Origin of the sequence: Halobacillus sp. B23F22_1, assembly GCF_043497005.1 — a bacterium.
Taxonomy (GTDB): domain Bacteria; phylum Bacillota; class Bacilli; order Bacillales; family Halobacillaceae; genus Halobacillus_A.
Genome location: NZ_JBIEKE010000001.1, coordinates 1 through 115343, shown reverse-complemented (window position 1 = coordinate 115343; position 115343 = coordinate 1). Strand labels below are relative to the sequence as shown.

The following is a 115343-nucleotide window of genomic DNA, read 5'->3' as shown; positions in this document are numbered from 1 at the left end:
GACTATGTGAAACACTGGGTTTTTCCACTTCTTTTCAAAGCATTTTTCCAATTAATCATTGTAATTTTTACTTTGACCATGGTGTTTTTAGTTCTAATATTCCAATTCCCAGCATAAGAACTATTGTGAATATAACAAATCTTCACTTACAGAATCAATAAACTTGATAATTTCCTCCGGATTTGTATCGAACCATTCAGACCCTGGAGAATTCTCCAAATGTTTCCCTTTTAATTTTAAAATAGAATGAATCGTTGTTTCTAATAAAGATGCATTATCAGTTTTTATGATAAAATCGATGGTAGGTGTTTCAGGCAATGCTGTCGAAGCTTGTGACAGAATACGGATTAAAGGATCTCTATCAGTTCTGCCAATTTTACAAGGCCATGTTCGCTTGTCCTGTAATAAAGAAAGCTCTTTGTAACTCTCATAGTAATATAAGTAAACCGCAGAATTTCCACTTCCATATACGTGGTTTATTAAGATTTCTTCTTCATCTATATCCTCTTCTACTTCTACTTTCATGTATTCTTCTATCATGGGGGCATTTTCTTTTTTCACTTCCCAGTATCCATATGATCTATTTAACACCCATTCTTTTTCAGCCATATTTTCAAGAGCTTTTTTTACTGATCTAGGAAAATCTCTGACCTCAGGTGGTAAACCGCCATTTTTCAAATGAAAATTAAGGACCTCATGTACAATTTCGTCCCTTTTTTTCATGTTTCCATTAAATAACTCTACGATTAAGTTTTCGATTACACTAGGGGTTAACGGTACTTTTTTGTACTTATATTCTTCCATCTATTGTGAACTCCTCCATTTTCTCCATTATTATCTTACAATTTAACTGACCAAATGCCCAAGTTAATTAAAATGCGCTCGATACATTGAAGCACGTTCTAACCCTTCTGTACCTGTTTCTCTTTATGATGGGTTACCAATTATTTATGATAAGGCTCATTCCTTATAATCTTAAACGCACGATACACCTGCTCCACCAACATCAACCGCATCAACTGATGAGGAAACGTCATCTTTGAGAATGACAACCCATAATCACTCCGCTTCATCACTTCATCACTCAAGCCTAATGACCCGCCAATCACAAACGCCACTTTACTCTTCCCATACGTCGCCAGGTCGTCGAGCTGCTTGGCGAGTTTTTCAGAAGTCAGCTGTTTGCCTTCGATTTCTAGCGTAATCACGTATGTATCCTGCTGGATTTTTGAAAGAATCCGCTCCCCTTCCTTCTGCTTCACTTCAAGCATTTGCGCTTCACTTAGATTCTCGGGTGCTTTTTCGTCGGGGACTTCGATGATTTCGACTTTGGCATAAGGGGTGAGGCGTTTGATGTATTCGTCGATGCCTTGTTTTAAGTATTTTTCTTTTAGTTTTCCGACGGTTACGATGGTTATTTTCATTGGTTTCGTCCTCCAGGTTGTTGTTCTTGTCTCTATTTTATCATGAATGGTAAGGTCCTATTATGGCGTGTTTTTTTAGTGTGATGTGAAGGTTTTCTATCAATTTGTTTACATTGGTTTCATTTATAGGAAGTTGTGTTAAACTCCACCATATTCTACTTAAAATTTAACTGTCATGTGGAAAAGGATGTGTGTTGGTATGAAGAAATGGTTGCTGCTGCTTGCGGCTGGGTTACTTGTGTTTGTGTTGGGTGCGTGCTCGGATTCGACGTCGACGGAGGATGAGGAGAAGCAGGATGAGTCTTCGGAGGAGAAGGAGTCGCAGGAGAAAGAGGAAGAAGAGAATAAGGAGCCTGAGCAGCCTTTTAAGGCGTTAGAGCCGTCGGAGGATGCGGTGTCGTTGAATGAGAGTTTGTCTGAGGAGGAGCAGCAGCAAATGCCTGAAGCGCAGGCGCAGGGCGGCGATCCTGAGCGTTCGATTCCTGTCGGGGAAACGCTGGCTCCCGGGGTTGAGGATCCGTCGAATGGACCGTTGAAGGATCATCGTCTTGTCGCTTTTTACGGGACGCCGGAGTCTGAGAATATGGGTATACTTGGGACGATGGAGCCTGAGGAGTACATGAAGAAGCTGAAGGAACAGACGCAGGCATATTCGGATGCGGATCCGGATCGTCCGGCGGTGCCGACGATTGAACTGATTACGACGATGGCCCAGAGTGAACCGGGTCCGGACGGCAATTATGTGCGAAAGACCTCAGATGAGAATATTGAGGAGTATGTTGAGCTTGCGGAGAAGCATGATGCGCTTGTGATGCTTGATATTCAGCTTGGTACGGACTCTGTCATGAATCAGGTGAAGAGTATTGAGAAATGGCTGAAGCACCCGAACGTTCACTTGGCAATTGATACGGAATTCCACGTGGATGAAGGAGAAACCCCTGGAGAGGATCTCGGTCAGGTCGATGGCGCGGAAGTGCAGGAGGCCGTTGAGTATGTATCACAGCTGACAGAAGAGAACAATCTGCCGGATAAATTCGTTTTCGTCCACCAGTTTACGGATGCGGCGCTGACGAATAAAGAAGCGATTGAGCCGACGGACAATGTGCAAGTCGCTCTCAACTATGACGGCTGGGGCAACGCTGATGCGAAGCACTCGCTTTACAGCAGGTATGTGCGCGATGAACCGAATCAGTATGGCGGATTTAAGATTTTTTACGATAAAGATGAGCCGGTAATGGAGCCGGAAGATGTGTTGAAACTGGATCCGAACCCGTCGATTATTAATTATCAATAGTGGGAATGACCCTCAGGCTGCTGTCCTGAGGGTTTTTTCGTGGGCGCGGAATTTTATTTTTGCGAATAGAGGTTTTACCATAAGGGGATGATGGGGTAAAGAAGGAGAATAACGTTGTTGTTTGTGGAGGGAGATAGGATGTTAGATGCAAGAACTGTGAGTGTAACAATCGAGGCCCGTGCGGAGGATGTGATCCGCTTCGTGCGCGAGCCGATGAATTTAGCGGCGTGGGCGAAATCGTTCTGCCAGTCGGTCGCTTATAAAAATGGTGAATGGTATGTTGAAACAGGAGAAGGGGCAGCGCGCGTCCGCTTTGTGGAGGAGAATCCGTACGGCGTGGTCGACTTTTACTTAACGCTTGCGACAGGGGAGGAAATGGTTCACCCGCTCCGCGTCATGCCAAACGGCGAGCGCTGTGAAGTCGCAGCGACGCTGTTTCGCCGGCCGGAGGTATCGGAGGAAGATTTTCTGCTGGACGGGTCGATGCTGATTGATGATTTGCGGCGGCTGAACCAGACGATGGCACAGATCGAAGGCTGGCTTTTATAGCTGGCCTTTTTTTATTGGTAAAAAGCGCTTCGTATGGACTCTTAAAAATTACACTCCATGTAGTCTGACAGTCACATTACGGAATTATGTGTATTAAGATTCATTTATCGGAGATGATGTGAAGAAATTACCGCTCTTTTCATTAACAAATAATGTCAAAATAAGACTCACAGTCATTTTTTTACATTAATTGTAATTTTGTTTTCACGTTCTATGTATTGGTTACCAGAGTAAACCTTACCCATTTATCCGACCAAACGACTACTCCACTCGTATAGCTGAACATCTTTCCTTCAAAAAATACTCGACGTGCTGGACACCTCACACCTTCTAATACCAAATACTGTAAGAATACGACTGACAGTCGTATTCTTACAGTATTTGTCATTTACCAGCTTGGGAATTTAGTTTGTAAAAGTACAATAATTGAGGGTATTTTCTTCTGTAAACAGGGTATGGATAGGTGAAGGAGTTGCTGTCTATGTTTGAAGCGAAAACCGTAAGTGTAACGATTAACAGACCTATGGAGGAAGTGTACCGCTTCGTGCATGAGCCTATGAATTTACCAGCCTGGGCGAAGTCTTTTTGTTTATCCGTGGCCAAAAGAAATGATGAGTGGGTCGTGGAGACGGAGGATGGACCGGCGACGATTCGGTTTGTTGATGATAATTCATATGGAGTGCTCGATCATTATGTGGCGATGGGAGAAGGGGCTGAGATCTTAAATCCGATGCGCGTGATTCATAATGGGCCGGGGTGCGAGGTGTTGTTTACGTTGTTCCGGCTGCCGGAGGTGTCGGAGGATCATTTTATGCTCGATGCGGCGATGGTCTCCACTGATTTACAGAGGTTAAAGGAAACGCTGGAATTATAAAAAGGTCCGCTCTTCTGCTTTTTCGCAGGAGAGCGGACCTTTTTTGTTATCAGCGGAATTGGAGATTTATCCGCGGTTTTTTGATTTTATCAGCGTTTTTCCCTTTTTATCGCCGAAAATCAGCATTTATCCGCGATGCTGCTGATGAGACGTTAATTCACGAGCTGCATTTGCTCCAGCACTTTACTTTCCGTTTCATCCTCTTTGCGCAGCTCTTCAAAGGAGTAGACGCCTTCGATATAAATCTGGTGCCACAGCATGAACATAAGCACGGTCCAGATTTTACGGGAGTAGTCGCCTTTTTGCTGGACGTGGGCTTCTAACAGGTCACTTACCACTGATTTTTGAATCAGGTGATCGGTGGCGCTTGCTTCAATCAAGCCTTTCGCCCATTCATATAGTTCATTGCGCAGCCAGTGACGCATCGGCACCGGGAAGCCGAGCTTCTTACGGTCGAGCACGTGATCGGGCACGATGCCGCGGGCGGCTTTGCGCAGGATGGATTTCGTTGTGCCGTCGGCGATCGTGCTGTGCACGGCGAGTTCGCGGGCGACGTTAAAGACTTCTTTATCTAAAAATGGGACGCGCAGCTCAAGTGAGTTGGCCATCGTCATTTTATCGGCTTTCAGTAAAATGTCGCCGCGCAGCCACGTGTGGATGTCCACATATTGCATTTGATGCGTCGCGTGGTATTCGTCAGCCGTTTGATACAGTTTCTGTGTCACGGATTGGTATGGATATTGCTTCGCATAGTTCGTCAGCAGGCGTTCTTTTTCCGCTTCTTCAAACATTTTCGCATTGCCGATGTAGCGGTCTTTCAGCGGTGTTGTGCCGCGTTCCAGCAGGCTCTTGCCGCGCACGCCTTCTGGTAATACGCGGGCGACCCCGTTTAATGCTTTTTTCAACAGACCAGGCATAGACTGGAATGCTTTTAACGATTCCGGCTCACGGTAAATGTTGTAGCCGCCAAACAGTTCATCGGCGCCTTCTCCGGATAAGACAACGGTAACGTCTTTACGCGCTTCGCGGGCAACGAAATACAATGGCACGCATGATGGATCGGCTAATGGATCATCCATGTGCCACATGATTTTCGGCAGTTTCTCCACGTATTCTTCCGCAGTAATTAAATACGAATGGTTCTCGACGTTTAAGGCACTGGAGGTTTCTTTCGCCACGTCTACTTCAGAATACCCTTCACGGGCAAAACCGACGGAGAACGTTTTAATATTCGGGTTGTACTGCTTCGCAATCGAAACGATTAGTGAAGAATCAATCCCGCCTGATAAGAAGGAGCCGACCGGAACGTCACTGCGCATATGGATGCCGACAGAATCAAACAGCACATCTTGAATCTGCTTGATTTGATTTTTTTCCTCCGTGATGACAGGCTGGAAGGTCGCATGGAAATAACGCTCCATCTCAAGCGGCTGACCTGATTTTTTCACAAAGTAGTGACCTGGCTCTACCTTATGTACACCGTCCGTCATCGTCATTGGCTCGGGAACGTACTGGTAGCTTAAGTAATGCTGAAGCGCCAGGGTCGATACTTCATCCCCGCTCATGCTGAAGCTTTTCTTTTCTGAAGAAAACCGCAGCACACCTTCTGAATCGCTGTAATATAGTGGTTTAATGCCAAACGGATCGCGTGCGCCGTATAAGTCTTTTTCTTGTTTATCCCAGATTAAAATACTGAACATGCCGCGAAGCTGTTTAAAAGCGTTTACTTTTTCGTCTTGAAAAAGTACGGCAATGACTTCGGTATCGGATTCTGTTTCGAATGTATAGCCTTTTTTGATTAATTGTTCACGAAGTTCAACGTAATTATAAATTTCTCCGTTAAACACCATCCAGTAGCGTTCATTTTCGAAATGAAACGGCTGGTGGCCGCTTTCAATGTCGATAATGCTCAACCGGCGAAAACCTAATGATATATGGTCATCGTGATAATACCCTTCTTCATCAGGACCGCGGTGCTTAATCAACTCGTTGCTCTTCTCAAATGCTTTGACATACTCTTCATTAACTGACTGCCCTTTGTTGTGTAAAATACCTATAAATCCACACATAACAGTAGATATCCCCTTTTAATTTTATTTCCTGAAAACGGCGGGATTCCTTTTTCTTTTTATATCGGAATTCCTTTATTCATCAACAATTTCGAAGCTCTCAAGCATCGTGTCAAATCGGACACCATGACCCTCTTCAGCTTCTAGAAAATACTTTTGTTTAATTACAAACAAGGCATTATTGTCATCTTCTGTGACGTAATACTTCTCCATGACGGAGTTCCACTGCTGTTCACCTTCTTCCGCCTCACTAGCTATAACGATTGAGCCTTCAAAAGGTTTCACAATTTCAGTATTTTTAATGATTCTATAGTCCCTGTCTTCTAAGGACTGCCTGATCAAATCAAGCTCCTGATCAGACGATGATCCCGTGATGGGCTGAATCTCCATCGAGACTTCGGGGTATTCCGGCCCAAGCTCCATATCGGGTACAATCCTGTCGCTCTGCACGCCTTCTTCCAGGCGGTAGCGCGATTCATCGACATAAATCACATAATCGAGGTCCGGATTGGCGTTAAGCTTGGCATCATTGACTTCGCGCTGACCTTCAAGCTCAAATTCGACCGTTTTTTCCTCTTCAAATAGATCCCACACGCTTTGGATGACAGCCTGCCCTTTACTCGTGCTTAAGGACACGGCAAAAAGCAGGAGGACGGCTGCGATACTGGCAGCTTTGATCCAGAGAGGGCGCTTCTTCGGATTTGTAAATAATTCCTTCTCAATATTGCTCCAAGCTGCATCCTTCAGCTCTTCCGCCGAATCGGTCTGCTTCTTTAGAAACTCTTCCATTGTGACTTTTTCCTTATTCATGTTCGATCTCTCCTAAAACCTGTTTAAGCTTCTGTCTGCCTTTGTAAAGCCTGGACTTGATCGTATTCTGATTTTCGGCGAGAATCGAAGCGATCTCTTTTTCCGAAAATCCGTGCAAATACTTCAGGACCACTACGGTTTTATGATGATGGTCGAGCTGGTCGAGCGCTTCTTCCAAGTCCTCGTAATCTCCTTCAACCGAGGATGTCGGATGCAGAAATTCGGAGGCCTCGACGTCCATATAAATGTTCCTGGAGTCGGAGCGTTTCTTGAGAAGGCGGTGGGTTTCGTTAATAAGAATCCGGTAGAACCACGGCTTAAACGGCTTCGCTTCCTTAAAGGATTCGATACTGCGGTACACGCGGATAAATGTTTCCTGTACGATGTCAGACGCATCTGCTTCGCTTTTTGTCATTGCGAATGCGGTACGGAGCGCATAGCCGGAATACAAATCATACAGCTTCTTAAAAGCCTTCTGATTTCCTTTTTTTACTTTCTTAATCAGCTTGCGTTCCATGTCCGTCCCCATCGTTTCCTCCACCTTTTTACACCTCTCTACTCTATCTACCTGCGAACATGGGAAAAAGTTTTCAATGGATCGAATTTTTTTAAAAAAATCTGCAGTAGAAGTATAATTTATCCATCTGCTGCCCAAAAATAGCCGATACAAGACTCGCTTGCATCGGCCGTTTCTTTCATTATATTCCCTTGTAATTTATTGTCAATGTGCTATGTTTCCTGTTATGGGTATATGTCCCAGGTACCATAAAACGTTATTTCGTGTCGCTGTAACCAGCCAGCTGCTGCTCAATGAAGTCTGAATCCTTCGATCCGACGCCGCTCATAATTGTTTGGAAAATGACGTCCCGCTGCTGAATACTCATTTCAGTGACGTCGTTGTTGTTTACAAACATCATTAACGTGCGGCCGGTTTTTTGATAAAAGTCGTAATCCCTCGTGTCTCCAGGGTATAAATGCTCGGATGAGGAAAGATCAGACGTGAGGCGGTTTAATGAAAAAGCAAGCGCCTCAATCTCTTCCGCAGACGCGTCCTCATCGCCAATACGAATCGCTAATTCCGTCATCAGGCCGCGTATGGCTGTTAAATCGGTTGATTTTGCTTCGACTAAATCATCTTGATGCGCCTGGTATTGATAGACGTTTACACCAACACTGATTACGAGTAATAGTGCTAAGAGGATGAACCACCGTTTCTTTATCATTATGAAGACCCCCTCACAGTCAACTTCCTTTTCTTTTATTATATCTAAAAACTCGACAATCATGGGGAGAATCACAAATTTAACTAAAAAAGTGTCCCAGGGTCGTGAGTGAGTTCGCCGCGTTTTTAACAATTTAGCCGCGGAAATCAGGATTTGGCCGCGGTTTTGTGAAAATAGCCGCGAAAATTTCAAAATGCCAGCGATTTACCTTTTACACACAAGTCCGGCTTACGCTCTTGATCCGATCAACCGTGTCGATGATATCCTGGCGGCTGACATCAAAGTGCGTTACAAAGCGAACGGTGTGAGGGCCAAAAGGAACAGCCAGCACGCCTTCTTTCTTCAATTCTTCTAAAAAATGCTCCGCTGTTAGTCCGAGCTCAGCAACGTTGACGAGCACAATGTTCGTATCAACTTCCCCCTCAACACTAAGTCCGGTCATTTGCTCGATTGATTCAGCTAAAAGGATGGCATTCTCATGATCCTCAGCTAAACGATCGACCATCTGCGTCAGCGCGACGTATCCCGGCTCTGCGATTACGCCGACCTGGCGCAGTCCGCCGCCGAGCCGCTTGCGCCATTTTCGAGCCCGCCGGATAAAGTCTGCCGAACCTGTAATCATCGATCCGACCGGGGCACCGAGACCTTTAGATAAGCAGAATTGAACGGTATCCGCCTGGGCTGCATACGCTTTAACGGAAGTGCCGGAAGCCACCACGGCGTTAAACAACCGCGCGCCGTCAAGATGGACAGGAATCGCATGTTCTCGCGCAATGTTATAAATCGCCTGCATATTCTCAAGAGGTACAATCGCCCCGCCGGCTTTGTTATGCGTATTTTCCAGACAGATCATCCCCGTCTCTGGAAAATGGATATCGTCAGGGCGGATGGCTGCTCGTACATCTTCAGGCTTCATCGCTCCTCTTACGCCTTCTAACGTGCGAGGCTGCACACCTGCTAAAGCACTCATCGACGCACCTTCATATAAAAAGAGGTGGGCGCTTGCTTCAAGCAGTACTTCATCTCCCCGGTTACAATGAGTTAAGGCAGCGATTTGATTACCCTGCGTTCCACTCGTTACGAATAAAGCCGCTTCCTTGCCAAGCATGTGTGCAGCCGTTTCTTCTAATTTTAAGACACTCTCATCTTCGCCATACACGTCATCCCCCACCTCTACGTCAAAGGCGGCCTGCCGCATGTCGGGAGTAGGGCGTGTTACAGTATCGCTTCGTAAATCAACCATATGTATTCCTCCTCATTAGCTTCATTGTACGAAACGTAAGGGAAGTGGACAACTTTTTTCCACTGTGGATAACTCACTCTCGGGAGTCGTTAGTCACCGTTTGTGAAAAAAGTGGAAGATTGTCGAGAAATGTGTGATAAAGTCAAGTGTGCCGTGGATATCTTTGTGCACATGTGGGTAACTCGACTAACGATTTAAGTTACCCACAATTATCCACAGACTTATGCACAGAATGAGGCAATTTTAAGCTATTCACAAGTTATCCAAGGGTATGAACATTCTATCCACAGTTTTATCCACATATACACAAATTGAAGAATGTATATGGTATTTCGTATGTATGTTCGCTACCATATATGTACCTTATCCAGATGGCTGTACACATGGTGTGGATAACGAAAATGAGGCTTGGGATAAATTAAACGGGCTTGAGCAAAACGGAATAAAGCACAAAATAATCCGAACGATTTGAGAGAAAAATCAGTTCGGATTATTTATGTTCATGAGCCTCTGCTTCTTCAGAAGACTTCACATTGTGTGACCTCTTGCTTTACTCCTGCGTTCCTAATGTAACGGTTGTCTGGTTCTGTTCACCGTCTCGATAATACGTAATCTCCAAATCATCGCCTGGATCTTTTTCTTCATATAAATATTTGCGCAGGTCAATGATATCTTCTACGGGTTCGCCATCAAGTGCTGTAATGACATCAAGAGCTTCCAACCCGGCTTTAGACGCTGGAGACATTTGTGTAACACTTCGAATATACAATCCGCCTTTGACGTCTTCAGGCAAGTTTAACGTCGACTGCCATTCGGACGTAGGCACTTCATTTAATCCGTACGCCTCAACACCGATAAACGCCCGGTTCACCTGACCTTCCTGCTCCAGCTCTTCGATCAACGGCAGAGCCGCGTCAATCGGAATTGCAAAGCCGATACCCTCAACAGAAGATTGAGCGACTTTCATCGAGTTAATGCCGATCAGCTGCCCTTCAATGTTAATTAAAGCGCCCCCGCTGTTTCCAGGGTTAATCGCTGCATCGGTTTGAATCACTTCCGCCTGCCAGTCTTCTTGCCCGTCGTTGTTAAAGTCTTGCGGAATCGCACGCTGCTTCCCGCTGATAATCCCTTTGGTGACAGACCCGGCAAACTGGAGTCCTAAAGGATTTCCGATCGCTATCGCAGGTTCGCCGACCTTCAGGTTATCGGAGGATCCGATTTCGGCTACTTGTTTTACATCATCATCTGGCATTTTTAAAACCGCTAAATCTGAAAACACGTCGCCGCCAATGAGTTCAGCAGGGACACGTGTTTCATCCGAGAGTACTACTTCGATTTCACTTGCTCCCTCAATGACATGATTATTCGTTACAACATATGCTTCACCGTTCTCCTGCTTATAAATCACACCTGAACCGACGCCGGCTTCTTCTGAACCATTTGGATTTTCATCCCAGAAGTTCGACTGCGACTGCATGTTGACGACACCTACAACGGAAGGGGTAACTTCTTCTACTACTTCTGTAATCTGTGTGTTTACATCTAATTCCACTTTTTCACTGCTTATGCCCGTGCCTTCATTATCTATGGATTCGTTTTCATCATTTGGTGTCGTTATGCTATAAGGAAGTAAATTGGTCTGAACCAGCGCAGGTAACGCCAGCAGGACAAGAACCGCGCCGAGAATAATTCCAACGAGCGTCGGCATCATAAATCGGCGGCTCTTCTTCTGCTGCTGTGTGGCTGGTGAATGATCGTCGTAGTAGCCCACGGCTATCACCTATCCTTTCTTTTCCACATCTTATTTTACCTTATTGTTACCTTAAGCCTGCTTTTTAAAACCTGATTATACTTTATATAAAGGAGTCGCTTGAGCTGGATCCGTATCGTGCAGCTCAATTCTTGAGCCTACTTCAAATCCGCGTTCTTTTAACACATCTTGCACCGACATCCGGGCGAGATCCTTCATATTATTATCCTGGCTTAAGTGAGCTAAATACACACGCTTCGTTTGATCATCTAAAATATCACATAGCGCCAGAGCACAATCTTCATTGGAAACGTGACCTGAATCTCCTAGAATACGGCGTTTTACATTCCACGGATACCTTCCCATGCGCAGCATACTGACGTCATGATTCGATTCAAAGACGAGAGCATTTGAGTTTTCTACCGTTTTTTTAATTCGTTCGGAGACATAGCCTAAATCCGTCACGAGTGAAATTTTTCTACCGTCTTTATGAAACGTGTAAAACATCGGATCAGCCGCATCATGTGATACCGCGAAGGATTCCACATCAATGCCGCCAAAATCTTTCACTTCTTCCATATTAAAATGAAACTTCTGATCTACTGAAATTTTGCCGAGCTGGCCTTCCATCGCCTGCCACGTTTTTTCGTTCGCATAAATCGGAAGGTTATAGCGGCGGGCCATGATTCCTAACCCTTTAATGTGGTCACTATGCTCATGAGTCACTAGAATCCGCGATAAATCATGAGGATTCACTTGCACCTGATCAAGCAGTCCTTCAATCTTCTTCCCGCTGAGCCCCGCATCTACTAATATCTTTTCCTCTCCCGATTCAATATAAAAGGCATTGCCTGTACTGCCGGAAGCAAGCACACTAAATTGTAACGTCATTGTATGACACTCCATGTTTCTCTATTCATCAGAGCCCTCTTCATCCCCTTCATTTGTGAAAACGTCCTGATTGTTCTCTGCGATCATTTCCTCAAAATACTCTGATGTGTCGTCAATAAACTCCTCTTCGTCTAAATCCAACAGCTGTCCATCTCCCGTCACGGCATTGAGAAACAGATCTTCTTCATCATTTACGGTAATTTTCCAAATCGGCGCAAACACCTGGGTAGGTTCAAAGCTTGCGGCTGAATGGTACCCAACTGTCATACTCGTGATTTCATCCCCGGAGGATATATCTCTTGATTCATATAAAATATCAATAACATCCCCTGGATCGAGTAATTCTCTTTGTTCATTACTTTCTCCTTCGTTTTCTCTCAGCTGGGTTAATTCATAACCTGTCATTTCCCCATTTTCGACATCTACCATGAGCACGCCGGCGGAGTTATAGTAGACGGTTCTTGCATTCCTCGTCTGGAAGAATAGAATTTTATCTTCTGTATCATTCCAGCCCCAGTAAGAATACTGATCGCTGAAAGGCACGTATTCACTTACCGCATCCGTCACAGCCTCTTCCTCATTTCCGATTTGCACCGGCTCATCTAACGTGGAAACGAGAAGTTGATTACCGTAAACACTCGCTTCCTGGCCTTCTAAGTCACCGATGCGTTCTAACTGAGTTTCTGTGAATTCACTGGGCGAAGCAAACAAAAAGTTTACTTCAGGAGCTTCCTCAGGCACCTCATCAGAAATGGAGACATTGTCCTCCGCCGGACTTTCTTCATACATTGATTCATTCACAGGACCAAGGGAAGCTTCTTCTTGTTTCGTTAAAAACTGCTGAAGTAAGAAAAGATCAAGCACGAGAAAACTAAAAATAAATAAAGTTTTAATTTGTCCCCATTGCATTGGCCTGTTCACCTACTTCCCCTGAAGAAATTTCTTTAATTTCTTTCCAGTTTCCATTTTCCAGCACAAACCATGCCGGTTTAAGGTCATACACTTCATAGCTGGACGATTGCTGTACTAATGAATACCCCACTTGTATATCTTCAATCACATTCATATTGTACTGTCTCGAATCTTGTAAGAAAGAAGACACCGTTTCACCGGAAGGAAGCTCTTCTTCTCTTCCGCTGCCCGGGAAGGAAGCATCAAAATCACGAAGCGGGCGCACGTAACGCTGTTCTTCTTCCCCATCATACTCCACCTCGATCTTATGGAGGTCATCCGAGCTGTTAAGAAGTGGAAGGTCGTTGAAGTACATGTGATATTCCACAAGAGAACGCGATGGATTCAATGATGTTAATTGAAAAGGATCCGTCCACCCTTCGTGGGTATTTACAAAGTTCAGACTGCTTTCTAATAAATCAAAAGAGCTTAACGCGGTTTGAACATCCGAATTCGTATTCGACGTCAGCTTCGTATATTCTAAACGATTGCCGCTGCCTAATACTTCGAGACGCCGGCTGTAATCTGTAAGTCGCTGTTCGGTCGTCGATGCGGACCTTTCTCTTACGACAGGGGAACCGTCAAACAACTCATTTCTTAAGGGTAAAATACCGATTTCTTGAGAATCAACAGAATCAACTTGCAAGGCGACTTTATCTTTCGGAATAAAAATTCGTTTTTCTTCATCTCCTGCAAACAAAATCTGTTCGCTTAATAACTCCTCGTTGTTCATGCTGGACTGCAGCTGATCAGCATCATCATTATTAATGGTCGCTCTAAAGGAAGTAGAGCTGGCTTGATCCGACGTAAACAGCAGCTCAGCCCCGTTTTCATCCTCGTTGAACGTAACAAAGATACGGTTAAATTGACCGCTCGGCGGTTCTATATCTGAGTTATCAAGACTGAATAGCTGAGGGATCGCTTGGGCCGGAATGTTGGTAGGAAATATGACTTCAGCCATAAAATCCTGGTCTGAGGGAATTCCCGTATTTTCCGTACTTACAAAGTTCGACAGCGTCCAATTCTTCATTTCACTATACGTAAGGGAAACATCTTCTTTATCTTCAAAAGAATAATGCGCGCCATCTCTATGAAAGACAAACTGCTTCGGCCGCACGATCCCGGCCATATCCAGTTCTTCTCCGCCAATCGTCGTTTCCTCGATCAGCCTCTCTTCATCGCCTTCACTCTCATATTCCGGCTGATAGTTCCATAAAGCGACAGTAAGCAGCAAGCTGAATCCTATTAAAATAACAAGAATAACCGATTTGAGTGTTTCAACCTTCATTTCCGCTTCCTCCGCTTCTGGTTAATGAGCGGCAGAGTAAAGAATACAGTTGTTCCTTTTCCTTCTTGACTGTTCGCCCATATTTGACCATGGTGAGATTCAATTATTTCCCGGGCAATAGCCAGCCCAAGACCCGTTCCGCCCATTTCTCTGGAACGCGCTTTATCCACTCGATAAAAACGATCAAATATTTTGTCAACTGTATCCGAAGGCATCCCCATCCCCTGGTCGCTTACGCTGACGAGAAGCTGCTTTTTAAGCGTCTCCGCCTTAAATGTAATCGTCCCGCCTTCTGGGGAATATTTAATCGCATTGGAAATAATATTGTCGAGCACCTGGGTAATTTTATCTTTATCAATCCATACAAACAGGTTTTGAGCTGACAATTCTCGATTTAATATATTTTTTTCGTCACGATTCATCTCAAATCGATCAATGACATGACTAAAATATTCAATAAATTCCACTTTTTCTTTAAAGAGTCCTGTATCCTTGCGATCCATTTTCGATAACTGCAGCAAATCGTTGACGAGACGAATCATGCGGTCGGTTTCGTTTTGAGTGACATCAAGGAAACGAGGAGCAATCTCTTTGTCCTCCCAGGCCCCGTCCGTGAGAGCCTCTAAATAGCTTCGCATCGTCGTAAGCGGTGTGCGTAATTCGTGCGATACATTCGACACGAATTCCCGGCGTTCCTGATCCATTTTTTCCTGCTCGGTAACGTCACTAATCACTGTAATGAAGCCGTCCATTTCCTCATTCTCATCCTGAACGACAGAAAAATTAGCTTTTAACAATAACTGCTTATCATCACTGCTTAAGTCTACAATAATCGATCCGATCGATTCTATATCACTAATTTCATTCACCTGGTCAGTCAACTCAAGAATATCCGTTAATGACTGGCCCTGGACTTCTTCAAAACTTTGGCCGATAAGCTTGGAAGCGGGAGCATTCATGAGAGTAATCGCTCCTAAACGGTCTGTAGCAATAACGCCGTCAGACATATTCGAAAGCACGGAGCTTAATTTACGCCGCTCTCCCTCTGTCGTGGCTTGCGACTGCTTGAGTTTGTCATTTAAGTCATTAAACGTAATGCCCAGCTGCCCGATTTCATCATTCCCATGAACACTTACTTTCTGGGAGAAGTCACCCGTGGCCATAATCTGCGCCTGTCTTCTCATTTCAGACAGCGGCTTCGTAATCGTACGCGCCACTAAGATGCCTAATAAAGCCGTGACCGTGATCGCTAAAATGGTACCTCTGGCAAAAATGTTATTAATCTGCTGCAGCTGCCCATAAACCCCGCTCATATCGGCTTCATAGTAAATAGCAGCATGGACTTCTTCTCCATCGCTGCTTTCTACTGGCCTGGCTCCTCGGCGTATCCGATTCTCGGTATTTGGGTCAATCCCCATTTCCCAATCGGCATTTTTATAAAGAAGAGCTCCTGTAATCATCGGGTAATCTGCCTTTTTCCCCACATCCGATCCTGTTAAATCGTCATCATATGTAGCAATGACGCGCCTGTTTGAATAATTAATCACCTGGACTTTCTGAATATCATCTTCATTAAAGTCGTTAATCAAACTCTGTACATCGGATTCCAACGAAGAGTCGGAGTCATCCCGTTCCGTCTCATAAGAGTTCTGCAAACTGTAGGTTAAAGAACGCAGCCTGCCGTCGATCGATTCATTGAAATTCTGCTCTAATCGATCCTCTAATTCGCCTACGAAATACGAGCCGATAACTTGAATGCCCAGTAACAGGAGGAGAATGTAGACAATCGTCAGCTTAAGACGAACAGACTGAAAAAAACCTACCTTTTTCATACACTAACACTACTCCTGCTCTGGATTTCGCAAATAATACCCGACCCCGCGGCGTGTCACGATCCACGCAGGGTTACTTGGATTTTCTTCAATCTTCTCACGCAGCCGGCGGACTGTTACGTCTACCGTACGTACATCACCATAATAATCGTAGCCCCACACGGTTTCGAGCAAGTGCTCACGTGTCATAACCTGTCCAATATGACGGGCTAAGTAATGAAGAAGCTCAAATTCACGATGCGTTAACTCGATGTATGATCCATCGCGCGTTACTGTATAAGCATCAGGGTGGATCGCTAAACGGCCGATCGTAATATCCTTCGACTGATGTGATTGATCTTCCGGCTCCTGCTGATGTCTGCGCAAGTTGGCTTTTACGCGGGCAATTAACTCCCGGTTGCTGAATGGTTTCGTGACGTAATCATCTGCGCCCATCTCAAGGCCGAGTACCTTGTCAATTTCAGCATCCTTTGCAGTAAGCATAATAATCGGCATGGCATGGTTTTTTCGTACTTCTCGGCAGACTTCATTTCCGTCTTTATGTGGGAGCATTATGTCGAGTAAAATTAATTCTGGGTTTTCGTCATTTGCTTTACGAATGGCTTCATCGCCATCATAAGCGCATACGACTTCATAACCTTCTTTTTCTAAATTAAATTTTAATATATCTGCAATTGGCTTTTCATCGTCTACTACTAGGATTTTCTGTGCCATTTTCAGTCACTTCCTTTTTTTCAACTTCTATTCTCTCTCATTTTAACTTATTTCCGGTGAAATGTCTTACATTACAAAAAAGCTTCTATGGTTTACATTATAGTTTTCTCTTTCTTATTAAATCATATAAGTTTATTCGTTTGATAGAGTAAAGGATTTTAGGAAACGACTCCGTTTCCTAAAATCCTTTTACAATAATAGCTAGTTAAAAAATACTCCATAAGCTTTGTCCCCATGGAAATAACCTTCACAGGCGTTCACTCATTCTATGAAATCCCCATCTTGCTGAAAAGGAATCCCTTGATTCTTCCTCTATTTAAATAAAAAAGCTTGCAGAGAAAGAATTTCTCTGCAAGCTTCGACAAGTTATTTTTGAATGTGGTCCAGTGGATTTTCTAACGATCCATCTTTATAAACTTCAAAGTGCAGGTGAACGCCGGTCGAACGTCCTGTCGTACCCATATCTCCTAGAGAAGAACCTTTTTCTACAGTGTCTCCCGCTTGAACATCAATGGATTTGAGATGAGCATAGATCGTTTTGTAGCCGTTGTTATGATCAACCACTACTTTATTCCCATAAGCCCCGCTCTTTCCTGCTTCGGTTACTTTTCCGTTATCAGCCGCTTTAATAGTAGGGTCTTTCACGCCCGCAATGTCAATGCCTTTGTGGAAGGATCCCCATCGCTCACCTTGCTTACTAGTGATAGATCCACCTACAGCCGGCCATCCAAAATCCCCTGTCCCTTTTGAAGGGATGACCTTTGTGCCTTTTAATACGATTTCTTTCTTTGGTTCCGATAGTTCTTTCTCTTCTATCGTACCTTCGTCCGTCTCGCGATCATTTGTCTTATCTTTATAGTAATGTACTTCTTTCTCGCCGTCTTTACCCTCTTGTTTTGTCTCTTTTTCACCCTTCATTAAGTCGTCGGTTTCGACTACTTCCGTCTCATAAGGAATCTTCTCTTTTTTTATTCCCTCTTCCTTAATTAAAACGTCCGTTAAAGGTGTTGTCTCTGTTACTTCGATCTCCTGATAGACTTGCACAGGCTCATCTTCATCTAACGTTGGATTAAGCTCAAGCAGTTCTTTTTCAGATAAATCATATTGAGAGGCGATATCTCCCAATACATCCCCTTTTTCCACCTGATGAACTTCTTTTTCTGTGTTTCCATTTTGTAAGACTTCCAGTGCTTCATCGACGTCGTTCATCTCAGACGGTTCTACTATTTTTTCTTTAAAGTCTACGTCTTTAGATAAATCGACATCGATAATTGTAGATTCATCAATCTCTGGGGTTTCTCCCTCGTCAAGATTCTCTATTTCTTTTAAATCTTCGGCATCTACAAACTGCTCTTTCAACTTACGCACCGCTTCATCTGCTTCTTGTTCACCTGGAAGATAAGCCACGGTTTCCTCGTCTACAGATAATTCAACTGCAGCTGCCCCCACTTCTATGGATTCTTCAAGCTCACGCATGGTTTTGTCGGAATCATGCGATGGTGAGAAGATTTTTTCCGGTACGAAAGATACTTCTTCTAAAAGCTCCACGTCATAATTTTCATTCTCATCTTGCGCCTCGTCTAAGTGTTGTTGAACGGTGTCCTCTGCCTGTTTTTTCTGATCCATTATTCCCACATGTTTATCACCGACATATACGTGGTAAACCGTTTGTAGATTATCTTCGGCATAGACGGTTCCAAAACTTAAACTGACACCAAGCATTGCAATCGCGGAAGCTTTTTTCCAAAGTCCCGTCGTCTCTTTCACGTTCACTTCCCCCTATGTCAACTTCTCTCTATTTGTCTGTATATTTGTGATTTTCTCGTATTTTTTGACACTTTACCAATTTACCATAGTAAGAAAGTCTATTGAATAGTTATTACAGGATGTAATGTATTTATAATATTGGTAATAAAAATCTCAATTTCAAAGGATAAAATGACATTAAAAGTGTAAAATTACTCTCTTTATTGGTAAATAATTCACATTTTATTGCGTTAAAGTTACAATTATAGGAATATAAGGATACGTAAAAAAACGTCAGCGACCTATAAGGTTCGCTGACGTTTTTTGGAGTGGCTCGGGACGGAATCGAACCGCCGACACACGGATTTTCAGTCCGTTGCTCTACCGACTGAGCTACCGAGCCATGGTAAGTATTTAAATTTTATTCTATCTCTCGCACATTATCTTGCTTCGAAGTAGATTCAAAGAAGTCCTGTGCTCGTCACGTTGCAATGTTTTTCGGTGAAGCCCGCGCTCCTCGCAAAGCCTTCGATGAAGGATCTCAAAGATGTTTTACAGCTTCTCTACCGACTGAGCTACCGAGCAAAATTAAGTATTTAAATATAAGTGGCGGTCCGGACGGGACTCGAACCCGCGACCTCCTGCGTGACAGGCAGGCATTCTAACCAACTGAACTACCGGACCACGTATGATGATTCTTCTTTACCGCAACGAAGAATATCATACCATACCTTTTAAAAATTACGCAATAGATTTTTCAATTTACTTGTTTTCCAGCAGCGAAAGCAGGTCGTGAGCGTCAGATGATTCTAGTAAAATCATCCGGCTCTCAGGAGAAACAAAACCAGCCTCTATCGCATGATCCATTAATTCAAGGACAGGAGAATAATAGCCTTGAATATTAAATAGGCCAACCGGTTTCTCATGAAGACCGATCTGTGCCCATGTAATCGTTTCAAATAATTCCTCAAGCGTTCCAAATCCTCCAGGCAAGGCGATGAACCCATCAGCAAGCTCACTCATCTTTTCTTTTCGCTGGTGCATCGTATCGACTTCAATGAACGTCGTGACTCCAGGATGTACGATCTCTTTTTCAAATAAAGGGGTTGGCATTATTCCTGTCACCTGACCGCCGTGTTCTAGAATGGTATCGGCCATAACCCCCATTAATCCACTTTTGGCACCACCGTAGACAAGCTCAATATTTTTTTCTGCAAAAGCTTTTCCAAGTATTCTCGTCTTCTCTGTAAATTCTGGATCATTGCCCGCGCTGGATCCAGCAAACACACTAATTCGTTTCATCGTGGATTCTCCTTCCATGTAAAAAAGCACGTCTCCCTATATTATAAGAAAGACGTGCTTTATTATGAAATTATTCGCTATACACGCTGCGTACTACGTTGGTTTGTGAACGATCAGGTCCTACGGAAAAGATAGACAGAGGAATACCTGTTAATTGAGAGACACGCTCCAGGTAATTTCTCGCGTTTACAGGGAGTTCGTGTAAGGAACGCACGCCTGTAATATCCTCATCCCATCCCGGAAGTTCTTCATAGACAGGTTCGCACTCAGCTAATACTTTCAAGCTGGCCGGGAATTCTTCCATAATCTCCCCGCGGTATTTATAAGCGGTACAGATTTTTAACGTTTGAATGCCGGTTAACACATCAATGGAGTTAAGAGACAAATCGGTAATTCCACTTACACGGCGGGCGTGACGTACAACGACACTGTCAAACCAGCCGACACGGCGCGGACGTCCAGTTGTCGTACCATATTCGTTTCCTACTTCACGAATTTTATCGCCGGTTTCATCTTCCAGCTCTGTTGGAAAAGGACCGTCACCGACACGTGTTGTATACGCTTTGGAAACGCCGACGACGTGCTTAATTTTTGAAGGACCCACACCAGAACCAATCGTTACACCGCCGGCAATCGGGTTGGATGATGTAACAAATGGATACGTTCCCTGGTCAATATCGAGCATAACGCCTTGAGCGCCTTCAAAAAGGACACGGCGTCCATCGTCAAGGTTATCATTAAGGACGACAGATGTATCGCATACATATTTAGCGATTTGCTGACCATAATCATAGTATTCTTCTAAAATCTCTTCTACGGTAAATGGAGTCGTTTCATAAACTTTTTCAAAAAAGCGGTTCTTATCCGCAAGGTTCTGCTCCAGCTTCTCACGGAACTCTTCTTTATCAAGCAGATCAGCGATACGAATACCGGTACGAGCCGCTTTATCCATATATGCCGGACCGATACCTTTTTTCGTTGTACCGATCTTATTTGCACCCTTTTGTTCTTCTTGTAATTCATCTAGTTTCAAGTGGTACGGGAGGATAATGTGCGCGCGGTTGCTGATGCGCAGATTGTCCGTTGATACCCCTTTATCATGTAAGTATTGAAGTTCTTCTAATAAGGCTTTCGGGTCAATCACCATGCCGTTTCCTAACACGCATTCCTTATCGTCAAAAAAGATCCCGGATGGAATCAAATGCAGCTTATACGTGATTCCGTCAAATTTAATCGTATGGCCTGCGTTGTTTCCGCCTTGATAACGCGCAACAACCTCAGCATTTTGTGATAGAAAATCTGTTATTTTACCTTTACCTTCGTCTCCCCATTGGGTTCCGACGACTACTACTGAAGACATAAGGCACCTCCGCCTGTAAAATTTACTATTTCATTAATTCCAACGTCAGTTTATCAATTTTAGAGCTGTACGTCAACGCAAAACACGAACATTTAATTTTAATATTATCGTAATGTTCGATTTATCTCAATTTCATAATTACTTATACTTACTTACAATAACTTAACTTACTTGAAGTTTAGGTTATAATTACTTATAATAACTTATAGAATACGTAAGGACGGTGGCTGCTTTGTATCAAGAAGAACGCTTAATTGAAATTCTCAAGTATGTAAAACAGACGAAGCGCATCTCAGTCGAAAAGATTTGTGAGCTTTTTCATGTTTCAAGGGACACAGCGAGAAGAGACCTCGTTAAATTAGAAGAACAGCGAGCGATCGTGCGGACGCGGGGAGGGGCTATTTTACCAACGAGCCATAATGAAGTAAAAGACTACTCCAACAGGCTACAAACCGTCTCTGAAGAGAAGCTGGCGATCGGGCGCAAGGCAGCATCGCTTGTACGCAGTGGAGATAAGGTGATTCTCGATGCCTCTACAACCGTACAGTCCTGCGCTGCACAGCTTGAGGATACAGACTTAACCGTCATTACGAACTCAATTAATTTGGCTGATCTACTGTCTCATAATAAACATTCAAACATTCATTTATTAGGCGGCCAGCTGAATAAAGAGCACCGGTTTTTGTACGGCACTTCTGTCATCGAACGCCTTTCTAACTATTATGTCGACCACGCTTTTATTGGAGTCGTCGGCATTTCAGAACACGGGCTGACGATTGCGCATGAAGAAGACGGTATGGTGAAGCGTAAGATGACCGACCAAGCGCAGCAAGTGACTGTTCTCGCTGATCATACAAAAATCGGCGTTACCGATTTTTTTCAATACGCCGAGCTGGCAGATGTAGATCTACTTATTACCGACCGGACACCGAGTGAAGAGTTCCAGCAGCTGTTAGAAAATCATCAGGTGGAGTTATTAGTGACGGAGGAGGAAACAGGATGAAAATGATTGCGATTGATTTAGACGGCACCCTATTAAATAACGAAAGTGAAATCAGCGAGGAAAATTTACAAGCCATTCAAAGAGCACAGCAGGAAGGGGTGGAAATTGTCGTAGCGACAGGACGAGCCGAATTTGACGTGCGCGAAGTTTTTGCCGATACCGGCCTTAACACGTGGGTGATTGGCGCTAACGGGGCTACGATTCATACACCCGAAGGAAAACTGTTTGATTCCGTTCCAATTCAGCCAAACGATGCGGAAGAAATCTTAAGCTGGCTCGAAGCGGAAGACTATTACTACGAGGTTTTCAGCGATGATGCTATTCTTACACCTGAAAATGGACGCGACCTGCTGTATATTGAGCTCGATCGTATTAAAACAGCGAATCCGGATGCAAATATAGCGGAGCTTGAACATTCGCTCGCTAAACAGTTCGGCCAGTCAGGCTTTAAAAAAGTCCCGTCCTACCGGGAAATTATGCAGAGTGGCCAGCCTCTTTACAACGTACTCGCCTTCTCGTTTGAAAAAGAAAAACGCGATAAAGGCTGGAAGAAGTTTGAAGGATATGAAGATTTAACACTCGTCAGCTCAGGCATTCATAACTTTGAGCTTGAACACAAGGACGCTTCCAAGGGCATCGCTTTAGAAAAACTCGCGGCCCATTTTGGCTTCTCTCTACGTGATACGGCTGCCATCGGCGACAGTCCAAACGACCTTTCGATGCTAAACGTAGCGGGACACCGGGCAGCGATGGCGAATGCGAGAGATTCAGTCTTAGAAGCGAGTGATTTTGTAACGAAAACCAATGATGATCACGGAGTCGCTCATGCGATTTCTCACTGGTTAACCTAGCGTTCATTCATGAGCCGGCGTAACTCCTGTTTTTGGAGGCGTAACGGTGAGTGATGAATATAAAAAAGCCTTTCATCTTTTTTAACAAAAAGAGATGAAAGGCTTTTATTTTGCTCTTTTATGGTGTGAGTGTTGACGGTGCCAGCTCTCACGCCGCAAGAGTGCTGATGGGTACCGCTCTCTCGCTGTATGAGTGCTGATGGGTACCGCTCTCTCGCTGTATGAGTGCTGATGGTACCAGGTACCGAGAGACAAAAAAGTGGTTAGAGGCAGTAGAAAAGAGTCTCGGTACCTGGTACCGCGTTGACGCTCTACTCTTTATTCACTGCTGATACTCCATTGCACCGCTGTTGTACTCTCTCTTTATTCTCTGCTGACACTTTATCAATTCTCTTATGCCGGCGGCACGTCAGCGTCAGTGTAGCGGTGGTCGAGGTCGACGAACTTGTTGTATTCCTTCACAAAGGCCAGTTCGACGTTTCCAACCGGACCATTACGCTGCTTGGATATGATGATTTCGATAATGTTTTGGTTTTCCGACTCCTGGTCATAGTAATCGTCACGATACAAGAAGCCGACAATATCCGCATCCTGCTCAATCGAACCAGATTCACGAAGGTCAGACATCATAGGACGCTTGTCCTGTCGGGATTCAACGCCACGAGAAAGCTGGGAAAGAGCGATTAGCGGAACATTTAATTCACGGGCTAATCCTTTTAACGATCGAGAAATTTCCGACACTTCCTGCTGACGGTTTTCCTTAGAATTCGCGCTTCCCTGGATGAGCTGCAGGTAGTCAATCAAGATCATGCCGAGTCCGTGTTCCTGCTTAAGACGACGGCATTTGGACCGAATTTCGTTCACTCGAATACCCGGCGTATCATCAATGTAAATGCCGGCATTCGATAAGCTTCCCATCGCCATCGTCAGCTTATTCCAGTCATCGGCTTCCATTGAACCTGTACGGAGACGCTGGGCGTCAATGTTACCTTCCGCACATAACATACGGGAGACAAGCTGATCGGCTCCCATCTCCAAACTGAAGATCGCAACGTTTTCATCTGAATTGACCGCAACGTTCTGCGCAATGTTAAGCGCAAAAGCCGTCTTACCCATGGAAGGACGTGCTGCGATAATGATCAAATCATTCCGCTGAAATCCTGATGTGATTTGATCGAGGTCGCGGTAGCCTGTCGGAATACCGGTCGTATTCCCTTCATTGTTATGAAGCTGTTCAATGTTGTCGTACACATCGATTAACACGTCTTTAATGTTTTTAAACGCGCCGGAGTCTTTTCGCTGGGAGACTTCCAGAATTTCTTTTTCCGCCGCATTTAAAACATCTTCAATATTCTCTTCTTCTGCAAATCCGCTCGTTACGATATTGGTCGCTGTGCGGATCAACCCACGCAGCGTTGACTTCTCGCTGACAATCTTCGTGTAATATGAGATGTTGGCTGCCGTCGGAACGGAATTGGCGATATCACTTAAATAAGAAACGCCGCCTACTTCCTCTAACACTTTGTTATTGGATAACGCTGTGGTTACCGTAACCAGGTCGATCGGCTCCCCGCGGTCAGAAAGCGTGAGCATTACTTCAAAGATCCGCTGATGGCTCGCGCGGTAAAAATCTTCTGGAAGTAGATATTCCGCAGCCGTAGACATCGCTTCAGGCTCTAAAAAGACCGCACCAAGAACCGCCTGCTCAGCTTCTATATTGTGCGGCGGTGTACGGTCATTCCATAATTCACTCACTTGCTGTTTCCTCCTCTACGTGCGCAAAAGAACATTTACTTCTCGGCCACATGGACACGGATCGTCCCTGTCACCTCGTTATGAAGCTTAACGGGAACGTTCGTATACCCAAGGGTACGAATCGGTTCATCCAGTTCAATTTTACGTTTGTCGATTTTAATGTTGTGAGACTTCTTAAGCTGTTCTGCAATTTGCTTACTCGTAATCGATCCAAACAAGCGGCCGTTATCCCCGGATTTAGCGACAAGTTTTACTTCTAAATCCGCAAGCGTTTCTTTAAGCTGCTCGGCTTCCTGCTTCACTTCTTCCGCTTTCTGTTCTTCCTTCGCATCTTTGGCTTGCTGGGCCTTGAGGTTTCCGCCTGTAGCTTCAACCGCTAAGTTATTTTTTAAAAGGTAGTTGCGTGCATAACCGTCAGAGACGTTCTTGATTTCACCTTTCTTACCTTTTCCTTTTACGTCTGATGTGAAAATTACCTTCATTCTTCGTCTCCTCCTTCAAAATATTCATCAATTATATCTTGCAATAAAGCTCTGGCATCTTCAATCGTTGTATCTTCAAGCTGGGTGGCTGCATTGGTTAAATGCCCGCCCCCATTCATACGTTCCATAATCACCTGCACGTTAATGTCACCTAATGAGCGTGCGCTGATTCCAATTCGTCCGTCTTTACGTTCGGATATGACAAACGAGCATATCACACCTGTCATCGTAAGCAGGGTATCCGCTGCTTGAGCGATAATCACAGGGCCATACTCTTCGCCATGTTCCCCGGCTGATATCGCAATTCCATCGCGGTACATATCTGCTTTTTCAATTAAACGACTGCGCTGTACATATACATCGATATCCTCTTTCATAAACTTCTGAACGAGAACGGTATCGGCTCCTTTAGATCTCAAATAGGAAGCGGCATCAAACGTCCGTGAACCTGTTCGTAACGTGAATGCCTTCGTATCGACAATAATACCGGATAATAAAGATGTAGCTTCAAGCATAGAAAGCTTAAGCTTCTTCGGCTGGTACTCAAGCAGTTCAGTCACAAGCTCTGCTGTGGAAGAAGCATAAGGCTCCATATACACAAGCGTCGGATCCGATATGAACTCTTCGGCACGACGGTGGTGGTCAATGACTACGACATGCTCCGTTTTCGTTAGTAGTTTTTCTTCCATTACTAAAGAAGGCTTATGCGTATCGACGACGACAAGCAGTGTATCGTTCGTGACAAGCTCCATCGCATCCTCAGGTGTAATAAAGTTTGACCACAATTCATCGTCTTTTTCAATTTCCTCAATCATACGCTGAACCCCTGTATCAATCTCATCAGGGTCAAGCACGATATTTCCTTCTTTCTGGTTCGCCTGCGCAATTTTTAAAATGCCAATGGAAGCACCAACGGCATCCATGTCAGGAGATTTGTGTCCCATAATCAGGACGCGTTCACTGTTTTGCACAAGCTCCTTCATAGCGTGGGAAATCACACGTGCACGAACCCTCGTACGTTTTTCCATTGGATTCGTTTTTCCGCCGTAGAAACGAACTTTACCCGTGTCATCCTTAATCGCTACCTGGTCGCCTCCACGTCCAAGGGCTAAATCAAGACTGGACTGAGCAAGCTCTCCAAGCTCAGGAAGGCTCACAGGCCCTACACCTATTCCATAGCTGAGCGTCAGCGGAACATTTTGATCCGTAATTAACTCGCGCACATCATCGAGAATATCAAACTTATTACGCTCGAGTGCCTGCAGAATCTCTTGATTCATGACAGCCATAAAACGTTCCTGGGACGTTCGTTTCAAGTAAATCCCGAAATCGCCGGCCCACTTATTTAAAATGGAAGTGACTTGAGAGTTAATTTGACTCTTCGCTGTATCATCCATGCCCTGCGTAATCTCTTCATAGTTATCTAAGAAAATGATCGAAAGGACGGTCTGCTCATTTTTGTACAAGTTATGAATTTTTGTCTGATTAGTGCGGTCAAAGAAGTAAAGGAGACGCTCATCTCTTTTCACTAACGTCTGCAGCTTGTATTCATCAATATCAAGCCATACCTCTCCATGACTTTCTTTAATGTAGGAAACCAAATCATCAGACAAATCGTTCAACGATTCACCTACAATCGTATCTTCTTTCGTAAACTTGTTCATATAGGGGTTCGCCCACTCCACCTTATAATCTTCACTATAAAGCACAATCCCTATGGGCATTTCTAACAGCGCCTCTTCCCCTACTTTTTTCACACGGTAGGAAAGAGTCGATATATATTCTTCTGTTTCATTGATCATGTTTTGTTCGGTGCGAACACTATAAAAGATCGAACCGGCCAATAAGAGCATCATCATCAATCCGAGCATCCACTGAAAATACCAAATAAACCCCAACAGGATCAGTGAAATCGTATAGATTACCCACAAGTGGCCGCTCATGGTCGGTTTTTTAAAAATATTCGGCATTTCATTCAACTCCTGCCATCAAATACGAGCGATCTTTATTTCTTCGCCTGCAAACGCTCACGAAGCGAAAATCCTAAATCAATTATACCTAAGATTCGAACAAGATACATTAGAATTGTCGGGAAAAGTAACGAACCAACAATTGCCAGGATCGGAAGCGCTTTTGACTTCTCTTTGACATAGGTATAATAAAAAATAAAAGCAAAGCCTTGCAGTACAAGAAAGGCCCCCGTCAGCGTAAATACATTAATGGCCGCTAAATACCAAATATCATTACTTTCAGCGAACACCAATGTAAAAATTAACGCAAAAAAGTAATACCATAATACGGAGGTCGGAAGGTTAAAGTTACGAAAAGCCGGAAAATGAAACTTTTTCCCTTCTACACGATTAATAATTTTATAGCTGAGCCACTGGCTGACAAACGCGTACATAATACCGCCTATCGCAAAGATGCTTGGTAAATAATCAGGCAGGGCAGCCACCTGCTCTTCTAAAGCCTCTAACTGCGTTTCCGCACCTTCACCGCTTCCTAAAGCCCCCATCAATCCTTCAGTCATCGAAACCGCGTCATTAAGACCCGTACGAATCTCTTCTGCCCAGTTCATGCCAAAGAAAAGCTGCGATATTAAATACACACTGACAAGGCCGATAATAAAACCAATCGTCCCTCCAGCCCACGTTTCATAAGAGCTGCGCTTTTTATACATTGATCCACCGATGAACAATCCGCCTATTCCTGAAAGCAGTGTAATCGGTAAAGAAAAAACAGTTGCAAAGATCAATGAAAAGACCATAGCAGCAACAAACATAAGCACTCCCGGTTTCCACCCATGTCTATAGCTGTAAAAAATAAATGGAACTGGTAAAACAAATAGGAAAATGGACCCGATAATCGGGGTAAATAGAATTATCAACAACAATAGCAGATAAGCCCCGGTCATTAAAGCCCCTTCTGTAATTTTTCTCGTATCATTCATGGTTTCATACTCCTCAATTTTCTATCTATACTAACTTCCCTATTCTAACATAGGAAACCCGGTCTCTTCTTCTCTCAGACACTCAATCAAAGACGCTTTGTTTCTAGACTGCTAGTTTGATATGATAGGTGAAACACTTAGAACCTAGGAGGCAATCATGCGCACAGACTATCATGTTCATATGGCAGAAACCGGCGATTTATCCGTCGACTACTTACGCACTTATATCGAAAAAGCAAAGCAGGAAGGCATTGAAGAACTGGGCATCTCTGAACACGCCTACTTTTTCCAGGAAACGAGAAATATTTTATCAAACGACTGGGTGGAGAACCGCCGCACCCTTGATTTCAAAACCTATCAGCAAATGTTTGATGAAGCCAATGAAGCCGGCCTCCCCATTAAGATGGGGATTGAAATGGACTATATGCCTGGAAAAGAAAAAGAAATGAAAGCATTCATCGATGCTCACCCGTTCGACTACGTTATCGGTTCCGTCCACTGGATTGATGAATGGGGCATTGACCTTGCTATTTTCCGTGAAGAATATGAAAAACGCGATCTAAAAGAAGTGTATCGTCAATACTTCGACCGTGTCGTGACACTGGCAGAATCAGGTTTATTTGATTTCGTCGGCCACATCGATGTAATTAAAGTATTCGGTTATCGTCCGGATGACCGGGAATTTTTACTGGAACAATATGAACGTGCCGCGGAGGCATTAGCTAAAACAGGAACGTGTATTGAGATCAGTACCGCCGGTTTACGCAAGCCTGTCGGAGAACTTTACCCGGACCCTGATCTGCTTCGTATTTGCAAGGAAAAAGGCATCGGTATTGTTCTCTGCTCTGATGCACATAAACCTGATCATATCGGATACGCCTATGAGGATGCGATCGACTTTGCCCGCTCGGTTGGCTACGATGAAGTCCACGTCTTCACACAACGTGAGGCTCGTGTCGAGAAAATTGATTAATCCCCCTTATGATCGTTTTTCCCATTTTATGAAGGAAAACTGTGTTTTTATGATTAAAATATCGCACACAGCTAAACCCGCAGCTCAAGCTGCGGGTTTTCTTAATGAGAAAGTTCTTCCTGATAATGGGTGGTGTCCCCTTCCATATGAATCTTCCACTCTCCGTCTGTCTTTTCTACAAGACTTAAACAGGTAGAGTGGTGCATAAACGCACCGCTCCACAACTCTTCTATACCACGTTTTTTAAAGTAAATCATGAGTGCCTTCAACACGACCCCATGCGTGACGATTAAAATCGTCTGCCCTTTGTAAGTCTCAGCGATGTGTTCTACTTCATGACTGACGCGTGCGACCAGCTCCTCCAAACTCTCACCGCCACTCGTTTCGTACCGCAGCGGATCTTCCCAAAAGTTCCGATATGCTTCAGAAAACTCACTTTGAAGCTCGTGCTGAAGCTTACCTTCCCACTCTCCTAAATGAATTTCACGTAACTGAGGATTTAACTCAATCGCGATCGGGCGGTTCCCGCGAATTAACCGGCTCGTTTCTTCCGTTCTTCCACTGGAGCTCGAAACAATTTTGTCAATATGTACATTATTTAAATGTTCGCCCAGCCAGCGCGCCTGCTTTCTGCCAAGCTCCGTCAGCTTAGACTCTCCATGGCCCTGCATCCTTTTTTCTAAATTCCATACGGTTTGTCCATGACGTGTTAAATAAATTTTCGTCACTTCCGTTGCCTCCTTTTCATTATAAGTAAAAAAGTTCATTTATCCATGAGAAACTCAAGGACATTCGATTGTGCTCCGTTTTTCTGGTATCCGCTTCGTCAACATCCTTCGCTTTCCGCAGCGCACAGCCTCAGACTCCTCAGGAAGCAAAGACCGCTTTCTTGCGGCGCCTTCTGTTCCCGCAACGTTTAGTTGTAAACAAGGTATTCCCTTTCCTTCCTTATGTATCAGAACCATTGAAGTTTAGATCCAGAGACTAGACTACACTATGGCTAGTAACCTTTTATCGAAAAAGGGGTGACCCCGCAAGGCTGATAAAGCCTGAGAAGACATACCATTCGCCCGCGGAAAGGGACTCGTTTCCTAAAAACCTTTACTCTTTCTAAATACATACTTTTAAGACAACAATAGAGTTTCTACAGTATAAAAACAGGCAGACCGTAAACCGGCCTGCCGCAGACTGTCGAAAAAGCTAAGATGTACTTCATAAATAATCTTCGTAATGTGAAGGCCCTTTTTTAAAAGCTGCTTTCACAGCTTGAGTAAATGATTGCCAGTGATCTATTTTGAAAAAGGGTTTGAGGAAACGGCGAAACTCCTGCGGGAAATGGGAATAAGGTGTGACCCCGGAGGGCTGATAAAGCCCGAGGAGGCACACCATTCGCCCGCGGAAAGGGAGTCGTTTCCTCAAACCCTTTACACTCTTAAACGTAAGGAATTTTACACTATTTAAGGTTTCTCTACAAGCTGAGGCAGGCCGTATACCGGCCTGCCTGTTACTTATTCTACAGCGTTAAGCATTGTACCTGCATAATATCTGCAACTCCGCCGAGCTGTTCCTGACAATCTTCTTCAACAGCTTTATCTACCGTAAGAACCATGACAGCTTCTCCACCAATAGTCGTTCGTCCTACCTGCATCGTCGCGATGTTGACATGGTGTTCAGCTAGTAAGCTTCCAACACGTCCAATCGCACCTGGCTGGTCTTTGTGGTGAATGACAATTAAATGCCCTTCTGGCACAACGTCAATTGGATACTCATCAAGCTTCACAATACGGGCACCCAGTCCATTCAACAAGGTTCCAGCAATCGAACGCTTTTCCTGATCTGTTTCAATTTCAATCGTCACAAGGTTCGTAAACCCTTTGGTCGACGTTGATTTTTGTTCATTAATGACGATTCCTTTGTCGGAAGCCGTCTTATACGCGTTTACATCATTCACACGTTCGCCGATGTAACGCTTCAAGATCCCTTTAATAGATATTCTAGTTAACGGCGTCGTATCTACATCCAGCAAATCTCCAGAATAATAGACATTTACCTTTTCCAGTGCTCCATCTGTCACGTTTGAAAGAAAGCTTCCTAGTTTTTCAGCTAATGTGAAATAAGGGGCCAGCTGTTCCATCACTTCAGAAGGAACGGACGGCATGTTAACAGGATGCTTCACAGCGCCGCCGCGGAGAAGGTCCATAACGTCAATACTAACGTCTGTGGCTACGTTTTCTTGAGCCTCAACGGTACTCGCTCCTAAGTGAGGGGTCGCAATAACTTCTTCTAAAGACAACAATGGATGATCAATCGCTGGTTCTTCTTCAAAAACATCAAGTGCCGCTCCAGCAATTTTCCCATTTTCAATGGCTTCATACAGCGCATCTTCTTCTACTATTCCACCGCGTGCACAGTTTAGAATTCGTGCGCCCGGCTTCATCAGCTGGATCGTCTCTTTATTAATTAAGTGCTTCGTCTTTTCAATTAAAGGTGTGTGCACCGTTAGAAAGTCTGACTGCTGCAGCACTTCTTCCAGCGTTCCGTATTGCACACCGGCTTTATCCGCTTTTTCTTCTGTTAAAAATGGGTCAAAAGCGATTACTTTCATGCGGTGGCCTTTTGCACGCTGGGCTACTTCATTACCGATACGGCCAAAGCCAACAATCCCTAACGTTTTATTCTTAAGCTCAACGCCGACAAACTTTTTACGCTCCCATCGGTTCTGCTTGAGCTGATGATAGGCTTGTGGAATATTTCGTGCAAGCGACATAAGCATAGCCATCGTGTGCTCTGCTGTTGAAATCGTATTTCCATCAGGTGCATTAACAACGACGACTCCATGGTCCGTCGCAGCGTCTAAATCAATATTATCCACCCCAACTCCGGCACGTCCGATCACTTTAAGTTGAGGAGCATGTTCAATTAATTCGCGTGTAACTTGCGTTTGACTGCGGACAATTAACGCATCACTCGTACTGATTTCCTTTAATAGATCTTCGTGAGATAAGGAGGCATCCATAACAGCTTCTACATCTGAGGCTTCAAGTAACGGCTTTATTCCATCTTCGCTAAGAGGATCACTTATAAGTACACGGTACATTCTTAGTCCAACTCCCTTGTCGCTTGTAAATAGGCTTCTTGTGCTGCGGCTGTTCCCACACCCTGCTCAAACTCATGGCCAAGTCGATTTAAGACGATTTCAATAATACTAATATACTGAAGAACATTTGCCGGACGGGAATAACCCATATGGCCGATTCTGAAAATTTCCCCTTTATGCTTCTGTTGACCGCCTGCTGTCATTAAACCAAACTCCTGATTGGCAATTTTTCTAAATTGCTCGGCTTCGAACGTTTGAGGACGTACAGAGGTAACCGTCGTTGATGCATCTTCTTCAGAAACAAATAGAGGTACGTTTAACGCACGAAAAGCAGCACGTGTCATTTCCTTCATCACACGGTGGCGTTCATGAACGTTCTCTAAACCTTCGTCTTCTATTAAACTCAAAACCTCCTGAAGGCCGAATAATAGAGATAAGGCAGGTGTAAAAGGCGTTTGTCCATTATCCAGACTCTTCTTATAGCTGCGCAGATCTAAATAGAAACGAGGACGCGGGTTATCATTAATCACTTTCCACGCCTGATCACTTACGGCAGCAAAAGACAGTCCAGCTGGAAGCATCATGGCTTTTTGTGAACCAGAAACTAAGAGATCGATTCCAGACCCATCCATATCCACAGGAGCACCGCCAATAGAAGAAACACCATCTACAATTACAAGCGCATCACTGACAGCATGAACTTTCTCAGCGATTTCCTCGACCGGGTGCATCACTCCTGTTGATGTCTCACAATGCGTGACAAAAACAGCCTTCACATTCGGGTGAGCTTGCAGCTGCTCTTCAATGGCTGCAGCTTCAACAGCTTTTCCTCCCTCTACATCGATACGGTGAACATCAAGTTCGTAAGTATTACAAATTTTAGCAAAACGATCGCCAAAGGCTCCGGCTACAACAACGATCACTTCTTCTCCTGGAGACGTTGTATTTACAACAGCAGCTTCCAAAGCGGACGTTCCACTGCTGGAGAGAATAAGTACATCACCCGTTGTGCCAAAAATAGGCTTTAATCTCGGGGCAAGATCTTCCACTAATTCTTTACACTTCTGTCCTCTATGGCCGATCATCGGCTGAACCATAGCCCTTTCCACACTTGGCGGTATTGGGGTAGGGCCGGGTATTTGCAATATCTCCCACTCACGATTCATGGTCAACAATCCCTCCTGTACATCCTACACGTACAAACTTTTATCTACGGTAGAAAAATTTTAATATTCCTTTATCCTATCAAATGAACAGGCATTGTCAATGTAATCTAAACAATCAGACAAAAGGATTTTTGAGCCTGTTCAGAAGCCTTTCCTTTTTGCACGTATCCCTAGGGTTTAGAAGAAAAAAAGGTTTAAAAAATGAACCGCTTTTCACAGTCAGTGATGCGCTTTCACGAACATTTTCGATCGTTTTGATTCCTTTTTTTCTTTTTTTTCTGAAAACAAGTTAATGAAAGAATTTGGAATTATCTATATAATTAGAAAGGTATTTATTTTTGAAAAATTCAAAAATGGGGGAGATTTTTTTGAAACAGAAAAGCCTATGGCTGATGTTCGCTCTGGTGCTGGCTCTTTTCCTTGCTGCGTGCAGCGGTGGAGATGATTCCGAATCCTCAGGTGAATCGGATGGAGGAGACAGTTCTGGGGAAAGCAGTGCTGAACAAGAAATAACGGTCACAGCAAAAAGTGAAATTTCCAGTATGGATCCTTCCTTAATTACAGATACGGTTGGATTTCAGTGGGCTGGAGAAACATTAGAAGGACTTTATCGTCTCGATGAAGAGGGGAATCTATCGGAAGGAATTGCCACAGACAGCTCTGTAAGTGATGATGGCATGACTTGGACATTTGAGCTGAGGGAAGACGCCGAATGGTCTAACGGCGACCCTGTAACAGCGGAAGATTTCGTATTCGCATGGCAGCGTGCGGTAAACCCTGACACGGGTTCTGAATACGGCCCTTACTTTTTAGGCGGAGTTATTAAAAATGCACAAGAAATTGCTGATGGCGAAGCAGAATTGGACGAGCTGGGTGCCACAGCAGTAGATGATCATACATTAGAAGTTGAATTAGAACAACCTGTACCATACTTTGAATCAATGACTGTTTTTGTTACCTTCATGCCGCTTAACAAGTCCTTTGTTGAGGAACACGGAGAAGACTTTGGAACAGAAGCAGAATATGCGCTGGCTAACGGTCCGTTTGAAATGACATCCTGGGACCATGAACAAGGCTGGACAGTAGAGAAAAACGACAGCTACTGGGACGCGGATACAGTTCAATTGGAAACGATAAATGCGCAAGTCATTAAAGAGATTTCTACAGGCGTAAACTTGTATGAATCCGGAGATCTTGATCAAACAGAACTTAATGCGGAATTCGTTGATGAATACATGACGACTGAAGATTTTAACGTAGCTGAAAAGCCTTACCTGTATTTCTTTAAGTTTAATCAGGAAGCCAACGAAGCTTTAGCGAATGTGGATGTGCGTAAAGCGATATCTTATGCCATCGACCGTCAGGCGCTTGTTGATACGATCTTAAACGACGGTTCCGTACCAGCAGAAGGGTATGTACCTTCAAACTTCGTAAACATGCCGGACAGCGATGAAGATTTCCGCGACGCTCAAGGTCCTCTCGTTGAATATGATGAGGATAAAGCGAAAGAGCACTGGGAAGCAGCGCTTGAAGAGCTGGGAACAGAAGAAGTAGAAATTGAACTTCTTGGTGATGACACTGGAACGGTAAGTAATGTACTGGCTTACTACAAAGAACAGCTGGAAACAGTGCTTGAGGGACTATCTATTAATGTTATGGAAGTTCCGTTCAACGAACGTGTGGAGCGCGACCAAAACTCTGAATTTGAGATGGAAGCCGCAACCTGGGGTCCTGACTACGTAGACCCGAACACATACTTGAACATGTACTTGACTGGCGGTCAAAATAATAACATGAATTACTCGAATGAAGAGTACGATGCGCTGATTGAACAAGCGAATGGGGAGTATGCCCAAGACCCTGACAAGCGATTTGAGACGTTCTTAGAAGCTGAACGACTGCTTCTAGAAGAAGATGCAGCGGTAGCACCTATGTATCAAGATTCTAAAGCACAGCTTTTCCGTCCGAATATCAAAGGTGTATTTACAACAGCAACAGGTCCTGAACTTGAATTCAAGTGGGCTTACGTTGAAGAATAATTTTTTAAAAAAGCAAGCAGCGGATCGCTGCTTGCTTTTTTGTATGGTAAAGTTTCTTTCATTTGATATAAGAAAGGGTTTTAGGAAACGACTCCCTTTCCATGGGCGAATGGTGTGCCTCCTCGGGCTTTATCAGCCCCCCGGGGTCACACCTTATTCGTATCTCCCATAGGAGTCTCGCCGTTTCCTAAAACCCTTTTACCATAATAGATCACAAGAAAAATGACTTACACAAGCTGTGCCCTTATGGAAATAGAATTTGGAGCAGAACATTCATTTTCATTCTAGAATGGTTCCAAAGTTCCAAATGCCTCTTGGGATTAATGGAATGGAAAAAGTGACGATTCCTGTGGGACAAGCAGAAAGGAGAGCCCCCGCGGAAAGCAGTCCTTTTTCCCTGTTCCTATTCTCTAGGCAAAATAGAGGCAATAGTGTCAAAAAATGAACATTCGTATAAACGCAGATCTTAAGCGTAGTCAAAATACGAAGACTCCTGTGGGAACAGCACGAGTCGAAGATCCCGCAGGAAAGCGCTCTTTGCTTTCTGAGGAAGCTGAGGCCGTGCCCACGGAAAGCGAAGTAGTTTGACGGAGCGGCGTACATTCGATGTAATATAAATAATCCGAACTGATTTTAATAGAATCGTTCGGATTATTTTATGCTTTATTCAGTTCTTTTCCAGCTTGTAAGCTTTTCTATTGTAGACTTAATTCTGGACCGAAAAACTCATAATGGACTTGCTCCTCTGAAACGCCCCAGTCATTTAAGGCTGCGTTTACCGTTCTCATAAACCCTTCAGGACCGCAGAAATAAAACTCAGCATCATATGGAACGACAGCTTTCAGCCACTCTAGATCAATATGACCTTTTTTATCATATTCCGCATCAGAAGGATGAGGATCGCTGTATACAACTTTTGACTGCACAGAAGAAGCCTGTGCTTCAAATTGAGCGACATCTCCTTTAAATGCATGAACTTCTCCATTTTGAGAAGCGTGGACAAAATATACGTCACGCTCTGAATTTTGATCCACTAAACGATTTAACATACTCATCATTGGCGTCAGTCCTACGCCTCCACTGATAAATACGACAGGATTCGTACTTTCTTCATTAAGATAAAATTCTCCAGCAGGGGCTGTGATTGGCAAAATATCGCCTTCCTTTACCTGTTCATGTAAAAATGTAGAAACGACACCATCCGGCTGTTCCTCGCTGCCGTCTTCCCTTTTTACACTGATCCGGTAATAGTCTTTTCCCGGCGCGTCTGATAAGCTGTATTGTCTCAATTGCTTGTATTCACTATCAGGAAGACTTACTTGAGCGGTGATGTACTGTCCAGGCCGGAAAGGTGGAATGATGCCTCCATCCTTAGGTTCAAGATAAAAAGAAGTAATCACATTACTCTCTTTCACTTTTTTGACTACTGTGAAGTCACGATAGCCAATCCAGCCGCCTTCCTGCTCCTTCGCTTTCTTATATTTTTCCTGTTCGACTTGAATAAACACATCCGCAATCGCACCGTATGCTTCTCCCCAGGCCTCAATAATGTCGTCTGTTGCTGCATCCCCTAATACTTCTTTGATCGCTAATAATAAGTACTCGCCGACAATGGGATATTGTTCCGGCTTAACGTTTAAGCTGCGGTGTTTCTCTGCAATTTGATCCACCGTCGGAAGAATCGCTTCCAGGTTATCAATATGCATCGCTGCCGCATAAACCGCATTTGCTAACGCTCTCGGCTGTCTTCCTGCTTTTTGATTAGTCATGTTAAATATGTTTTTTAGTTCTGGGTGATCAGCAAACATGCGTTTGTAAAAGTGGGTTGTAATCGCTTCCCCGTACTCCGCTAATACAGGAACCGTAGATTTTACCGTTTGAATTGTTTTTTCACTAAGTTGAACAGCCATGGAAAAAACTCCTTTAAAAGATGTATTTAATTTATATCTTTATTATAAAAACAAATAACAATTTAAAGCAATATTCAAAATACATCTTTTGTGACAGATTTATTAAATTCTTCCGTTTCTTTAAAATCACGTCTTCAAGACAATTCCAAAGACACACTGATCAGCCTGTGATAAAATATAAATAATAACCTATTAAATGAGGGACATTCCTATGCGTCTAAAGAAATTTACGGATTACGCGTTACGCGTTATGATTTATACAGCTTCCAAGCCGGACGGAGAGCTTTCGAGCAAGGGAGAAATATCGAAGGTTTTTCATATATCAGAGAATCATTTAGGGAAAATCATTCATCAGTTAAATAAATTAGGGATGCTGGAAACGATTCGAGGACGAAGCGGCGGGATTAAACTGGCTCAAGCCCCTAAAGACATTAATATCGGGTTCGTTGTGCGTGCTATGGAGGACGATTTTCATCTATTAGAGTGCTTTGACAGGGATCGAAACTATTGTGTCATTACTCCTGCCTGTAAATTGAAACATATTCTAAATGACGCCTTATATGCATTCTTAAATGTTCTCGACCAATACACCCTTGATGACCTGCTGGCTAACAAAGATGAGCTGCAAGCGTTAATGGATATGAAATAATGCAGCAAAGGCCGTGCGCGCCGGCAGGTACGAAATGTATAAGCAAAAGTTTAAAATGCTTATAGCGGAAGTGTCTGAGTGCCTGCAGCCGGATAAATTAAAACAAAAAAGCCTTGAAGTCCAGTAGACTTCAAGGCTTTTGTTATCCGCTATTATTCAGCAGAGTATGGCAATAGAGCCATTTGACGAGAGCGTTTGATCGCTTTAGTCAATTTACGTTGGTACTTAGCAGAAGTTCCAGTTACTCGACGAGGAAGAATCTTCCCGCGATCGGAAATGAAACGTCTTAGTAAGTCAGTATCTTTGTAATCGATGTGTGTAATTCCATTAGCTGTGAAGAAACACACCTTTTTACGTTTACCGCGTCCACGACGTGCCATATGGCTTTCACTCCTTACATTTTAGAATGGTAAATCATCATCTGAAATATCAATTGGTTCACCTTTATCAGCGAAAGGATCCTCATTGTTGTTATTATTGTTATTGGTGTTAAAGTTATTTGGCTGTTGATTCTGATTTGGCTGGAATCCTTGCTGGCCGCCTCCACCTTGTCCTTGTGAAGAACCGCCTTTCGTATCCAGGAACTGTACGCTGTCCGCAACAACTTCTGTTACAAACACACGCTTTCCTTCTTGGTTGTCAAAGCTGCGAGATTGCAAACGCCCATCAACTCCAACAAGACTACCCTTTTTCATAAAGTTAGCGAGGTTTTCAGCTGCTCGTCTCCAAACGACACAGTTGATAAAATCGGCATCCCGGTCTCCCTGATTGTTAGAGAATGGTCGATTCACAGCAATAGTGAAGTTGGCAACAGCTACTCCGTTTGGCGTATAGCGTAAATCCGGATCCCTCGTTAATCTGCCGACTAAAACGACACGATTTAACATCAGAACCACTCCTTATTGATCATCTTCACGTACAGCGATATGACGGATTACGTCATCAGAGAACTTCGCTTGACGGTCGAATTCGTTGATTGCATCACGATCGCCTTTGAAGCTAACAGTTACATAAATGCCATCACGATAGTCATTAATTTCATAAGCAAGACGACGCTTACCTACTTCTTTAACTTCTTCGATCTCCGCACCGTTATCTGAAAGAATCCCGCTAAAACGCTCAACTACGCTCAATTTAGCTTCCTCCTCGATGTCTGGGCGGATGATGTACATAATTTCGTAATTTCTCATCCGTGTTCACCTCCTTATGGACTTAACGGCTCCCTCTGGCTGAAGGAGCAAGGAGTAATTCAACTATAATTACTCACAATGTTGTATTATATCAAAAGTCTAGTATAAAAACAATAGTTAACGGAGAGATCCTCGCTTATACGTTAAAACGGAAATGAATAACGTCGCCATCTTTCACTAAATAATCTTTACCTTCAAGACGAACTCGGCCGCGTTCTTTAGCAACTGCCATGGAACCAGCATCTACTAACTCACTGTAGGATACCGTTTCAGCACGGATAAAACCACGTTCAAAGTCCGTATGAATAATGCCGGCACACTGCGGTGCGGTCATGCCTTCTTTAAATGTCCAGGCGCGTACTTCCTGCTCACCTGCCGTAAAGTACGTGGCCAGTCCAAGCAGGTTATACGTCGCTTTAATCAGCTGATCCAGTCCAGATTCCGCGATGCCTAAGTCTTCGAGGAATTCCTGTTTTTCTTCTCCATCAAGCTCAGCAATTTCCGCTTCAATTTTGGCACAGACGACAATGACTTCTGCATTTTCATTCGCTGCAAACTCACGGATCTGCTTCACACGTTCATTATCTTCTGCACCGATTTCCTCTTCACTTACATTCGCTGCGTAAAGAATAGGCTTAGAAGTTAATAGATGAAGGCCTTTTACGATTTTCTGCTGATCATCGGAGAATTCAACCGCCCGGGCCGGCGTTTCATTCTCTAACGCTTCCTTGATTTTCTCAAGAACTGCATATTCAGCTACTGCATCTTTATCTTTTTGACGGGCCATTTTAGCGACTCTGTCAATTCGCTTCGACACGGTTTCAAGGTCAGCTAAAATCAACTCCAGATTAATCGTTTCGATATCTGAAATGGGATCCACCTGTCCTGAAACGTGTGTAATGTTTTCATCTTCAAATGCGCGGACGACGTGACAAATTGCATCCACCTGGCGGATATGGGATAAGAATTGGTTTCCAAGTCCCTCTCCTTTACTCGCTCCTTTTACGATGCCTGCAATATCTGTAAATTCAAAGGCTGTCGGAACAGTCTTCTTAGGATTAACCAGTTCAGTAAGCTTTTGTAAACGAGCATCCGGTACTTCTACGATCCCAACGTTAGGATCGATCGTAGCAAATGGATAGTTCGCCGATAGAGCTCCTGCCTGTGTAATTGCATTAAATAATGTAGATTTACCCACGTTCGGCAAACCTACTATTCCAGCTGTTAGTGCCATATAAAACTTCCACTCCTTAAGGATTTCCATACATGTATGTTGGTCATACCAATTATAGATACTCCACAGAAAAATAACAACCTATACAAAAAGTAAAAAACAAGCACCGTTAAGAGCTTGTTTTTTACTTTTGATCTATTTAAATCATAAAAATAGAAACCGTCTTATGATTGTTCTTCCTTTTTTTCAATAATTTTCTTAAGCTTCGATTCAAACTTCTTACGCGGGATCATCACACTATGACCGCAGCCTTCGCATTTAATGCGGATATCTGCTCCCATTCGGATGATCTTCCAGCGGTTTTCCCCACATGGGTGGGCTTTCTTCATTTGAACCACATCGTTTAAATCGTACGTTTTCTCCGCCATTCCATTAACCTCCTGTATTTGATGGCTCCTGCGCCGTTTCATTATCATGACGCGAATACATGACTAAGCGAGGGAAAGGAATCTCTATTCCTACCATATCGAGACGATTCTTCACTTCTTTTCGAATCACACGTGATATGTAGAAATGTTCCATCGGCTCCACTTCAGCCATAATCCGTACCACTACTTCAGAAGCTCCTAAATTCTGCACGCCAAGCAATTCAGGTACGGCCACCATTTCAGGATAGCTTTCCGGAAGCTCTTCAAGCAGTTCAGCAATGACATGTTCCGCTCGTTCAATATTCTCTTCATACGCAATGCTGACATCGACGATCGCATAGCTGTTATAGATAGAATAGTTGGTAACCTGGGTCACATTTCCGTTTGGCAGGATATGCACTTCGCCTGTAAATCCTTTAATTTTACACGTACGGATTCCAACTTCTTCAACAATCCCTTCCACACCAGACGCTTGAATGTAATCCCCGACGGAAAACTGATCTTCAAAAATAATAAAGAATCCGCTGATAATATCGCGAACGAGGTTCTGAGCGCCAAAGCCAATCGCAAGACCGGCGATACCGGCACCAGCAAGCAAAGCTCCGATATCAAGCGTAAATGTTTCTAAGATCATGATAAAAGCGGTGAAATAGACAACATACGTTAAGGCATTAATAATCAGTTTCTTAAGCGTTGCTTCACGCCGCTCCGTAATCGAAAAAGGCCCTTCCCTGCGTCTTAAGAAAAATTGTGAAATGAGTCTTTGTCCGACTTTAATAATTAAGTAGGAGATAATCAAAATTAAGATAATCTTTAAAGCACCTTGTCCCACCGTCATCCATAAAGCAGGACCTGTTACGTAATCAACGGCTTCCTCCCATTTTAACATTGCATCTTCCACAGCTGCTCCCCTGCCTCTCATTCTATGAAGTTTATTTTAACAGGTTTTCAGCTTATTTTAAATCGATGCACTACGGGATAAATGAGCAGGGAAAGCAATACGTACAAATTGAGCAGGCCATATAGAGGATACAAGTACCCGACAAGTGTAGAAAAGCCGAATGAAGTAAATGGAAGCATGATCGCTACAATCGCAAAGGCAACGATCCATAACGGCTGTTCCCAATAATCACGAAATCTCGTGACAAGGCCTAACGTCCCGGAAGCCGCTGTTGTAAAAATCGCGATCCACATCATAATCGACATAAATATCATCATCGAATAAGGGTAATGCTGCAAAATCGCAAATAATGGAATTTCATAGACGAGAATTTCATCAGCGATTTGAATCAAACTATTATTATATAAAAACGAGACCCCGCCCAGTACAAGACCGCTGCCTATGCTGGCGACCCACAGTTCTTTTCTGCTTTTCATCCGATTCCCTATCGCCCCGAGCACAGCAATTAACGGGAGAACGTTCAACGCTGTAAACGGAAAGGCCGCCAGCCAGTTGCTTGTCTCATGAAGATGACCGAAAAGGGAAAGCTCTTGATCGGTAATAAACATCATCAGAATAAACAGTAATCCACCAATTAACAGTGGAAGAACCAGACTGTTTACGGCTACGATTCCTTTAACGTCCCATACAAAAAGCAGAATCAGCGGAATGGCAATTGCAAGCACGCCAAGCTTATACGAATAGTTAAAAGCTTCCCACGTCGCCCCGCTGCCAGCCAGCATAATGACTGTCGTTGTAAACAAGTAAACGATGATCATCCAGTCATACACGCCTGTAAGATGCCGGCCGACAATTTTCCGCAAAACCGGTAAATAATGACCCGTCTGCAGTTCATAGCTAATGCTCATAATGGACACACAACAAATCATAAACATAAGAGTAAACAGAAGAATAGCTAAACTGCTGTCTTGTCCAAAAAACTGCCACAGCTCACGGCCCGAAGCGTAGCCTGCACCGATCATCGTTCCGATAATTAAGAACATCCACTTCAATCCTGACATCATGTAAGAACCGCTCCCCACTCTATGTATTTGCTACGTATAGAAATTCGAACAGCTTTATATACTGTTACTAATATGTGTGTGGAGGAGAAGCTATGAATAGGAAGGACAAGTTTCCAAAAAGCGAGCACCGTTTTCAAACCGATGATCCTTTCATGTGCGATCAGTTAAGCGACACCCTTTATGAAGCCCTGCCCGTTAAAAGAAATATAGTGGTCGTCTGTATCGGCACAGATCGTTCCACAGGTGATGCTCTCGGCCCTTTAGTCGGTTCGATGCTTAGAGATCAATCGATGCAAAGCTTCCATATTTACGGTACCCTGGAAGAGCCTGTGCACGCGTTAAACTTGAATGATACGTTAAAAGCCATCCACCGCCTTCACCCTAAACCAACGATTCTTGCCATCGATGCATGTTTAGGGAAAAAAGCTTCCATCGGCTCGATTGTTTTTGGAAAAGGCTCACTCACGCCAGGAGCCGCCTTAAACAAAGACTTGCCCGCTGTCGGTGATTATCATATCAGCGGTCTCGTCAACGTCGGAGGGTTTATGGAATACGTCGTCCTGCAAAATACGAGACTGCATTTAGTGATGAACATGTCAGCGAAGATCGCCGCTTCTCTTCGATTAACAGAAGCCAAACGAATGAATGAAAGGTTAAGAAATGAACCTTATCAAAACTTCTTAGCCGCTACAAAAAAACAGCAATGAGTTACGCACTCACTGCTGTTAAAACATTTCTGCGATATATAAAATAATTCCCACCATCAATAAGGACGGAAGTAAATTTGCGACTCGAATTTTCGTAAGCTTTAGTAAGTTTAAAGCAAGCGCCACAATTAGAAGTCCACCCGTCGCCGTCATTTCCACGATAAACAAGTCGAGCAAATCTTGTGGAATCCACCGATTGATTTGAGTAGCCAGTAATGCGATGGACCCCTGGTAGAGCACAACGGGAATGACTGAAAAAATAACACCCACGCCGAGGCTCGAGGTTAATACTAACGCTACGAACCCATCAATCACAGCCTTTGTTATTAAGATTTCGTGGTCGTTTCGCAACCCTCCATCCAACGCTCCAATAACAGACATCGCTCCAATCCCAAAAATAAGCGAAGCTGTAATAAATCCCTGAGCCATCGTAGAGGTTTGACCAGGTTTTATAAACCTACGTTCAATCACACGCCCGATATACTCCAGTCTTTCTTCTAAATGAAGAGCTTCACCAATAAGGGCTCCACTGAGTAAACTGAGCAGGACAATAACGATATTTTCCGTTTCAAACCCCATCTGCAGTCCGATAAGCAATACAGCCAAACCTACCCCGCACATGACGGTTTCTTTAAACCGCTCGGGGATCTTTGTGAAAAACAGCCCCAGTAACGTTCCTATAATAATACAAATTCCATTGACGATCGTTCCTAATATTGCCATATCTATTCTCTCCAATAGCCATCATTCAATTTCGTATGTAAAAACAGCAAAGACCTGGTCAGGACCCCCGCCAGGCCTTTCACTATTTGTGATCAAGCCAGTTTAAAATCCGTTCCAGGTCATCGTCATCGAAAAATTCGATCTCGATTTTCCCTTTTTTCTTTCCTTTATGAATCGTTACATCTGTACCCAGCCGATCTCGAAGGGTTTCTTCTCTTTCTTTAATAAAAATATCTTTTTCAGGCTGCTGCGCTTTTTTCTTTGATTTTCGCTCATTGAGATCGGCAATCAGCTTCTCGGTCTGCCTTACATTTAAACGCTCGGATTCAATCCGTTCGACCACAGCCTCCGTTTTTGCTGCATCCTTTAATCCTAATAGTGCCCGTCCATGCCCCATCGACAGGAGACCTTCATTAATTTTGTTAATGACTTCTGGTGATAAGCTCAGCAGTCTAAGAAAGTTAGCTATGTGCGATCTGCTTTTGCCGAGCCGCTTAGCGAGCACATCCTGTGTCACCTCGAGCGTATTCATTAAATTTTGGTAGGCACGCGCTTCTTCAATAGGTGTTAAGTTTTCCCGCTGCAGATTCTCAAGCAAAGCGATTTCCATCATCTGTTCATCCGTCATATCTTTCACAATGACCGGCAGCTTCTCTAATCCAGCTTCCTTAGCCGCACGAAAGCGACGTTCACCTGCAACAATTTCATAGCCTTTAATACTTTTACGGACGATTAAAGGCTGCAGAATGCCGTGTTCTTGAATGGATTGAGACAGTTCCTCAATGGCTTCTTTCGCAAACTGCTTCCGAGGTTGATAAGGGTTGGGTCTGCAGTCCTTTACATTAACTTCCTGAAATTGTTCCTCTTCTTTTGCATTGAAATCAGTAAAAAGAGCATTAATTCCTTTACCTAACCCTCTCGCCATTTGCCACCACTTCCTTCGCTAGATCTAGATAAACCTCAGCACCACGTGACTTCGCATCATACAAAATAATCGGTTTTCCGTGACTTGGAGCCTCACTTAAGCGGACATTACGAGGAATGATTGATTGATAGACTCGATCCTGGAAGTACTTTTTCACTTCATCAATAACCTGGATCCCCAAATTTGTACGTGCATCCAGCATCGTTAATAACACACCTTCAATCATCAGGTTCTTATTTAAATGCTTTTGGACTAGACGAATCGTATTTAACAATTGGCTTAATCCTTCTAAAGCATAATACTCACATTGAACCGGAATCAAAACGGAATCTGAAGCGGTCAAAGAATTGATCGTTAACAGACCGAGAGATGGCGGACAATCGATAATAACGTAATCATAATCTGCTTTCACTTCATCAATGGCTTTCTTTAACCTTACTTCTCTGGAAATCGTCGGTACGAGTTCAATTTCGGCTCCTGCCAGCTGAATGGTGGCTGGAATGGCATAAAGGTTTTGCACCATGGTAGGTGTTCGTACGTCTTCGGCACTGACACTGTCCACTAATACATCATAAATACATTGATCAATGCTGCCTTTTTCGACCCCTACCCCGCTGGTTGCGTTTCCTTGCGGATCAATGTCGACGAGAAGAACCCTGTGGTTTAAGTAAGCTAGGCATGCACTCAAATTTACAGCTGTTGTCGTCTTTCCTACACCGCCTTTTTGGTTAGCCACAGAAATGACTTTGCCCATGCTGTCACCTGCCTTTATGTTCTAATAAATGCTGTTAAAAACACCCATCTCATAACAAAGTAAGATGGGTGAGTCCTGGAAGTTTATGATTTTTTCTTCGGTATTTTTATCGTAAACTGATAATAATCTTCATGATCCTCTTCATTCGTCTCTAAATCGACACCTGTGTCCGTCACCATATCCAACGATTGACGAATGGTATTCATGGCGATTCTCATATCTTTATTTACGCCTTTTAATCTCGGTTTTCTTTTCTTCGGCGTCGAATCATTCATCTTATTAATGCGCTCTTCTGTCTGCTTTACATTGAGCTGCTTCTCAATAATTTCCTGCAGTAACTTTTCCTGCTTTTCTTCATCCCTTACGGCAATCAAAGCTCTCGCATGACGTTCGGTAATATCTTTATTCATCACCGCATACTGGACAGATTCCGGAAGCTTTAACAAACGCAGCTTATTCGCTACGGTTGATTGGCTTTTCCCTAAGCGCTGGGCCAATGCTTCTTGTGTCAGTTCATGAATATCAAGAAGCCTTGCATAAGCAGTCGCTTCTTCAATCACCGTTAATTCTTCACGTTGAAGGTTTTCAATAAGAGCTACTGAAGCTGTCTGCGCATCATCCATATCCCGGATAATGGCTGGAATGGTCTCCCATTCAAGGGTCTGAACAGCACGCCATCTGCGTTCACCGGCTATAAGCTCAAATTGATCCTCGTTCAGTCGACGTACAACAATCGGTTGAATCATCCCATGTGTATGTAACGTCTGGGCAAGTTCACTAATTTTTTCCTCATTAAAAATGGCTCTTGGCTGATATCGGTTCGGTTGAACACGATCGACAGGAACTTGGATTACTTCGTCAGGACTATATTCTTCTTCGTGTTGATTTTCCTGATTCTCAGGGTCCGACTTATCCCCCAGTCCGAACAGACGGCTAAAAGGATGTAACACGATTAGACACCACCTTTTTCGATCAAGCACACGATCTTAATGTTTCACGTGAAACATTTCATATAAAAATAGAAAAAAGCGCTGCAGGCTGTCGAGCTGCTGCGCATGCGTATGCCTTTTTCACTCTTAATCTATTTTATCATATGTTGGCTATGAAAAGCATGAAGTAAAACCGAATAAATACAAACTCGCTTTTTCCCCATCGTATACGTTGATAAAATTAAAATCTATTACTCATTGTAAAAGGTAATCTTTAAAATTTCGACTGCTTTACTAAAAAAATTAACTTCCTATTTTTCTCACCCATGCTTTAAGCTGTTCTTTCGGGTAATACACATTTTGATTAATCGTCACGTGTGGAATATCCGGATGGTCTTGAAGAAGCTGCTGCCCATCTTCCTTCGACACTCCAAGTACATGATGAATGTCCTTCTGCTTCACCAATTGGTGGTCATCTTCATCATCAAGCTGGCTTAAAAAGTCGGGGGCCGACGGATTTTTAAAGTTTTTCAAACCGTCACCAATAAAATATCCAGCTGCGGCAATACCTAAAGCAAGTAACACGTCCATATAAACCCCTCCATGAATACAGGGCAGCTGACATACACCTCTCTCATTCGGTGTAATACTATACCCTTTTTATGTTTAGTTCAATACTATATTTTCTTTGAATATTCGTCATTTTTCGCAGGATCCCGGCGTTCTGTCGTATCCAATAATTCTACAGCCACGTTCTGTTTATTTCCCCACGTTGTATATTTCTCAAGGTGCCATTTATGTAATAAGCGGGGGTAATCGTGCGTTTGCATCCACGCCTGCAGCTGCTCATAGGCAGGACGAATGTTATCGTTTGATCCTTCCACATGCAAAGAAGCGTACGTTTGGGACGGAATGGTTAAAGAAGTCATGTCACGAGGTACATTCTCAATCTCACGAACAGGAAATCCTACCCAATATCCATCTTCTTCAATCGAGTTGGTTTGAATCTTAAAAGCACCGATTTGACATACTGGTGATAAGAGATGACAAATTTCGTTTCTTCTTTTATCAAGTTCAGCAGCGGCTTTTGGAATTTCATGTATGTATTGACCGCCATCTTCACACCAGACTCTAAAACCAATAAGCTTAACTGCACCGATTTCTTTTATAGCTGGCTTATGCATTGTCATTTTCATCAACACTCGCTTATCATAAGAATATTTCCATCAGGGTCTTTAAAAGTAAACCATTGATTATGTTCTATTTCAGTCAAGAGTTCAACATTTCTATGTTTCATAAATTGATAGGCTTCGTTTATGTCGTTTGTATTAAAATGAAATGCCGGCACGTTGAAGACGGCATCCTTGGAATAAATTTTGCTATCCAGAGCAATGCCGGTTCCTTTCATCGGGAGCATATAGAGATGCCCAAACAAGACTTCTCCATCAGCTTTAACGCCTAGTAACTCACAGTACCAATCACGAGCTTGTTCAATATCTCGTACAGGAATAAAAGTAGTACCAATCTCATTTAGAATCGGATTCATACACATACCTCCTGGTCATGTTTCACGTGAAACAATCATTACTTCTTTCGTAAATACTGCACAATAAGTAAGATCATGATTACGATCGCAATGAAAATGCAGCGTTTTTCGGTGCTTCATGTTCATAAACGGCTTTAACGTATTTATCATCCTAATGCTACCGCAATTTCTTTGTGCGGATCGGCACCAGGAATAGAATAGTATGCTGTTCCAATGTAATAGGCATTTGAAGCGTCCCCGTTATAGTCCCCTTCCTCGTCTACTTTAAATTCTACTTCTCCGATCGGTTCTCCTGCTTCTTCAACAGGATGATAAACACCGCTCTACCGTACGACGAAAGGGTACTCCCAGCTGATTGCTGAGACCGTCCCGCCGCCGCTCAATCCTACACTCAAAAAGCATAAGGCCATTTTTTCATCGGACCCATCCGATTACAAAGATTTATTCATGACTGTACGATTTTCTGCAAATCCAAGCTTCTCATAAAGCTGTTTGGCTTCATTTCCTGCATAAACGACCAGCCTTACAGACGTCATCCCCTGGAGCTTCAACTCAGTCAAAGCATTTTCCATCATCGCTTTGGCAAACCCTCTCTCTCTATAATCGGGCAAAACGTACAAGTCATAAATAAATCCGATATTTTCTCCGGAAAAACTATCTTTTTGCTGACCATAAAGAACCCAGCCTACGACTTTATCGTCTTCCCTTACGACCTGAATCTGCCCATCGTCATTTAAAACATCCTGGACCATTTTCGTCGCCTGATCTTGTTCGATTTGATAATAACCACGAGAACCTTCTTCAAGAGATTCGCCTAAATGGGGCATAATTTCTTCAATCTCTCCTAATGTAGCGTGTGTAATATTCATAAAGATATCTCCTTGTATATAAATTCTTATACTATCTTCTTTCCATTAAAACAAAGGAGATCCCTTCTTTTGAAGACATTTTTCTAAATCCCACAATTCTGCCACATCTCATGAAGCCATTTTCAAAGAAGGATGCAGATACACAATAGAGGCTAGAGTGGTTACAGTCCCTCCAATAAAAATCGTCATACTCGTACTCGACCATTCCGATATCACCCCGGCCAATAAGGCAGCGGCAGGCATGGATACCCAGCTGATGAACCGGCTGGTAGCCTGCACTCTGCCAAGTAAACGAGCCGGTGTAAGCTTTTGACGGATCGTAATAATACACGGGCTTTGAACGGAAGCCGCAAATGTGCCGACCGCATTCATAACCATTAAACCAAGAAAAGAAGACATCCAGCTAAAGCCCATCAGTGATAAGCCCCCTATGAAAGAGGCAGTAAATAAAATTTGCTGATAGCTCCACCGTTTCTTTAAAAAAGGAGACAGAAAAGCTCCCCCAACCGCGGCCGCACCGCCAACAGAGAGCAGCCATCCGATGGAACCAGCCGATAAGCCTATGGCCCCTTTCAGATGAAAAACCATCATCGTTAAAAAGAGAGTAGTACCAAATATAGAAAACATCATGGCCACGTTTGTAAACAAGATCGGCTTCATACGATAGACGTGACCAAATCCCTCCCTTATATCTGCCCATACTTTCGATGTTCGTCGTTCTTTTGATTCAACTTGCGGCATCGGAAGGCTCATTACGGCTGACCAGGCGGCAAAGAAACTAAAGCTGTTGATCATAAGCGCATACCCGGGATTGTACAAACTGACGATGATACCGCCAAGCCCCGGACCTAAAAAAACCGCTGTTTGAAAAAATCCCGTATTAACAGCGTTCGCTTTCTCTAAATCATTTTCCCGAACGAAGAAAGGAAGCACGGCAAATTGAGACGTATTATAAAGCTGACTGAGCAGCCCCATCATAAAAGCCGCACTGTACACGTGCCACAACATGAGTTGATTCATTATAAAAAGAAAGGCGATCACACCTACAAGCAATCCTCTGCTGGCATCACAAACTAATAAAATCCGCTTTCGATTCAGCCGGTCAGCGAGCACCCCAAGAATGGGCTGAAGTACGATAGGAAGCCTTTCTAAAAAAGCAACCACTCCCATAGCAAGGGGAGAATCTGTTAACACGAGCACAATTAAAGGAAGCGCAAGTAAATAGATCTGATCTCCGATAAAAGATACAACGTTTCCTCCAATTAAGCGAAAAGCAGGATAATTCCGCTTCCATTCCGGCTGCTGTGGTTCTTTAGGTTTAATCGCTTCATGCTTCATCATCACTTATTCCTAAAAATTGTTCAAGGTCAATGGGCATGGAATCGATCGTACGTTTATTCAATCGATAGGTCGAATGACTGGATTCTACAATCCGGGCAGACTTTAACATTTTCAAATGATGATGAAGAGTAGACTTACCCATTTGTAAAATCGTCGTCAGCTCTTGAAGCGATCTTTCTTTTTCATATAAATATTTTACTAAACGTAACCGGACTTCATCGCCTAACGCTTTATATTTTTGCACAAGCATTTGACTCGGAATGTATGGGTCGTTTTGATATAAGCTGTCGTTTGATACCGGATAATAAAAGACTTTTGTATCAGGAAGATCAGCTTCTACATTCCATGGACGATAGGTATGATGCGGGATTAATAACACATGGTGAACGCTTGGTTCCGGCTTGTAGGTCATTCCCCCGGTCGCCCATTCGACAAATGCTTCCGGCTCTAATTTATGGATCATTTTCTCTTTGGCAACGTAATCGCGCTCTAATAAATCCTTCAGCTCTTCTTCTTCAGGTTCGATAACCGCTTTGTACCAGTACGTCATAACGTCTTGTAAGTGCTGCTTTAACGTTAATTCATCTACTTCACTAATGAATTGAATGTAAGAGGGAAAGAATGCATGATCACTTACTTCGTTTGATAATTGTCGAATGGCATTTTTCTCGCCTTTAGAAGCTTTTTTTCTAAGAGGTTCTAAATCTTCTCCTAAATAGGGAAGGCTTATATACTTTAATGTTCCGCTGTCTAGTTGTTGAATAAATTGAGTAAAGTCTTGAAGAGAAGGGAAGGAGTCGTGATGTAAAATCTGCAGGAGTGCTTTCCACGTATTATGCAGTTTTACGTAAGATAATTCTTTTTTCAATGCTTCATCAAACCGTTCTTTGTGCCAGTTCTTCTTTTCCAGCGTATCAATTAATGATTGATTGGTCAGCGCCGCAATGCCTAAAGCACATTCAAATAATATCGAATGTTCGACTCGCACGCGGTACGTTTCTCTTTTTTTACTATTGAATTGAATGACTTCCATTTCATCACCTCACTTGAATTGTTAGATATATTCTATAATTATTGAACACAACATTCAATAATTATTGTAAAAACAATTCAAATACATATTATTGATGGCTCGTGGAAAAATGAGAGCAGCATAAGAAAGGTGTGGATGTAATGGAAGCAGGCAATCAGAATTACCAGCCAGGAGATATTGTTTATGTGATTTATCGCAATCCTCACACGTATAATGTCGCCAATGTTCAAGAAGCGGCTGTCGTCAACGACCCTGAGCGGCCAGGACAGTTGGCTTTATTTTTATATGAAACTTACTTTCCTTTGGACGATACGATGGCTGTGTATTCTTCGATGGCAGAAGCAGAAATGGCTTATGAAGAAAGCTTCGGCTCTACACACGAGGAGGGTCTGGAGTGGTAAAGCCATTTGTTCCTCAGCTTGTCTACATTGAGCCTAGAGCTCTGGACTATCCTTTAGGCCGTAAACTAAAAAAGAAATTTGAAGATATGGACATTGAAATTAGAGAAACCACCTCGCACAACCAAGTACGTAATCTCCCTGGGGATAATGACTTTCAAAAGTACCGGGTCGCCAAGTCAACGCTGGTCGTAGGGATTCGAAAAACGTTAAAGTTCGACACGTCTAAACCATCCGCTGAATATGCAATTCCTTTCGCCACAGGGTGTATGGGGCATTGCCATTACTGTTATTTACAGACGACGATGGGAAGTAAACCATACATTCGCACCTATGTTAACGTCGATGAAATTTTTGACTCGGCTGAGCAGTACATGAAAGAACGGGCACCGGAGGAAACCCGCTTTGAAGCTTCCTGTACTTCTGATATTGTCGGCGTCGACCACCTTACCCATACGTTAAAAGAAGCGATTGAGTACTTTGGTAAATCCGAGCACGGACGCCTCCGTTTTGTTACAAAATTTGCTCATGTTGATCATTTGCTGGACGCCAAACATAATGGACGTACGCGTTTTCGCTTCAGTTTAAATGCGGATTACGTGATAAAATTTTTGGAACCTGGAACTTCAAGGTTGGACGAACGAATTGAAGCGGCTGCTAAAGTGGCTGAAGCCGGTTATCCCTTAGGGTTTATTATTGCTCCCATTTATTTGTACGATGGATGGAAACAAGGGTACCGCGAGCTTTTTGAAAAATTGGAAGATAAACTGCCGGCTTACGCTGTAAAAGATTTAACGTTTGAACTGATTCAACATCGTTTTACGCAGCCGGCCAAACGAGTGATTCAAAAAAATTACCCGATGACGAAGCTGGAAATGGATGAAGAGAAACGGCAGTATAAGTGGGGGCGGTACGGCATTGGAAAATACGTGTATAAAAAAGATAAGCAGGAAGACATGAAAGAAACTCTTGGGGGATACATTGAACAGCATTTTCCTGAAGCCAGGTTAGAATATTTCACTTAAAGCAGCCTGTAAAAACGCGATGATGGATTCCCTTTCCTTTTTAACGGAAGATTGCAATAAAAAATCCCTCCTGACACCAGTTATAGGTAGCAGAAGGGATTTTTTATAGTTCTTTAGTTAATCGGGCTTTTCGTTACCGTGTGGTCCGTGTCTGTATCATCATCTTGCTCGTTACTTGAAGTGGCTGCTGCTTCATTCTCTGCAGAGTCTGTCAGCTCTTCTTTAGCTTCTTTCACTTTATCGCCTACATCTTTTAATTCATCTCCAGCATCTTTAGCTGTAGACACAATATCTTGAGATTCATCTTTCACTTCTTGAACCTTATCCGTAATTTCTTTACCTTGATTATCAAGGATTTCTTGAATTTTATTCAGTGCTTCTTTCGTAATCGTTGCCGTTTTCTGAATACGCTCAAGAAGATCATTTTTAGCACCTGTCGGATCAGCTTTTACATCAGCTACATATTGGCTGACAGAGTCTTTCGTAGAAGATGAAGTTTGTTTAATTCGTGTACGGGCTGACTCACTTTTAGCTAATACGAGAGCACCTCCGACAATAGCTCCAACTGTAATAGCAAGAGATAATTTTCCTTTTGGTGATTGCGGCTGTTGAGACTGTTGTTCATTTGGCATAATAGGGTTCCCCTTTCGGTACTTAAAATATATTATTTTTGAGTGATTGCATCTTTTCTCGCTTCAGATTTAAGTCCCTGCTTTTTAATCTGAAATCTTTCATACTTCCGCTTGCCTGCTTCATTAAGCTTATCCGTTTGAGCGGTGTACTTGCCTTTTACGTAATCTTTTGTCGTTTTACGAATGGAAGGATCGTCGGGCGCCAGTTTAGAACGTAACAATGCGCCGCCCAATAAACCTGCACAAAGAGCAATGCCTGTGCTTAGTTTATTAGATTGTTTCCGTTCTTTAATCGTGTGACTCATGATTCTCTGCCGGCTGCCATGGAAGCCTTACTGCCTGCAGCTGCTTCCTTCAGCGCTTTTCGTCTTTGTGTTAAATAATAACCGAGAGCTACGGCGCCGTATAAACCACTAACATCTTTCTCTTTTACTTTCGTTTCGCCTGATGATGTATTCTTCTTCATCGAAGCTGTCGCATCGACTAAAGAGGAAGTTAACTTACGTGAAGACTCTCCGATGTCACCTACAATGTAAAACAGCGGGCTTAATGCTTTGATTTTTTCATTTACATCAGCCAGCGTGTCATTACTAGTGTTTAGCACATCACTCGTCTGGGACATCACTTGATCTAACTGATCTGGTAATTTTACAACTGTTTTATCTACACCTTTTAGTACATTTGCTAAATTATTAAGAGTTTTAATCAAGAAAATGGACACGATGGCAAATACAATGCCGATGATTAATACCCCAATACCTAGATAATCCATACAATAACCTCATTTCTTTGTTAAATTTCGATTTACTTATTCATTATCCGTTCGAGATTGGAAGGTTTGTTTTCTTAATTTCCATTTTGTATATAGATTAATGCACGTGTCGCCCCACTTCATTACTTTTGCCATGTCTTCAGAATGCTTCTCGGAAGATTTTGAAACACTGGCTGAAAGGTGGTTCATCGTCTCGCTCATGTGACCGACGGATGTACCCACCTGATTAAGGGAAGTAAAAAGACTATCCAATGACTCACTCTTATGCTGAACATCTTCAGCGAGTACGTTCGTTTTTTGCAGTAAGTATTCGGATTCTTTCGTAATCCCATCCATTTTGCTTTCTACGCTTTCTAATGTACCTGCTACGCTCTGCATGGTACTGGAGGCCGCTTTAAGAACTTTTACAACAAAAATAGCGATAAGTGCAAAAGATACGGCAATAATAAATAGACTGATTGCTGTTAAGGACATTCCCATCATTCCTCCTTGTTATGTAAAAGATACCCTAATATGTAGTGACAAAACGTAATTTTCTCTCCAAATTTTAACCAAATTCTTCAAATCCACCAAAAGGCTTGTTATTCTTTTTAAACTCCTGCCTAACACCCCCCTTAAGTCCTGCTACTTTTGAGTCTTTCTTTCTAAAACCGCAGTCTGATCAGTTAATTTCTTCTTCCCTCTCAGTCTTCCTCCTTGAGTTGTTAGTAAAACGCCTATCATCACAATAGATGCTCCTATTATGTGCATACGTGTAATCTTTTCCCCCAGCCACAATCCTGCACCCAGCATAGTGACTACTGGAAGAAGGTTTAAAAAAATGGACGCTTTGGAGGCACTCAGCAATTCAACTGCTCGATTGTAAAAAATTAAAGCAATAAAAGAAGGAAAAATCCCCAGATACAAAAGCCCAGCTACATATTCTCTGCTGAAAATCGCGGGAATCCCCAAAATCATCCATTCGACAATGACTGCTGGCAGAAGAAAAATGACACCTGCCCCTGTAATCACAAGTACAGCTCCATATGGGGGAAAGCGGAACATATAAAGTTTCACAAAGATAGAGTAGAGCGCCCACGATAGAATAGCACCAACCATAATGATGTCACCTATGTTCCACTGCAAATGAGTGATTTGAAATAAACGTCCATCCACAATAACCCATATCGATCCAAAGAGAGAGAGCAAGACGCCGGCGGACTGGATCTGATTTATTTTTTCTTTTAGTAAGTAAATACTAAAGATCACGGTTACCGCTGGAATGGCTGATTCTAATATGGCGGCATTGGAAGACGAAGTAAATTGCAGTGATGCATAAATAAAGGTGTTGAACAAAGCGATGCCTGATAAAGACAAGGCTAAGACCGGCTTTTTGTTTTCCAAAAACAAGGACTTGTGATTAATAACACTGCGGTATCCAATCGGTAACAAAACCGTAAAGGCAATAAGCAGCCTGAAGAATGTAATCGTTAAAGGGGGCAGGTCATTAATAGCTTTTCCGATTAGTAGATTTCCAGCATACATAAACACGACAAGAATCATTAAGACATAAGGATACAAACAGACCCTCCCCCTCCCTAAAATTATACTCTATCTATTAAATTACCACTCTTTCATTCCAAAAAAAAGAGAAGCGGTGATGGTCCCGCTCCTTCTAGTCTTCACTTGAGATTTTACCTAAGAAAAATCCATCAACTTCATCAAGTTTTCCTCTCCATTCAAATTCTCCTTCAGAAGGGGTAGGATCACCGTCACCGTTGTAAACTTGAGCATTTTTCAAGTGGATATAAGAAACGTCCCCATTTGATTCTTCTTTTGCTGCCTTACTTGCTTCAGCTAACTTCTCACTGATAGCTTGAGAAATGTCGTTTCCCTCTTCAAAAACATTAGAGATGCCTTCTAAATAATCTTCCGCCGACATCGTTGTGCCTGATACAAGGGCACCATTAATATTAAGTGTAATATCTAAAGAAAAGTCATAATTGTTCGCTGCTTTCACGAATGTTACAAGTACGTCATCCATTCCAGTTCCTCCTTCTTATTTAGCCTTTTGTAGTATCATCATTATTAGATACAGTCGTTTTCTTCCTTGTCGTTGATTTGCTGTTTGATTTGGAAGCACTAGATTTACTCTTCTGTGAAGAAGGTTTATTTTCAGCGTTCTCATCTTTTTTTGTTGATTTCTTTGGCGTTGATTTAGAAGAACTGCTGCTCTTTGTAGACTTCGAAGCTGGTTTTTTAGCGGACTTTTGCTTATTGCCCTGATACTCTTCTTCTTCCTCGTCTTGATCTTCTTCAGCTTCTTCTTCTGTCTCTTCTGCTTGTTTTGCTTTCTTAGGCTGCTTTTCTGATTCTTCTTCTGTTTCTTCTTTTTCAGGAGCTTCTGTCGTGGCTGCTACTTCTTCATTACTTGCTTCTTTTTCTTCACTTTCTTCTTCCTCAGCTTCTTCTTCCTCAGCTTCTTCTTCGCTGTTATCTTCATTTACGTCTTCCGACTGATTTTGATTTTCTTGTTCTTCTGTTTCAGAAGCTTCCGTGGTAGCTGCTGCTTCTTCATTGCTTGCTTCTAATTCTTCATTCTCTTCCTCTAGTTCTTCTTCGTCTTGGTCCTCGTTTTTATTTTTGGATCTTTTTAATTTTCCAGCTGCACTTTTCGTTTTTTCCTTCGTCGAATCTTTAGCATTTACAGCTTTTTCTTTGGTGCCTTTTGCTTTTTCTTTAGTGCTTTCTGCTGTTTCTTTCGTTTTGTCTTTTGCTTTTTTCACACCCGAACTGACTTTGCTGCCAGCCTTCTTACCTTTTTCTTTGAGTCCTTCTTTCTCTTCCGTATTCTCCTGGTCCTCGGATTGGCTCGACTGGTTCTGTTTGCGGGGACGCATAATTAAACCTGCAGCCGTACCTAATAACCCTCCAATGATCGCTCTAGTAAATGTCTCATTGTTCTGATTGTTCTGATTGTTTTTCCCTGAATTCTCTCCCATTTTCATCCGCTCCTCTTGGCTATTTTTTATTAAACAAAGCGATTGGTTTGTCCAGCATTTTTTTCCAGCTGTTCAATTCGCTTTTGTAACTCTTTATTTTCTTCTTCAAGGTGCTTCGTATTCTGCTCGGCAGCTTTGGAATTTAAGAATGGATCCGTTTCCCACCAGTCCATTCCAATTTCTTTCGCTTTATCAACTGAAGCTACGATTAAGCGGATTTTAATCGTTAATAACTCTACATCCGCTATACCAACTCGTATATCTCCAGCGATCACAACACCCTTATCCAGCACGGTTTCCAATACATCAACAATACTGTTCCCTCGTGTCGAATGTTCGATGCCATTATTTTCAATAGCCATTGTTGGTCACTCTCCTTTCTTATAGCAGATTTCCGAGTGGACCTAGATCTATATTTAAATCTTCATCTTTTAATTCAAAGATGTCTTTTAACTCATCCATTTTTATTTCTAAATTCATGAGTGCAACTCCAAGATTCTCGATTTCTTCCTCTGTAAGGGTTCCACCATCAACACGGCGTATGGCATGACGTTCCACCAGCTGCCTTAACAACTCAATCACCGTTAAAACGAGCTGAGCTAGTCCCTGCTCTGCCCCTTCTGGATCTAAGTTAATCCGCCCGCTTTGAGGCGGTTGATGTTTAAGATCGCTCTGTGGCATAGGTTAACTCCTCCTTCTCTTGATCGAATCGTTCAGATGATAATTTCTGTGAATCCATGTTCGACTGTACGAGCGTCTCAACAGCAGAAATGAGCACACGTAAATCGAGATACACTAAATCGATCCCTGCAATCGAGATAATGATGTCTCCCTTAATGGCGACACCTTTATCCAAAACGGTATCCAGAATATCGATCAATCCTATTTCTTTGTTTTCATAGGTCTCTCTATGTGACATTGCTGACGCCTCGCTTTTTTATAAATTTGCAAAATGATAAGCCGGCCATGGACCCGTTGCTTCAAAAATCCACCCTTCCTCCTGATGGGTTTTTTTAGCCTCTGTTACTAAGGCTAAGAAGCTCTCCACCTTTTCAATGGGGACGAGATAAGCACTGTTCCAGCACATTTCTTCATCTCTTCCTGTCACATCACGATTCCAATTTTTCTTAACGGTGTCATCCACGCTGTATTGCGTGAGTTGATCATGGATCTTGGAAGAAAACTGTTCCTGCTCCTTTTCCACTTCCTGCTGGATATATTGGTCTAACTTTCGTGATTCTAAATATTGCCGGCCTTTCGACATCTGTGCAATTTCTTCTTTTTTCTTTTTTATATTTAAATTATGATCACCCACATTTTCAGTAAGTTTGTCGCGATCACAATATATTTTCAAATTCCATTCTTCCTTGCCATCCAGCTGTTGAAGGAGATCCTTCATCTGTTGATGGTAGGAATCAATCATGCTGTGAAGATTTTGTTCTGTTTTATAAATGGTGCAGAATTTCATCGGAATAATCGTTGCTTTTTCACGCAGCTTAATCAGCATCTCGTGATGATGGAACGCTTTTTCCTGCACCCATTCCATCTGATTGGTTTTTTCTTTGAGGATCTCTTCTCCAAATTCTTCTTCGTCGACATAACAGAACACAGCGGATAGATCACCATATTCTTTTACTTCAAGCTCATGTTGATTATCGATGCCTTGATAACTTGAGAAGAGGTTCTGGTTGTCTGTAGTTGTTGAAATAATTCCATATAAATAAAATAATTGACTCATCGTATAAGTCTCCCCTGTTTACCGCTTCGTTAGTTCTTCCCACTGCTCCATTTCAAGTTTCTTAGCTGTTTCATATCTCATAAGCAGTTCTTCTTCCTGCTTCTTATAGACTTCCTCTGATACTTCATCCAGCTCGTACATCATTTGAAGATGGATTAACTTTTGCTGGATGTGTTCCAGGTCATAATATTCCTTATCCACTTCTTCCTTGACGTGCTCACCAATTTTCACAATCATGTCAATCGGAAAAGTGAATAGTTTCTGTATCATGTGCTCTCCTCCACTTTTAATTTAATATTAATAAAGTTATAAGCCGGCCAAGGGCCTGTGTACTTAAAGTCGACTTTATCCTGCCATTTATCGTGAAGTTCGTTCACCTTACTATCAAACTGCTCCTCTTTACTTCGATCGATCAGGTAAGAGCCGTTAAGCAGCATCTTCTCACCTATCGGATCATTCGCTTTAGCAGAAGCTGAAAGTTTAACTAAAGGTTCATGAATATCCTGTTCGATTTCTTTCTGTAACGATTGAAAGAACTTCTGCGCCATTTCACCCAGCTTCATGCGGTCGAAATAACCGGCGTCTTCCGATTTCTTCGCTACTGTGCTTTTTTGTTCCATGACTTTAGAGTTTTTAGAGATTTGGCTTTCCAACCATTCTTTCTTTCCAACGACTTTTAAGCCAACTTCAATCTTCCCTTTGATCTGCGGGAACAATTTTGATAACTGTGGATAAAGATTCTTCAGAAGTACTTCTACATCTTCTTCTGATTGAAACACATTTCCAAAGCTGATAGGTACTACAGTATCTTCATTAGCCATTACATTAGATATGACCTGCTGGTGAAGCATAAGATTGTCTTTATTAGGATGGTAAATTTTCATCGGTACTTCTGCAGCGACCATGGCCGCATCTTGATAATGAATCGTAAATGTCTGACGATCTTCTCCTTCAAAATGAATCGTGCCAAATTCTTTCTTCTCATTCGTTTGAATACTGCAAAAGATATAAATACCGGTTTCTTGTTCCACTTTAGCTCCCCCTATACTTCCTTGCATTCCTCTAAAATTTTCTCTTTTAACTCTTCAAATGATTCGTCTGAACATGCCCGTAAAGGAAATAAAGTAATATCCAGGCAGACGTCCTGAAACTCAGGATTATCCCCTTTAACTTTAATATTATAGCGCTCTACGACTTGAGCTATCATAATGGAGGAGCGTAAGCTTAAGCTTGCCACGTCATTTTCACATAAACCTCTGACGCGATTAACAAAACCTACGATGGCCGAAGCTTTCTTCTCGCTGATTTTTGTTTTCTTCGTGACAATGGCGGTCTCCGCTTCCTCATCCATATATTCCACTGGCAACGTTACCATTCGATCTAACAATGCGTCTTGAGACTGATAGACCCCCGCATACTCCGCCGGGTTACTCGTAAAGATGATGGAGAAATCCGGGTGAACATCAATAAATGATTCTGTACGTTTTGTTCCATACAGCGGGAGAATCTTTTCCTCTAAGATCGATAAAAATAAATTATTGGTTTCTGGCTGAGACCGGGTAAACTCGTCATAAACAACGGTATATCCTTCCTTAACCGCTTCATACAGACGTCCATTGACCCATTCCTCTGAAATATTTTCCTCTATCTTATGAACGGTGCGAACAAAATTATCATTGAGTTTTTTCCGTCTATAACCGGTATACGCCCCAATGAGATCCTCATTCGATAAATCCTTGTTTCCGTTTATGAGAAGGACTGGTCTTTTCCGCTGTTTTGCGATATGGAGAGCAAGGGTGGTTTTTCCAATCCCTGAAGGTCCGGTAAAATGAACAGGATAGCCAGTGGAAAGATAGCGTAAGGATCGTTTAATTAAACTTTTAAAATAAGGATCGTTGTAGACGTCCTGCTGTGATTGAGGTTTAATGCTTCCTGTTAAACTCGTCATTCTCTGCCCTCCCTGCTCTATTCAGCCTGCTGCTCTTCCAGATCACTGCGGAAACGAAGACTGATCCGGTTGAATTCTGTTACTTCTTTATCGTTATCCACCGTCACTTCATACAGCCCGATCATTTCGTCATGAGCGTATCTCCGCATATACTCTCGTTCTTCAATAACTTCTACAAGTACTCTCCACCCTTCATCTTCCTCTTGTTTTTTAACAGAGATGATCTTATGAGGCGGAGCAATATGTTCTTTAAAAAACTGCGTGACATTGTCCATAATTTTCATACGTTATTCCATCACCTTCCCAAATAGATAAGAAGAAGGCTAGAGCTTCTCCTCTAGCCCTCCTTTACCTTTAAATGTTAAATTGTGCGCGCTCATTCTCCTGAGAATTTGACTGGGAGTAGTCTTGATCACCTAAGCGTCCGCCCAGGCCTTCTTCTTCTACCTCATCACGAAGCAGTCCAACTGCTTCTGCATAACGAAGCCATGTGTCCACACTCGCTACTACGACACGAGCCTCTACAGTAATAAGTTCGATTCCCACTACGTTAATTCGAACAAATGCATCAATTACAATCCCTTTATCTAGAATACGGTCAATTACTTCTGCTAAGCTTGAACTATCTGTTGATTTTTGAATAGCCATAATTGTTCTCCTCTCTCCTTTTTAAAAATAAGTTTTTATATTTTCAATTCCTTTTACATCTTTAGGGCCTTTCACTTCATCGTAACTTTTAATATTAGATACACCTTTAATATCGTTTGCACCTTTGACTTGATTGTACCCTTTGATGTTAGAAACGCCTTTAATGTCCTGTGCGCCTTTTAGCTTATTGTTACTATTAGACTTACTCAACTTTTTATTCTCGTCTATTTTTTCCTGCAGTTGTTCCCCGGATTCTTTAAATGAAGCTAAACCTTCTCGAACTTCTAATAAATTTTCCTGCATTTTATCTTGAGCTTCTTCAGCTTTTTCGTGGACTTTTTCTGCATTTTCTTCTTTCTTCTCTTGCAGGTTTTCAGTTAATTTATTAGCTTTCGATTGCAGCTGCTTTTTAAACTGCTTACGAACTTGATCGCTCATTTCGTCTTTTACTTCTTCTTCAGCGTGTTCTTTGGCTTCAATTGGATCATCGGATTTTTTTACAACTCTAGAAACGCGGGGCCATTGGTTTTTTACAGCTCTTGCTGTTTTCTTCATACCCCCTTCAACTTTGCTCAACATCCCTTTTGATTCGTTGTTCTCGTTTCCATTTTGGGTCAAATTCCACCATCCTTTATGTCACCATAATCTCGTCCTACATAAGGTACGTTCCCATATGTAAAAACTTAAAAACCTTTCTCACACGTCTTTTTTTAGAATTTGGGATATTATTCATGCATTATTACAAAGGGCGAAGAAGGAAACCTGAAAAACCCTTGTATAATGCGCGTTTAAGCTGAATTCAAAAAAGCATTGTTACAAATATTACTAAATTATTTTATTTTAAAATAATGTTTTGATTAAAAGTTTTAGTTTGAGATTTGCATGACGTGGAATCAATGTAAAAGAATAGGAATCGAATCAAGGAGGAATAAGAAATGGATCGTATGAATCGACAAACACAAGGACAGCCGGGCCAACAACAAGAAAATCAGCCTGGTGTAGAGCCAAAGATGGATCCCCTGCCGCTGCAGGCTGATGATGATTATCGCAGTGGAAATAAACTTGTTAATAAAATTGCTTTGATCACGGGAGGAGACAGCGGCATAGGCCGTTCCGTTGCTATTGGCTATGCCAAAGAAGGGGCCGATGTAGCGATTTCTTATCTCGACGAACACGAAGATGCAGAATACACGAAGGAAAAGGTCGAAGCGGAAGGAAGACGAGCGATTTTAATTCCCGGAGATGTTGGGGAAGAATCCGTCTGTCGAGATGCCGTCGAGCGTACCGTGAATGAATTAGGCGGCTTGGATATTTTAGTGAATAATGCAGCTGAACAACATCCAACGGAAGATATTTTGAACATCTCTACAGAACAACTGGAAAGTACATTTAAAACAAATATTTATTCCATGTTCCACTTAACGAAAGCGGCTCTTCCTCACTTGAAGAGCGGGAGTGCAATTATTAACACGGCATCTGTGAATCCTTATAAAGGAAATGCTCAGTTAGTCGATTACACAGCAACGAAAGGCGCTGTTGTTGCATTTACGCGTTCAATGGCAGAACAGTTAGTTGAGAAAGGGATTCGTGTCAATGGAGTAGCGCCAGGGCCAATTTGGACGCCGCTTATCCCGGCTACATTCCCTGAAGATAAAGTAGAGGAATTCGGAACGAATACGCCGATGGGACGACCTGGTCAGCCGGTTGAACATGTCGGAAGCTACGTTCTTCTCGCTTCTGATGATTCCACTTATATCACCGGCCAGTTTATTCATATTAACGGCGGAATGATTATGACAAGTTAACATGGAACCAAAGAAGGAACCTTCAGCGTACGGGTTCCTTCTTTTTATAATCAAGGAGAAAGGGGATATTACCGCGATTAAGTAATTAGGTTTAGGGAAGCAGGAAAAGAAATGATGTGAAGGAGAACTATATTATGCCCGAAGGACCAGAGATAAGAAAAGCAGCCGATCAAGTTGAAAAAGCCTTAAAAGATCGAACGGTTCTTGATCTTCATTTTGCTTTTCCCCACTTGCAGGATTATGAAGATGTACTTAAAGGACAAAAAGTAACAAAAGTTGATACAAAAGGAAAAGCGATGCTCATTCAATTTACGAATGACTATACCATATACTCTCACAATCAGCTGTACGGAAAATGGTATGTCCGCAATGCTTACAATTATCCTAAGACCAACCGCCAGTTACGCTTAGCAATCCATAATGAAAATAAATCGGCACTGCTTTACAGTGCTTCAGATATCGAAGTGCTGCGTAACTATGAAGTGGATCATCATCCTTTCATTGCAAAAATAGGACCTGACTTGTTAAGCGAACCGATCACGGCTGATGCCCTGGCGGCCCGCTTTAAAAGTGATCGGTTCCGACGAAGAAGATGGACCGCTCTCTTGCTGGATCAGGCTTTTATCGCTGGAATCGGCAATTATTTACGCAGTGAGATTTTATTCGTTGCAGGGATTCATCCAGAAATAAGACCAATGGATTGTACTCCTGTACAGCTTGAAAAGGCCGCTAAGGCAAGTATTGAACTCATGTGGCGTTCCTATGAGCATAAAGGTATTACCAACGACCTTGAATTGGCGGAACGTTTAAAAGCTCAAGGCGAGAAACGCTGGCAGTATCGTCACTGGGTATTTAACCGTGGAGGAGAACCTTGTCGAATATGCGGCACAGAAATTGTAAAATTCAGGGCTGCATCAAGAAGGTGCTATTTCTGCCCCAGCTGTCAAAGCAAAGAAGAATAAAAATGATGGGAAGCGTAAATATCCTCCTCGATCGTTAGTTTGCCATAAGAATAATAAGGGAGACGACGTTTATCTGTAGCCGATCCAGGATTAAACAGCATTGTCTTTTTTACGAAACGAAGCAGTGGAAGGTGAGAATGACCGAAAATAATCACGTCCACTTCTTCCTCTGCAAACTCTTCGATCACCCGCTGTTCTGTTGTCTTCTTTTCCCCATGCCCATGAACAATTCCTATAGTAAAACCTTTCACATGTAAAATTTCTCTTCTTGGAACGAGAGCTTTTATCTCGTCTCCATCTACATTTCCATATACACCCGCCAGATCGCCAAATTGCTTAATTTGTTCATATACTTCAGGCGTCTGCCAATCCCCGGCATGAATAACTAAGTCCGCCTTTTTCATCTCATCTTTAAGAACAGGAGGCAGTCCCCTGTTCTTTTTAGGCAAATGAGTATCCGATATAACGATAATTTCCATTACAGCCTGCCTCCTTTTTCATTAAGAATACATAAAAGTTTATCATTCCTAAAGCAGGGAAGATTAATATGGAAGAATTTTATAAAAGGAGTTTGATGGGATGTCACATTCAATAGAAGTCGATCACCACGTTGAACTGTTCGTACAAGATATTGGAGAAGGTCAGCCCATAGTGTTTATTCACGGCTGGCCCGTCAATCACCAAATGTTTGAATATCAAATGAATGAACTGCCGAAAAAAGGCTATCGTTTTATCGGGATTGATCTACGAGGGTTCGGTCAATCGGACAAACCGGCTTTTGGCTATGATTACGACACGCTCGCCCATGATATCAAAGTGGTAGTAGAATATTTGCAGTTGAAAAATTTTTATTTAGCGGGATTCTCTATGGGAGGTCCGATTTCCATAAGATACGCGACAAAATACGCGAATGATGAATTAGCTAAATTGATCTTAATTGGTGCGGCTGCGCCCAGCTTTACGCAAAGAGACGGATTCAACTTCGGGATGCCAAAAGAAGAAGTCACTGGTCTCATTGATGCAATTAAGCAGGACCGTCCAGCTGCCCTTACAGAGTTTGGCAGCAATTTTTATGAAACCACGACATCAGAAGCGCTGCAGGAATGGTTTCTCGGTTTAGGACTCCAGGCCGCTGCGCACGCAACAATCGGCTGTGCGGAATCACTGCGAGACGAGGATTTACGAGGAGAGCTTGATCAAATCAAAGTGCCCGTCTTACTTATGCATGGGAAAAAGGACGAAATTTGCGACTATCAATTTGCGCTCGAGCTGCAGAAAGGAATCCCTGACAGTCAGTTAATTACATTTGAAGAAAGCGGCCATGGTCTTGTGTATGATGAAAAAGTTAAGTTTAACGAAGAATTACTGAAATTATTATAGTACGATAAAAAACGCCCTGCTTTTCTGAGAAAAAGCAGGGCGTTTTCAACCTGTAGTAAAAGCTTGGATAGATATAGGAGCACACAGTATCTCCATTTTGTCTGGAGAAAAGAAACTGGAAATAGAGTCGCTTCTACGAGTTTTTCCCTGTCTGCTTGTCCCGCGGGAGTCTCCTCTTTTTCCATCACTTTTTATAAGAATGGGCGTTGGAGCCATTGTAAAACAGACGCTCTAAAAGCCTCTGGTTTATTAGTAGACGGCTTTTACAATATTTCCACTGGTTTCTTTTATCGATAAAGGTTTTAGGAAACGGCGACACTCCTATGGGAGATACGAATAAGGTGTGACCCCGGAAGGCTGATAAAGCCTGAGGAGGCACACCATTCGCCCATGGAAAGGGAGTCGTTTCCTAAAACCCTTTCCTCTTCCTAATACAAGAAATGTTTACTCTACGAGGTGAAAGAAAGAACTAAGTTTCTCTCTTTCACCCCTACTTTTTATTCAATCGGTGCTTTATTCGGTGTTCCCGCTTTACGCGGGTATTTTTTTGGTGTTTTCCGGCGTTTTTCAATCAACGCAATGTTACGCTCGCTGCCTTCCTCTGGAAGCTCAAACGTGTGGACATCGATTAACTCACCGCCTACAGTTTGAATCGCTACCTTTGCATCCTGAAGTTCTTCTTCTAAGTTCGGCCCCTTCATCGCCATAAAGACGCCGCCCTTTTCCGTTAAAGGTAAGCAAAGTTCACTTAGTACCGACATGCGGGCAACTGCACGCCCCATCACGAGATTGTAGCCTTCACGGAACTTTGGATTTTTACCGAAGTTCTCTGCACGATCGTGATAAAAAGCGACATCCTTCAGCCCTAATTCATGGGCTAAGTGGTTTAAAAAGGTGATACGTTTCTTCAATGAATCGACAATCGTCACTTTTAAGTGAGGAAAAACGATTTTTAATGGAATACTGGGAAAACCAGCCCCCGCTCCCACATCACAAATACGAAGCGGCTGAGTAAAATCATAATAAAACGCTGCGGTTAATGAATCGTAGAAGTGTTTTAAATACACGCCTTCTTCATCTGTGATCGCAGTTAAATTCATCTTCTCATTCCACTCCACCAGGATCTTAAAATAGTGTTGAAATTGTTTCTCCTGCTGCTCATTAAGTTCAATTCCTTGTTCTTTTAGTGCTGTTAGAAAGGTTTTCGTATCCATAGAGTCATCCTTTCCTTATTCGCCGGAAACGCGGGCAATTTTGCCTTGCTCAATATAGACAAGCAGGATGGAAACGTCTGCAGGATTAACACCGGACACACGAGAAGCCTGACCGACTGATAATGGGCGGACTTCTTTTAAACGCTCGCGTGCTTCCGTTGCTAAGCCGTGTACATCATCGTAATCAATATCTTCAGGTATTGTTTTTGTTTCCATTTTACGCATGCGTTCAATCTGTTCAAGCGCCTTTTTAATATAGCCCGTGTATTTGACCTGAATTTCTACTTGCTCAGCTACGTCATCGCTTAAAGGTACTTCACTCGGTGTCAGCTTTGCGATTACGTCATATTTCATTTCAGGACGACGAAGAAGATCCATGGCACGAACCGCTTCTTTTAACGGGCTTCCGCCTGATGCTTCAATCGCTGCTTGAACGTCTTCTGTCGGTTTTAAAATTACGCTGTCTAAACGTTTCTTCTCTTCTTCGATCAAACGCTTTTTCTCAAGGAAGCGTTCATAGCGTTCATCTGAAATCGTTCCGATACGGTGACCAATTTCAGTTAGGCGCAGATCTGCATTATCGTGACGAAGCATTAAACGGAATTCAGCGCGAGACGTAAGCAAACGATACGGCTCATCCGTTCCCTTTGTAACAAGGTCGTCGATCATGACGCCGATATAGCCCTGGGAGCGATCTAAGATCAGCGTCTCTAGATCAAGAGCTTTAGCTGCAGCGTTAATTCCAGCCATTAAGCCTTGACCCGCTGCTTCTTCATAGCCTGAGGTTCCATTGATCTGCCCTGCTGTAAACAGCCCGCTGATTTGCTTCGTTTCAAGTGTCGGCCACAATTTCGTCGGTACGACTGAATCATACTCAATCGCATAGCCTGCACGCATGATTTCTGCTTTCTCTAACCCAGGTACTGTCTCCATCATCTGCTTCTGTATAAATTCCGGCAGAGATGTTGAAAGTCCTTGAACGTATACTTCTTCCGTGTCACGTCCTTCTGGTTCAAGGAAGATCTGGTGACGCGGTTTATCGTTAAAGCGTACAATTTTATCTTCAATGGATGGGCAGTAACGCGGCCCTGTCCCTTTAATCATTCCGGAGTACATGGCGGATAATCCAAGATTATCGTTAATGATTTTATGCGTTTCTTCGTTGGTATACGTCAGCCAGCAAGGAATCTGATCGGTAATAAAGTCCGTCGTTTCATAAGAAAAGAAACGCGGCTCCTCTTCACCCGGCTGAATTTCAGTTTTAGAATAATCAATCGTACGGCTGTTTACACGCATTGGTGTTCCTGTTTTAAAACGGACCATTTCAATGCCAAGCTCCTCCAGCTGCTCTGAAAGAGATACAGAGGTACGCTGGTTGTTTGGTCCACTTTCATAAGAAAGATCGCCAATGATGACGCGTCCGCGCATGAAAGTACCGGTTGTCACGATAACAGTCGGTGCGTAGTACGCAGCTTTTGTTTCCGTAACGACCCCTTTAATCTGGTCGTCTTCCACGAGCAGTTTCTCCACCATTCCTTGACGAAGCGTCAAGTTCTCCTGGCTTTCCAATACTCGTTTCATTTCTTTAATATATAAAGGCTTATCTGCCTGCGCGCGAAGCGCACGTACAGCTGGTCCTTTTCTTGTATTTAGAAGACGCATTTGAATATGCGTTTTATCTATTACCTTGCCCATCGCACCGCCTAAAGCGTCGATTTCACGGACGACAACACCTTTTGCCGGTCCGCCAATGGACGGGTTACACGGCATAAAAGCAACCAAATCTAAGTTTAGTGTCAGCATAAGCGTTTTTGCCCCGCGTTTAGCAGCAGCAAGCCCGGCTTCCACTCCAGCATGACCGGCACCAATTACAATTACATCATAATGCCCTGCATCGTAAGTCATTTTGGTCGTCTCTCCTTTTATTATTTTATTTCCCTAAGCAAAACTGTGAAAACAGTTGATCAATTAAACTTTCGTGAACGGCATCTCCAATAATTTCTCCCAGCAGCTCCCATGTTCTCGTAACATCAATCTGCACGACATCAATAGGAACGCCCATATCCATACCGTTTTGCGCATCTTCTAAAGCCTGCCTGGCTTGCTTCAGCAATTGCACGTGGCGAACATTGGATACATATGTCATATCGCCGGCATCCAAATCACCTTCAAAGAACGTGTTTGCGATGGCGTTTTCGAGTTGATCGATGCCTTCCTCACGAATGAGTGCTGTCGATATAACGTCATGATCAGCTGCTAATCTTTTGACTTCATCAAAATCCAGCTTCTGATCAAGGTCCATTTTATTAACGATAACGATAACATTCATGTCATGAACCGCTTCAAAAAGCTTCCGGTCTTCTTCGGTCAATTCATCTCCATAGTTTAACACGAGAAGAATAAGGTCGGCTTCTTTTAATACTTGCCTGGAACGTTCCACGCCGATTCGTTCGACAATATCTTCTGTTTCACGAATTCCGGCTGTATCTATTAATCGGAGGGGCACACCGCGGACGTTAACGTATTCTTCAATCACGTCTCGCGTTGTTCCCGGAACCTCCGTTACGATAGCTTTATTTTCATGGACGAGTGCATTCATAAGAGAAGATTTACCAACGTTCGGCCTGCCAATGATAGCTGTCCCGAGTCCTTCTCTTAAAATTTTACCCTGGCGAGCTGTTTCCAGGAGGTTGTCTACTTCTTCTAAAACTTCCTTCGTCTTCTCGCGCATCATGTCATTCGACATTTCTTCCACATCATCATATTCAGGGTAATCGATATTAACCTCCACGTGGGCTAGTGTTTCAAGCAGCTTTTGTCGAAGGTCTTGAATCAAATGAGATAATCTTCCGTCCATCTGTTTTAAAGCAACGTTCATCGCTCGATCCGTTTTCGCCCGGATCAGATCCATAACGGCTTCCGCCTGGGAAAGGTCGATTCGGCCGTTCATGAAGGCGCGTTTCGTAAATTCTCCAGGCTCAGCTAAGCGGGCCCCGCTGGCTAATGCTATTTCTAATACACGATTAACGGACACAAGTCCGCCATGACAGTTGATCTCAACAACATCTTCTCTTGTGAAAGTTTTCGGTGCCCTCATAATTGAAACCATGACTTCTTCGGCCATTTCATCTGTTTGTGGATCCATTAATTTTCCATAATGCATGGTATGGGAATCCACCTGATTTAAATCTTTTCCTCGAAATAGAGTATCTGCAATGGGTACAGCCTCAGGACCGCTTAATCGAACGATAGCGATAGCTCCTTCTCCCATTGGTGTTGATATCGCCGTTATCGTATCCATTTCCACACGCGGTCACCTCCTTTAATTTTTAACATCTATATTTATCCACAAGGGGATAAAAGCAGGTAAAGAACTGCTTAAATTTTAAACTCACTAACATAATAGATTATCACATCAAGGGGTGTTTTGGGAAGACTTAAGAAAAATTATCCACATGGGGATAACTTTCTATACCATTAAAATTTACTAAGATAGGTGCAAGCGCTCTGGGAGATAATATATGCCTAAACCAAACACCTATCGGTTTGAGGATTATTTTATAAATTTCTAAAACAATAAAAAATACTTCTGCCATTTTTGACAGAAGCATTTCTATTAAACCGGACGGATGACAATATGACGTTTTGGGTCATTTCCTGCAGAATCCGTTTCTACTTTATCGTTATCTTGCAATGCCGCATGAATAATCTTTCTTTCATAGGACGGCATTGGTTCCAGTTTTACGGCTTCTCCGATCCGAAGCGCCTTATCAGCTAATCGATGAGCTAAGTTTTCAAGCGTTTCTTTACGTCTTTCTCGATAGTTTTCTGCGTCGAGTACGATCGTAAAGTACTGATCCGTTTCTCTATTGACGGCTAACTGAGCTAAATATTGCAGTGAATTAAGAGTTTGTCCACGTTTACCGATCAACATGGCGATTTTCTCACCTGTCATTTCAATAAATATGTCTCGCCCGCTTGTCTCTGATTTTACTTGAACAGGGGCCCCCATTTGTTCTGCTACTTCTAAGATGAATGTTTCAGCGTCCTGCACAGGATCCTTCTGAATAGCGACTTTAACGATCGCCGGCTTTGTTCCAAATACTCCAAAAAACCCTTTTTTACCTTCATCAATGACTTCAACATTTACTTGGTCCTTTGATGTTTGTAATTGTTCTAGTGCTGATTGGACCGCTTCTTCAACTGTAGTACCAGTAGCAGTCAGCTGCTTCACTTGGCCGTGCCTCCCGTCGTATCTTTCATCATTGGCTTACGAATAAATAAAGTTTGTAAGATCATAACGATGTTACCGACGATCCAGTATAACGCTAGTGCTGATGGGAAGAAGAATGCAAAGGTACCGATCATTAACGGCATGATATAAAGCATCATCTGCATCTGCGGGTTCTGCGCCGCTGCTCCTCCGGCCATCATAAGTTTTTGCTGTAAGAATGTCGTGGCGGCTGTCAAGATCGCTAAGAATGGATCTGCTGTCCCTAGCTGCAGCCATAAGAAATCATGCGTTTGAATAGTCTCAGTCCGCATAATCGCATGATAAAACCCAATTAATACCGGCATCTGCACGACGATTGGTAAACAACCAGCCAGCGGGTTCACTCCATTTTTCTGGAAGAGCTGCATCGTTTCCTGCTGAAGCTGCTGCTGAGTTTTTTGGTCTTTCGAACTATATTTTTGGCGTAATTCTTGAAGCTGAGGTTGTATTTCCTGCATTGCTTTTGAACTTTTCAGCTGCTTTACGTTTAGTGGAAGTAATACTAATCGAATAATGATCGTTACAATAATGATCGACAATCCATAGCTTCCGTTTGTCGAATCTGCAAAAAATTGTAGTGTTTGAGATAGTGGATAAACGATATATTCATTCCAAAAACCTGTACTATCCTTGGTGATTTCCTGATTAATTTCGGTACACCCGGATAAGAACGTAAGCACACCTGTCATCGCAAGTAATGCTATCCATTTGTTACGCAACGTCCTTCCTCCTTATACATTCACTTTCACTATAAGATAGTGTAGCACTTTTTAATAGGTAATGACTATATAAAAATGTCAGTTTCGCGACTTCTTCTTCAGCAGCCTGGATTTATGAAGAACATGAGTCAAGCTGCTTTTTATTTCATGAAACCTCATTTGATGAGTTGGTTTTCTGGCAATAATAACGAGGTCGTAATCGGATTGAATTTGATCCTCCAACTCATGAAAGGCTTGTCTTAAGTATCTTTTAATCTGGTTCCTCATAACGGCATGTCCAATTTTTTTACTTACCGACAGACCAATTCGAAAATGGGACTGATCCTTTTTCTTTAAATAATAAAGGACAAGCTGCCGATTTGCGAATGACTGACCATGGTGAAAGACTTGTTGAAATTCTTTATTTTTTTTAATCCGGTAAGTTTTCTTCATGATCTTATGCCCCTTCGTAAAGAAAAGCGCTCTCGCCCTCATCTAAACTTTAACTAGAAAAAAAGACCACTGAGGAATTCAGTGGCCTATGCTGATAATACTTTTCTTCCTTTGCTGCGGCGGCGAGCAAGAACTCTGCGACCATTCTTCGTGCTCATGCGGCTGCGGAAGCCATGTACTTTCTTACGTTTACGATTATTTGGTTGAAATGTGCGTTTCATTATATATACACCTCCTGAGGAAAATTCCAATTACATTACATACATCTAAAAGGCAGTCCCGATAATTATAATCAATTGCTATTTTTATGTCAATCCTAAATGAGTAGAATTCTAAGGTTAAGAAATAGCAACAGTTATATAACAGAAGCTGTTACATAACAATAAGAGGTGCGTAAAATAGACTTATTTAGAGAACATTCACACCGGTTGTGTATAATTTTTTTGACCAAATTAGAGTATCCACAACAAATATCGACAAGATAATCACAAAATCTAGTGTTGTGGAGGAATATTATCTACAAGGTGTGGGGCTTGTGGATAAGTTTGTCCAAAGCATTGCATGAAGTGATTTTATCTGGTATTATATTTGTGTTTAAGCGTGAATTAATTTCATGGACCGAAAAAACTATACACAGACTGTGGATAACGTGTGGACATTTATTAACAGAGTTGTTAAAACACTTATCAACACTCTTGTGGATAATGAAAATAACATGGATGATCCTGCACGGTACACGAATTAATGCATCCACACTTTTTACGAAGGAAAAGTCGTTTACACATTACACAAACATTGTACAATAGCCTTTCGATCTTTCGGTGTCGTTCGAAAAAGAGAACGGAAGGCTTTTTTGTTTTCTTTAAACGGAAGAAAGGGGTGAAATCTTGGAGAATATACACGAATTATGGGATAACACGTTAGAGAAAATGAAAGAAAAAATTAGTAAACCGAGCTTCGAAACTTGGTTGAAAGCCACAAAAGCAGATTCTCTCAGCGACAATACCCTGACGATTGTAGCTCCAAATGAGTTCGCACGCGATTGGCTCGAAAACCAGTATGAAGGGCTGATCGTCGAGACTTTACATGAAGTAACTGGAGCTCAATTATCTACTAAATTCATTATTCCAGAGACGAAAGATGATAGTCTCGATGATGTGAAGCTGGCAGATAAAAAAGTACCTGATGTTAGAAATTCAGGAAATGATGAATCAACCCAGAGCATGCTTAATTCCAAGTATACCTTTGACACATTTGTTATTGGATCAGGAAACAGATTCGCCCATGCCGCTTCACTAGCTGTAGCCGAGGCGCCGGCAAAAGCCTATAACCCTTTGTTCATCTACGGTGGCGTAGGACTTGGAAAAACACACTTGATGCATGCGATTGGACATTATGTACTGGATCACAATCCCAATGCGAAGGTTGTCTATCTATCATCTGAGAAATTTACAAATGAGTTTATTAATTCAATTCGAGACAACAAAGCCGTCAACTTTCGTAATAAATACCGAAGTGTCGACGTTTTATTAATTGATGATATTCAATTCTTAGCTGGAAAAGAACAAACCCAGGAAGAATTTTTCCATACATTTAATACGCTTCATGAAGAAAGTAAACAAATTGTGATCTCTAGTGACCGTCCACCTAAAGAGATCCCTACTTTAGAAGATCGGCTGCGTTCAAGGTTTGAGTGGGGCTTAATCACGGATATCACCCCTCCTGATCTTGAAACAAGGATAGCTATTCTAAGGAAAAAAGCCAAAGCTGAAGGCCTTGATATTCCTAACGAAGTGATGCTTTATATTGCGAATCAAATCGATACAAACATCCGTGAGCTTGAAGGTGCACTCATACGCGTTGTCGCTTATTCATCCTTAATTAATCATGATATAAACGCTTCGTTAGCAGCAGAAGCTTTAAAAGATATCATTCCAAGCTCAAAGCCGCGAGTCATTACAATTGAAGCTATTCAAGAAATGGTCGGTGAGAAATATAATATAAGATTAGAAGATTTTCCTGCTAAGAAACGTACGAAATCCGTGGCCTTTCCACGTCAAATAGCTATGTATCTATCAAGAGAACTAACAGACTTTTCTTTACCGAAGATCGGGGAGGAATTTGGAGGAAGAGATCATACAACAGTCATCCATGCCCATGAAAAAATCTCTAAAATGATTGCCACGGACCAACAATTACAGAGAGAACTTGATGAAATTACCGAACAACTAAAATCTCACTAGCTGAATAGTGTGAATAAGTGAGTCACATTGATCAACAACCTATCCACATGTGGATAGGCACGCATTCGCTATGAAAATATAGGTTATCCACAAATCCACAGCGCCTATTACTTCTATTACTACTTTTTTAAATAATAATTAATATATACAGGAGGAGTTTCTCCCATGAAATTTTCAATACAACGAGAACAATTAATGGAGAGCGTTCAAAATGTAATGAAAGCTATTTCTTCACGAACGACGATCCCGATCCTTACAGGAATTAAATTAGAAGCAACTTCAACCGGAGTAAAATTAACAGGTAGTGATTCAGATATTTCTATAGAATCATTTATACCCGCCGAAGAAGATGGAATTGTATATGTAGAAAATATTGAACCTGGAAGTATTGTTCTTCAAGCTAAGTATTTTCCTGATATCGTTCGTAAACTTCCTCAAAAGAACGTAGATATTGAGAGTGATGATAAAAGAAACGTAACGATTCGTTCAGGTAAAGCTGAATTTCACTTAAATGGACAAGATGCCGAAGAATATCCGCAGCTTCCTCAATTACATACTGAGGACAGTTTTGAACTGCCTATCGATCTATTAAAAAGTTTAATACGACAAACGGTCTTTGCTGTTTCTTCATCAGAAACTCGTCCCATTCTTACAGGTGTGCACGTAAAACTAGAGGGCGAAGAATTGGCCTTTACGGCCACTGACAGCCACCGGTTAGCTGCACGTAAAATTCCTTTGGAAAAACGTGACGGTCAAGGGGATATTCCTGCAGTAGTTATTCCTGGAAAAAGCTTAAATGAATTAAATAAGATTTTAGCTGATTCTGAAGAGACCATTGAAGTAAGCGTGACTGAAAACCAAGTGTTATTTAGAACGAAACATTTATATTTCCTGTCGCGGCTGCTGGAAGGAAATTATCCTGAAACTTCACGTCTTATTCCTGAACAAAGTAAAACGATCGTTAAAATTGACACGAAAGAGTTACTGCAATCCATTGACCGCGCTTCTTTATTAGCGAAAGAGAACCGTAACAATGTCGTCCGTTTGATTACAAAAGAAGGCAATCAAATTGAAATCAACGGAAACTCTCCAGAGGTAGGAAATGTAGTAGAAGAAGTCGTAGCCGATGAAATTAACGGAGAAGAATTAAAGATTTCATTCAGTGCTAAATATATGATGGATGCTTTAAAAGCCGTAAATTATGATCAGGTGAAAGTAGAATTTACAGGTGCTATGCGTCCTTTCGTAATACGTCCTGTGGATGACGAACAAATTTTACAGCTAATATTGCCGGTTCGTACGTATTAATTTGGAAAATCAACCGTTATGATGTGAAAATCATGACGGTTTTTTATTTTTAGTATGAAATAACGGACAATATAGCTATTTTCTGTTATATTCTTCGGTTTGCTTTTCTTAATGGCATATCTTTAGTAAAATAGATATTAAGACAAACCATGAAAAATAGGGTGAATATATGAGCGAACGTATTGAAATATCTACAGAATATATACCTCTTGGTCAATTTTTGAAATTGAGCAATGTAGTAGAATCAGGTGGGATGGTCAAAATTTTTCTAGCGGAATTTGAAGTCTACGTAAATGGTGAAAGAGAGCAGCGCCGTGGACGAAAACTTTACCTGGGAGATATTGTAAACATTCCAGAGTTTGGAGATTTCGAGGTTGTCCGGGAAGAATAACCGGAAATAACCTTTTATGTATATACATGAACTATCTATGCGGTCCTATCGAAACTATGACCAGCTCTCACTGACTTTTGATGATAAAATCAACGTGATCATTGGAGAAAATGCACAAGGGAAAACAAATTTAATGGAAGCGATCTACGCTTTAGCGTTTACTCGCTCCCACAGAACTCCGCGTGATAAGGAACTCATACAGTGGGACGAAGAGTATGCTAAAATAAAAGGTAGTATATATAAACGCAATCGGCGGTTTCCTCTTGAAATCATTTTTTCCAAGAAAGGAAAGAAAGCAAAGCTTAACCATATCGAGCAGAAAAGATTGAGCGATTATATTGGTGCGTTAAATGTCGTAATGTTTGCACCTGAGGATTTAAACCTGGTAAAGGGGAGCCCTCAGGTGCGTCGTCGGTTTATTGACATGGAAATTGGACAAATTCAGCCTCGTTATATCTATCATTTAGGACAATTTCAGAAGGTTCTTAAGCAGCGAAATCACTTATTGAAAGAACTGCAGCGGAAACCCTCTGCTGATCGAACGATGCTCCAGGTGTTGACTGATCAGCTGATTGAGCATGCCGTTACGATTGTGGAGCGGAGGTTTAAGTTTCTTCATCTCTTGAGAACATGGGCTGTACCCATACATGAAGGAATCAGCCGCCAGCTTGAATCTTTAGAAATAGCTTATGATGCTAGTGTTCAAGTATCAGAGGAAATGGATTTGGAAACAATAAAGATAAACTTTGAAAAAAAGTTTCAAGATATAGAAGCAAAAGAGATTGAACGTGGAACAACACTTGCTGGTCCGCACCGCGATGATTTAGTATTTTACGTCAACGGCAAAGATGTACAGACGTATGGCTCCCAAGGTCAGCAGCGGACGACCGCCCTCTCTTTGAAACTCGCAGAGATCGAATTGATTCATAGCGAGGTTGGTGAATACCCGATCCTTTTGTTAGATGATGTGTTAAGTGAACTTGATGACTATAGACAATCGCATTTACTTCATACCATTCAAGGTAAAGTACAAACGTTTGTATCGACAACGAGCATCGATGGGATTGAACATGAAGCGCTCAAAGAAGCGGAAATTTTTCATGTTTCAGCCGGTAAAATCGAAGTTCAGAAATGAGGTGACAAGTTGTTCATTCATATTGGGGATGACCACGTGATCCAGTCGAAAGATGTTGTAAGTATTATTGATCATACGTTATTATCCTCTTCGTCTATTATCGAAGAGATGATCTTTAATCAACGCAAAAATAAACGAGTCGTAGAAACAGATGAAAATGAAGCAAAGGCTGTTGTCATTACGAAAGACTATATATATTTTAGTCCGCTGTCTGTTTATACCTTAAAAAAACGAGCGAACATGATGACGAGTTTAAATAGATTAGAAGACTACACGGATGAGACGGAAGCTTAGGCATATATCACTTGAGAAATGTAGGTGAAAGTACCATGAAAGAAGAGATTTTAGAAGAAAAACAGGCGTATGATGAGAATCAGATACAGGTGCTTGAAGGGTTAGAAGCCGTACGTAAACGCCCCGGTATGTATATTGGTTCAACGAACGAGAAAGGTCTTCACCATTTAGTATGGGAAATCGTCGACAATAGTATAGATGAGGCGATGGCCGGATTTTGTGATCATATCCAAGTGATCATTGAAGAAGACAATAGTATTACCGTTATCGACAATGGACGAGGTGTGCCTGTCGGTATGCACGAAAAAGCCGGCCGCCCGGCAGTAGAAGTCATTATGACGGTCCTCCACGCTGGAGGTAAATTTGGCGGCGGGGGCTATAAAGTGTCAGGAGGTCTCCACGGTGTTGGAGCTTCTGTTGTAAACGCCCTTTCTTCTAAACTTGAAATTTTTGTGCATCGTGATGGCAAGGTCCATTACCAGGAATACCACCGCGGTGTGCCACAGGAAGATTTAAAAGTCATTGACGATACGGATATTACAGGAACACGTATTCAATTTAAGCCGGACATAGAAATTTTCTCTGAGACCCAGGAATATAACTACGAGACACTTGCGAACCGAATTCGTGAGCTGGCTTTCTTAAATAAAGGACTAACCATCACCATTGAAGATAAACGTGATGAAGAAAAAGAAAAGCAGAACTTCTACTATGAAGGCGGTATTGTATCTTACGTTGAGCATATGAACCGTACACGTGATCCACTGCATGAAGCTTTCTTTATTGAAGATGAACAAGATGGCATTTCGATTGAGATCGCTATGCAGTACAACGATGGATTTGCCAGCAACCTTTATTCGTATGCCAATAACATTCATACGTACGAAGGCGGTACTCACGAGTCAGGCTTTAAGACAGGATTGACGCGTGTCATTAATGACTATGCCCGTAAAAACAATATGTTTAAAGAGACGGATCCAAACTTAACAGGAGATGACGTTCGTGAAGGCTTAACAGCGATTATCTCGATCAAACACCCGGATCCTCAGTTCGAGGGCCAAACGAAAACCAAACTAGGCAACAGTGAAGCTCGTACCATTACTGATGGTCTTTTCTCAGAAGGGTTATCTAAATTTTTATTTGAGAACCCGGATGTGGCTAAGAAAGTCGTTGAAAAAGGACTGATGGCTTCAAGAGCCCGTATGGCTGCCAAAAAAGCCCGTGAATTGACGCGCCGAAAGAACGCATTGGAAGTTTCTAACTTACCTGGTAAGCTCGCGGATTGTTCCTCTAAAGATGCGAACATCTCTGAACTATATGTCGTTGAGGGTGACTCTGCCGGCGGCTCAGCTAAACAAGGGCGGGATCGTCATTTTCAGGCCATCTTACCGCTTCGAGGAAAAATTATTAACGTTGAAAAAGCCCGTCTCGATAAAATTTTATCCAACAATGAAGTGCGAACGATCATTACAGCACTAGGCACAGGGATTGGCGAAGAATTCGATATCTCTAAAGCCCGTTATCATAAAATTGTCATCATGACTGATGCGGATGTCGACGGTGCCCACATCCGAACGCTGCTGTTAACGTTTTTCTACCGCTATATGCGCCCGTTGATCGAACACGGCTACATTTACATTGCTCAGCCGCCTCTTTATAAGATTCAGCAAGGAAAATCGATCTATTACACCTATAGTGATAAACAGCTTGATAAATTATATGCTGAGCTTCCTGCTTCTCCTAAACCAAGCGTACAGCGTTACAAAGGTCTTGGCGAGATGAATCCGGAGCAACTGTGGGAAACGACTATGGATCCTGAAACACGGACGCTGCTGCAAGTAAATCTTGAAGATGCCATTAGTGCGGATGAAACGTTTGACATATTAATGGGCGATAAAGTAGAGCCTCGTCGTAACTTTATTCAAGAAAATGCCCAGTATGTTAAAAACTTAGATATTTAATAAACGCTGCTCGTTTAGCTGAGTAAGCTTGAACACCCGACAGGTAACTAGGAGGTAATGAAATGGTCGATCAACCAGAACGCCCGCGCGTAGAGGAAGTTAATATAAGCAATGAAATGAGAACTTCATTCCTTGATTACGCGATGAGTGTTATCGTCGCGCGTGCCCTTCCTGACGTTCGCGATGGTTTAAAGCCAGTACACCGAAGAATATTATATGCCATGCACGATTTGGGCATGCATTCCGATAAAGCTTATAAAAAATCAGCACGTATTGTAGGGGAAGTTATTGGTAAGTATCACCCCCACGGTGACTCCGCCGTGTACGACACGATGGTGCGGATGGCGCAGGACTTTGCCTATCGAAACATGCTGGTCGATGGTCACGGGAACTTCGGGTCCGTTGACGGCGATGCAGCCGCTGCGATGCGTTATACCGAAGCCCGTATGTCCAAGATTTCGATGGAAATTTTACGAGACATCAATAAAGATACGATCGATTATGATGATAACTATGACGGTACAGAGCGAGAGCCCCTCGTACTGCCGGCAAGATTTCCAAACCTGCTCGTAAACGGCGGGGCCGGGATTGCGGTTGGTATGGCAACAAACATCCCCCCTCACCAATTGGGTGAAGTCATCGACGGGGTACTTGCTTTAAGTAAAGACCCGGAGATTACCATTCAGGAATTAATGGAAGAGTATATCTATGGGCCTGATTTCCCGACTCATGGTCAAATCCTCGGTCTGAGTGGCATTCGAAAAGCCTATGAAACTGGGAAAGGATCGATCACGATCCGGGCGAAGGTTGATATTGAAGAGCAGGCCAACGGAAAATCACGACTCATCGTCACAGAGCTTCCTTATCAAGTAAACAAAGCTCGTCTTGTAGAAAAAATAGCGGAATTAGCGCGTGATAAAAAGATTGACGGCATTACAGATTTGCGCGATGAATCAGACCGTAACGGCTTAAGAGTCGTGATTGAATTACGAAGAGACGCCAATCCAAACGTACTGTTGAACAATCTTTATAAAATGACGGCTCTGCAGACATCTTTTGGTATTAATATACTGGCGCTTGTCGACGGTCAGCCTAAAGTTCTTAACTTAAAACAATGCTTAGAGCACTATTTAGAGCACCAGAAGGTTGTTATTAAGCGTCGCACAGCTTATGAATTAAGAAAAGCTGAGGCACGTGCACACATCTTAGAAGGCTTGCGTATTGCTTTGGATCATTTAGACGAAGTCATTCAATTGATCCGCGGGTCTCAGACAACTGAAATTGCAAGAAATGGATTAATCGAACGTTTTGGTTTATCCGAGAAGCAGGCTCAAGCCATTTTAGATATGCGCCTGCAGCGGTTAACTGGATTAGAACGTGAAAAAATCGAAGAAGAGTATCAAGAACTCGTCAAACTGATTGCTGAATTAAAAGCCATTTTAGCTGACGAGGAGAAAGTTCTTGAAATCATTCGTGAAGAGCTTCTCGAAATAAAAGAACGCTTTAACGATGAACGCCGCACAGAAATTGTTTTAGGCGGGACAGACTTTATTGAAGATGAAGACTTAATTCCTGAAGAAACAGTGATTGTCACCTTAACCCACCAGGGTTACGTGAAAAGACTGCCAGCCAGCACTTATCGTTCACAACGACGGGGCGGCCGGGGTGTCCAAGGGATGGGCACACACGAAGAAGATTTCGTAGAGCATCTGTTATCGACTTCAACCCACAACACGCTGCTATTCTTCTCTAATAAAGGGAAAGTTTACAAAGCCAAAGGGTATGAAGTGCCTGAATTCAGCCGGACGGCTAAAGGAATTCCAATCATTAATATGTTAAATATCGAACGGGATGAATGGATTAATGCCGTTATTGCTGTAGAAGACTTCGTCGATGACTGGTACTTCATCTTTACGACGAAGTATGGAATTACGAAACGCACAAGTATCTCTCAGTTTGCTAACATTCGCCGCGGAGGCTTAATCGCTCTAGGCCTTAGAGATGACGATGAATTAATTTCCGTAAAACTAACGGACGGAGCCCAGGATATTATGATCGGCACTAAAAACGGGTATGTGATTCGTTTTAATGAAGATCAAATTCGTACAATGGGCCGTACAGCGGCAGGAGTAAAAGGGATTTCCTTACGAGAGGATGACAAAGTCGTCTCCATGGAAATCATAAGTAACGACTTGCAAGTGCTGACCGTAACAAGCAAAGGCTTTGGTAAACGTACACCAGCTGAAGATTATCGACTTACCAATCGAGGCGGTAAAGGAATCATTACGTGTAACCTGACGGATAAGAATGGGGTTGTCGTAGCAACTAAAGCTGTTACAGGAGAAGAAGACGCTATGATCATTACTGCTCAAGGTGTCCTCATCCGTATGCCGGTAGAAAGTATTTCTGAGACAGGAAGAAATACGCAGGGCGTCCGCTTGATTCGTCTACAGGACGAGGAAGAGGTCGCGACAGTTGCCCGAATTGAATCTGAAAAAGAAGAAGAAGAAATGATTGAAGAAGCGATTGAAGCAGATGAGTCTCAAGCCGAAGAAAATCAAACAGAAGAAACGAAAGACTTAGAATCTGATGATTCCACGGAACAATAATTAATTGTGAAAAAGTCGCCTGTCGCTGTAAGGCAGGCGGCTTTTTTATACATATAAAGAGGTGTGAGCGTATTGAAAGTACATCCATCCCAGTTACAAGAAGGCTGCATTATTACAAAAGAAGTTATGGCAAAAACAAAAAAACCGATCATTCCTAAACATACCGTCATTCAGCACGTCCATCTATCAGTTTTGCAAAAGTTCAGTATTCAACAGGTAGAAGTAGGACCAAGGTTATCAAGTGGCGCACCATTTATCCCAACGGAACAGAAACCACCCGGCCGAAAGAAAGACAACCTCCATGAATCTCCATCTAAAGAAACCCCCTTTGTGCAACATTACTTAGAATGCGTTAAACTTTATCAAGAATGGTTTGAGCAGTGGCATGGCGGGGCTGCTATTAACATGCATGAAGTCCGTACATTTATGGTCCCTTTAATCGAAAAGGCGGTGCACTCCAAACGTGAACTTTTTCTGCTGCATCATTATTCCACGGAAGAAACCTATACCTCTCATCACAGCGTAGCCACGGGCTTGATTTCGGCCTTTCTGGCGGCTGAATTAGGCTACTCCCGCGGCGAATGGATTCAAGCAGGTCTGGCTGGTTTATTAAGTGACAGCGGTATGGCTCGCATAGATTCGACGATTACCCAAAAGAGAGGCCCATTGACTGAAAAAGAGTATGAAGAAGTGAAAAAGCATGCAGCGTATTCTTATCGCTTAGTGGAAAATATTACATCATTAGGCAGCCAGGCGAAGCTGGGTGTTCTGCAGCATCATGAGCGGCTGGATGGCACAGGATATCCTTTAGGTTTGAGGAAGGCTAAAATTCATCGTTTCAGCCAAATTATTGCCGTAAGCGATATGTATCATGCTATGACGTCTGCACGGCTTTACCGGAAGAAACAATCTCCCTTTAAAGTACTGGAAGAAATGAAGCAAGAACAATTCGGGCGTTATGATCATGAAGTCATTCAAGCGTTTATAAAAGAAATGACGAATTACTCCACAGGAACGAATGTTAGATTAACAACAAACCAAATGGCGGAGATTGTTTTCATCGAAAACACCAATCCTACAAGACCTATGGTAAGACTGAAAGAATCCGGGCAGATTATATCTTTAAAAGATCGAACAGATTTGCATATTGAAGAAGTGTATGAAGCTTAATCAGATGTATATAAGGTCAATGCGGATACTTCGTTAAGCCTTCTAAGCACTATTTACCTTCTGCAAAGTTTAATGAGAAATATAATTAGGTTGATAACGATTCTGTTATCGGAAAGAAAAAAGGCCGGGGCATAAGTAAAGCAGTGATGTCAAAAAACGAACTTTTGTATAAACGCAGATATTAGCAAAGCATTTTGCCGGAGCGGTCGTTTGAATTCTCTTTAACATAAATAATCCGAACTGATTTCTACACAATCATTCGGATTTTTTTATGTTTTATTCAATTGTGTCCCGTGCTCTTCTTGATTCAATAAATTAAATGTCCATATACAGATAAGACAAGCTTTATTCGTTGTCAACAAGAGGTTGCACCTTGATGCACCTACAACTATCTTTACTTTAGCTATTCACTCTAATAATACTGGAAATAGGAAGGACGATGATAAACATGATTTTTAGTGAACGATTAAAAAAGGAGAGAGAGAAAAGAGGTTGGTCACAAACTTATCTCTCTGAAAAACTCCATGTTAGTCGTCAGTCAGTTTCAAAATGGGAAACTGGCAAGAACTATCCCAGTATTGAAGTAATCATTGATTTAAGTGATTTATTCGGTATTACAATCGATGAAATGTTAAGGAGTGACGAAGAATTGAAGGAAAAAGTAATTCGAGATAGTAAGCAGCTGGCGTACCCGAAATGGAAAATGTTTTTTGATAGTGTGTTTTTATTAGGGGTATTTTTATTAGTCGCAAAATTAATTATCATAGGCTTAAATTATTTTGTTGGGACCAATATTATGATCCCAGACGGCTTACTAAAAATCATATCAAACTTCTTACCCCTGATTTTAATGATAATTGGAGGGGTAGGTTCAGATGAATTAAAAAAGAAATATATTGATTAGTCAATAAAAGGCACCGTCAGAAAAATGCACTTAACGTTGAACATCATCATGTTCACAGCCAAGGTAATAATTTAAAAAGCTCAGCGTTCTCCCCGTAACGCTGAGCTTTACTTATGCAGACGGCTTATTAAAGAAAGCCTCTGAATAAGGACAGGGGGTGAGCTTTTTCTTCACCAGCGTCCAAGCTTAAAAAGGAGACTGATTTTTCAGCCATGAGGAGGTTAACTCATAAACTCGCTCCGGCATGGAATCAAGGAAGTGATGAATGAACACAAAATCTTCTCGGTCTCTCAGCTGCACCATCTCCCCCCACCATTCGCCTTCATAGCGGACGAGCATGCTTAAATTATAGAGAACGGCAAACGCCGCCGCCAGCTCCGGGAAAAGGGGGGAGGGTGCGGTATGTTTTTCCTTAAAACGATAGATAGGTCTCATAAAATCTAAAGGCTGAAGCAGCTGGTCCATCGAAACCTTATTTGGAAAGGTGGTAATTTGAAATAAGCTTTGTGCTGCGTAAGGAAAGAGACCGTGCGGCTGAATGCGGATTTCATCTTCAAGAAATCGGTAATGCTGCTTCTTTCTTTTTCTTGTCGACAGTCCATGAGCCAGAACCTTGGAGGTAGCTGGGTAGTCAGGATCCACGGTGACGATACAGCTTTTTAAATAGTGGGTTAAACTATAGTAATAAAGTAATGGCTTGACGGTAAATGGAGTTTCTTTTGCAGCCAGTAAGAATTCTTCTCCAAATTGCAGACCATAACTAAACCGTTCCGCATTTTGATAAGCCAGAAGCTTTGCCTGTTCTTCTCCCTCATGACGATAACAATAACTTAAGTATTCTCTAGTATGTGCGGTTGATTTTAAGTACGTAAGAAATGCCAGGCCCTTGTGAGTCAAAGTTGTTCTCCTTTCCTATTATTTCAAGGTGTACAGCTGATTTTCTTCTTGAAAAAGCCAGTTTATTGTCGTATTGTAATTAACAATAAGAAAGTGATGATACCATTACCCACTTACTTTACCCATATTTACCCAAACTATTTAAGGAGAGGATCAAGCATGCGTGAGGATAAATTTACAAAAGAAGGATTAACGTTTGATGATGTTCTTTTGCTGCCCGCCAAATCAGATGTTCTGCCAAAAGACGTGTCGTTAGCGACTGAATTATCACCGACGTTAAAACTGAACACCCCGATTATGAGTGCTGGTATGGATACGGTCACAGAAGCTCCAATGGCGATTGGAATGGCGCGCCAGGGAGGCATTGGGGTCATCCACAAAAATATGTCGATTGAAGAGCAGGCGGAGCAAGTCGATCGTGTGAAACGGTCTGAAAGTGGCGTTATTACGAATCCGTTCTTCTTAACACCCGAACATCAAGTGTTTGATGCCGAACATTTAATGGGCAAATTTAGAATCTCTGGAGTACCGATCGTTAACAATGAGGACGATCAGAAACTTGTTGGAATTATTACGAACCGTGACTTACGTTTTATGGATGATTATTCACGCGCCATCAGCGAAGTAATGACAAGCGAAGATCTTGTTACAGCCCCGGTTGGAACGACGCTGGATGAAGCAGAAAAAATCCTTCAAAAATATAAAATAGAAAAACTTCCAATGGTCGATGGGGAAGGCATTCTTAAAGGTCTTATCACGATTAAAGACATTGAAAAAGTCATTGAGTTTCCATTTGCAGCGAAAGACGAGCAGGGTCGACTGTTAGTTGCCGCTGCTGTAGGAGTGACAGCTGATGCGATGACTAGAATTGATAAGCTTGTGGAAGCCCAAGTGGATGCCTTAGTCGTAGATACGGCTCACGGACACTCTCAAGGTGTAATTGATCAAGTGAAGCGTATCCGTGCGAAATATCCAGAGATCAATATAATCGCAGGTAATGTAGCTACAGCTGAAGCAACTCGTGAATTAGCAGAAGCAGGGGCGGATGTTGTAAAAGTGGGTATTGGACCAGGTTCAATTTGTACGACCCGTGTTGTTGCAGGAGTAGGAGTACCTCAGATTACGGCTGTGAATGACTGTGCCGAGGAAGCGGCTAAACATGGTGTCGCCATCATCGCTGACGGTGGTATTAAATATTCAGGTGATATTGTGAAAGCTATTGCTGCCGGAGGGCATGCGGTTATGCTTGGAAGTCTTCTCGCAGGCGTTTCAGAAAGTCCTGGCGAGACTGAAATTTATCAGGGACGCCGCTTTAAAGTGTACCGCGGCATGGGCTCTGTAGGCGCGATGGAATCAGGATCAAAAGACCGTTATTTCCAAAATGAATCAGAATCGAAAAAACTTGTGCCTGAAGGAATTGAAGGACGTATGCCTTATAAAGGCCCGCTGGCAGATTCCATTCATCAACTACTAGGCGGCCTGCGCGCAGGCATGGGATATTGTGGTGCTAGAGGAATTGAAGAGCTTCGCAACGATGCCAAATTTACTAGAATTACAGGCGCTGGTTTAAGAGAAAGCCATCCTCATGACGTTCAAATTACTAAAGAAGCGCCAAACTACTCCGTTTGACCCTTAAAAATAAATGATAGACAGGGACTTTTCCCTGTCTATTTTTTTATGATGGCATGTGGTAAAATAATAAAGATGCATATTATTAATATTCCGTGGAGGTTGAGAGAGTTGAAGCAAAGATTACAAGCATCGTTGGCCCTGGGGATGGCCTTTATTTTAAGTGTCGTTACGGTTTTTGGAAATCCTGAGCCTACATACGCAGACACAGTAGATGTTGAAGCAGATTCAGCAATACTAGTAGACGCAGAATCAGGAAAAATATTATACGAGAAGGATTCTGATTTAACATTACCTCCAGCTAGTATGGCGAAAATGATGACGGAATATCTCGTATTAGAAGCTATTGAGGAAGGCGAAATTGATTGGGATACAACCACACAAATAAGTGATTATCCATATAGCATATCCGCTGACTCTACATTTTCTGGAGTTGGTTTAACGCAAGGTCAAGACTATACAGTCGAAGAGCTGTATGAAGCGATGGCGATCAATTCTGACAATGCTACATCCATTGCACTTGCTGAACTAGTCGCAGGTTCAGAAGGCGAATTTGTAAAAATGATGAACGAAAAAGCTGAAGAATTAGGCCTGGAAGATTATCAATTTGTTAACGCTTCTGGACTGGAAAATAGTGACCTTGGTGACAATTATCCTGAAGGTACAGAAAAAGACGATACAAACCTTTTATCTGCTCGTTCAGCAGCCATTTTAGCGTATCATCTTGTGAATGACTATCCAGAATCGCTTGAGATTTCCTCTGTACCCGAAACAGATTTTGATGGTCAAAATATTATTAACTGGAACCGCATGCTTCCTGGAATGCCGGGTCAATTAGCTGCAGGAAGCTATGACGGAGTCGATGGTTTGAAAACAGGTTTTACGGATTTAGCAGGATATTGCTTTACAGGTACAGCCGAGCGTGACGGATCACGATTGATTTCAGTAGTAATGAAAACAGATAGTGAAGAAGCACGGTTTGAAGAAACGAAGAAGCTTTTTGAATATGGGTTTAATGAATTTGAACAAAAAGAATTGTTCCAGGCAGGACATCAAGTAGATGGCCAATCAGAACTGGAAGTTTCCAAAGGAAAAGAAAATGAAGTAGAGCTCGAAACCGCTGAGCCTATTTCAGCTCCAGTTAAAAGCGGGGAAGAAGATCTATATGAAGTTGAAGTTAGTTTATCAGACGATGCTTTAGATAAGAACGGTAAACTTGAAGCGCCTTTTGAAGCAGGCGAAAAAGTAGGAACAGCACAGCTTGTCTACAATGGGGAAGAAACCTACAGCGACTTGCAGACAGGAGAACCGCTTCGGACTGAAGTAGATATCATCGCATCTTCAGGTGTAGAAAAAGCAAACTGGTTTATGCTAACGATAGGTGGAGTTGGGGACTTTTTCAGTGACATCTTTTCCAGTGCTGTAAGTGTCGTTAAGGGTTGGTTTTAAGCTGTAAAAAAAACCAATTTATCTAGTAGGATTTAAAGCTCGTATGCGTTACAATAGACTTTAGGAAAAAAGATTCTGATCATTATGATCGATAATTATAGATAACCCAGGGAGGAATTATCATGGCTCAAACAGGTACAGATCGCGTAAAACGCGGAATGGCAGAAATGCAAAAAGGCGGCGTCATCATGGACGTTGTAAATGCAGAACAAGCAAAAATCGCTGAAGAAGCAGGTGCTGTAGCGGTTATGGCACTAGAACGTGTTCCATCTGATATTCGTACTGCAGGCGGAGTTGCTCGTATGGCAGACCCTACAATCGTGGAAGAAGTAATGGGAGCCGTATCTATTCCCGTTATGGCTAAAGCACGTATTGGTCACATTACGGAAGCTCGTGTACTAGAATCAATGGGTGTAGATTATATTGACGAGAGTGAAGTTTTAACTCCTGCTGATGAAATCTATCACATTAAGAAAGATGACTACACAGTACCATTTGTCTGTGGATGTCGTAACCTTGGCGAAGCTACGCGCCGTATCCGTGAAGGAGCGTCTATGCTTCGTACGAAAGGTGAACCAGGTACAGGTAACATTGTAGAAGCAGTGAGCCACATGCGCCAGGTTCAATCACAAATTCGTCAACTGCAAAGCATGTCCGAAGATGAAGTAATGGTTTATGCCAAAGAGAATGGTGCTCCATTTGATCTTCTTCTGGAGATTCGCGAAGAAGGACGCCTTCCTGTTGTAAACTTTGCAGCAGGCGGAATTGCGACACCAGCTGATGCATCTCTAATGATGCAGTTAGGCGCAGACGGCGTTTTCGTCGGATCCGGTATCTTTAAGTCAGATAACCCTGCGAAATTTGCCCGTGCGATTGTTGAAGCGACAACTCACTATGACGACTATAAATTAATCGCTGAAATCTCTAAAGGTCTGGGAACAGCTATGAAAGGCCTTGAAATGAGTACTCTTACTGAAGATCAGCGTATGCAGGATAGAAGTCAGTAAGGAAGAAAAGTAAAAGTGAACGGATAAGACCGTCCGCTTATGAACAAAAAGGAGACATGCATCATGACTACAATTGGTGTGTTAGGGCTCCAAGGAGCTTTTCGGGAACACATCCGTTCTGTAGAAGCATCTGGAGCAAAAGGCATTGTCGTTAAAAAAATTGAACAATTAGACGAAATCGATGGCCTCATTATCCCTGGAGGAGAGAGTACAACGATTCGCCGCTTAATTGATAAATACAATTTTCTTGAACCAATTCGTCAATTTGGCAATCAAGGAAAACCGATTTTTGGCACATGTGCAGGGCTTATTCTTTTAGCTTCCGAGATTGATGGATCGTATGATGTCCACTTAGGATTAATGGACATCCGGGTACGTCGTAATGCCTTCGGTCGTCAGCGGGAAAGCTTTGAAGCCTCCCTTGATATCGATGGAATTGCAGATCAGTATAATGCTGTTTTCATCCGTGCACCATATATTGAAGGTGTAGGAGAAGGAACGTCTGTATTAGCTGCCTATGAAGGAAATATTGTAGCGGCTAAGCAGAACAACTTTTTAGCCTGTTCGTTCCATCCTGAATTAACAGATGATCATCGTTTAACTGAACATTTTGTTCAAATGGTGGAAGAAGCTAAAAAATCACTTGCATCTTAAGAAAGAATCCGCTATTCTTATTGAAAAGATTGTCCTATATGAAGATACAGTGACAGGAAGCAGTACTAGATCGATTTTTCTAAAAGAGAGTCAGTGGCTGGTGTGAACTGATGAAAAATCGCTGGGAATCCATCCTTGAGTAGTTTACTTGAAAAGCAGTAGGGTAAACCGGCGCCTCACCGTTATGAGAGTTAAGCCGGAAGGTTCGTTTACCTTCAACCAGGGTGGTATCGCGGGAACTTATAACCAAGCTCCCGTCCCTTTTTCTATAAAAAGGGACGGGAGTTTTTTATTTTTTATTAAAAGGAGGAAATCCAATGTTAGACATGAAGTATTTGCGCCAAAACTTTGAAGAAGTAAAACAAAAGCTTCAAAAACGAGGAGAAGATTTATCAGAGCTTGATACATTTGAAGACCTGGACAGCCGCCGTCGTGAGTTAATTCAAGAGACAGAAGAATTAAAGGCTAAACGAAATGAAGTATCTAAAGAGATTTCATTATTGAAGAAAGAAAAACAAGATGCTGACGATAAAATAAAAGAAATGCGCCAGGTAGGAGATCGTATTAAAGAACTGGATACGGAGCTTAAGGAAATTGAAGAACGTCTGGATACGATGCTCTTGTCTATTCCTAATATTCCTCATGAAAGTGTTCCTGTCGGAGAAGACGAAGATGATAATATTGAAGATCGTAAATGGGGTGAAGTACCTCAGTTCGAATTTGAAGCGAAACCTCATTGGGATGTCGCCACAGATTTAGGCATTCTTGATTTTGAAAGAGCTTCTAAAGTAACAGGAAGCCGCTTTGTTTTCTATAAAGGACTTGGCGCGCGGTTAGAAAGAGCTTTACTAAATTTTATGATGGATCTTCATGCGGATGAGCATGGCTATCACGAAATGCTTCCGCCCCAGATGGTTAATCGTACGTCTATGACGGGAACCGGGCAGCTGCCAAAGTTTGAGGAAGATGCCTTTAAGATCGAGGATTGGGACTATTTCCTTGTGCCAACGGCAGAGGTACCTGTTACAAATTATCATCGAGAAGAGATTTTACACGTAGAACAGCTTCCGCAAAAGTTTGTCGCTTTCAGTACAAACTTCCGCTCTGAAGCAGGTTCTGCCGGACGTGACACACGTGGTCTGATTCGTCAGCATCAGTTTAACAAAGTAGAACTCGTACAGTTTGCGAAACCTGAAGACTCTTATGAAGTTCTTGAAGAGCTGACTGGGCACGCAGAGAAAGTATTACAGCTGCTCAAACTTCCATACCGTGTCATGAGCATGTGTACCGGAGATTTAGGCTTCACAGCGGCCAAAAAGTACGATATTGAAGTATGGATTCCAAGCAATGATACGTATCGTGAAATCAGCTCCTGCTCTAACTTCGAAGCTTTTCAGGCACGCCGTGCAGGCATCCGCTTCCGTCGTGAAGAAAAAGGAAAACCTGAGTTTGTTCATACGCTGAACGGTTCTGGATTAGCGATTGGACGTACAGTAGCTGCGATTCTAGAGAATTACCAGCAGGAAGACGGATCTGTTATCATTCCAGAGGTACTTCGACCGTACATGGGCGGCAAGGACGTCATTCAATAATTGTTTAGAAAACTGGCTCCATTGAGGGAGTCAGTTTTCTTTTTGAAAAAGACTTCTCAGCTTGTAACTGAGGCCGGGCATAATTGACTTGCACCCTGCTGATTAGTATAATAATTAAGCAGTGAAAGAGAAAGAGACTTTTTCACAAAAAAATCGACAAAATGATTGACGGCTATTTGCAGTCGTGATATATTATTTATTGTCGGTCACACGGAGGAGTACCCAAGTTCGGCTGAAGGGAGCGGTCTTGAAAACCGCCAGGGGCTTCACGGCCCGCGGGGGTTCGAATCCCTCCTCCTCCGCCATTTTTATCAACAATAGCGCATAAATATTGGAGATTATACAGAACAAAAACCGTTGCCTCGTGCAACGGTTTTTTAGTTTATTGAAATAACTGTGTGAAGGGCACATGTTTCCTTTACCGGATAGAGTAAGGAGGATCAGGGAAATTGCTCCCTTTCCGTGGGCATGCGCTGAGCAGCCTCGGACTTCTTCCTCCGGGGTCTCACCTATCATGTTCGTCCCACAGGAGTCTCGCAATTTCCCTGACCTCCCTGCGTTTGTGAGAATGAAGGAAACGCTACAGGTTTAAAGTTTCTAAAACTATAAAAGGACTTCTTGCGGGAGTAAAACTTACTGTCACGAGGTTCTATGCCATATCGTGATAAAGAGTACCTTTTGAACACGGACACTGTTTTAATACATGGATCCGTGAACCTCAATAACAAATGGGTGGTTGGGAAACGGTGAGGATTGCGTGGGAGAAGGAGCTAGACGAGGCCCTTTGTCAGGATCGTGCCAAAGGAATGTGTTTCGATTTGGACTTTTACATATGGCAAGGGGCGTAGGGAAACGGGAAGACTCCTGTGGGATTAGCGGGCTAGGTGAGACCCCGGAAGGCGAAAGCCTGAGGAGGCTCAATGCACGCCCACGGAAAGCGAACCGGTTCCCTACGACCCTTATTCACATTAACCTCAAATTCAAACCTTCCTTAGTACTGTTGGATGAATTAATGGTGATTGGTAGGGTATGACCGTTATTCTTGTGTAACCGTACGTTTACCGATCAAAAAAGCCCAAGCGATTTGCAGCTTGGGCTTTTTCCTTATTAAGTCAGCAGGTGGCTGGACCGCCATTTCCGTGACTGCTGAATGAAATGACCGATTTTCTCAAGCACAGGCTCAATACTTGATTCATCGTTCAGCACATCATAGTCCGCAATATTAAGTCTTAAAACCGGGCAGGAATTAAAGTTATCAATCCAATTCTCATAACGCTTAAACATCTCTTCCCAGTACTCAACAGGCGTCTGCTGTTCCATTTCACGGCCACGCTCTTGAATACGGCTGAGAATATCCTCAAAAGATCCCTCCAGATAAATCAGTAAATCCGGGTGTGGAAAGTAAGGCGTCATTACCATGGCATCAAATAAATTGGTATATGTGTTATAGTCCGTTTCGGACATCGTCCCTTTTTCATAATGCATACGCGCAAATATTCCTGTATCTTCGTAAATCGAGCGATCTTGGATAAAACCGCCGCCATACTCGAAGATTTTTTTCTGCTCTTTAAAGCGTTCTGCAAGGAAATAGATCTGTAGATGGAAACTCCACCGTTCGAAATCACTGTAAAATTTATCGAGATAAGGGTTCGTTTCGACTTTTTCAAATGAAGTTCTAAAATTAAGAGCGTTCGCTAACGCGTTAGTCATCGTAGATTTTCCTACGCCTACCGTACCAGCTATTGTGATGACACTGTCATGGGGGATTCCGTACCGTTCTCGTGCGTTCATTTGATTACTTCTCCTTTATTCAAGTGGTTCTGCACTTGATCAACGATATAGTGTAAATCATCTTGATGCTTCACAAAATCCAGTTCATCACCGTTTATTCGAATGACAGGAATATCAGGGTGAGCCGCTTCAAAATGAGTCATAAAGTCTTCATAATCCTGCGAGAGCTGTTTTAAATAGGATGGCTGAATATTAGCTTCTACATCCCTGTTTCTCATCCGAATCCGCTCAAGCAGCGTATCTAAGCTGGCATGTAAGTAGACAACCATATTTGGTTTAGGCATATCATGCGTGAGTATATCAAAGATTTGTGCGTATTTATGAAATTGATCTTCTCGCAGTGTACGGCGAGCAAAAATCATATTTTTAGAAATGTGATAATCAGCCACGACAGGCTTTCCATGTGTTAAATAATCACGATCAATGTCTTCCAATTGTTTGACCCGGTTGCATAGGAAAAACATTTCCGTTTGGAAACTCCATTCATCAATATTCTCGTAAAACTTGCCTAAAAACGGATTCTCCTCAACGATTTCCTTAAGCAAATGAAAATCAAACTGGGAGGCGAGCTTTTTAGACAGAGACGTTTTACCAACCCCTATGGGGCCTTCTACGGCAATGAAAGGTAATTGTCCCATCTCTTTTCCTCCTTATTTCCGATGAAAACAAAATTCGATACGTTTAGACAGACAAGTACCATTTTACCACACGGAAGAAAGTGAAGTAACAGGTTTCGTTGATTTATCAAAGAAAAGCGCTTTTCAATTTTATCGTAATTTTGTATAATATAAATCACGTGCCCCCGTAGCTCAGGGGATAGAGCATCGGTTTCCTAAACCGTGTGCCGCAGGTTCGAATCCTGCCGGGGGCGTTAATGCTTTTCCACCTCTCGTTTTTCCTCTTTCATTTCTTCCATCAGGACAGCAAGCTGTTTCATTTCGTCTAATGTTAAATCTTCATAACGGCTCAGCTGGTGGCGAATAAAAGAAACAGTCGGATGCTGGGATTTCTGTTCTTTTACAAAAAAAGTGGTGATCGCCCCTGTAAGCATGCCGATCAATCCGATGCCGATTAACATTAAAATAACGGCAATCAACCTTCCAACCATAGTGTCAGGAGAAATATCCCCGTATCCTACAGTTGTGGCTGTGACAATCGACCACCATACCCCATCAGAAAAAGATTCAATTTCTGGTTCAACTATTTTAATAATAACAGCCGCTCCAAATATGAGAAGAAACGATAAAGTAAACACACGGTCAAGCCCATTGGTACGCAGAATTTTAAAAAAGGGTTTTAAATTCTGCTTCGAAATAGCAGACACTCGGATGATTTTAATTAAACGAGCGAATCGAGCCAGTTGAAAAATACTGTCGAGCGGCAGGGCGGCAACGAAATCAAATGGGTTGTGTTTAATAAACCTCCATTTATTTCTGGCTTTTATTAAACGAACTAGAACATCAATTAAAAAGATAATCCATATAAAGTTATCAATATAGCTAAGTGTCGTATTTTCAGACCATATAAACAATACGGATAGTAATGCCAATGTAATTAAAAATCCTTCATAAGCGATAAATAACGCCGTCTTTTTGGTCTTTTTAATAGTCATAAAAGCCTCCTTAATCCCCTTGTAAATTAATAATAGCAAAGGGGGATAAACGTGCTCACATTTGTTTTTTTTCTACGTACTATATCACTATAAGACAGGAAAAGAAACTACTTTCAGTTTACTAGAATAGCTTTTCAACTCTTGTCTTTGTTTTCCTGAGGGGGTGAGTCCCTTAGAACATGAAATTATGCAGCAAGTTTTGTTTTTTACGACAGTCTTAAGTCCTTTTGTTGTCGGTAGTGTAGAAGTTGTGAAACGGACCATCAGCCTACCTAAAAATTATGTACCATTGTTAAGCGTCGGGACAGGGTTATTACTTGGAAGTTTAGCCTCCCCGTTGACTGATATGGAATTAGTTCTGCGACTGTGGGCAGGAGCAGGAGCGGGTTTATCAGGTACCGGATTATTTGAAATTGTGAATCGGAGAGAAGGCTTTACGAAAGCCGCAAAAGAAGAACGTAAGGGAAAATAATAAGGGAAACTTACAGTAAGAGAAGATGAAAAAGCTGAATCCATAGGTGATTCAGCTTTTTCATCATTCATCAGAGGTAATGATATCCCATATTTTCTTCAATTTACTAAGATTTTCTTCATTTGATTGAGGGAGTGCTTCATACCATTTTTGTAGTTCAGGATCCTGGAGACGAGGATGGGAGTGGTTTGATTGCTGTGGCGCGGGCAGTTCAGTGGCACCCATCAGCCAGTCAGTGGAAACATGGTAGAGAGAAGCTAATGTAGTGAGCATCTTTGTGTCAGGTTCCCGATAGTTTCTCTCATAGCCAGACAGTCTCGAATTTGAGATCCTTAATTGATCACAAACGTAGGTTTGACTCCACCCTTTCGCTTGGCGGGCTTCTTTAAGACGTTCTCCTAATGATTTCATAAATTTCACCTTTATCGTTTATTCCATTATTATACTATATTTACGCAAAACGCGAAAATATTTACACATTTTGTGTAAATATAATTGACTTATACAGGGTTTATACCTATTATAAAATATAAGTTACGCGTAACGCGCAAAATAGAAGAGGTAGATTTTTTAAAAGGAGAGTGAAAAGCATAAGTATATTAATCGCAATAGATGATGGACATGGCATGAACACACCAGGAAAGCGGACGCCTTATATCAGCAGTATTGGAGCCTCAATAAAAGAAAATGAATTTAATCGCGAAGTCGTTCACCGATTAAATAATATGCTAAAAGCGAGTGGTTTTCAGACGCTGCTTGTGGCACCTGAGGAGAAAGACATTCCCCTTTCCGTGCGAACGAATCGAGCGAATCAAGCAGGAGCTGACGCTTATATTTCTATTCATTATAATGCGTATAATGGGCATTTTAGTGATAATCCCAATGGAATTGAACTTTATGTGTACCGTGGACACCTTAACAAAGATGCAGGACGGCTTGCTCATTCCATTGGAAGATACTTAAAGCAAGGGACAAAGCAGTATTACAGAGGGGTAAAAGAAGCAGACTTTCACGTGTTACGAGAGACATCGATGATTGCTGTGTTAACAGAAAGTGGTTTTATGGACCATCCGAAAGAAGCTTTACTTATGAGAGAGACTGAGTTCCAGAACGAAGTGGCTGTTGAGCATGCAAAAGGGATATGTGATTTTTTTAATCTTCCATTTAAAGCTTCCAGTAAACGGCCCTGGTATGTAGGAAGAAGGATAGAATCTATATATGAAGGTGAACTGAGGTTCTATAGTCAACCGACCTGGGGGAATGAAGCGATAGCGGGTTATGTACAGAAAGGCTATGGATTTCCACGCATTGTTGATCGGGTGAAGGTCGAAGGATACAATCAGTACAAAGTAGAGAATTCAAAAGGTCTCTCGTTTTATATAACAGCTAGTGAAACGTATGTGAAAGTCATTTAATAAAATTGAATCCCGGCCTTTAGGTGACAATTCTTCTATTTTCGTCACAAAACTACGACCTGACTTTATCCAGTATTACGGACTGATACTCACATATTGATCTATTTCTACATTGATTGGCATGGAGACTTCTCCATTTTCATTGAAGTCGTCTTTTTCTTCTTTATAAAACATGTCAGCGATAAAAAGATAAGCTACGATAACCCCTACTAAAATCATGGCTGCTATCAAAGCGAGCATGACCCATTTCAGAATAGAACGTACGTATTTATTAGACGGTTTCATACCAGTCACTCCTAAAGTGGAATAGTAAAACTATTTCATTTAAAATCGTATCGAATAAGTTGTGAGGTTTCAATACTTCTCCTTTATCAAAAGGCTGTTATTCAAGTTTCCCTTTTTCTATAGAAAGTATACGATCCCCTAAATGTTCGGCTTCTCGACGATCATGAGTGACGAGGATAATGGGAATATTCCATTCTTGCCTAAGTCTTAAAAGCTCGCTGTGGCATTCGTATCTAGTTTTCTCATCCAGGGAGGAGAATGGCTCATCGAGCAATAAAATGTCAGGTTTTGCGGCAAGCGCACGGGCTAAGGCTGACCTCTGTTTTTCGCCTCCAGAAATTTGATGGGGGTACTGGGACTTTAAGTGATCAATCTTCAAAATAGTAAGCAGGTGATTAATAAGATAGTCATCACTGGATCCGTACTTAATATTTTCCAAAATCGTCTTATGGGGGAAAAGGGCATAGTCTTGAAAAACGTAACCTGCTTTTCGTTTTTGAGTAGGAGTAATCAGTTGTTTATCTTTCGTTAGAACGGCTTTGTGCAGTTCAATTTTTCCTTGATCAGGCACCTCTAAACCCGCAATGCAATTGAGTATAGTCGTTTTTCCTGATCCGGATCGACCGAACAAAATCACGGTCTCGTTTCCTGCGTAAAATTCAACATTCAAAGTGAAATGAGACAGTTTTTTTCTGAGTTGAACATGAAGCATAGGACTTTCTCCTTATTTGGGATTTCTGAAACTTAGAATATTATATCTGCTCCACCAATTTAACCAGAGAATAGAGCTGAATCCGAGGAGCAGGATGACAATAACCCACAACCGTGCCTCCTCCATATTACCAGATTCGACAGCAAAATAGATGGCTAAAGGGATGGTATCTGTTTTACCAGGGATATAACCTGCAAGCATTAAGGTTGCTCCAAACTCTCCTAAAGCACGAGCAAACGTTAAGACGGTACCAGCTAAAAGGCCGGGCCAGGCTAAAGGGAAAGAAATAGTAAAGAATACTTTCCATCGTGATGCGCCCAATGTCAGAGCAGCTCTTTCAATTTGGGGATCGTAATTTTGGAAAGAGGCTGACGCACTTTGATACATTAGCGGAAACGACACTACGATTGCAGCTATGACAACTCCTAACCAAGAAAATACTACTTGTATGCCGAACCATTCGACTAATAGACGGCCGATTGGACCGTTATTTCCGAATAAATATAGAAGGCCGAAACCAATCACGGTCGGGGGAAGTACCATAGGGAGCAAAAGTATGGATTCTACGATACTTTTCCCGGGAAATAATTTACGGCTGATTAATCTTGCTGAAGCGATTCCTGTGATAAAAACAATAAGGGTAGCTATACTTGCTGTTTGTAAAGATAGTAGTAACGGAGAAGAATTCATTCAGTTATCAATCCTGTTCTAACTTAAATCCATAAGATTTAAATAATTGTTGTGTCTCTTCTGATTGCAGGGAATCAAGGAATGCTTCTGCTTCATCCGGGTTTGTACTTTGACTTGTTACGGCTCCTGGGTAAATAATTGGCTCATGGGTACTTCGTTCTACTTCATGAACAACTGTAACCTGCTCAGAAATCAGCGCATCACTTGTATAGACGAGACCGTAGTCAGCATTGTTCGATTCTACATAAGTAAGGACTTGCCTAGCATCATTCGCGTAAACGAGCTGATCTTCAATATTTCCCCAAACGCCGGCCTGTTGCAATGATTGTTTCGCGTAATTGCCTGCAGGCACACTATCCGGATCACCTATAACGATAGATGAATCATTTTTTGACGAAAGTTGTGATAATTGGTCGATTGATTCTTTATTATCTTCTGAGGCAATTAGCACGAGCGTATTTTTAACAATAGCTTGCTGTGTATTTGTACGAATATGTTCGCCTTCAGCTAAGCGGTTTATCCATTGTTCATCTGCTGAAATAACAGCATCAACCGGGGCGCCCTGCTGTATTTGCTGAGCAATTTTCCCGGAACTTCCGGCATTTAAAGTAATCGAAACATTGTGGTCTTTCTCGTAATCTTCAACAGTTTCTTCCATTACATCTACTAAACTGGCTGCCGTTGAGATCGTTAATTCAATCTCCTGTTCCTCGGATGGTTGGCAGCCGGTAAAAATTAATAATGGAATGAAACAAATGACGATAATTTTCGTATACATGGGTAGGTCTCCTCAAAATCTTCATTACTACCATTATACGAATGGTAAAAGTACAAGTAAAATAGATTTTAATCCATGGGGTGTCACTGGAAGGAGCAGCCAAATGAAACTTCAAATTATCATTAGCTTGATTTTAGCGTTCTTACTCACTCAAGCCCCGCTTATCGGGAAATATTTCGCTATGCTTAATACGATGATCCATGAAACGGGTCATTCACTAGTGGCATTATTAACCGGTGGTGAAGTACGGAATATATCTTTATTTCCTAATACATCCGGGGTGACCATGACGGGTCATTCCTCCTGGTTAAGTCAATTGCTAACAAGTTTATCCGGCTATGTGTTTGCTTCTTTTGTAGGGTATTTCTTTTTTTACCTTATCATAAAAGGACATTATCGGTGGATGGTCTATATATTAATGGCTTTATTATTGATTAACGTCTTGTTTTGGGTGAGAAATATATATGGGATTTTTTGGCTGGTTACTTTTGGAGCGGGGTTTATTTGGCTATTGCGTACAGGTCATCAAACAGTCATCCAATATGTTCTCGTATTCATTGCGTGCTTAGTTATGGTAGAAGCAGTGAGCAGTGCGTTCGAAATTATGCTCCTTAGTTTATTTTCGCCTTCTCAAGCAGGCGATGCAGCTAACCTGGCTAGAATTGTGCCGTTTGTACCTGCTCCAATATTTGGTTTCATGTTTTTTGGGCAAGCGGCTTACTTTTTCTGGCTTGCGTTCCGAAGAGTATTTCTTATTTGACTATTAGAAGATTAACTCCTGGAAATCTTCTAAAAAATCCGCAAACGCCCTTACCTGATTTTTTTATTTACATAACGTAATAAAGAAAGTATGGAGAGGGGGTACTCAATATGAGCGGAGGATATGGTGGCGGATTTGCGCTATTGGTTGTGCTGTTTATTTTATTAATTATTATTGGTGCAGCATACGTTGGCGGCGGTGGCTACGGCTATTAATAATAAGCGGGGGAAAGCCCCGCTTCCTACATAAAAAAGAACTGTGGTTTTAGTGCTGTTATTTAGGGTATATAAGTAGTAGATGAATATGAGACTTTTGGGGGAATCGTGTATGGATTTAAAAGATCGACTGATTAGTCATGGCTACGATCAAATTGATATTTTATTAATTGATGAAGACAATAAGCAGGAGACGGTGGCTGATATTACTCTTCACAAAGTGACAAACTTAGAGTTCAAACTATATTTAGAACCTGAATCTATTAATTATGAACTCCACGCAGACAACCCTTACTTTGTTGCCCGGCAGAAACAAGAAAATGCCGGGTCTAAAGACGTGAAAGGGTTTATTTTAGAATGGTGAACACTGAGAAAAGGGATTATGAACTCCCTTTTCTTTTTTTACGCTCTTTTTTATCAGCGACTCCTCCAACAATAAGTAAACCACCAGAAACGATGAGCAGGGATGAGACCAACATGTTCTTGACGGTAAAAAGAAGGATGATGGCTGCCATGATATTAGCTGTACCAATAAAGCTGAGAATGATTAACATTTGATTTTCTTTTTTCAATATACAATTCTCCTTTTCTTTTTACCATAGTATAACGAATTATATTCTGTGTAGGAATGAGCATACCTGATTGTTTAGAGTTAGGAAATAAGTGGAATGAAAATTGTAAATGAAAAGAGGAGGATGTTGTGTGATTGAACATAAACTCTATATAAATGGTGAATATACAAGCTCTAGCAGCGAAGAATGGATTGATATTATCAACCCGGCGACCGAAGAGGTGATTTCAAAAACACCTAAAGGAACTACAGATGACGTTAATCGGGCAGTAGAAGCTGCTTTTCAAGCTCAAAAGGAATGGGAGCTGACCCCAAATATTGAAAGGGGAAAAATTGTACGTAAACTCGGTGATCAAATCGAAAAGAACAGAGCTACATTTGTTGAATTATTGCAGGAAGAACAAGGTAAAGACCATGAACTGGCCAGTGGAGAAGTAGATTTAGCTATTGATTATTTTAGATATATGTCTGAGTGGGCCCGCCGTATTGAAGGAGAAATCGTACCGAGTGACCGGCCGAATGAAAACATCTACATTTACAAAAAACCAATAGGTGTTGTGGCGGGCATAGTGCCCTGGAACTTCCCGGTATTTATTTTAGCCAGGAAAGTGGCTACCGCTTTAGTGACTGGGTGCTCAATCGTATTAAAACCAAGTCAGCAAACGCCAAATACCGCCATGGAGTTTACTAAGATTATAGAGACGATGGAAGAAATTCCTAAAGGCGTATATAACGTAGTAACGGGTACAGGATCTGAGATTGGCAATGCTTTGGCGTCACACGAAAAAGTACAAATGGTGTCGATGACGGGGAGTGTACCTGCGGGAACGAAAGTGATGGAAGCAGCTGCGCAGAATATTACGAAGGTAAACCTTGAACTTGGGGGTAAAGCACCAGCCATCGTAACTGAAAACGCAGATCTCGATGTAGCTGTTGAAAGCATTCAAACGTCACGCTTAGCAAACAATGGGCAAGCTTGTACAAATGCTGAGCGTGTATATGTGCATGAAAGTGCAGCAGAAGAATTAATTGATAAGTTAAAGCATTCCTTTGAACAGCTTACCATCGACGACCCTCTTGAAAATAAAGATGCAGATGTCGGGCCGCTCGTGAGTAAAGACCGACTGGAAAAAGTAGAAGGAATGGTGAATGATGCCGTAGAAGCCGGCGCACAAGTGGTTATTGGCGGTGAGCGTGCTTCTAAGGAAAAAGGATATTTTTATAAGCCGACCATCCTGACCAATGTTCAGCATGATTCTACTATTATGCAGGAGGAAATATTTGGACCTGTTATCCCAATCACAACCTATCAAACGTTAGATGAGGCGATCGAGAAAGGGAATGATACAGAGTTTGGTCTCTCTTCTTCCGTCTATACGGAAGATCTCAATCAAGCCATGCGTGTTGTGAATGAACTCAAATTTGGAGAAACGTTTGTAAACCGTGAGAATTTTGAAGCGGTTCAAGGGTATCATGCAGGCATGCGCAAATCAGGTCTTGGAGGAGCGGACGGCAAACACGGAATGGAAGATTTCCTTGTCACCCAAGCCGTCTATATGCAGTATAAAAATGATAAGAAATAAGAAAGGTTCTTTTTCTCGTAAAGCGAAGCGGTGAATGCTGAATATAGAAAGACCCGAACCCTTCGATTGGGTTCGGGTCTTTTGATTTGTCATAGCTTCTTTAACGGTTATCAATTTTTTCAGGATATAGATCGTGGTTCATTAATCGGTGAGAAGCTATATCTTCATACTTTGTGCCAGACTTTCCATAATTACAATAAGGGTCAATGGAAATCCCGCCCCTTGGGGTGAATTTCCCCCAAACCTCAATATAACGAGGATCCATTAGATCAATTAAATCATTCATAATTGTATTTACGCTATCTTCGTGAAAATCTCCATGGTTTCTGAAACTAAATAAATACAATTTCAAAGATTTACTTTCTACCATTTTGACGTCAGGAATGTAGCTGATATAAATAGTAGCGAAATCAGGCTGACCAGTTTTAGGGCAGAGGGTCGTAAATTCCGGGCAGTTAAATTTTACAAAATAATCGCGGTTTGGGTGCTGATTATCAAATGTTTCTAATACACCGGGGTCATATTCAAACGAATAATCGTTATTTTGATTACCGAGGAGTGTTAAATCTGTTAATTGTTCATCTTTGCGTCCAGCCAAGGGAATCCTCCTTTATTTAAGAAGTTCGTATTTATCATGATAAGCATGTCTATTATAGGGATCGCTCTCTTGTAAGTCAATGAACGAAAGGGTGATTAAGAACTAATTATGTAAATCTTTGGGCGTTTCCCTTTAAAAATGAATCGCTTTCTACTAAAATAGTAATTAATTCACGAAATTTTTTGAAAATGTCATGAATTCAGCTCTGTTTCAACATAAAATTTAAGCAGAGCTTTTTTCAGAAGTGGAAAGAAACCGTTTACAAAAAATCATTCTATGAGGTGATATTATGGACATGCAACCAATCAAAGCAAGATCAGGAAATCACAACTTAGAAAACTATGAACAAACGTACGACAACTTCAAATGGGATGAAGCGAAAGCTAATTTTACTTGGAGCGAAACAGGAAAAGTAAACATTGCTTATGAAACCATTGATAAGCATGCTGCGGATCCTGCTAAAAAAGATAAAGCTGCTCTTATTTATTCTTCTCCTGAGCGAGAAGAGTCATTAACATTTGAGCAATTAAAGAATAAGAGTAATCAGTTTGCCAACGTCCTTAAGAATCAAGGTATTGAAAAAGGGGATCGTGTTTTCTTATTCATGCACCGCAGCCCTGAATTCTACGCTTCATTTTTAGGTATTTTAAAAACCGGTGCCATTGCCGGGCCTTTATTCGAAGCATTCATGGAACAGGCGGTTCGTGACAGACTGGAAGACAGTGAAGCGAAAATGCTGATTACCACGCCAGACCTGTTGGATCGTGTGCCGCAGAATGAACTTCCTAATCTGGAAAAAATCATTTTAGTCGGTGGAGATGATGACGGCAGCTATATTAGTTTCGAAAAGGAAATGGAAAAGGCCTCTGAGGATTTCGAAATTGAATGGGTCGATTTAGAGGATGGTATGCTGCTTCACTACACGTCTGGGTCAACTGGTAAACCTAAGGGGGTTTATCACGTACACAATGCGATGATCCAGCATTACCAAACCGGAAAATGGGTGTTGGACCTTAAGGAAGATGATGTCTATTGGTGTACTGCTGACCCTGGCTGGGTAACTGGAACGAGTTATGGAATTTTTGCTCCATGGTTAAATGGGGTTACTAACGTAGTCAGAGGGGGACGCTTTAGCCCTGATGATTGGTATGGAACCATTGCTGAGCAGAATGTGAGTGTCTGGTACTCTGCGCCTACAGCATTCCGAAAATTATTAAGCGCTGGGGAAGAAACGGCTCAGAAGCACGATCTTTCTTCTCTTCGTCATATTTTAAGTGTAGGAGAGCCGTTGAATCCAGAAGTAATTACTTGGGGGCTTAAAGCCTTTGATCTCCGTATTCATGATACGTGGTGGATGACTGAAACAGGGGCTATGCTGATTTGTAACTATCCATCAATGGATATGAGACCTGGTTCCATGGGTAAACCGCTTCCTGGTATTGAAGCAGCAATAGTCGATAATGAAGGAAATAAGTTACCGGCTAATCAAATGGGGAACCTCGCGATTAGAGAGGGGTGGCCGTCCATGATGAGAGCTATTTGGAATAATCCAGGAAAATATGAAAGCTATTTTATTAATGGCTGGTATGTTTCAGGAGATAGTGCTTATCAGGATGAAGACGGTTATTTCTGGTTCCAGGGCCGTTTAGATGATGTTATTAATACGTCAGGCGAACGAGTTGGACCTTTTGAAGTGGAAAGTAAACTGATAGAGCATGAAGCCGTAGCTGAAGCCGGCGTTATTGGTAAGCCGGACCCAGAACGAGGCGAAATTATTAAAGCGTTCATAACGTTAAGAGAAGGATACAGCGAATCAGATGAATTGCGAGAGGATATTCGACAGTTTGTGAAGAAGGGACTAAGCGCTCATGCAGCTCCTCGTGAAATTGAGATTAAGGACACCATTCCTAAAACGAGAAGCGGGAAAATTATGAGACGTCTTCTTAAGTCCTGGGAACTGGGATTACCGACCGGAGATACGTCTACTTTAGAAGAATAATGAAGAAGGAGCACACAGCTGTAAGCTGTGTGCTCAGTTTTTAGAGAACCTTAAAGAGCCTTTGTGTTAGAAAAAGTAATGGGTTATAGGAAGTGACTCTTCCTCAGAAGTCTCGCCGTTTCCTACCACCTTTTCCGACAGCAAGAGCACACAGTTTGGTACTGTGTGCTCTTCTCTGTCTAAATTTGTTTCACGTGAAACAATAAGTTTATCGCCGATTCATAAGCTTATAAGAACTCGGTTTAGGGAATAGATAAAGGAAAGAAGAAGGGTCCTTTAGGGGCTTTTTTATATTGATTAAATGTACATAATCTTTTGGAAGTAATAGAAAGGTTATTAATTTGAAGGAAGTGAAGATTTTGTCGAAGACACTGTATGATGTAATAGGAATTGGAATTGGTCCTTATAATTTAGGATTAGCCGCTTTGCTGGAGGAAACAGACTTATCCTCAGCCTTTTTTGATGACACGCCAAAATTTGAATGGCATCCTGGGATGCTTATTGACGGTATGGATTTACAAGTGCCTTTTTTAGCTGATCTTACAACATTTGCAGATCCAAAGAATCCATATACATTTATGAATTATTTACATGAACATAACCGAATGTTTCCTTTTTTCTTTCATCAGCATTTTAAAATTCCTCGTCAGGAATACAACCATTATTTACAATGGGCGGCTGAACAATTAAAAGGTTTATATTTTAATCACCTTATTACAGATGTTATTGATCACAGCGATCATTACGAAGTTATAGCTTTCGATAAGGACACCAATCAAAAAGAGAGTTATCTCACCAAACATGTTGTTTTAGGAACAGGAAGTAAACCTCTGGTTTTAGATGGGATGGAGGACCTGCCGCGTGAAGATGTCATTCATACAAGCAGGTATTTGTTTGAAAAAGAAAACCTTCTTGATTCAAAGCATGTCACAGTAGTGGGCTCCGGTCAGAGTGCGCTCGAGGTGTTCCTGGATTTACTGGAAGAACAAAAACGCAATGATATGAAACTGACGCTGCTTTCTAGAACAGGTGGACTGTTTCAACTCGATCAGGCAAAATTTGCGCAGGAATTTTTTACCCCTGAATATGTCGATTATTTTCATGGGTTAACATTTGACCAGCGTCAAAAAAATCTAGAAACGCTTGGGGCTCTAAGAAAAGGCATTGACCCTGACACGCTTACCCGGCTTTATTCGCAGCTTTATCATAAAACTGCGGGCGGGCAGAAAAGTCATGTGCTGATTAACCCGATGACGGAGGTAAAGTCTATTGAACGTAACGGAGCGGGTTATGAGCTGGAATGTGAGCAGTGGCAGGAGGAAAAAACTTTTCGTTATCAAACAGATAAAGTCATTTTAGCCACGGGCTATAAACCCAATTTGCCAAGTTGGTTCTTAGATCGATTTCAAAAGAAGATTAAATGGGAAGATGAAAAAAGCTTTGCCGTTTCGAGAGACTATCAGCTTGTCTTTAATGATGAGCGTGACCATCATTTTTTCACTTTAACGAATCTCGTTCATTCCCACGGGGCAGGAGCTACGAATTTAGGATTGTCTGTTCACCGGAACGTTCATATAATCAATCAAATCGCGGGTAAAGAAGTGTACAAAAATCAGGAGGATACAGCTTTTCAAACTTTTTCAATGAACGATTTCACTTAATTGGATATCCATTATCTTGAAGAAATGAGTTTAAATTTAACATATAGGGGAACATAAAATTTGTGACTTCATTAAACAACATTCAAGGAGTGGTAAAGATATGAGTAAAATTGCATGTGTCATGACATCTCTGTTTGAAGACGTAGAATATACCCAGCCTGTTGATGCTTTTTCAAAAGAAGGGCATGAAGTGACTACCATTGAGTGGGAGGCTGGAAAAGAAGTTACTGGGAAACAAGGTCAAACGACCGTAACGATTGACACTTCTATTGATGATGTAAAGCCTGAAGATTTTGATGCTTTATTCATTCCGGGAGGTTTTTCTCCAGATCAGCTGCGCGGCGACGAGAAATTTGTTAAATTCGCTAAGCACTTTATGGATGAAAAGAAACCTGTTTTTGCGATCTGTCACGGACCACAGCTGCTTATTACAGCAAAATCGTTAGAAGGACGCACAGCTACAGGCTTTAAATCCATTGCTGTAGATATGGAATATGCAGGTGTTAATTTTAAAGACGAAGAAGTCGTAGTGTGTGGAAATCAGCTGGTGACGAGTCGTCAGCCAGATGACCTTCCTGCTTTCAATAAAGAAGCGAATAAGCTTTTAAACTAATTTTACGATTGAAAAAGGAAGCCGCTGAGGATAGTTTCTCCTTGGCGGCTTTTCTTATATATTCAAAAGTCGTATAGTGTATGATCGTCGAATAAACTATAATAAGAAATAATAAAGACTTGAAGAATGGGGGGGAATGATGTGATTGTTATTGAAAGAGAAGAAGATTTTCTATTGATTGCTCAGCATGAACATGCTTTAGTGTCAGGAGAAATTGTATTGCATTGGAAACAAAAATTTCTTCTTCGATCCAAGCTGCGTGAGGAAGCAGACTGGGCGGTCTCTCAACATGACCGGGCATGGATTCCATTAGATGAACATCCATCCTGGAATGAAGAGGAAAAGCGACCCTATTCGTTTATCGATTATCCTTTAAAGGAAAAACTGCAAGCCTATCAAAGAGGCATCAAAGAAGTCTCTGAGCGTTCTTCCTATGCGGGTATACTATGTAGTTCTCACTATCAATCCTTTTTTTCTAAGGATAGTGGAGATCCACAAATCGAGAAATTTATTGCAGAAGAAGAGAAGCGTCGGGAAGAATTAGCTTCCCATATGAAGATGGAGGTTCCTTCTGATATTTATCAACTTCATTTCGAGCGTCTGCAATTTTGTGATGATCTTTCTTTGTATGTTTGTATGCAAGAACCTGGAATTCCTAAAGAAGAAGAAGTTTCCTGGTTCCGAGATGGGTTTAGACAGCAATTTGATGTAGCTCCGGAAGGGATTATGCCGAGATGGGAAGATGAGAAAAGAGTTTCTCTTGATCCGTTTCCTTTTGAACATGAATTCGAAGTGAGAATTCCTTATCGTTTGGTGTCTAAGCGGGCCATCGAAGAAATCGGACTTGAAAAAGCTTATCATCAAGCTGAAATTAATCATCGCACAGTAACATTTGTTGAATGATAAAGGCAGCCTTGCGAGCTGCCTTTTTTATTTTTAAGAAAAAGCGCTGCAAGCTGAACGCAGCAATTACTGGTTTTTCTCGATATTAAAATCATTGTTCAGGATCTCCCAGTTTTGCGGGAAGGACAGCCCTAATTTCCAGTAGCTGATGCCTTTTAAATTCAGTTCTTTTATTAAGTTGAATTTCTCCTGAATCGAGCGAGCATCTTCAAACCAAACCTCGTGTTCATTACCTTCCCCGTCAGTATACGTAAAATAAGGTGCTTGAGCTTCCTCGTCATAGGAAATGGAGACATTATTTTCACGTGCCAGCTGAATCGCTTGCTGAGGGCTGATGGCTTTGGCGAAATCTCCTCCTGGTTCAAAAGGCAAGGTCCAATCATAGCCGTATAAATTTTGACCCAGCAATATTTTCTCCGCAGGCATTTCTGTTAACGCATAGTCTACGACTTCTCTCACTTTATCGATCGGCGATACAGCCAATGGCGGTCCGCCGCTGTATCCCCATTCATATGTCATTAGCACGACAAAGTCGACAATTTCCCCGTGGGCTTTGTAATCATGGGCTTCATACCACTCTCCCTGCTGCTCTGCACTCGTTTTTGGAGCTAAAGCTGTAGAGATTAATAACCCTTCATTGGCCAGCCGCTGCTTCGCTTTTCGTAAAAATTGATTGTACTGCTCCCCTAATTCTGGAGGCAGAAATTCAAAGTCAAAATGGATATCTTGATAGCCAACTTCTTGAGCGGTTTGTATAATGTTATCTAATAATGTATCTTGAATCTGTTCATTTGTAAGAATGGTACGTCCAAGTTCATCACTAAAACCTTCATCCGTTAAATTTGTAACGACCATCATTAAGGCAGTATTGTTATTTTGAGCAATGGCTGGGAAGTTATCAAGTGGTGGAGCTTCCAGAGATCCATCTTCTTGAATGCGGTAACTAAAGGGTGCCAAATACGTAAGTAAAGCCGATCGTCTTTCGGCAGAATCGATTAAGGTTTGTGATACTTGGGCCCCAGTGGGTTCAATATAAGCATTAGATGTAATGTTGCTTTTCGGCTTTGGAGGAATAAAAAGACGAAATCCTACCGGAAGCATAGCGCCCGGCTGCAATTGATTTACTTGAATGAGCTCCTCAACAGTTGTATTAAAGAGCTGTGCGATTTCAAAAAGACTATCCCCTGGCTGAACAAAATAATATTCTCCATTAATAGGAATAACGAGCGCTTGACCGATCACTAAGTTTCCTGGGGTTTCTAGCTCATTTGCTTCTATAATCCGATTTGGGGTGGTTTCATATAGGGCCGCAATGGAATACACGGAATCCCCCTGTGAGACAACATGAATTTGCATGTTAAAGACACTCCTTCCTCAACTACAATGAATATATGAGAGAACTTGGTTCATTTATACGAAAACATGATGAAAAAGGAGAGGATTTTTTGAATACAGATGAACACTTTATGAGCCTGGCACTGGAACAGGCAGATATAGCGGAAGCGATGGGAGAAGTTCCGATTGGAGCAGTGATTGTACATAACGATGAAGTCATTGCCACAGGATATAATAAACGGGAAACATCGCAGCTGGCTTCCTCGCATGCTGAATTTATTGCGATAGAAAAAGCCAATCAATGGTTAGGGAGCTGGAGGCTGGAAGATTGCACTTTATATGTAACGCTGGAGCCATGTCCGATGTGTGCAGGAGCGATTGTACAATCAAGAGTTCCCCGAGTCGTCTATGGTGCTTCTGATCCTAAAGCAGGCTGCGCGGGAACATTAATGAACCTTTTGCAAGAAGAACGATTTAACCATCAGTGTGAAGTAGAAAGCGGTATACTGGGCGATCAATGCGGACAGATTCTATCCCGGTTCTTTAGAGGATTAAGAGATAAACGAAAAAAGAAATAAAATGGGAATAATTATCTGCATGTAATCATTGCATTTTTTGATAAAACTCGCTATACTTGAAAATACCGTGCTAAGCGGGGAGGTAGCGGTGCCCTGTACTCGCAATCCGCTATAGCGAGGCCGAATCCCCACTCGAGGTGGTTCGAATTCAAGGTCTGCCTCATGAGAGTGGTGTTGACACCCAGGTCCTGCGCAACGGGAACCAGTGAACCCTGTCAGATCCGGAAGGAAGCAGCAGTAAGCTGATCATCCCGTGTGCCGCGGGAGTGCCTGGGTCGAGCCATGAACATGAGTAACGCTTGGGTTCGAGCCATCGAAAGTGGGTGCACGGTATACATATACCAAATTAAGAGCCGTTATGAGGAATGATCATAGCGGCTCTTTTTTTACGCGGTAAAATGGGGTAATAAGCCTTTCTTAAGAAGGTTCACATAAGCTCCTTAAATCAGTTATAATAGACGAGAGACTAAAAAGGGAGCGCGGTTGAATGAGTTATCAGGCACTGTACCGTGTTTGGCGGCCTAGAAACTTTGAAGATGTAGTTGGACAAACCCATATTACGCGAACGCTGCAAAATGCGATCGCCCAAGATAAATTTTCTCACGCTTATTTATTCTCCGGGCCTCGGGGTACAGGGAAGACTAGTGCTGCAAAAATTTTTGCTAAAGCCGTTAACTGTGAGAATGCTCCGGCGAAAGAGCCGTGTAATGAGTGCTCTGCTTGTCTTGGCATTCAGGATGGCTCCATTTCAGATGTTATAGAAATTGATGCGGCTTCTAATAATGGAGTTGAGCAGATAAGAGAAATTCGAGACAAAGTCAAGTACGCTCCAAGCGCTGTCTCTTATAAAGTTTACATTATTGATGAAGTTCACATGCTTTCTATGGGAGCATTTAACGCTTTATTAAAAACGTTGGAAGAACCTCCTGAGCATGTAATCTTTATATTAGCCACAACTGAGCCTCACAAGATCCCACTGACGATTATTTCCCGCTGTCAACGCTTCGATTTTAAGAGGATTACGCAGCAAGCGATGGTCGACCGCATGGAGAAAATCATCGGCGCAGAAGAAGTCTCCATAGAACGTGAAGCCTTAGAAATTGTAGCGCTCTCGGCAGAAGGTGGAATGAGGGATGCGTTAAGCTTACTCGATCAATCCATTTCCTACAGTGAAGAGGAAGTAACAGTGGATGATGTGTTGGCGGTCACAGGTTCTGTATCTCAACGTAAACTCTCAGAAGTTATCCAAGCTTTACATGACAAGCAAATTAACGAATCGTTAAGTATAGTGGATCAATTGATTCAGCAGGGGAAAGACCCTGGACGCTTTGTGTTCGATCTTATTTACTACCTTCGTGATCTCTTGCTATATAAAAGTGCTCCAGATTTACAGCATAATCTTGAACGAGCAATTCCAGACGAAGCGTTTAAAAATTTAGCTGACCTCCTGCACCCTCAGTGGGTTCAACAAACGATTCGGGAATTAAATAAATGTCAGCAGGAAATGAAATGGACGACCAGTCCTAAAGTGTTTATTGAAATTGCGATATTAAATATAGTGGATAAACAACCAGCCAACCAGGCTGATCCAAATCTTGATTCTGATGCAGTGACGAAGCTTTCACAAAAGTTGGAGAAAATGGAAAAAGAACTCGCTCAACTTAAGGCGAATCCGCCCGCTCAAGCAGGAAGCGGCGCAGCATCTGCGCAGCCTCAAAAGCGCACACCTGCAAGATCGAATAAAAACGGTTATAATGTTCCATATGACCGTATTCGTATCGTATTGAGCGAAGCGTCTAAAGAAGAGTTGAAGCAAGTGCAAAACCATTGGCCGCAGTTTATGGATCGTTTAAAGCAAAGCAATGCACCTGCGCATGCTACGTTGTTAAATAGTAAGCCGAGTGCTGCTTCACCAAAAGCCCTGATCTTAGCCTTTCGATACGATATTCACTGTTCGTTAGCACTTGAACATCAAAAAACGATTGAACCTTTACTTACCGAGTTTACAGGTAAACCGTTAACGGTTATTCCGATCCCGGTTGAAAAGTGGAAAGAACTTCGAGAAGAATATGTGCGCAAACAGAAAGATAATAGTGGTGAAGAAGATAGTGCCCCATCTTCTGAAGAAGGTGGTCAGGAAGAAGATCCACTTATTTCAGAAGCTAGAAAATTAGCAGGCGATGACCTTATTGACATTCAAGATTAAAGTGAAAGATTAAAAGGAGGAGTTTTACCATGCGTGGTGGAGGAAACATGAACAATATGATGAAACAAATGCAGAAAATGCAAAAGAAAATGATGAAGGCTCAAGAAGAGCTTTATGAAATGACTTTTGAAGCAACGGCAGGCGGCGGAATGGTGAAAGTCGCAGCTAACGGTAAAAAAGAAATCACAGACGTTGAAATTAATGAAGAAGTTGTAGATCCAGATGACGTTGAGATGCTTCAGGATCTAATCATTGCGGCAACGAACGATGTCATCAAGCAAGTGGACGATAAAACAAATGATACAATGGGTGAGTTCACGAAAGGCATGCCTGGTGGGATGTTCTAGGAGGAGTTTCCATGTATTATCCAGAACCAATATCAAAACTGATTGACAGTTTTACGAAACTGCCAGGGATAGGCCCTAAGACGGCTGTCCGCCTGGCTTTTTTCGTCCTTGAAATGGAAGAAGACGATGTGCTTGATTTTGGTAAAGCACTTGTCAACGCGAAAAGAGAACTGACTCATTGTTCCACTTGTGGTCATATTACGGACCAAGATCCATGCTCCATTTGTCAGGATGAATCTCGTGATTCTTCTATTATATGCGTAGTTCAAGATCCGAAGGATGTCATAGCCATGGAAAAAATGAAAGAATTCAGCGGTAAATACCATGTGCTCCATGGTGCGATTTCACCTATGGATGGGATCGGCCCCGAAGACATTAACGTTCCTAGTCTTATTAACCGCTTAAAAGATGAAGGGGTGGAAGAGCTTATTTTAGCAACCAACCCTAACATTGAAGGAGAGGCAACGGCTATGTATATTTCAAGGCTGGTCAAGCCTTCGGGTATACGTATGACTAGAATTGCCCACGGGCTTCCTGTCGGCGGCGACTTGGAATATGCAGATGAAGTTACATTATCTAAAGCGCTTGAAGGTCGCAGAGACCTTTAAATAGATTCTTCCTATAAGGAAGTTTCTCAGGCCGTTGAAAAAGCTTTAGTGGATGTACACGCGCGATACGCCATGGTTCCTCTATTAGAGACTGAAGAAAAAGGAATAGGAAAAGCACCGCTTTTTCGCGGTGCAGGACGGAAAGGGAGTCGTTTCTTTAAACCTTTTCCTCTTGATCATGCCAGGATCATTTACGCTTTCTCTTGTTGAGAAAATCATTTCATATGAACATTGATAGGTAGTGGTCTTCTTCCTTTATCCTTTAGAATTAAAAAGGAAAGCATGCTGTTTGTTAATGTATATAAAGGGTGGATCATCTTGTTAACAAAGAAAAAGGCTAAGAAGAAAGCCATGGATCAGCAGTTATTAGCGGATATTAAACGTTTGAAATATGAGTGGGAAACACTTGAAAACATTATTGAACATAGTATTGAGCCCAGCGAAGAAGGATTGTTGGACTTATCGTTAGCCAAATCTAAATATTTCTACTTATTAAGAGAAGCGAGACATCGTAAGATTAATGCTCTTTCTTAAACAAAAGGCATACCCCCTTGTGCTCACACATAACTTGAAGTAAGAAAAGTTATTTGCACAGGGGGATTTCTATGGATCCAGTATTAGTTATTCTTTTATTAGCACTAGCCATACCTTTATTGTTGATTGTAGGCATGCCTGCTTCGCCGATCAAATGGGTTGGACGAGCTTTGATGAGAGTCGTTATTGCGGTGGTTCTATTATTTTTCGTAAATCTCTTTGGCGCTCAGTTCGGTCTCCACATTCCCATTAATGTGTTTACAACGGCCGCATCAGCACTGCTTGGACTGCCGGGAGTTCTATCATTAGTAGCCATTCATATTTGGGTATTATAAGCGGTGGAGTCGTAAAGACGTAAAATAATAGAAGAAAAGGAAGAGGAAGAGCACCGTTTTTAGCTGGGCAAGAGGGAGGTTCTTCCCACCAGCTTTTCACGACACGGCTCAACCAACATAGTTTTAGGGATAATAAGTTAGCTCCTATCGTCATGCAGCTCTGATCGGGTATATGTCTTATCCTTATATACCCGATTAACCTGCGTTCTTACGAGTAAGGAGCTGGCTCTTTTTCGTTCAAGATAACTCAGAAAGTAAAGAACGATTTCCCGAGGAATCTTCGACACCCCTGCTTTAACTTATGTTGCCATCTTTTTTTGACTTTGCTGTTAGAATTGGGTATTGATTCATAAACCGGCAGAGAGCAGGCACCCTTATTTCAAGCAACAGAAACATTCTAATCTATATAAAGAAATCAATATGGAAAGTTAACAAATAAAAATATAAGTTTTTTTGAAAAAAGTATTGCAATGTAATTGATTACCGTGGTATATTATTACTTGTCGCGTTAAGAGAGCGGCAACGGCGAATGAAGCCGAAATAATTATCATGAAAAAAGTTGTTGACTTCAACTTGAACACATGATATATTAATTAAGTCGCCATTTTGAAGCGGCAAACAAATTTGATCTTTGAAAACTGAACGAACCAACCAGTACGTCAAGAATTCTTTCTATAGTATAGAAGGAAGTAAAACAAGCACATTCGGTGTGCAAATGAGCAAGTCATTCTCAACTTTTATGGAGAGTTTGATCCTGGCTCAGGACGAACGCTGGCGGCGTGCCTAATACATG

General features: G+C 42.2%; 123 protein-coding genes, 4 tRNA genes, 1 other RNA gene and 1 other annotated feature. Of the genes, 47 read left to right on the top strand and 81 right to left on the bottom strand.

What is annotated here, in order from left to right; genetic code table 11:
- Window positions 1-120: 120 nt before the first annotated feature.
- Window positions 121-804 (bottom strand): GIY-YIG nuclease family protein, encoded by a 684-nt coding sequence (locus tag ACGTNH_RS00640; protein WP_394584305.1) that lies wholly within the window; start codon window positions 802-804, stop codon window positions 121-123.
- A gap of 140 nt (window positions 805-944) precedes the next feature.
- Window positions 945-1424 (bottom strand): 23S rRNA (pseudouridine(1915)-N(3))-methyltransferase RlmH, encoded by a 480-nt coding sequence (rlmH, locus tag ACGTNH_RS00635; RefSeq protein ID WP_394584303.1) that lies wholly within the window; start codon window positions 1422-1424, stop codon window positions 945-947.
- Between the two features lie 244 nt (window positions 1425-1668).
- Between rlmH and ACGTNH_RS00630 the strand changes: the two genes are divergently transcribed.
- The 3 genes from ACGTNH_RS00630 (at window position 1669) to ACGTNH_RS00620 (ending at window position 4141) form a co-directional block, all read left to right on the top strand.
- A complete protein-coding gene (locus ACGTNH_RS00630) occupies window positions 1669-2718 on the top strand; it encodes a hypothetical protein (protein WP_394584301.1) in 1050 nt (349 codons plus the stop codon).
- 138 nt (window positions 2719-2856) lie between these two features.
- On the top strand, window positions 2857-3267 hold the full coding sequence (locus tag ACGTNH_RS00625) for a hypothetical protein (RefSeq protein WP_394584299.1): 411 nt from the start codon (window positions 2857-2859) through the stop codon (window positions 3265-3267).
- Between the two features lie 481 nt (window positions 3268-3748).
- Window positions 3749-4141, top strand: coding sequence for a hypothetical protein (locus ACGTNH_RS00620; protein ID WP_394584297.1), 393 nt, complete (start codon window positions 3749-3751; stop codon window positions 4139-4141).
- A gap of 152 nt (window positions 4142-4293) precedes the next feature.
- Here the strand turns inward: ACGTNH_RS00620 and asnB are convergent, their stop codons facing one another.
- The 16 genes from asnB to ACGTNH_RS00540 form a co-directional block, all read right to left on the bottom strand.
- Window positions 4294-6210, bottom strand: a complete 1917-nt coding sequence (gene asnB / locus ACGTNH_RS00615) for an asparagine synthase (glutamine-hydrolyzing) (protein ID WP_394584296.1) — start codon at window positions 6208-6210, stop codon at window positions 4294-4296.
- Window positions 6211-6285: 75 nt separating this feature from the next.
- Complete coding sequence (locus tag ACGTNH_RS00610; RefSeq protein WP_394584294.1) at window positions 6286-7020, bottom strand: hypothetical protein; 735 nt, start codon at window positions 7018-7020, stop codon at window positions 6286-6288.
- On the bottom strand, window positions 7013-7549 hold the full coding sequence (locus ACGTNH_RS00605; protein ID WP_394584292.1) for an RNA polymerase sigma factor: 537 nt from the start codon (window positions 7547-7549) through the stop codon (window positions 7013-7015). The genes ACGTNH_RS00610 and ACGTNH_RS00605 overlap by 8 nt, the downstream gene beginning before the upstream one ends.
- A gap of 244 nt (window positions 7550-7793) precedes the next feature.
- Entirely contained in the window at window positions 7794-8243 is a 450-nt protein-coding gene (locus tag ACGTNH_RS00600) for a hypothetical protein (protein ID WP_394584290.1), read from the bottom strand.
- 211 nt (window positions 8244-8454) lie between these two features.
- Entirely contained in the window at window positions 8455-9486 is a 1032-nt protein-coding gene (gene ltaE / locus ACGTNH_RS00595; protein WP_394584288.1) for a low-specificity L-threonine aldolase, read from the bottom strand.
- A 550-nt stretch (window positions 9487-10036) separates the two neighbouring features.
- A complete protein-coding gene (locus ACGTNH_RS00590) occupies window positions 10037-11257 on the bottom strand; it encodes a S1C family serine protease (protein ID WP_394584286.1) in 1221 nt (406 codons plus the stop codon).
- Window positions 11258-11332: 75 nt separating this feature from the next.
- The gene (locus ACGTNH_RS00585; RefSeq protein WP_394584284.1) at window positions 11333-12127 is read right to left on the bottom strand and encodes an MBL fold metallo-hydrolase; all 795 of its coding nucleotides are present in this window, start codon (window positions 12125-12127) and stop codon (window positions 11333-11335) included.
- A 21-nt stretch (window positions 12128-12148) separates the two neighbouring features.
- The gene (locus tag ACGTNH_RS00580) at window positions 12149-13036 is read right to left on the bottom strand and encodes a two-component system regulatory protein YycI (protein WP_394584282.1); all 888 of its coding nucleotides are present in this window, start codon (window positions 13034-13036) and stop codon (window positions 12149-12151) included.
- Complete coding sequence (locus ACGTNH_RS00575) at window positions 13017-14366, bottom strand: YycH family regulatory protein (protein WP_394584280.1); 1350 nt, start codon at window positions 14364-14366, stop codon at window positions 13017-13019. The genes ACGTNH_RS00580 and ACGTNH_RS00575 overlap by 20 nt, the downstream gene beginning before the upstream one ends.
- Window positions 14363-16198, bottom strand: a complete 1836-nt coding sequence (walK, locus tag ACGTNH_RS00570) for a cell wall metabolism sensor histidine kinase WalK (RefSeq protein ID WP_394584279.1) — start codon at window positions 16196-16198, stop codon at window positions 14363-14365. Before walK ends, ACGTNH_RS00575 begins: the two co-directional genes overlap by 4 nt.
- A gap of 9 nt (window positions 16199-16207) precedes the next feature.
- A complete protein-coding gene (gene yycF / locus ACGTNH_RS00565) occupies window positions 16208-16912 on the bottom strand; it encodes a response regulator YycF (RefSeq protein WP_394584278.1) in 705 nt (234 codons plus the stop codon).
- 366 nt (window positions 16913-17278) lie between these two features.
- The gene (locus ACGTNH_RS00560) at window positions 17279-18679 is read right to left on the bottom strand and encodes a peptidoglycan DD-metalloendopeptidase family protein (protein ID WP_394584277.1); all 1401 of its coding nucleotides are present in this window, start codon (window positions 18677-18679) and stop codon (window positions 17279-17281) included.
- 309 nt (window positions 18680-18988) lie between these two features.
- Window positions 18989-19061: transfer RNA gene (locus ACGTNH_RS00555), tRNA-Phe, on the bottom strand.
- Between the two features lie 204 nt (window positions 19062-19265).
- Window positions 19266-19342: transfer RNA gene (locus ACGTNH_RS00550), tRNA-Asp, on the bottom strand.
- A gap of 78 nt (window positions 19343-19420) precedes the next feature.
- Window positions 19421-19960, bottom strand: coding sequence for an LOG family protein (locus ACGTNH_RS00545; RefSeq protein ID WP_394584276.1), 540 nt, complete (start codon window positions 19958-19960; stop codon window positions 19421-19423).
- Window positions 19961-20030: 70 nt separating this feature from the next.
- Window positions 20031-21320: an adenylosuccinate synthase gene (locus ACGTNH_RS00540; RefSeq protein ID WP_394584275.1), complete on the bottom strand. Its 1290-nt coding sequence runs from the start codon at window positions 21318-21320 to the stop codon at window positions 20031-20033.
- Between the two features lie 232 nt (window positions 21321-21552).
- Here ACGTNH_RS00540 and ACGTNH_RS00535 point away from each other — a divergent pair, with 232 nt between their 5' ends.
- Window positions 21553-22323 (top strand): DeoR/GlpR family DNA-binding transcription regulator, encoded by a 771-nt coding sequence (locus ACGTNH_RS00535; protein ID WP_394584274.1) that lies wholly within the window; start codon window positions 21553-21555, stop codon window positions 22321-22323.
- Window positions 22320-23174, top strand: coding sequence for a Cof-type HAD-IIB family hydrolase (locus ACGTNH_RS00530; RefSeq protein WP_394584273.1), 855 nt, complete (start codon window positions 22320-22322; stop codon window positions 23172-23174). Before ACGTNH_RS00535 ends, ACGTNH_RS00530 begins: the two co-directional genes overlap by 4 nt.
- Window positions 23175-23567: 393 nt before the next feature.
- Here the strand turns inward: ACGTNH_RS00530 and dnaB are convergent, their stop codons facing one another.
- Genes dnaB through ACGTNH_RS00510 form a run of 4 tightly spaced genes read right to left on the bottom strand, consistent with a single transcriptional unit; the run spans window position 23568 to window position 28361 of the window.
- Window positions 23568-24929, bottom strand: a complete 1362-nt coding sequence (gene dnaB, locus ACGTNH_RS00525; protein WP_394584272.1) for a replicative DNA helicase — start codon at window positions 24927-24929, stop codon at window positions 23568-23570.
- Window positions 24930-24964: 35 nt separating this feature from the next.
- Complete coding sequence (rplI, locus tag ACGTNH_RS00520; RefSeq protein WP_394584271.1) at window positions 24965-25411, bottom strand: 50S ribosomal protein L9; 447 nt, start codon at window positions 25409-25411, stop codon at window positions 24965-24967.
- Window positions 25408-27381: a DHH family phosphoesterase gene (locus tag ACGTNH_RS00515; RefSeq protein WP_394584270.1), complete on the bottom strand. Its 1974-nt coding sequence runs from the start codon at window positions 27379-27381 to the stop codon at window positions 25408-25410. Before ACGTNH_RS00515 ends, rplI begins: the two co-directional genes overlap by 4 nt.
- Window positions 27382-27416: 35 nt before the next feature.
- Window positions 27417-28361: a YybS family protein gene (locus ACGTNH_RS00510; RefSeq protein ID WP_394584269.1), complete on the bottom strand. Its 945-nt coding sequence runs from the start codon at window positions 28359-28361 to the stop codon at window positions 27417-27419.
- Between the two features lie 157 nt (window positions 28362-28518).
- Here ACGTNH_RS00510 and ACGTNH_RS00505 point away from each other — a divergent pair, with 157 nt between their 5' ends.
- Complete coding sequence (locus ACGTNH_RS00505; RefSeq protein ID WP_394584268.1) at window positions 28519-29334, top strand: histidinol-phosphatase HisJ family protein; 816 nt, start codon at window positions 28519-28521, stop codon at window positions 29332-29334.
- A 101-nt stretch (window positions 29335-29435) separates the two neighbouring features.
- On the opposite strand, the gene ACGTNH_RS00500 is transcribed toward ACGTNH_RS00505, so the two are convergent.
- The 3 genes from ACGTNH_RS00500 to ACGTNH_RS00490 all read right to left on the bottom strand — a co-directional run bounded on the left by ACGTNH_RS00500 (window position 29436) and on the right by ACGTNH_RS00490 (window position 33597).
- Complete coding sequence (locus tag ACGTNH_RS00500) at window positions 29436-30062, bottom strand: histidine phosphatase family protein (protein ID WP_394584267.1); 627 nt, start codon at window positions 30060-30062, stop codon at window positions 29436-29438.
- A gap of 785 nt (window positions 30063-30847) precedes the next feature.
- On the bottom strand, window positions 30848-32431 hold the full coding sequence (gene serA, locus ACGTNH_RS00495; RefSeq protein WP_394584265.1) for a phosphoglycerate dehydrogenase: 1584 nt from the start codon (window positions 32429-32431) through the stop codon (window positions 30848-30850).
- A 2-nt stretch (window positions 32432-32433) separates the two neighbouring features.
- Complete coding sequence (locus ACGTNH_RS00490) at window positions 32434-33597, bottom strand: pyridoxal-phosphate-dependent aminotransferase family protein (RefSeq protein ID WP_394584264.1); 1164 nt, start codon at window positions 33595-33597, stop codon at window positions 32434-32436.
- 353 nt (window positions 33598-33950) lie between these two features.
- Between ACGTNH_RS00490 and ACGTNH_RS00485 the strand changes: the two genes are divergently transcribed.
- Window positions 33951-35636: a peptide ABC transporter substrate-binding protein gene (locus ACGTNH_RS00485; RefSeq protein WP_444875030.1), complete on the top strand. Its 1686-nt coding sequence runs from the start codon at window positions 33951-33953 to the stop codon at window positions 35634-35636.
- 695 nt (window positions 35637-36331) lie between these two features.
- Here the strand turns inward: ACGTNH_RS00485 and hmpA are convergent.
- Entirely contained in the window at window positions 36332-37546 is a 1215-nt protein-coding gene (hmpA, locus tag ACGTNH_RS00480; RefSeq protein ID WP_394584262.1) for an NO-inducible flavohemoprotein, read from the bottom strand.
- 211 nt (window positions 37547-37757) lie between these two features.
- Between hmpA and ACGTNH_RS00475 the strand changes: the two genes are divergently transcribed.
- The gene (locus ACGTNH_RS00475) at window positions 37758-38195 is read left to right on the top strand and encodes an Rrf2 family transcriptional regulator (protein ID WP_394584260.1); all 438 of its coding nucleotides are present in this window, start codon (window positions 37758-37760) and stop codon (window positions 38193-38195) included.
- 152 nt (window positions 38196-38347) lie between these two features.
- Here ACGTNH_RS00475 and rpsR read toward each other — a convergent pair whose 3' ends face one another.
- The 7 genes from rpsR to ACGTNH_RS00440 all read right to left on the bottom strand — a co-directional run bounded on the left by rpsR (window position 38348) and on the right by ACGTNH_RS00440 (window position 42952).
- The gene (rpsR, locus tag ACGTNH_RS00470) at window positions 38348-38575 is read right to left on the bottom strand and encodes a 30S ribosomal protein S18 (RefSeq protein ID WP_101841900.1); all 228 of its coding nucleotides are present in this window, start codon (window positions 38573-38575) and stop codon (window positions 38348-38350) included.
- 21 nt (window positions 38576-38596) lie between these two features.
- A complete protein-coding gene (gene ssb, locus ACGTNH_RS00465) occupies window positions 38597-39082 on the bottom strand; it encodes a single-stranded DNA-binding protein (RefSeq protein WP_394584257.1) in 486 nt (161 codons plus the stop codon).
- Window positions 39083-39094: 12 nt separating this feature from the next.
- On the bottom strand, window positions 39095-39385 hold the full coding sequence (gene rpsF / locus ACGTNH_RS00460; protein ID WP_394584255.1) for a 30S ribosomal protein S6: 291 nt from the start codon (window positions 39383-39385) through the stop codon (window positions 39095-39097).
- A gap of 136 nt (window positions 39386-39521) precedes the next feature.
- A complete protein-coding gene (gene ychF, locus ACGTNH_RS00455) occupies window positions 39522-40619 on the bottom strand; it encodes a redox-regulated ATPase YchF (RefSeq protein WP_394584253.1) in 1098 nt (365 codons plus the stop codon).
- Window positions 40620-40783: 164 nt separating this feature from the next.
- Window positions 40784-40987, bottom strand: coding sequence for a DUF951 domain-containing protein (locus tag ACGTNH_RS00450; protein ID WP_394584251.1), 204 nt, complete (start codon window positions 40985-40987; stop codon window positions 40784-40786).
- 4 nt (window positions 40988-40991) lie between these two features.
- A complete protein-coding gene (locus ACGTNH_RS00445; protein ID WP_394586094.1) occupies window positions 40992-41876 on the bottom strand; it encodes a mechanosensitive ion channel family protein in 885 nt (294 codons plus the stop codon).
- A 59-nt stretch (window positions 41877-41935) separates the two neighbouring features.
- Window positions 41936-42952 (bottom strand): YkvI family membrane protein, encoded by a 1017-nt coding sequence (locus tag ACGTNH_RS00440; protein WP_394584249.1) that lies wholly within the window; start codon window positions 42950-42952, stop codon window positions 41936-41938.
- Between the two features lie 92 nt (window positions 42953-43044).
- Here ACGTNH_RS00440 and yyaC point away from each other — a divergent pair, with 92 nt between their 5' ends.
- The gene (gene yyaC / locus ACGTNH_RS00435; RefSeq protein WP_394584247.1) at window positions 43045-43659 is read left to right on the top strand and encodes a spore protease YyaC; all 615 of its coding nucleotides are present in this window, start codon (window positions 43045-43047) and stop codon (window positions 43657-43659) included.
- An 18-nt stretch (window positions 43660-43677) separates the two neighbouring features.
- Here the strand turns inward: yyaC and ACGTNH_RS00430 are convergent, their stop codons facing one another.
- From ACGTNH_RS00430 to ACGTNH_RS00380, 11 genes are all read right to left on the bottom strand, one after another.
- Window positions 43678-44382: a DUF554 domain-containing protein gene (locus ACGTNH_RS00430; RefSeq protein ID WP_394584245.1), complete on the bottom strand. Its 705-nt coding sequence runs from the start codon at window positions 44380-44382 to the stop codon at window positions 43678-43680.
- Between the two features lie 82 nt (window positions 44383-44464).
- On the bottom strand, window positions 44465-45307 hold the full coding sequence (locus tag ACGTNH_RS00425; RefSeq protein ID WP_394584243.1) for a ParB/RepB/Spo0J family partition protein: 843 nt from the start codon (window positions 45305-45307) through the stop codon (window positions 44465-44467).
- Window positions 45288-46061 carry a ParA family protein gene (locus tag ACGTNH_RS00420; protein WP_394584241.1) on the bottom strand — a complete coding sequence of 258 codons (774 nt, stop codon included), beginning with the start codon at window positions 46059-46061 and terminating at the stop codon, window positions 45288-45290. The genes ACGTNH_RS00425 and ACGTNH_RS00420 overlap by 20 nt, the downstream gene beginning before the upstream one ends.
- An 83-nt stretch (window positions 46062-46144) precedes the next feature.
- Window positions 46145-47011 carry a nucleoid occlusion protein gene (gene noc / locus ACGTNH_RS00415; protein ID WP_394584239.1) on the bottom strand — a complete coding sequence of 289 codons (867 nt, stop codon included), beginning with the start codon at window positions 47009-47011 and terminating at the stop codon, window positions 46145-46147.
- Between the two features lie 282 nt (window positions 47012-47293).
- Window positions 47294-47581, bottom strand: a complete 288-nt coding sequence (locus ACGTNH_RS00410) for a DNA-binding protein (RefSeq protein WP_394584237.1) — start codon at window positions 47579-47581, stop codon at window positions 47294-47296.
- A gap of 86 nt (window positions 47582-47667) precedes the next feature.
- Window positions 47668-48180 (bottom strand): GyrI-like domain-containing protein, encoded by a 513-nt coding sequence (locus tag ACGTNH_RS00405; protein ID WP_394584235.1) that lies wholly within the window; start codon window positions 48178-48180, stop codon window positions 47668-47670.
- 5 nt (window positions 48181-48185) lie between these two features.
- Entirely contained in the window at window positions 48186-48536 is a 351-nt protein-coding gene (locus ACGTNH_RS00400; protein WP_394584233.1) for a VOC family protein, read from the bottom strand.
- 15 nt (window positions 48537-48551) lie between these two features.
- Window positions 48552-48686, bottom strand: coding sequence for a hypothetical protein (locus ACGTNH_RS00395; protein ID WP_394584231.1), 135 nt, complete (start codon window positions 48684-48686; stop codon window positions 48552-48554).
- 281 nt (window positions 48687-48967) lie between these two features.
- On the bottom strand, window positions 48968-49405 hold the full coding sequence (locus tag ACGTNH_RS00390) for a GNAT family N-acetyltransferase (RefSeq protein WP_394584229.1): 438 nt from the start codon (window positions 49403-49405) through the stop codon (window positions 48968-48970).
- A 108-nt stretch (window positions 49406-49513) separates the two neighbouring features.
- Window positions 49514-50746, bottom strand: a complete 1233-nt coding sequence (locus tag ACGTNH_RS00385) for an MFS transporter (RefSeq protein WP_394584227.1) — start codon at window positions 50744-50746, stop codon at window positions 49514-49516.
- Window positions 50733-51779 carry an ArsR/SmtB family transcription factor gene (locus ACGTNH_RS00380; RefSeq protein WP_394584225.1) on the bottom strand — a complete coding sequence of 349 codons (1047 nt, stop codon included), beginning with the start codon at window positions 51777-51779 and terminating at the stop codon, window positions 50733-50735. The genes ACGTNH_RS00385 and ACGTNH_RS00380 overlap by 14 nt, the downstream gene beginning before the upstream one ends.
- 140 nt (window positions 51780-51919) lie before the next feature.
- Between ACGTNH_RS00380 and ACGTNH_RS00375 the strand changes: the two genes are divergently transcribed.
- Window positions 51920-52180 carry a transcriptional regulator SplA domain-containing protein gene (locus tag ACGTNH_RS00375; protein WP_394584223.1) on the top strand — a complete coding sequence of 87 codons (261 nt, stop codon included), beginning with the start codon at window positions 51920-51922 and terminating at the stop codon, window positions 52178-52180.
- Window positions 52174-53202 carry a spore photoproduct lyase gene (splB, locus tag ACGTNH_RS00370; protein WP_394584221.1) on the top strand — a complete coding sequence of 343 codons (1029 nt, stop codon included), beginning with the start codon at window positions 52174-52176 and terminating at the stop codon, window positions 53200-53202. The genes ACGTNH_RS00375 and splB overlap by 7 nt, the downstream gene beginning before the upstream one ends.
- 113 nt (window positions 53203-53315) lie before the next feature.
- On the opposite strand, the gene ACGTNH_RS00365 is transcribed toward splB, so the two are convergent.
- From ACGTNH_RS00365 to gvpQ, 17 genes are all read right to left on the bottom strand, one after another.
- Window positions 53316-53834, bottom strand: coding sequence for a hypothetical protein (locus ACGTNH_RS00365; RefSeq protein ID WP_394584219.1), 519 nt, complete (start codon window positions 53832-53834; stop codon window positions 53316-53318).
- A 32-nt stretch (window positions 53835-53866) separates the two neighbouring features.
- Window positions 53867-54139, bottom strand: a complete 273-nt coding sequence (locus ACGTNH_RS00360) for a hypothetical protein (protein WP_394584217.1) — start codon at window positions 54137-54139, stop codon at window positions 53867-53869.
- Window positions 54136-54606: a DUF948 domain-containing protein gene (locus ACGTNH_RS00355; protein ID WP_394584215.1), complete on the bottom strand. Its 471-nt coding sequence runs from the start codon at window positions 54604-54606 to the stop codon at window positions 54136-54138. The genes ACGTNH_RS00360 and ACGTNH_RS00355 overlap by 4 nt, the downstream gene beginning before the upstream one ends.
- Before the next feature lie 36 nt (window positions 54607-54642).
- Window positions 54643-55080 (bottom strand): DUF948 domain-containing protein, encoded by a 438-nt coding sequence (locus tag ACGTNH_RS00350; protein WP_394584213.1) that lies wholly within the window; start codon window positions 55078-55080, stop codon window positions 54643-54645.
- Window positions 55081-55230: 150 nt separating this feature from the next.
- Window positions 55231-56166: a DMT family transporter gene (locus tag ACGTNH_RS00345; protein WP_394584211.1), complete on the bottom strand. Its 936-nt coding sequence runs from the start codon at window positions 56164-56166 to the stop codon at window positions 55231-55233.
- Window positions 56167-56260: 94 nt separating this feature from the next.
- Window positions 56261-56629, bottom strand: a complete 369-nt coding sequence (gvpU, locus tag ACGTNH_RS00340) for a gas vesicle accessory protein GvpU (RefSeq protein ID WP_394584209.1) — start codon at window positions 56627-56629, stop codon at window positions 56261-56263.
- A 19-nt stretch (window positions 56630-56648) separates the two neighbouring features.
- On the bottom strand, window positions 56649-57587 hold the full coding sequence (locus ACGTNH_RS00335; protein WP_394584207.1) for a hypothetical protein: 939 nt from the start codon (window positions 57585-57587) through the stop codon (window positions 56649-56651).
- 29 nt (window positions 57588-57616) lie between these two features.
- The gene (locus ACGTNH_RS00330) at window positions 57617-57949 is read right to left on the bottom strand and encodes a gas vesicle protein (RefSeq protein ID WP_394584205.1); all 333 of its coding nucleotides are present in this window, start codon (window positions 57947-57949) and stop codon (window positions 57617-57619) included.
- A 19-nt stretch (window positions 57950-57968) separates the two neighbouring features.
- Window positions 57969-58268, bottom strand: coding sequence for a gas vesicle protein K (locus ACGTNH_RS00325; protein ID WP_394584203.1), 300 nt, complete (start codon window positions 58266-58268; stop codon window positions 57969-57971).
- A complete protein-coding gene (locus ACGTNH_RS00320) occupies window positions 58249-58506 on the bottom strand; it encodes a gas vesicle protein (RefSeq protein WP_188376904.1) in 258 nt (85 codons plus the stop codon). The genes ACGTNH_RS00325 and ACGTNH_RS00320 overlap by 20 nt, the downstream gene beginning before the upstream one ends.
- A gap of 18 nt (window positions 58507-58524) precedes the next feature.
- Window positions 58525-59325 carry a GvpL/GvpF family gas vesicle protein gene (locus ACGTNH_RS00315; protein ID WP_394584201.1) on the bottom strand — a complete coding sequence of 267 codons (801 nt, stop codon included), beginning with the start codon at window positions 59323-59325 and terminating at the stop codon, window positions 58525-58527.
- Window positions 59326-59343: 18 nt separating this feature from the next.
- The gene (locus ACGTNH_RS00310) at window positions 59344-59595 is read right to left on the bottom strand and encodes a gas vesicle protein GvpG (protein ID WP_188376902.1); all 252 of its coding nucleotides are present in this window, start codon (window positions 59593-59595) and stop codon (window positions 59344-59346) included.
- Window positions 59592-60383 (bottom strand): GvpL/GvpF family gas vesicle protein, encoded by a 792-nt coding sequence (locus ACGTNH_RS00305; RefSeq protein WP_394584198.1) that lies wholly within the window; start codon window positions 60381-60383, stop codon window positions 59592-59594. Before ACGTNH_RS00305 ends, ACGTNH_RS00310 begins: the two co-directional genes overlap by 4 nt.
- The gene (gene gvpN / locus ACGTNH_RS00300; RefSeq protein WP_394584196.1) at window positions 60368-61273 is read right to left on the bottom strand and encodes a gas vesicle protein GvpN; all 906 of its coding nucleotides are present in this window, start codon (window positions 61271-61273) and stop codon (window positions 60368-60370) included. The genes ACGTNH_RS00305 and gvpN overlap by 16 nt, the downstream gene beginning before the upstream one ends.
- A 17-nt stretch (window positions 61274-61290) precedes the next feature.
- Complete coding sequence (gene gvpO / locus ACGTNH_RS00295) at window positions 61291-61557, bottom strand: gas vesicle protein GvpO (protein ID WP_394584194.1); 267 nt, start codon at window positions 61555-61557, stop codon at window positions 61291-61293.
- A gap of 70 nt (window positions 61558-61627) precedes the next feature.
- Window positions 61628-61921: a gas vesicle structural protein GvpA gene (gene gvpA, locus ACGTNH_RS00290; RefSeq protein WP_394584192.1), complete on the bottom strand. Its 294-nt coding sequence runs from the start codon at window positions 61919-61921 to the stop codon at window positions 61628-61630.
- Between the two features lie 21 nt (window positions 61922-61942).
- Complete coding sequence (gene gvpQ, locus ACGTNH_RS00285) at window positions 61943-62539, bottom strand: gas vesicle protein GvpQ (protein WP_394584190.1); 597 nt, start codon at window positions 62537-62539, stop codon at window positions 61943-61945.
- A gap of 317 nt (window positions 62540-62856) precedes the next feature.
- On the opposite strand from gvpQ, the gene ACGTNH_RS00280 reads away from it, so the two are divergent.
- Both ACGTNH_RS00280 and nei read left to right on the top strand, forming a co-directional pair.
- On the top strand, window positions 62857-63726 hold the full coding sequence (locus tag ACGTNH_RS00280; RefSeq protein WP_394584188.1) for an SDR family oxidoreductase: 870 nt from the start codon (window positions 62857-62859) through the stop codon (window positions 63724-63726).
- Between the two features lie 134 nt (window positions 63727-63860).
- On the top strand, window positions 63861-64688 hold the full coding sequence (nei, locus tag ACGTNH_RS00275; protein ID WP_394584186.1) for an endonuclease VIII: 828 nt from the start codon (window positions 63861-63863) through the stop codon (window positions 64686-64688).
- On the opposite strand, the gene ACGTNH_RS00270 is transcribed toward nei, so the two are convergent.
- Window positions 64670-65167 carry a metallophosphoesterase family protein gene (locus tag ACGTNH_RS00270; RefSeq protein ID WP_394584184.1) on the bottom strand — a complete coding sequence of 166 codons (498 nt, stop codon included), beginning with the start codon at window positions 65165-65167 and terminating at the stop codon, window positions 64670-64672. The two genes, nei and ACGTNH_RS00270, sit on opposite strands and share 19 nt — an antisense overlap.
- Before the next feature lie 100 nt (window positions 65168-65267).
- Here ACGTNH_RS00270 and ACGTNH_RS00265 point away from each other — a divergent pair, with 100 nt between their 5' ends.
- Window positions 65268-66068, top strand: a complete 801-nt coding sequence (locus ACGTNH_RS00265) for an alpha/beta fold hydrolase (protein ID WP_394584183.1) — start codon at window positions 65268-65270, stop codon at window positions 66066-66068.
- Between the two features lie 497 nt (window positions 66069-66565).
- Here ACGTNH_RS00265 and rsmG read toward each other — a convergent pair whose 3' ends face one another.
- The 7 genes from rsmG to rpmH all read right to left on the bottom strand — a co-directional run bounded on the left by rsmG (window position 66566) and on the right by rpmH (window position 72927).
- On the bottom strand, window positions 66566-67282 hold the full coding sequence (gene rsmG, locus ACGTNH_RS00260) for a 16S rRNA (guanine(527)-N(7))-methyltransferase RsmG (RefSeq protein WP_394584181.1): 717 nt from the start codon (window positions 67280-67282) through the stop codon (window positions 66566-66568).
- A gap of 15 nt (window positions 67283-67297) precedes the next feature.
- Complete coding sequence (mnmG, locus tag ACGTNH_RS00255) at window positions 67298-69187, bottom strand: tRNA uridine-5-carboxymethylaminomethyl(34) synthesis enzyme MnmG (protein WP_394584179.1); 1890 nt, start codon at window positions 69185-69187, stop codon at window positions 67298-67300.
- Between the two features lie 25 nt (window positions 69188-69212).
- On the bottom strand, window positions 69213-70589 hold the full coding sequence (gene mnmE, locus ACGTNH_RS00250) for a tRNA uridine-5-carboxymethylaminomethyl(34) synthesis GTPase MnmE (RefSeq protein ID WP_394584177.1): 1377 nt from the start codon (window positions 70587-70589) through the stop codon (window positions 69213-69215).
- Window positions 70590-70898: 309 nt separating this feature from the next.
- Window positions 70899-71516, bottom strand: coding sequence for an RNA-binding cell elongation regulator Jag/EloR (gene jag / locus ACGTNH_RS00245; RefSeq protein ID WP_394584175.1), 618 nt, complete (start codon window positions 71514-71516; stop codon window positions 70899-70901).
- Window positions 71513-72274 carry a YidC family membrane integrase SpoIIIJ gene (gene spoIIIJ, locus ACGTNH_RS00240; RefSeq protein ID WP_394584173.1) on the bottom strand — a complete coding sequence of 254 codons (762 nt, stop codon included), beginning with the start codon at window positions 72272-72274 and terminating at the stop codon, window positions 71513-71515. Before spoIIIJ ends, jag begins: the two co-directional genes overlap by 4 nt.
- A gap of 78 nt (window positions 72275-72352) precedes the next feature.
- Window positions 72353-72706 (bottom strand): ribonuclease P protein component, encoded by a 354-nt coding sequence (gene rnpA, locus ACGTNH_RS00235; RefSeq protein ID WP_394584171.1) that lies wholly within the window; start codon window positions 72704-72706, stop codon window positions 72353-72355.
- Window positions 72707-72792: 86 nt separating this feature from the next.
- Window positions 72793-72927 (bottom strand): 50S ribosomal protein L34, encoded by a 135-nt coding sequence (gene rpmH, locus ACGTNH_RS00230; RefSeq protein ID WP_188376886.1) that lies wholly within the window; start codon window positions 72925-72927, stop codon window positions 72793-72795.
- 666 nt (window positions 72928-73593) lie between these two features.
- Between rpmH and dnaA the strand changes: the two genes are divergently transcribed.
- From dnaA to ACGTNH_RS00185, 9 genes are all read left to right on the top strand, one after another.
- Window positions 73594-74949 carry a chromosomal replication initiator protein DnaA gene (dnaA, locus tag ACGTNH_RS00225; protein ID WP_394584168.1) on the top strand — a complete coding sequence of 452 codons (1356 nt, stop codon included), beginning with the start codon at window positions 73594-73596 and terminating at the stop codon, window positions 74947-74949.
- Window positions 74950-75114: 165 nt separating this feature from the next.
- On the top strand, window positions 75115-76257 hold the full coding sequence (gene dnaN / locus ACGTNH_RS00220) for a DNA polymerase III subunit beta (RefSeq protein ID WP_394584166.1): 1143 nt from the start codon (window positions 75115-75117) through the stop codon (window positions 76255-76257).
- 169 nt (window positions 76258-76426) lie between these two features.
- Entirely contained in the window at window positions 76427-76648 is a 222-nt protein-coding gene (gene yaaA / locus ACGTNH_RS00215) for a S4 domain-containing protein YaaA (RefSeq protein WP_394584164.1), read from the top strand.
- Between the two features lie 16 nt (window positions 76649-76664).
- Window positions 76665-77783 carry a DNA replication/repair protein RecF gene (gene recF, locus ACGTNH_RS00210; protein ID WP_394584162.1) on the top strand — a complete coding sequence of 373 codons (1119 nt, stop codon included), beginning with the start codon at window positions 76665-76667 and terminating at the stop codon, window positions 77781-77783.
- A 9-nt stretch (window positions 77784-77792) separates the two neighbouring features.
- Window positions 77793-78077, top strand: coding sequence for an extracellular matrix regulator RemB (remB, locus tag ACGTNH_RS00205; protein WP_394584159.1), 285 nt, complete (start codon window positions 77793-77795; stop codon window positions 78075-78077).
- 35 nt (window positions 78078-78112) lie between these two features.
- Window positions 78113-80038 (top strand): DNA topoisomerase (ATP-hydrolyzing) subunit B, encoded by a 1926-nt coding sequence (gene gyrB / locus ACGTNH_RS00200; RefSeq protein WP_394584157.1) that lies wholly within the window; start codon window positions 78113-78115, stop codon window positions 80036-80038.
- Window positions 80039-80100: 62 nt separating this feature from the next.
- Window positions 80101-82647: a DNA gyrase subunit A gene (gene gyrA, locus ACGTNH_RS00195; protein ID WP_394584155.1), complete on the top strand. Its 2547-nt coding sequence runs from the start codon at window positions 80101-80103 to the stop codon at window positions 82645-82647.
- Window positions 82648-82719: 72 nt separating this feature from the next.
- A complete protein-coding gene (locus ACGTNH_RS00190) occupies window positions 82720-83817 on the top strand; it encodes an HD-GYP domain-containing protein (protein WP_394584153.1) in 1098 nt (365 codons plus the stop codon).
- A 448-nt stretch (window positions 83818-84265) separates the two neighbouring features.
- Window positions 84266-84721, top strand: coding sequence for a helix-turn-helix domain-containing protein (locus ACGTNH_RS00185; RefSeq protein ID WP_394584151.1), 456 nt, complete (start codon window positions 84266-84268; stop codon window positions 84719-84721).
- A gap of 186 nt (window positions 84722-84907) precedes the next feature.
- On the opposite strand, the gene ACGTNH_RS00180 is transcribed toward ACGTNH_RS00185, so the two are convergent.
- Window positions 84908-85618 (bottom strand): YaaC family protein, encoded by a 711-nt coding sequence (locus ACGTNH_RS00180; RefSeq protein WP_394584149.1) that lies wholly within the window; start codon window positions 85616-85618, stop codon window positions 84908-84910.
- A 159-nt stretch (window positions 85619-85777) separates the two neighbouring features.
- On the opposite strand from ACGTNH_RS00180, the gene guaB reads away from it, so the two are divergent.
- The 6 genes from guaB to ACGTNH_RS00150 all read left to right on the top strand — a co-directional run bounded on the left by guaB (window position 85778) and on the right by ACGTNH_RS00150 (window position 92254).
- On the top strand, window positions 85778-87247 hold the full coding sequence (guaB, locus tag ACGTNH_RS00175) for an IMP dehydrogenase (protein WP_394584147.1): 1470 nt from the start codon (window positions 85778-85780) through the stop codon (window positions 87245-87247).
- A 111-nt stretch (window positions 87248-87358) separates the two neighbouring features.
- A complete protein-coding gene (locus tag ACGTNH_RS00170; protein WP_394584145.1) occupies window positions 87359-88696 on the top strand; it encodes a serine hydrolase in 1338 nt (445 codons plus the stop codon).
- A gap of 122 nt (window positions 88697-88818) precedes the next feature.
- Complete coding sequence (pdxS, locus tag ACGTNH_RS00165) at window positions 88819-89703, top strand: pyridoxal 5'-phosphate synthase lyase subunit PdxS (RefSeq protein WP_394584143.1); 885 nt, start codon at window positions 88819-88821, stop codon at window positions 89701-89703.
- 63 nt (window positions 89704-89766) lie between these two features.
- Window positions 89767-90357, top strand: a complete 591-nt coding sequence (gene pdxT / locus ACGTNH_RS00160; protein ID WP_394584141.1) for a pyridoxal 5'-phosphate synthase glutaminase subunit PdxT — start codon at window positions 89767-89769, stop codon at window positions 90355-90357.
- 40 nt (window positions 90358-90397) lie between these two features.
- Window positions 90398-90622 (top strand) — a binding site (T-box leader).
- Window positions 90623-90674: 52 nt separating this feature from the next.
- Window positions 90675-91949, top strand: coding sequence for a serine--tRNA ligase (gene serS / locus ACGTNH_RS00155; RefSeq protein WP_394584139.1), 1275 nt, complete (start codon window positions 90675-90677; stop codon window positions 91947-91949).
- Between the two features lie 212 nt (window positions 91950-92161).
- Window positions 92162-92254, top strand: a tRNA-Ser gene (locus tag ACGTNH_RS00150).
- 802 nt (window positions 92255-93056) lie between these two features.
- Here the strand turns inward: ACGTNH_RS00150 and ACGTNH_RS00145 are convergent.
- Together ACGTNH_RS00145 and ACGTNH_RS00140 are read right to left on the bottom strand one after the other, a co-directional pair.
- A complete protein-coding gene (locus tag ACGTNH_RS00145; RefSeq protein WP_394584137.1) occupies window positions 93057-93740 on the bottom strand; it encodes a deoxynucleoside kinase in 684 nt (227 codons plus the stop codon).
- Window positions 93737-94378 carry a deoxynucleoside kinase gene (locus tag ACGTNH_RS00140; RefSeq protein ID WP_394584135.1) on the bottom strand — a complete coding sequence of 214 codons (642 nt, stop codon included), beginning with the start codon at window positions 94376-94378 and terminating at the stop codon, window positions 93737-93739. Before ACGTNH_RS00140 ends, ACGTNH_RS00145 begins: the two co-directional genes overlap by 4 nt.
- Before the next feature lie 160 nt (window positions 94379-94538).
- Between ACGTNH_RS00140 and ACGTNH_RS00135 the strand changes: the two genes are divergently transcribed.
- Window positions 94539-94611 (top strand) — tRNA-Arg (locus tag ACGTNH_RS00135).
- Here the strand turns inward: ACGTNH_RS00135 and ACGTNH_RS00130 are convergent.
- Entirely contained in the window at window positions 94612-95352 is a 741-nt protein-coding gene (locus ACGTNH_RS00130; protein ID WP_394584133.1) for a potassium channel family protein, read from the bottom strand.
- A gap of 163 nt (window positions 95353-95515) precedes the next feature.
- Between ACGTNH_RS00130 and ACGTNH_RS00125 the strand changes: the two genes are divergently transcribed.
- Entirely contained in the window at window positions 95516-95824 is a 309-nt protein-coding gene (locus ACGTNH_RS00125) for a holin (protein ID WP_394584131.1), read from the top strand.
- Window positions 95825-95887: 63 nt separating this feature from the next.
- Here ACGTNH_RS00125 and ACGTNH_RS00120 read toward each other — a convergent pair whose 3' ends face one another.
- The gene (locus ACGTNH_RS00120; protein ID WP_394584129.1) at window positions 95888-96235 is read right to left on the bottom strand and encodes a helix-turn-helix domain-containing protein; all 348 of its coding nucleotides are present in this window, start codon (window positions 96233-96235) and stop codon (window positions 95888-95890) included.
- Between the two features lie 170 nt (window positions 96236-96405).
- Between ACGTNH_RS00120 and ACGTNH_RS00115 the strand changes: the two genes are divergently transcribed.
- Window positions 96406-97239 (top strand): N-acetylmuramoyl-L-alanine amidase family protein, encoded by an 834-nt coding sequence (locus ACGTNH_RS00115; protein WP_394584127.1) that lies wholly within the window; start codon window positions 96406-96408, stop codon window positions 97237-97239.
- Between the two features lie 75 nt (window positions 97240-97314).
- On the opposite strand, the gene ACGTNH_RS00110 is transcribed toward ACGTNH_RS00115, so the two are convergent.
- The 4 genes from ACGTNH_RS00110 to modA form a co-directional block, all read right to left on the bottom strand.
- On the bottom strand, window positions 97315-97524 hold the full coding sequence (locus tag ACGTNH_RS00110) for a hypothetical protein (protein WP_394584125.1): 210 nt from the start codon (window positions 97522-97524) through the stop codon (window positions 97315-97317).
- A gap of 97 nt (window positions 97525-97621) precedes the next feature.
- The gene (locus tag ACGTNH_RS00105; protein ID WP_394584123.1) at window positions 97622-98236 is read right to left on the bottom strand and encodes an ATP-binding cassette domain-containing protein; all 615 of its coding nucleotides are present in this window, start codon (window positions 98234-98236) and stop codon (window positions 97622-97624) included.
- 12 nt (window positions 98237-98248) lie between these two features.
- Window positions 98249-98926 carry a molybdate ABC transporter permease subunit gene (modB, locus tag ACGTNH_RS00100; protein ID WP_394584121.1) on the bottom strand — a complete coding sequence of 226 codons (678 nt, stop codon included), beginning with the start codon at window positions 98924-98926 and terminating at the stop codon, window positions 98249-98251.
- 7 nt (window positions 98927-98933) lie between these two features.
- Window positions 98934-99704 carry a molybdate ABC transporter substrate-binding protein gene (gene modA, locus ACGTNH_RS00095; protein ID WP_394584119.1) on the bottom strand — a complete coding sequence of 257 codons (771 nt, stop codon included), beginning with the start codon at window positions 99702-99704 and terminating at the stop codon, window positions 98934-98936.
- Window positions 99705-99807: 103 nt separating this feature from the next.
- Between modA and ACGTNH_RS00090 the strand changes: the two genes are divergently transcribed.
- The 3 genes from ACGTNH_RS00090 (at window position 99808) to ACGTNH_RS00080 (ending at window position 101043) form a co-directional block, all read left to right on the top strand.
- The gene (locus ACGTNH_RS00090) at window positions 99808-100464 is read left to right on the top strand and encodes a M50 family metallopeptidase (RefSeq protein WP_394584117.1); all 657 of its coding nucleotides are present in this window, start codon (window positions 99808-99810) and stop codon (window positions 100462-100464) included.
- Window positions 100465-100574: 110 nt separating this feature from the next.
- Window positions 100575-100679 (top strand): YjcZ family sporulation protein, encoded by a 105-nt coding sequence (locus ACGTNH_RS00085; protein ID WP_101841824.1) that lies wholly within the window; start codon window positions 100575-100577, stop codon window positions 100677-100679.
- Between the two features lie 112 nt (window positions 100680-100791).
- Window positions 100792-101043, top strand: a complete 252-nt coding sequence (locus ACGTNH_RS00080; protein ID WP_394584114.1) for a hypothetical protein — start codon at window positions 100792-100794, stop codon at window positions 101041-101043.
- A 16-nt stretch (window positions 101044-101059) separates the two neighbouring features.
- Here the strand turns inward: ACGTNH_RS00080 and ACGTNH_RS00075 are convergent, their stop codons facing one another.
- Window positions 101060-101251: a hypothetical protein gene (locus ACGTNH_RS00075; RefSeq protein WP_394584112.1), complete on the bottom strand. Its 192-nt coding sequence runs from the start codon at window positions 101249-101251 to the stop codon at window positions 101060-101062.
- A 130-nt stretch (window positions 101252-101381) separates the two neighbouring features.
- Between ACGTNH_RS00075 and aldA the strand changes: the two genes are divergently transcribed.
- On the top strand, window positions 101382-102833 hold the full coding sequence (gene aldA, locus ACGTNH_RS00070) for an aldehyde dehydrogenase (RefSeq protein WP_394584110.1): 1452 nt from the start codon (window positions 101382-101384) through the stop codon (window positions 102831-102833).
- A 100-nt stretch (window positions 102834-102933) separates the two neighbouring features.
- Here the strand turns inward: aldA and queF are convergent, their stop codons facing one another.
- Window positions 102934-103431 carry a preQ(1) synthase gene (queF, locus tag ACGTNH_RS00065; RefSeq protein WP_394584108.1) on the bottom strand — a complete coding sequence of 166 codons (498 nt, stop codon included), beginning with the start codon at window positions 103429-103431 and terminating at the stop codon, window positions 102934-102936.
- Window positions 103432-103720: 289 nt separating this feature from the next.
- On the opposite strand from queF, the gene acsA reads away from it, so the two are divergent.
- The 4 genes from acsA to ACGTNH_RS00045 all read left to right on the top strand — a co-directional run bounded on the left by acsA (window position 103721) and on the right by ACGTNH_RS00045 (window position 108607).
- Window positions 103721-105430 (top strand): acetate--CoA ligase, encoded by a 1710-nt coding sequence (acsA, locus tag ACGTNH_RS00060; RefSeq protein WP_394584106.1) that lies wholly within the window; start codon window positions 103721-103723, stop codon window positions 105428-105430.
- A gap of 359 nt (window positions 105431-105789) precedes the next feature.
- Complete coding sequence (locus ACGTNH_RS00055; protein WP_394584104.1) at window positions 105790-107091, top strand: lysine N(6)-hydroxylase/L-ornithine N(5)-oxygenase family protein; 1302 nt, start codon at window positions 105790-105792, stop codon at window positions 107089-107091.
- Window positions 107092-107191: 100 nt separating this feature from the next.
- The gene (locus tag ACGTNH_RS00050) at window positions 107192-107704 is read left to right on the top strand and encodes a type 1 glutamine amidotransferase domain-containing protein (protein WP_394584103.1); all 513 of its coding nucleotides are present in this window, start codon (window positions 107192-107194) and stop codon (window positions 107702-107704) included.
- A 141-nt stretch (window positions 107705-107845) separates the two neighbouring features.
- The gene (locus ACGTNH_RS00045) at window positions 107846-108607 is read left to right on the top strand and encodes a DUF3891 family protein (protein WP_394584101.1); all 762 of its coding nucleotides are present in this window, start codon (window positions 107846-107848) and stop codon (window positions 108605-108607) included.
- Window positions 108608-108673: 66 nt separating this feature from the next.
- Here ACGTNH_RS00045 and ACGTNH_RS00040 read toward each other — a convergent pair whose 3' ends face one another.
- Complete coding sequence (locus ACGTNH_RS00040; protein ID WP_394584099.1) at window positions 108674-109963, bottom strand: glycoside hydrolase family 18 protein; 1290 nt, start codon at window positions 109961-109963, stop codon at window positions 108674-108676.
- Window positions 109964-110052: 89 nt separating this feature from the next.
- On the opposite strand from ACGTNH_RS00040, the gene tadA reads away from it, so the two are divergent.
- From tadA to ACGTNH_RS00005, 7 genes are all read left to right on the top strand, one after another.
- Window positions 110053-110520, top strand: a complete 468-nt coding sequence (tadA, locus tag ACGTNH_RS00035) for a tRNA adenosine(34) deaminase TadA (RefSeq protein WP_394584098.1) — start codon at window positions 110053-110055, stop codon at window positions 110518-110520.
- A gap of 65 nt (window positions 110521-110585) precedes the next feature.
- Window positions 110586-110851, top strand: an RNA gene (gene ffs, locus ACGTNH_RS00030) — signal recognition particle sRNA large type.
- A 156-nt stretch (window positions 110852-111007) separates the two neighbouring features.
- On the top strand, window positions 111008-112726 hold the full coding sequence (gene dnaX, locus ACGTNH_RS00025) for a DNA polymerase III subunit gamma/tau (RefSeq protein ID WP_394584096.1): 1719 nt from the start codon (window positions 111008-111010) through the stop codon (window positions 112724-112726).
- Between the two features lie 29 nt (window positions 112727-112755).
- Window positions 112756-113073, top strand: coding sequence for a YbaB/EbfC family nucleoid-associated protein (locus ACGTNH_RS00020; protein ID WP_394584095.1), 318 nt, complete (start codon window positions 112756-112758; stop codon window positions 113071-113073).
- 11 nt (window positions 113074-113084) lie between these two features.
- Window positions 113085-113681 carry a recombination mediator RecR gene (gene recR, locus ACGTNH_RS00015; protein WP_394584093.1) on the top strand — a complete coding sequence of 199 codons (597 nt, stop codon included), beginning with the start codon at window positions 113085-113087 and terminating at the stop codon, window positions 113679-113681.
- A 318-nt stretch (window positions 113682-113999) separates the two neighbouring features.
- Window positions 114000-114215: a YaaL family protein gene (locus ACGTNH_RS00010; protein WP_394584091.1), complete on the top strand. Its 216-nt coding sequence runs from the start codon at window positions 114000-114002 to the stop codon at window positions 114213-114215.
- A 71-nt stretch (window positions 114216-114286) separates the two neighbouring features.
- A complete protein-coding gene (locus tag ACGTNH_RS00005) occupies window positions 114287-114550 on the top strand; it encodes a pro-sigmaK processing inhibitor BofA family protein (RefSeq protein ID WP_394584090.1) in 264 nt (87 codons plus the stop codon).
- The last annotated feature ends 793 nt before the right edge of the window (window positions 114551-115343 follow it).

Bases quoted from the DNA above. Each gene is read 5' to 3' on its own strand.
- ACGTNH_RS00640 (WP_394584305.1), bottom strand. From the start codon at position 804: ATGGAAGAATATAAGTACAAAAAAGTACCGTTAACCCCTAGTGTAATC.
- rlmH (WP_394584303.1), bottom strand. From the start codon at position 1,424: ATGAAAATAACCATCGTAACCGTCGGAAAACTAAAAGAAAAATACTTA.
- ACGTNH_RS00625 (WP_394584299.1), top strand. From the start codon at position 2,857: ATGTTAGATGCAAGAACTGTGAGTGTAACAATCGAGGCCCGTGCGGAG.
- ACGTNH_RS00620 (WP_394584297.1), top strand. From the start codon at position 3,749: ATGTTTGAAGCGAAAACCGTAAGTGTAACGATTAACAGACCTATGGAG.
- asnB (WP_394584296.1), bottom strand. From the start codon at position 6,210: ATGTGTGGATTTATAGGTATTTTACACAACAAAGGGCAGTCAGTTAAT.
- ACGTNH_RS00610 (WP_394584294.1), bottom strand. From the start codon at position 7,020: ATGAATAAGGAAAAAGTCACAATGGAAGAGTTTCTAAAGAAGCAGACC.
- ACGTNH_RS00605 (WP_394584292.1), bottom strand. From the start codon at position 7,549: ATGGGGACGGACATGGAACGCAAGCTGATTAAGAAAGTAAAAAAAGGA.
- ACGTNH_RS00600 (WP_394584290.1), bottom strand. From the start codon at position 8,243: ATGATAAAGAAACGGTGGTTCATCCTCTTAGCACTATTACTCGTAATC.
- ltaE (WP_394584288.1), bottom strand. From the start codon at position 9,486: ATGGTTGATTTACGAAGCGATACTGTAACACGCCCTACTCCCGACATG.
- ACGTNH_RS00585 (WP_394584284.1), bottom strand. From the start codon at position 12,127: ATGACGTTACAATTTAGTGTGCTTGCTTCCGGCAGTACAGGCAATGCC.
- ACGTNH_RS00580 (WP_394584282.1), bottom strand. From the start codon at position 13,036: ATGCAATGGGGACAAATTAAAACTTTATTTATTTTTAGTTTTCTCGTG.
- ACGTNH_RS00575 (WP_394584280.1), bottom strand. From the start codon at position 14,366: ATGAAGGTTGAAACACTCAAATCGGTTATTCTTGTTATTTTAATAGGA.
- walK (WP_394584279.1), bottom strand. From the start codon at position 16,198: ATGAAAAAGGTAGGTTTTTTTCAGTCTGTTCGTCTTAAGCTGACGATT.
- yycF (WP_394584278.1), bottom strand. From the start codon at position 16,912: ATGGCACAGAAAATCCTAGTAGTAGACGATGAAAAGCCAATTGCAGAT.
- ACGTNH_RS00545 (WP_394584276.1), bottom strand. From the start codon at position 19,960: ATGAAACGAATTAGTGTGTTTGCTGGATCCAGCGCGGGCAATGATCCA.
- ACGTNH_RS00540 (WP_394584275.1), bottom strand. From the start codon at position 21,320: ATGTCTTCAGTAGTAGTCGTCGGAACCCAATGGGGAGACGAAGGTAAA.
- ACGTNH_RS00530 (WP_394584273.1), top strand. From the start codon at position 22,320: ATGAAAATGATTGCGATTGATTTAGACGGCACCCTATTAAATAACGAA.
- rplI (WP_394584271.1), bottom strand. From the start codon at position 25,411: ATGAAGGTAATTTTCACATCAGACGTAAAAGGAAAAGGTAAGAAAGGT.
- ACGTNH_RS00515 (WP_394584270.1), bottom strand. From the start codon at position 27,381: ATGCCGAATATTTTTAAAAAACCGACCATGAGCGGCCACTTGTGGGTA.
- ACGTNH_RS00510 (WP_394584269.1), bottom strand. From the start codon at position 28,361: ATGAATGATACGAGAAAAATTACAGAAGGGGCTTTAATGACCGGGGCT.
- ACGTNH_RS00505 (WP_394584268.1), top strand. From the start codon at position 28,519: ATGCGCACAGACTATCATGTTCATATGGCAGAAACCGGCGATTTATCC.
- serA (WP_394584265.1), bottom strand. From the start codon at position 32,431: ATGTACCGTGTACTTATAAGTGATCCTCTTAGCGAAGATGGAATAAAG.
- ACGTNH_RS00490 (WP_394584264.1), bottom strand. From the start codon at position 33,597: ATGAATCGTGAGTGGGAGATATTGCAAATACCCGGCCCTACCCCAATA.
- ACGTNH_RS00485 (WP_444875030.1), top strand. From the start codon at position 33,951: ATGGGGGAGATTTTTTTGAAACAGAAAAGCCTATGGCTGATGTTCGCT.
- hmpA (WP_394584262.1), bottom strand. From the start codon at position 37,546: ATGGCTGTTCAACTTAGTGAAAAAACAATTCAAACGGTAAAATCTACG.
- ACGTNH_RS00475 (WP_394584260.1), top strand. From the start codon at position 37,758: ATGCGTCTAAAGAAATTTACGGATTACGCGTTACGCGTTATGATTTAT.
- rpsR (WP_101841900.1), bottom strand. From the start codon at position 38,575: ATGGCACGTCGTGGACGCGGTAAACGTAAAAAGGTGTGTTTCTTCACA.
- ssb (WP_394584257.1), bottom strand. From the start codon at position 39,082: ATGTTAAATCGTGTCGTTTTAGTCGGCAGATTAACGAGGGATCCGGAT.
- rpsF (WP_394584255.1), bottom strand. From the start codon at position 39,385: ATGAGAAATTACGAAATTATGTACATCATCCGCCCAGACATCGAGGAG.
- ychF (WP_394584253.1), bottom strand. From the start codon at position 40,619: ATGGCACTAACAGCTGGAATAGTAGGTTTGCCGAACGTGGGTAAATCT.
- ACGTNH_RS00450 (WP_394584251.1), bottom strand. From the start codon at position 40,987: ATGGCGGAGAAAACGTACGATTTAAACGATGTGGTTCAAATGAAGAAA.
- ACGTNH_RS00445 (WP_394586094.1), bottom strand. From the start codon at position 41,876: ATGTTAAAATGGGAGGAAGCCGTTGATTACGTAACAGGTCCTGCTTTA.
- ACGTNH_RS00440 (WP_394584249.1), bottom strand. From the start codon at position 42,952: ATGATGTCAGGATTGAAGTGGATGTTCTTAATTATCGGAACGATGATC.
- yyaC (WP_394584247.1), top strand. From the start codon at position 43,045: ATGAATAGGAAGGACAAGTTTCCAAAAAGCGAGCACCGTTTTCAAACC.
- ACGTNH_RS00430 (WP_394584245.1), bottom strand. From the start codon at position 44,382: ATGGCAATATTAGGAACGATCGTCAATGGAATTTGTATTATTATAGGA.
- ACGTNH_RS00425 (WP_394584243.1), bottom strand. From the start codon at position 45,307: ATGGCGAGAGGGTTAGGTAAAGGAATTAATGCTCTTTTTACTGATTTC.
- ACGTNH_RS00420 (WP_394584241.1), bottom strand. From the start codon at position 46,061: ATGGGCAAAGTCATTTCTGTGGCTAACCAAAAAGGCGGTGTAGGAAAG.
- ACGTNH_RS00410 (WP_394584237.1), bottom strand. From the start codon at position 47,581: ATGGACGTGTTACTTGCTTTAGGTATTGCCGCAGCTGGATATTTTATT.
- ACGTNH_RS00405 (WP_394584235.1), bottom strand. From the start codon at position 48,180: ATGACAATGCATAAGCCAGCTATAAAAGAAATCGGTGCAGTTAAGCTT.
- ACGTNH_RS00400 (WP_394584233.1), bottom strand. From the start codon at position 48,536: ATGAATCCGATTCTAAATGAGATTGGTACTACTTTTATTCCTGTACGA.
- ACGTNH_RS00395 (WP_394584231.1), bottom strand. From the start codon at position 48,686: ATGATAAATACGTTAAAGCCGTTTATGAACATGAAGCACCGAAAAACG.
- ACGTNH_RS00390 (WP_394584229.1), bottom strand. From the start codon at position 49,405: ATGAATATTACACACGCTACATTAGGAGAGATTGAAGAAATTATGCCC.
- ACGTNH_RS00385 (WP_394584227.1), bottom strand. From the start codon at position 50,746: ATGATGAAGCATGAAGCGATTAAACCTAAAGAACCACAGCAGCCGGAA.
- ACGTNH_RS00380 (WP_394584225.1), bottom strand. From the start codon at position 51,779: ATGGAAGTCATTCAATTCAATAGTAAAAAAAGAGAAACGTACCGCGTG.
- ACGTNH_RS00375 (WP_394584223.1), top strand. From the start codon at position 51,920: ATGGAAGCAGGCAATCAGAATTACCAGCCAGGAGATATTGTTTATGTG.
- ACGTNH_RS00365 (WP_394584219.1), bottom strand. From the start codon at position 53,834: ATGCCAAATGAACAACAGTCTCAACAGCCGCAATCACCAAAAGGAAAA.
- ACGTNH_RS00360 (WP_394584217.1), bottom strand. From the start codon at position 54,139: ATGAGTCACACGATTAAAGAACGGAAACAATCTAATAAACTAAGCACA.
- ACGTNH_RS00355 (WP_394584215.1), bottom strand. From the start codon at position 54,606: ATGGATTATCTAGGTATTGGGGTATTAATCATCGGCATTGTATTTGCC.
- ACGTNH_RS00350 (WP_394584213.1), bottom strand. From the start codon at position 55,080: ATGTCCTTAACAGCAATCAGTCTATTTATTATTGCCGTATCTTTTGCA.
- gvpU (WP_394584209.1), bottom strand. From the start codon at position 56,629: ATGGATGACGTACTTGTAACATTCGTGAAAGCAGCGAACAATTATGAC.
- ACGTNH_RS00335 (WP_394584207.1), bottom strand. From the start codon at position 57,587: ATGGGAGAGAATTCAGGGAAAAACAATCAGAACAATCAGAACAATGAG.
- ACGTNH_RS00330 (WP_394584205.1), bottom strand. From the start codon at position 57,949: ATGGCTATTGAAAATAATGGCATCGAACATTCGACACGAGGGAACAGT.
- ACGTNH_RS00325 (WP_394584203.1), bottom strand. From the start codon at position 58,268: ATGCCACAGAGCGATCTTAAACATCAACCGCCTCAAAGCGGGCGGATT.
- ACGTNH_RS00320 (WP_188376904.1), bottom strand. From the start codon at position 58,506: ATGTCACATAGAGAGACCTATGAAAACAAAGAAATAGGATTGATCGAT.
- ACGTNH_RS00315 (WP_394584201.1), bottom strand. From the start codon at position 59,325: ATGAGTCAATTATTTTATTTATATGGAATTATTTCAACAACTACAGAC.
- ACGTNH_RS00310 (WP_188376902.1), bottom strand. From the start codon at position 59,595: ATGATACAGAAACTATTCACTTTTCCGATTGACATGATTGTGAAAATT.
- ACGTNH_RS00305 (WP_394584198.1), bottom strand. From the start codon at position 60,383: ATGCAAGGAAGTATAGGGGGAGCTAAAGTGGAACAAGAAACCGGTATT.
- gvpN (WP_394584196.1), bottom strand. From the start codon at position 61,273: ATGACGAGTTTAACAGGAAGCATTAAACCTCAATCACAGCAGGACGTC.
- gvpO (WP_394584194.1), bottom strand. From the start codon at position 61,557: ATGAAAATTATGGACAATGTCACGCAGTTTTTTAAAGAACATATTGCT.
- gvpA (WP_394584192.1), bottom strand. From the start codon at position 61,921: ATGGCTATTCAAAAATCAACAGATAGTTCAAGCTTAGCAGAAGTAATT.
- ACGTNH_RS00280 (WP_394584188.1), top strand. From the start codon at position 62,857: ATGGATCGTATGAATCGACAAACACAAGGACAGCCGGGCCAACAACAA.
- nei (WP_394584186.1), top strand. From the start codon at position 63,861: ATGCCCGAAGGACCAGAGATAAGAAAAGCAGCCGATCAAGTTGAAAAA.
- ACGTNH_RS00270 (WP_394584184.1), bottom strand. From the start codon at position 65,167: ATGGAAATTATCGTTATATCGGATACTCATTTGCCTAAAAAGAACAGG.
- ACGTNH_RS00265 (WP_394584183.1), top strand. From the start codon at position 65,268: ATGTCACATTCAATAGAAGTCGATCACCACGTTGAACTGTTCGTACAA.
- rsmG (WP_394584181.1), bottom strand. From the start codon at position 67,282: ATGGATACGAAAACCTTTCTAACAGCACTAAAAGAACAAGGAATTGAA.
- mnmG (WP_394584179.1), bottom strand. From the start codon at position 69,187: ATGACTTACGATGCAGGGCATTATGATGTAATTGTAATTGGTGCCGGT.
- rnpA (WP_394584171.1), bottom strand. From the start codon at position 72,706: ATGAAGAAAACTTACCGGATTAAAAAAAATAAAGAATTTCAACAAGTC.
- rpmH (WP_188376886.1), bottom strand. From the start codon at position 72,927: ATGAAACGCACATTTCAACCAAATAATCGTAAACGTAAGAAAGTACAT.
- dnaN (WP_394584166.1), top strand. From the start codon at position 75,115: ATGAAATTTTCAATACAACGAGAACAATTAATGGAGAGCGTTCAAAAT.
- yaaA (WP_394584164.1), top strand. From the start codon at position 76,427: ATGAGCGAACGTATTGAAATATCTACAGAATATATACCTCTTGGTCAA.
- recF (WP_394584162.1), top strand. From the start codon at position 76,665: ATGTATATACATGAACTATCTATGCGGTCCTATCGAAACTATGACCAG.
- gyrB (WP_394584157.1), top strand. From the start codon at position 78,113: ATGAAAGAAGAGATTTTAGAAGAAAAACAGGCGTATGATGAGAATCAG.
- gyrA (WP_394584155.1), top strand. From the start codon at position 80,101: ATGGTCGATCAACCAGAACGCCCGCGCGTAGAGGAAGTTAATATAAGC.
- ACGTNH_RS00185 (WP_394584151.1), top strand. From the start codon at position 84,266: ATGATTTTTAGTGAACGATTAAAAAAGGAGAGAGAGAAAAGAGGTTGG.
- guaB (WP_394584147.1), top strand. From the start codon at position 85,778: ATGCGTGAGGATAAATTTACAAAAGAAGGATTAACGTTTGATGATGTT.
- pdxS (WP_394584143.1), top strand. From the start codon at position 88,819: ATGGCTCAAACAGGTACAGATCGCGTAAAACGCGGAATGGCAGAAATG.
- pdxT (WP_394584141.1), top strand. From the start codon at position 89,767: ATGACTACAATTGGTGTGTTAGGGCTCCAAGGAGCTTTTCGGGAACAC.
- serS (WP_394584139.1), top strand. From the start codon at position 90,675: ATGTTAGACATGAAGTATTTGCGCCAAAACTTTGAAGAAGTAAAACAA.
- ACGTNH_RS00145 (WP_394584137.1), bottom strand. From the start codon at position 93,740: ATGAACGCACGAGAACGGTACGGAATCCCCCATGACAGTGTCATCACA.
- ACGTNH_RS00140 (WP_394584135.1), bottom strand. From the start codon at position 94,378: ATGGGACAATTACCTTTCATTGCCGTAGAAGGCCCCATAGGGGTTGGT.
- ACGTNH_RS00130 (WP_394584133.1), bottom strand. From the start codon at position 95,352: ATGACTATTAAAAAGACCAAAAAGACGGCGTTATTTATCGCTTATGAA.
- ACGTNH_RS00120 (WP_394584129.1), bottom strand. From the start codon at position 96,235: ATGAAATCATTAGGAGAACGTCTTAAAGAAGCCCGCCAAGCGAAAGGG.
- ACGTNH_RS00110 (WP_394584125.1), bottom strand. From the start codon at position 97,524: ATGAAACCGTCTAATAAATACGTACGTTCTATTCTGAAATGGGTCATG.
- ACGTNH_RS00105 (WP_394584123.1), bottom strand. From the start codon at position 98,236: ATGCTTCATGTTCAACTCAGAAAAAAACTGTCTCATTTCACTTTGAAT.
- modB (WP_394584121.1), bottom strand. From the start codon at position 98,926: ATGAATTCTTCTCCGTTACTACTATCTTTACAAACAGCAAGTATAGCT.
- modA (WP_394584119.1), bottom strand. From the start codon at position 99,704: ATGTATACGAAAATTATCGTCATTTGTTTCATTCCATTATTAATTTTT.
- ACGTNH_RS00090 (WP_394584117.1), top strand. From the start codon at position 99,808: ATGAAACTTCAAATTATCATTAGCTTGATTTTAGCGTTCTTACTCACT.
- ACGTNH_RS00085 (WP_101841824.1), top strand. From the start codon at position 100,575: ATGAGCGGAGGATATGGTGGCGGATTTGCGCTATTGGTTGTGCTGTTT.
- ACGTNH_RS00080 (WP_394584114.1), top strand. From the start codon at position 100,792: ATGGATTTAAAAGATCGACTGATTAGTCATGGCTACGATCAAATTGAT.
- acsA (WP_394584106.1), top strand. From the start codon at position 103,721: ATGGACATGCAACCAATCAAAGCAAGATCAGGAAATCACAACTTAGAA.
- ACGTNH_RS00050 (WP_394584103.1), top strand. From the start codon at position 107,192: ATGAGTAAAATTGCATGTGTCATGACATCTCTGTTTGAAGACGTAGAA.
- ACGTNH_RS00040 (WP_394584099.1), bottom strand. From the start codon at position 109,963: ATGCAAATTCATGTTGTCTCACAGGGGGATTCCGTGTATTCCATTGCG.
- dnaX (WP_394584096.1), top strand. From the start codon at position 111,008: ATGAGTTATCAGGCACTGTACCGTGTTTGGCGGCCTAGAAACTTTGAA.
- ACGTNH_RS00020 (WP_394584095.1), top strand. From the start codon at position 112,756: ATGCGTGGTGGAGGAAACATGAACAATATGATGAAACAAATGCAGAAA.
- recR (WP_394584093.1), top strand. From the start codon at position 113,085: ATGTATTATCCAGAACCAATATCAAAACTGATTGACAGTTTTACGAAA.
- ACGTNH_RS00005 (WP_394584090.1), top strand. From the start codon at position 114,287: ATGGATCCAGTATTAGTTATTCTTTTATTAGCACTAGCCATACCTTTA.